The sequence below is a fragment of the Actinomycetospora sp. 2LY8.5 genome (genome assembly GCF_057180585.1).
In genome coordinates this window covers 224,560-339,902 of the sequence record NZ_JBXUHE010000003.1, presented here as the reverse complement: position 1 = coordinate 339,902, position 115,343 = coordinate 224,560, and the positions used below count along the sequence as shown (strand labels likewise).

The window sequence follows — 115,343 nt, the reverse complement described above, 5'->3', positions numbered from 1 at the left end:
AGGTCCGCGTCGACGCGGCGGCGCCCGCGCAGCATCGGGTCGGACGCGTCGGGGCGCCCGATCTGCTCGCCGCCGGGCCGGTCGATGCGCACGATGTCGGCGCCGAGGTCGGCCAGGTACATGCCCGCGTGCGGGCCGGGCCCGACCGCCGCGAGCTCGACGACCTTCAGTGCGTCCAGGGGTCCCACGTCAGGCCTTTCTCACGCCGCCGAGAACAGGGCGGCCATGCCCTGGCCGCCACCGATGCACATCGTCTCCAGCGCGCGCCGCCCGCCACGGCGGCGCAGCTCGTGCAGCATCGTGGTCAGGATCCGCATGCCGGTCGCGCCGATGGGGTGTCCCAGCGAGATGCCCGAGCCGTTGACGTTGAGCCGGTCCGGGTCGTGCCACCCCCAGGCGGCGAGCACCGAGAGGACCTGCACCGCGAACGCCTCGTTGATCTCGACGAGGTCGAGGTCCTCGAAGGTCGCGCCGGTCCGCGCGAACAGCTTCTCGACCGCGGGCACCGGTCCGATCCCCATGAACGCCGGGTCGCAGCCGGCCGCCGCCCAGCCCTCCAGGAACCCGAGCGGCTCCATGTCGCCGAGCGCGTCCTCGGCCACCACCAGGCAGGCCGCCGCGGCGTCGTTCTGCTGGGCGGCGTTGCCCGCGGTGACCGTGCCGCCCGGAGTGATCGTGCGCAGCTTCCCGAGCGTCTCCGGCGTGGAGTCGGGCCGGACCCCCTCGTCGCGGTCGACGACCACCGGCTCGCCACGCCGCTGCGGCACGCTCACCGGCACGACCTCGTCGGCGAACGCCCCGCGCTCCCACGCGGCCGCCGCCCGGCGCTGGCTGCCAGCGGCGAACTCGTCGGCCTGCTCCCGAGTGATGCTGTAGCGCTCGGCGAGGTTCTCCGCGGTCTCGATCATCCCGCTGATCGCACCGAAGCGGTGCTCGGGCTGCGAACGCTCCCGGCCGCGGTCGAGGCGGTCGTAGAGCGACACGGTGCCGGCCCGCGAGCCCCACCGGGCCGTCGTGGAGTAGTACTCGATGTTCGACATGCTCTCCACGCCGCCGACGAGCACCACGTCGGCGGCGCCCGTCTGGACCATCATCGAGCCGGTGACCAGGGCCTGGAGCCCGCCACCGCACCGGCGGTCGGTCTGCAGGCCCGGCACCGAGATCGGCAGGCCGGCGTGCAGCGCCGCCCACCGCCCGACGCACGGTGTCTCGGAGTTCGCGTAGGACTGCGCGAACACCACGTCCTCGATCCGCTCGGGGTCGACCCCGGTCCGCTCGATCACGGCGTTCACCACCGTGGCCGCGAGGTCCTCCACCGACACGGCCCGCAGCGCCCCGCCGAAGGCCCCCACCGGGGTGCGGACGGGGGACACGATCGCAGCACGTCGCATCCACGCATCATATATAATCTACGGACGCGCGTCACGCACGCGGCAGCTCCTCGTACGTCTCCCCGTCGGCCGCCAGGCACCAGACCGTCACGTTCCGGCGCGGGGCCGGGACCCCGCCGCGGCGCAGCGACGCCACGTCGGGGCGCGCCCACGTGGTGGTGGGGATGCGGACGGACTGGACGTACGCGGGCCGCTGCGCCCGGGGCAGGCCGCGGACGGCGTGGGCGAGCGCGTCACCGGTGATCCGGGCGCCGGGCAGCGGGCGCACGGCGCCCACGAGGACCTCGTTCCCGTCGTTCCCGTCGTCCCCCACCCCGTAGGCCGTGGCCAGGGCGACCCCGGGGACGGCCTCCAGGGTGCCGCTGACCACCGAGGGCAGCACGGGGCCGTCGGCGGTGGTGATCAGGCTGCGCACGTGGTCGACGAACCACAGGTCGCCGTCCTCGTCGCGGGTGAACAGGTCGCCGGTCGCGAGCCAGCTGTCTCCGGGCTCGACCAGGTTGCGCAGCGGGACCACGTCCTGGCGGGCAGACCCCCGACCGCGGACGACCAGCAGGCCCACCTCGCCGGGCGCGCTCGGCCGGGCGTAGCCGTCGGCGTCGGTCACGATGCCCCGGGAGACGGAGCCAGCGGAGCTCGACCCGTGGGGGCCCGAGGCGAGCGCGTAGTCGACGACCCGCACCTTGGGGGTGCCCGGCAGCGGCCGCCCCACGGAGCCCACCTTCTCCCCGCTCGGGTTGGCGAGGATCGCCTCGCCCTCCGCCGAGGCGTACACCTCGACGACCCGCGCGGGCGCGAACCGCTCGGCCACGCGGCGCCACAGCCCGCGGGGCAGACCCGAGCCCATGAAGACCCGGATCGGGTGGTCGGGCTCGTTCGCGTGCGGCGGCCGGTCGGTGATCGCCCGCAACGACGTCCAGGTGTAGGAGACGTGGGTGGCGCCGTACCGGCGGACCTCGCTCCAGAAGGTGTCCGGGTCGGGACCGCTCGCGAGGGCCAGGCGGGCGCCGGAGGCGATCGCGCCGGCCATCGCATGCAGGATCGCCGACGAGTGGTGGAGCGGCGCGACCGAGTAGACGGTGTCGGTCGCGGTGAGGCCCGCGGCCTCGGCGGCGCCGCGGGCCGACAGCGCCCAGCGACGGTTCGTGATCAGCATCTCGCGGGTCCCCTCGCCGGAGCCGGTGAACAGCACGAACGCGAGATCCTCGGCGTCCCGCGGGTTGGGGCGGTACCACGCCGGCACCCGGACCCGGGCCGGGTCGATCGCCTCCATGTCGATCACGTGTCCCGGAAGGTCGTCGCGGTTCGACCCCGCCCCGAGGACGGAACAGTGCACGTCCGCGATCGCGGTCACGGGCACGTTCTCCGGGTCGGTCAGCAAGCGGGTGACCCGGCCGAGCGCGACCTCCCGGGCCAGGTCGCCGTCGGGACGCAGCAGCACGGCGGTCGCTCCGAGGCGGCTGATCGCGGCCAGCGCGCTGAGCAGCGACGGGCGCGACGCCATCCGCACGCCGATCCGCTCCCCCGGGCGCATCCCGAGCCCCAGCATCACGGCCACGATGCTGTCGACGCGGCGCTTGAAGTCGCCGTGCCGGATCACCCGGTCGCCGAAGGCGTAGACGATCGCGCCCGGATCCCGTCGCGCCGCCTCGTCGAGCAGGAGCCCCAGCGAGATCCGCGTCCCCGACCCGACGTCGCCCAGCTCGCCGAGCCGCGCGAGCTGGTCGACCCCCGTCCGGACGAGATCCTCCGCGCCGCGCACGGCCCCGACGGCTCCGGAGATCGCGCTGACCGCGGTGCCCACCGAGAGGTCGGCGGCGGTCCCGAACCATCGCCGCATCCCGCTCAGGGCGTCGGCGTCCCACTCCTCCACGCGGTCCGCGGGCACCAGCGCGGCGGGGAACTCGCCCTGCCCGTCCCGCCAGTGGATCCACCCGCCCACCGTCGGCCACGTGAGCTTGCGGGCCCGCGCGCCGCCGATGATGCCGAAGTGCCCGATCGGGACGTTGAGCTCGTAGACCTCGGCCCGAGGTGCCGCCCTCCGGATCGCGCGGACCGCCGGGGGCGTCGCGAGCAGGTCGGCGCTGCCGACCACGGTGAGGATCGGGACGTCGATGTCGGCCAGCGACACCAGCCGGTCGCGGAAGACGAAGCCGCCCTCGAGCATCCGGTTGTGGACCATGAACTGCTCGAGCAGCTCGGCGAAGGCCGGCCCGGCGTACGCGGTCCAGCCCTGCCCGTCGAGGTACATCCGCAGGCGCTCCCGGGGCAGCAGGCGCTCCCGGTCGTGCAGGTTCGCGTACCACTGCGCCTTGCCCTGGGCGACGCCGATCGGGGTGAGCATCTGGGTCGCGGCCCGCATCGCCCAGCCCGGGATCGAGATACGCCGGGCGAGACCCGAGGCGAGGTACGCCCTGGCGAGCACCGCCGCGTTCTCGGGCGACATCGGGACGCCCATCGGCGCGCGGGTGTCGACCGGCGACCCGAAGGTGATCAGGGAGTCGATGTTCGCGCCGCGCCGGTAGGCGGCGACCTGGTAGCAGAACATGCCGCCCTGGGACTGCCCGCCCAGCACGACGTCGCGCCCGGTGGCGGCGCTGACCTCGTCGACGGCGTCGCTCAGGGCGAGGGCGTGGTCGGTGAGGGTGCGCTCCAGCCCGCCGGGCTCGCGCTCGGGCCACCCGAAGTCGATGGTCCAGACGTCGATGCCCATCCCGTGCAGGGCCGCGACGGCGCTCGTGTCCGGCGCGATGTCCCAGACGTCGCCGGAGATCATCAAGGCGTGGACCAGCAGCATCACGGGCGCATCCGGGGGCACGTCGTCGGGGAAGTAGCGGCGCAGCTTGTGGACCCGGTGGGTGCTCACCACCTCGTAGGGCGAGTACTGCTCGTCGGTGACGAAGCCACCGTGCGCGAGAACGTCCGTGGCGTTGACGGCGGTGGCCCCGACCCGGCGCAGCAACCCCATGAGCGAGGAGGGGCCGGGCAGGTCCTCGAGCGACGGCATTGTCGACCTTCCAGGTGGGCGTTCGCGGGTGGGATCAGCCGGCGCGCGCTGCGCCGCTGTCGATCAGCTCGTGGGCCGGCAGACCGGCCTCCTCGAGGACGGCGAGGGTGTGCTCGCCCGGACGCGGCGAGGGGCCGGGAGCCGTGTGCGGGGACGCGCCGAACCGGGGCGCGGTCCCGGGTTGGATCCGTCGACCGTCCGCGAGGACGCAACCGCGCGCTGCCACGTGCGGGTGCCGAGCGGCCTCCCGCAGCCCGAGCACCGGCGTCACGCACGCGTCGGAGGACGCGAAGTGCTCCGCCCACTCGTCGCGGGTCCGGGCGCGGAAGGCCGCGGCCAGGAGCTCGCGCAGGCGAGGCCACTGGGCCCGGTCGTGCTGATCAGCGGGATCGAACTCGTCGATCCCCAACTCGTGGAGCAGGATCGCGAAGAACCTGTTCTCCAGCGCGCCCACCGACACCCACTGCCCGTCCGAGGTCTCGTACACGGCGTAGAAGGGTCCGGCTCCGTCGAGGGTGTTGGTGCCCCGGGCGTCGTTCCAGGCGCCGGCGCCCAGCATCGAGTAGGTCGCGGCCAACAGGTGGGTCGAGCCGTCGACCATCGCCGCATCCACCACCTGCCCACGCCCGGTGCGCGATACCGCCAACAGCGCGCCGAGCACACCGATCACCAGGTAGGCGCCGCCCGCGCCGTAGTCGCCGATCAGCGGCAGCGGGACCTGGGGCGGCCCGTCGACGGTCCCGAGGGACCCGAGCACGCCGGCGACCGCCAGGTAGTTGACCTCGTGGCCCGCGGTGTCGGCGAGGGGACCGCTCTGGCCCCATCCCGTCATCCGCCCGAACACCAGGTCCGGCCGGCGCGCGAGCAGCACGTCCGGCCCGAGCCCGAGGCGCTCCATGACGCCCGGGCGGAAGCCCTCGATCAGGACGTCGGCGCCCTCGATCAGGGTCAGCAGGGCGGCGTGGCCCGCCGGGTGCTTGAGGTCGAGCACGATCGAGCGCTTGCCGCGGTTGAGCACGTCCTGCTCGGGCGGCGCGGTCCGCATCTCGGCGGCGACGGGACGGTCGACCCGGATGACGTCGGCCCCCATGTCGGCGAGCGACATGGCGGCGAACGGGGCCGGGCCGATGCCGGCCATCTCGACCACCCGCACGCCGGTCAGGGGGCCGCCGGTCACACCCGACGCTCCTGCCCGGCCCAGAGCCGTTCGCGCAGCGACACCTTGTCGACCTTCCCGGTACCGCCCTTCGGGAGCTCGTCCACCACGATCACCGCCTTGGGCACCTTGTAGCCGCCCAGGTGTCCCCGGCAGTGGTCGATCACGGCGTCCGCGGTCGGGCCGCGGTCGGGGTCGAGCGCGACGAACGCGGTGACGGCCTCGCCCCACCGCTCGTCGGGGGCGCCGAGCACGGCGACCTCGCGGACCCCGGGGATCGCCGACACCACGTTCTCGATCTCGCGGGGATACACGTTGAACCCGCCGGTGATGATCATGTCCTTGCGGCGGTCGAGGATGAACAGGAAGCCGTGCTCGTCGACGTACCCGACGTCGCCGGTGTAGCACCACCCGTCGCGGAACGTCTCGGCTGTCGCCCCGCGGTTGCGCCAGTAACCCGGCCCGACGTGCGCGCCTCGGGTGGCGATCTCGCCGGTCTCCCCCGCCGGCACCGGCCGGTGGTCGGCGTCGACGATCGCGACCTCGGCGTAGGCCCCCGGGCGCCCCGCCGACGCCAGCCGGGGCAGCCCGCGGTCGTTGGTGTCGGTGACGTGGTCCCGCGGCGCCAGTGCGGAGATCGGCATCTGGGCCTCGCTGGCCCCGTAGAGCTGGTACATGGCGTCGCCGAAGTAGCCGTGGGCCCGCGCGGCGCGGTCGGGCTGGATGGCCGAGCCGGCGTACGGGACGACGGCGACCGCGCCGACCCGCCCGGTGGGCGCGGACCGGCGCTCGAGCTCCTCGAGCACCATCGAGATCATCGTCGGCACCAGGGGTAGGACGGTGATCTCCCCCGAGGAGGCCCGGTCGGCAACCCGGCCCGCGTCGAACGCGGCCTCGAACACGTTGAGCCCGCCCACGGCGGTGACGGCCTCGTTGATGCCCCCGCTGAAGTGGCTGATCGGCGCCGTGTGCAGCGCGACGGCGCGGTCGCCCAGGACGCCGAGGGCCGGGAGCTCGTGCGCGATGCCCCGCATGCGGGCCCCGGCGTTGACGTGGGTGACCTCGACGCCCTTGGGCAGGCCCGTCGATCCCGACGTGTAGAGGATCGCGGCGAGATCGTCGCCGTCGGGCAGCGGCGCCTCCTCGTCGCGGCCGGCCGCCACCAGGTCCTCGAACCCGACGGCACCCTCGGGCACCGCGCCGGCCCCCATCGCCACGACGGTCCCGACCCCCGCCGGCAGCCAGCCCTGCCCGTGGGCGGCGAGCCAGTCGGCGTCGGCGAACACCACCGACGGCTCGGCGTCCGCGGCGATCTGGGTCAGCTCGGTGGGGTGCAGACGCGGGAGCAGCGCGACCCGCACGTAGCCCCCGATCGCGACGGCACGGTCGACCAGGGCCCACTGGTTGCTGTTCGGCGAGACGATCACGACGCGGGCGCCCCGGTCCAGACCCAGCCCGCGCAGTGCGCAGGCAAGACGCCGCGTCCGGACACCGAGCTCGGCGTAGGTGAGCTCGCCGTGCTCGTCACGCACGGCGGGACGGTCGGCGAACTCCGTGAAGGTGCTCGCGTACATCCGCCCCACCGGCACGAGGTCGGACATCTCAGCCGACCCGCGACGCGGGCCAGTCACGCGTGGGCGACCGCCATGCCGGCCACATGTCCTCGGGCTCGCCGCGCGTCACCGACAGGCGGGTGAAGCAGGCCTGGCACTTGACGACCATGCGGGGGCCGAGGTGGTTCGACACGGGGTAGCGCGCGACGTCGCGGCTGCCGCACGACGGGCACTCGGCCTCGACGGGGGTGCGCTCGACCGAGACGCGCGCGGTCTGGGGACGGGGGAACATGAGGCGGTCGGTGGCCATGGTGTGCTCCTGCTCGGTCGGCCGGGTGTCAGACGGTCCATTCCAGGGGTGTCGCGATCGGGACCTCCCAGGTCCCGGCGTCGCGGGCGGCGGCCAGCTCGGCGCGGCACGCCTCGGTCGCGGTCGTGTCGATCTCACCGTCACTCAGCACGACGCCGTAGGTCAGCCGGGCGCCCTCGGCGCTGACCAGTCGGTTGCGGACGTCCTGGCGCACCCGCTCGGGGTCGCGGGTCAGCGGATCGCCCCAGCCTCCGCCCCCGCCGATGATCAGGCGGATCGCGTCGCCCGCCTTGATGACGAGGTTGGAGAACTTGCCCGTGGTGTAGCGGGCGCCGCGGCCGAACTCGCCGTGCACCGGATCGGGGCGGCCCTGCTCGTCGAACACGCCGAACAGCGGCTCGGCGCCGCGCAGGTTCATCGGGTCGCCGTGCGCGGCGAGGTCGAACCCCGCGATGTACCAGCCGACGGCGGGGGCGCCGGGTCCGCCGCCGTTCGCCCCGGCCGCCCCGCGGCGCAGCCGGTCCGCGACGACGGTGACCAGCGTGTCGGACTCGGCGACGATCGTGTAGACGGAGCCGAGCCCGCCCCGGAAGCGTCCGGCCCCGGCGGTGTCGATCAGCATCTCGTGCTGGGCCACCACCAGCGGGCTCTCGATCTCGACGTGCTCCTGCACCGAGGTCCGGCAGTTGCCGATCGGCGTCACGCAGAAGGAGACCCCGTCCTCCTTCCAGGTCCCGCCCCAGCCGCCGCCGGCGAGCCCGTAGGCACCCCAGGGCGTGCCCTCGTGCCCGGGCCGGGTGTCGATGCCGCTGAAGCCGATGTAGACCGCGGTGCCGGTGTCGCAGGCGAACGACTCCTCGGTGGCCTGCCCGAGCGCCTGGGTCACCACGTTGATCACGCGCGGGCCGATGTCGGCGTGGCTCGAGCAGCTCGAGGGCGGCAGCGTCTGCACCACGCTGCCCGCCGGCAACAGGACGTCGATCGGCTTCAGGGTGCCGCTGTTGACCGGGGTCGAGGGGTCGACCATCAGCTTGACCGCCTCGATGCAGCGGCCCGCCTCGCACCAGGCGGTGCTGCTGTTGCCCAGCGGCTGCCGCGCCGACCCGGAGAAGTCGATCTCCATCGAGTCCCCGCGCACCTTCACCGTCGCGCGGACCGGGATCAGCTCGTCGGTGACGCCGTCCTCGTCGAGCAGGTCCTCGGCGGTGTAGTCCCCGTCGGGGATGGCGGCGATCCCGCGGCGCATGCTGGCCTCGGTGGCGTCGATGGCGTAACGGCCGGCCGCGCGCACCTCGTCGAGCCCGCCGCGAGTGATGAGGTCCTGGAGCTGGCGCTCGCCGACGACCAGGCAGCCGTGCAGCGCGCGCAGGTCACCCAGCACGAGGTGCGGCACCCGGTTGTTCTCGAGGAGGAAGTTGAACGTGGGGCGTACCGCGATGTCGTTCGCGTAGAGCAGCGTCGGCGGGAGCTTCAGCTGCTCCTCGAAGTGGGACTGCGCCCCGTTCGAGAAGCCACCGGGGATCGGACCGCCGAGGTCGACCAGGTGCGAGGTAGACTGCAGCAGGAACTCGACGCGGCCATTCACGAAGACCGGCCGGAACAGGTTGACGTCGGCCTGGTGCAGCGACCCGCGCCAGGGGTCGTTGGTGAAGATGACGTCGCCGGGCTGCATCGTGTCGATGTCCCAGTCGTCCATGAGGAAGTTCGCGATGTGCGGTGCCACGAAGGCGTGCTGCATGCAGCCCTCCCAGAGCGCCGCGACCTCCCAGCCCTCGTCGGTGCGCATGTGGATGACGACGGTGCAGTCCAGGATGTCGCGGCAGATCGGGGAGAACGCGCTGCGCATCAGCGAGTCGAGCATCTCGCGGGCGACCTCGATGAGGCCGTAGCGCAGGATGTCGAGCTCGACCTCGGACCCGGTCGGTGTCGCTGGGGCTGTCGTGGTCACGGCTCGTCCTCAGTCCTTCGGCTCGATGATCAGGTTCAGGTCGTCGTCGACGCGGGCGGTCCGCCCGGGCAGGACGACCGTCGTCGCGAACTTCTCGGTGACCAGGGCCGGGCCGGACACCTGCTCGCCGGGCGCGAGGCGTTCCCGCACGTAGACCGACACATCGGTGACACCGGAGGCCCCGGGCAGGACGAGCGCCGCCGTGCGCAGGAACGCGTCGCCCTCGTCGGGGGCGAGCTCGAAGCGGCCCTGTTCGCGGGGGATCACCGCGGTCACCTCGACGGTCGACACCACGACGGGGATCTCCCGTGCGGCGAAGCCGTAGTGCTCGTCGTAGAAGGCGTGGAACGCCGGCACCAGCTCCTGCACGCGCTCGGCCGTGAGGCTCTCCGGCGGGATGGGCATCCTGTTGTCCCAGGTCTGGCCGCGGTACATCGCGAAGACCGCCCGTTCGAAGCGCAGCCGCTCGACGTCGGCGCCCTGGCTCTTGAGCTCGTCGTGGACCCGGGCCTCCAGGGTGGCGAAGGCGGCCTCGATCGCCTCGGTACCGCCCGGGTCGAGCGGTGCCATGATCGACTGTGCGCGGGTGACCCGGAGGTCGGTGCGCAGCAGGCCCAGCGCCGAGAACTGCCCCGGGCTGCGCGGCACGATCACCTCCTGAGCGCCGAGGATCTGCGCCACGCGGTCGGCGAGCATGGGCCCGGCCGAACCCGACGGCTGCAGCGCGAACTCACGCACGTCGAGGCCTCGGTAGACCGAGATCGTGCGGACCTTCGCCGCGATGTCCTGGCAGGCCACCTCGTAGGCCGCGGCCGCCAGCTCGGTCGCCGACATCCCCCACCGGACGCCGGCCTTCTCCAGCGCGGCCCGCGACGCCTCGACGTCGAGCTCGATGGCCCCGTTCGCGAACAGATCCGGCTGCAGGACCCCGAGGACGGCACACGCGTCGGTCAGGGTGGGCTCGGTCCCGCCGCGGCCGTAGCAGACCGGCCCGGGGTCCGACCCGGCCGAGGCCGGCCCGACGGCGACGTTGCCCAGGGAGTTGGGGCGGATGAGGCTCCCGGCACCGGAGCCGATGCTCTCCACGTCGACCAGGGGCATGGTCAGCGTCAGGCCGGTCTCGAGGGTCCACAGGTCGGTCAGCGGCGTCTGGCCACCGCGGATCGCGGCGACGTCGGTGCTGGTCCCGCCCACGTCGATGGTCAGCAGCTTGGGTGTCGCGCCCTCGTCGGCCAGGCGGATGCTGCCGCTCACCCCGCCGACCGGGCCGGAGACCAGCTGGAACACCGGGGCCCGGCCGGCGTCGGCGACGGTCGCGACGCCGCCGTTCATCATCATGATCCACAACGTGCCGGCGAAGCCCCGGTGCGCCAGACCGGCCTCGAGGCGTCCGAGGTAGCCGACGACCCGGGGGCCGACGTAGGCGTCGAGTGCCACCGTGGTGGTCCGCTCGTGCTCCTTGGTGACCGGGTAGAGCGCCGAGGTCTGGACGTAGGCGTCGGGCAGCTCCTCGGCGACGATCTCGGCGGCGCGTCGCTCGTGCTCGTCGTTGGTGTAAGAGTTGATCAGGCACACCGCGACCGACTTCGCACCCTGCCGGGCCAGCTCCCGGGCGGCCTCGCGCACCGAGTCCTCGTCCAGCCCGGTGAGGGCGGACCCGTCGTAGCGCATCCGCTCCAGGACACCGAAGCGCAGCTCGCGGGGCACGATCGGGCGCTCCTGGTGCGGGCGGAGCCAGGTCGGGTCGTAGAACCGCTCGCCGAACTCGCGGTGCATGCGCCCGATGTCGAGCAGGTCCTGGTGCCCGCGCGTGGCGATCAGCCCGGTCCGCTCGCCGGCCCGGCTGAGCAGGGCGTTGATCCCCACCGTGTGGCCGTGGACGATCTCGGCCACCTCGCTCGCCTCGAGCCCGATCGCCTCGATGCTCGCCAGCACCCCCTCCTCCTGGCGGGGGGTCGAGAGCACCTTCCCGTCCCGGACCTCGCCGGTCTCGCGGTGCAGCCCGATGATGTCGGTGAACGTGCCCCCCACGTCGATGCCGACCACCCAGGCGGCGGGGTCGGCCAGGTCGGAGTGGGTGGTCATGTGCGCCTCCAGCGTCCTGTTCGTGAAGATCTCGTGTTCAAGGCACGCTCGGACATCGCGGATGCCCGTGCGCGGTGCGGTCAGTGGGCCGGCTGCTGCTCGTCGAGCGCCGTGAGCTGCTCGCTGTACTGCTCGCGCAGGACGTACTTGAGGACCTTCCCCGAGGCGTTGCGCGGCAGCTCGTCCTGGCGGGCGAAGTACTTGGGCACCTTGTAGCCCGCCATGCGCTCACGGCAGTAGGCCCGCAGCGCCGCCTCGTCCAGCTCGACGTCCGGCTTCAGCACCAGGACGGCGCATCCGACCTCGAGGTACTTCGGGTCGGGCACGCCCACGACGGCGGCGTCACTGATGACGGGATGCTCGGTCAGCACCTTCTCGATCTCAGCCGGGTACACGTTCTCGCCGCCACTGCGGATCATGTCCTTCGCCCGGCCCGACAGGGTCAGGAAGCCGTCGGCGTTGACGAAGCCGAGGTCTCCGGTGTGGCACCAGCCGTCGACGAAGGTGTCCCGGTTGGCGTCCGGGCGCTGCCAGTAGCCCCCGCACGTCCCGGGGTTGCGGACCAGGATCTCGCCGACCTCGTCGACGGCGGCGGGCTCGCCCAGGTCGTCGACGACCCTGGCCTCGGCGAGCGGGAGCGGCCGCCCGATGCTGCCCAGCTGGGCCTCGAAGTCGCCGTCGTCGAGCGTCGTGCAGATCGCGCCGCCCTCGGTGAGCCCGAAGACCTGGGTCAGTCGCATGTGCGGCATCCGGCGCCGGACCTCCCCGACGGTCCACGGCATCATCGTGTCGCCGCCGATGATCAGGTGATCCAGCGACGCGGGCAGCCGCTCCTCGAGGTCGTCGAAGCGCAGCATCTCGTTGAGCATGAAGGAGAAGAGCAGGCAGTCGGTGACCCGCTCGGAGGCGATGACGTCGAGGAGATGCTCGATGCTGAAGTTCCCCGAGCGCAGGCAGACCGCGGTGCCGTGGGCGAGCAGCACCGGCGCGGTGACGGCCTCGAAGCCGCCGGCGTGGTAGATCGGGCCGGGGACGAGCGCGACGGTGCGCTCGGAGAATCGCCACTTCAGCGCCTGCATGGTGGCGGTCCCGACGGTGTTGGCGTGGGTGAGCAGGGCGCCCTTGGGCACGCCGGTGGTGCCCGAGGTGTAGAGCAACGCGATCGGATCCTCCGAGGCGATCGCCGGGATCTCCGAGAGCGGGGGCCGCCCCTGCAGCGCCTCGAAGGGCAGGGCCCAGTCCGGCAGCTCCGGCCGGTCGCGGTCACTCAGCACGACGACCGTCTCGGCGCCGCTGTCCTCGCGCACCGGCTCGAGCCGGTCGAGCAAGGAGGCGTGGATGAGCACGGTGCGACATCCGGAGTCGGCGAGGATGAAGCGGAGCTCGGGGGCGGCCAGCCGGAAGTTCAGCCGCACGGCGATCACGCCGAGCCGCATCGCGGCGAAGTAGAGCGGCAGGTACTCGGCGTCGTTGTAGAGCATCAGCCCGAGCCGGTCGCCCTTCGTCAGCCCCAGCTCGCTCAGGGCCTGCGCGTAGGACAGGGACCGGTCTCGCAGCTCCCGGTAGGTGAGCCGGTGGTGTCCGTCGAAGCTGACCGCGACGTTGTCCCACCCGGCGGGCGGGATCGGCTCCACCGCACTGTCCAGGACCCAGTTGAAGCTCACGACGTCTCCTCTTGCGGTGATCCACCTCACCAACGATCGTATATAATGTGAAGTACATGGCCGCTCAGGTCAAGGGGTGCGGACGGAGGAGGAGCAGCGTGCGCCGAACCGTCGCGTCCGCCACCGCTGCCGCCGCCGGATGGGGCATCTGGACCGAGCAGCTCGCGCGCAGAGCGATCGGGTCCGAGCCGGGGCGACGCGGCGTGCACGCCCACGCCGGGGGCGACGGGCCACCCCTGGTCCTGCTCAACGGGATCGGGGCGAGCGGGCTGGTGTGGCCCCGCGCGTGGGTGGACGCGCTGGAGCGGACCCACCGCGTGATCCGCCTCGACGCCCGCGGGACGGGATGGTCGAGGTCGGCCGCCGTGCCCTTCACGATCGCCGACCTCGCCGACGACGTGGCCGCCGCGCTCGACCGGATGAGCCTGGAAGCCGCGACCGTGCTCGGCCTCTCGATGGGCGGGATCGTCGCCCAGGAACTGGCGTTGCGACACCCCGAGCGCGTCGATCGCCTCGTGCTGGTCTCGACCATCCCGCCGGCGCCCGCGCACGTCCCGACCGTGCTGTTTCCGGGGCTCTACGGTCCGATGATGCGGGTCGCCAGGAGCCATCTCGGGGTCGACCGCCGCATCCGGGCCGAGCTGCTCGCGCGGTTCTACCTTCGCACGTCCTCGCGCGCGTTCGTCCCGGACGCGGCACTGGTCGACGAGCTCACCGAGCAACTGCTGCGCCGCGGGACGCCCGTGGCGGGCGTGGTCGCGCAGGCACGGGCGATCGTCGCCTGGCGCGGTCCCGGACGACTGCGCGGCATCGATCGGCCGACCACCGTGGTCGCCGGCCGCGACGACCCGGTGGTCACGCCGCGCAACAGCGCCCTGCTCGCCGCGCTCATCCCCCACGCCCGGCACGTCGAACTGGGCGGGGTCGGCCACCTCGTCCCGTGGGAGGCGCCGGGCGAGCTCCGACACCTGCTTTGTGAGCAAAATATATGATGCTAGATTGAGTGGAAACTCGCCGAGTCCGAGGAGCGCACATGGACCTCGCACGGGACGTCGTGAGCGGCGGGCTGCGCCTGCACACCCGGCGCCGGCCCGGACCGGTCGGTCCGCCGCTGGTGCTGATCCACGGGATCGGCGGCTCGATGGAGTCGTGGACGCCGCTGCTCGAGCAGATGCCCGACCGGGACGTCGTCATGGTCGACTGCCCGGGCGTCGGACGTTCGGAACGGTCGACGCTGCCGATCCGGGTCCCCGCGATCGCCGACCACGTCGTGGGGGCGCTGCGCGAGCTCGGCGTCGAGCGGGCGGACGTGCTCGGGTTCTCGCTCGGCGGCGTGGTGGCCCAGGAGATCGCGCACCGCCATCCGGCGCTCGTCCGCAGGCTGGTCCTCGTCGCGACGATCTGCGGTGTCTGGGCCCGTCCGCCCGGCCTCGCGGTCCAGCGCGCGCTGATGTCCACCCGGCGCTACCGGAGCCGGGAGGCCGCCGCCCGCGAGATCCCCATCCTCGCCGGCGGCCGGACGGCTCGCGACCCCGACGTCCTCGCGGCGATCCTGGCCGATCGCGAGGGGCATCCCCCGAGCCGTCTGGGATACCACTTCCAGCAGCTCGCCGTGCTGGGGTGGACCAGCTTCTGCTGGCTCCCGACGCTGCCTCATCGGACGCTGGTCCTCCACGGTCAGGACGATCCGGTCGTGCGCGTGGCCAACGCGCGGCTCATGGCCTGGCGCCTGCGCCACGCGACGACGGAGGTCGTTCCCGGTGCGGGCCACATGGTGCTGTTCGACGAGCCGGAGAAGGCCGCGCCCATCCTCGAGACGTTCCTGGACGGCGGGCCGTAGCGCCGGGCGATCCGCCCGATCGCCGTTTCGGTGACGATCGATGTCAGATGTGACAGCGATCGTCACCGGACCCGCGATCTCGCCCCCCAGCGGCGCTACGGGCGATCAATCGAGCGCGATGGTCGAGGCGTCGACGACGGCCCCGCCCCCGTCCGCGACGAGCACGTGACCGGTGACCATGGAGGCGTCGCCCGAGGCCAGGAAGGCGCAGCAGGAGGCGATCTCCTCCGGCTCGGCGACCCGGCGCAGCGGCACGTGCGCCGCCATGAGCGCGTAGGCCTCCTCCAGGCCGATCCCCTCGCGCTGCGACAGGTAGCTCATGGCCCCCTCCCCCAGCGGCGTGCGGATCCACCCCGGGCACACCGCGTTGACCCGAACGCCCTTGGGCCCGTAGTCGCGGGCGAGCCACCGCGTGACGCCGATGATCGCCGCCTTCGCGGCGGTGTAGCCCACGGTCCCGGGCGGGCCGGCGATCAGGCCGGCGGTGGACGCGACCAGCACCAGGGAGCCCTGCGCGTCGACGAGGTGTGGGAGCACCTCACCGGCCAGGTGGTAGGTGCCGTGCAGGTTCACGTCCAGGGCGCGCTCGTAGGCGTCGGCGTGCTTCGGGGCGGCCGTCCCGGCGATCGCGGCGCCCTGGGCGGCCACCACCGTGTCCAGCCCGCCGAGCCGAGCGACGGCGTCCGCCACCACCGCGCGCACCGCCTCGCGGTCGGTCCCGTCGGCCGGCAGCGCGAGCGCCCCGGTCTCGTCGGCCAGCGCGGCGAGCCCGTCGGCGTCGATGTCGGTGACGACGACCTTCGCGCCGTCGGAGACCAGCCGCCGGGTCGTCGCCGAGCCGAGTCCTCCGGCCGCGCCCGTCACGAGGGCGAGCTCGGGTTTCCTGCGTCGTTGCGTCACGACGTCACACTCCTGGTCCGAGGACGATCTGCTTGAGCTCGGTGAACTCCTGGATGCCTTCGGGTCCGCACTCGCGTCCCCAGCCGGAGCCCTTCCGGCCCCCGAACGGGGCCGTGACGGTCGGCCCGAAGGTGTTGATCGCGACCGACCCGACCTCGATGCGGGACGCGACGTCGAGCGCGACGTCGCGGTCGGTCGTGTAGACGGTCGCGGCCAGCCCGTAGCTCGTGTCGCCGGCCAGCCGGACCCCGTCGTCGAGGTCGGTGAAGGTCTGGACGACTGTGACCGGCCCGAACACCTCGTGCTGCGCGAGGTCGGCGTCGCGGTCGAGGCCCGTGACGAGGGTCGGCTCGTAGAAGAAGCCCGCCCTGTCGGGCTCCCGGCCGCCCACCTCGATCCGGCCTCCCGCGACCCGGGCCCGGTCGACGAAACCGGCGGCGCGTGCGACGCCCGCGGCGTTCAGCATCGGCCCGATGCGCGTGCCAGGGTCGAGGGGGTCGCCGACGCGCAGCGCCTGCCACGCCTCGCGCAGACGCCCGACGAGCTCGTCGGCTCGCCGCTCGGAGACGAGGACGCGGGAGAGCAGCGCGCACACCTGGCCGGCGCCCCCGGTGGCGCCGGGAACCAAGGACTTGAGCACCGCGTCCAGCGGTGCGTCGTCGAGGACCAGCGCCGGCGACTTGCCGCCCAGCTCGAGGTGGGTGCGGGCGAAGCGGGCTTTCGTGGCGTCGACGATCTCCAGGGCCGCGGTGCGCCCGCCGGTGAGGCTGACCATGTCCACGCGGGGGTCGGCAGTGATCGCCCGCCCCAGGTCGGCGCCGCCGCAGAGGATCGACAGCGCGCCCTCGGGCAGGGTCTCGGCGCACGCGGCGACCACGCGCAGGACCAGCTGCGACTCCGGCGCCGCCTTGACGACCACCGGGCACCCGGCGAGCAGTGCCGGCACGACCTTCGTCGCGACGGTGACCAGTGGGCCGTTGAACGCCATCACCGCCCCGACGACCCCGGCCGGCTCGCGGCGGACGATGGTCTCCCCCAGCGGCGACGGGCGGACGTCGTCGCGCAGCGCGTCGGCCGCGCACTCCAGCGTGGCGGTCCACGATCCGACGGCGCCGAACCGGTGCAGCGTGCGGCTGTACCGCACGGGCATGCCCGCCTCGGACGCCCAGAGCTCGCCGATCTCGTCGAGCCGGCCCTCCACCGCCGCACAGAACCGCCCGACCGCCGCGACGCGCTCGGCGACCGGCAGCCGGCTCCACGACGCGCGACCGACGGTGTCCGCCGCCGCGAGGGCGGCCTCGGCGTCCTTCTCCGAGGGCAGTGTCACCTCGGCGACCGGCTGCTCGGTGGCGGGCGAGATCACCGCGTAGGGCTCGCCGGTGGCCGGTTGCCACCGGCTCCCGACAAGGACGTCGTCAGCGTGCGGCACGTCGATCATCAGGTGGCCGCGTGGAACGGGCTCGCCGGCGCCATGAACATCGAGCTGAACGGCGGGTTCATGAAGTCCGGGATCGACATCTCACCGGAGATCAGCATCTGCTTGATCTCCTCGCGGAACGCCGACGGGTCGCCGGCGATCTCGTAGAGGGCGAGGTGCCCGAGGTCGGGGACGCGGACACCGGGTAGCGGCTTGACCGGCGAGGACTCGAACCGCTGGGCGCGCAGCATCCCGGTCGCGCCGAGGATCTGCGGGATGTGCTCGCCGTCGTACCAGCGGGCGAACGTCCCGTCGGCCACGGCGTCGGCGGCCGGTTTGCACCACGCGAAGAACAGGTGCCGGTCGTCGAGGGCGGTGGAGTCGTCCGCCTTGTCCCAGCTCGCCCCGTACTGCGGCTCGCTCACGGGCGCCAGGAAGAGGGCGTCGAAGGGCTGGTTCATGAAGTCCGGCAGCACCATCGCGCCGGACATCAGCATCTGCTTGACCTCCTCGCGGAAGCCCGCGGAGCTGCCCTCGATCTCGTAGAGGGCGAGGTGGCCGAGGTCGACCGGGACGACGCCGGGCAGGTTCTTCGTGTCGCCGAGCAGGAACCGTTGGGCGCCGACCATGCCCGTGGTGTCCATGACCTGCGGGATGTGCTCGACGTCGTACCAGTGCGCGTAGGTCTCGTAGTCGCCGGTGTAGGTGCTCCACGCGAAGAAGAGGTTGCGCTCGGTGAACGTGGGGGGCATGGGTTCCTCTCAGGCGCTGCGCAGCGCGGCCGTCGCGGCCTCGTCGATGCGCAGGTTCTCGGGGTCGAAGTGCGGGTCGCCGACGACGACCACGCCGTAGTCGCGCGCGGCCCCCTCGACGCTGACGTACTCGTCGCGGACGTCGGCGAGCACCTTCTGCGGGTCGCGGGTGAAGGGGGCGCCCCAGCCACCGCCGCCGTTGGTCAGACAGCGCAGCACCGAGCCGGCCGTGGTCCGCCAGGCCTTCTCGCCGCCGAAGTGGTGGTAGGTCCCGTGCTCGGGGTCGAGCGCCTTGGTCGCCGGATCCAGCACGCCGGCCACCGGGGTGCTGGCGGCGTAGACGTCGTCGCCGGTCCCGACCAGGCCGGCGCGCTCCCCGTCCGGCGGGAAGATCCACATGGCCCCGTTGGGGCCGGGCCGGCCGTCGTTCGCCCCGACGCCGCTGGGCTCCCTGGTGCGGAACGGCGAGAGGTACTGCTCGGCGTCGGTCAGCCAGAGGCTGTCCTTGAGGTTGGCCGCGCCGCCGCGGTGGCGGCCCGGGCCTCCCGTGTCGATCGCGTGCTCCTTGCGCAGCACGACCACCGGCGAGTCGTGCTCGATGGTCTCGGTCGCCGGGTCGAGGTTGTTGAGGTTGAACAGCACGGTGTAGCTGTCGCCGTCGCCGTCGCGGGTCGCGCCCCAGGGCCCGTGCTCGCCGCCGCACTGCGTGGCGCTGGTCCAGAACGAGCCGTCGGCGCGCAGCCCGCTGGCGTTGTGGGTGTTGGTCGAGCCGTAGTCCCCGCCCACGGCGTTCTCCCCGAGCACGGGGTTCAGCGCCCGGAAGACCGCGGCGATGAGCGTCCCCGACGCCTCCCAGAACATCATCGGCGCGCCCTCGGGTGGCAGGGCGGTCACCAGCGTTCCCGGCGGGGCCACGAGGTCGACGTGGCGCCAGGTTCCGGAGGTGAACGGGATCTCGGGATCGAGCAGCATCGTCAGGGCCACGCCGAGCGCGGTCTTCGCGTCGGTGATCCCGCAGTTGATGCAGGTGCGGGCCTGCCCGGAGGTGCCGGAGAGGTCGGCCTCGATGTCCTCGCCGCGCTTGGAGAGGGTGACCTCGACGGTGTAGGAGCGCGAGGCGTCGAGGCCGTCGGCGTCCAGCGTCGCGCTGCCGTGGTAGTCGCCGTCGGGGACGGCGGCGAGCGCGTCGCGCATCCGGTCCGCCGAGGTGTCGCAGGCGTAGACGAGCGTGCCCAGTACCGCGTCGCGACCGTAGCGCTCGATGTTCTCCCGGACGAGCCGCTCCCCGAGCTGCAGCTGCTGGTGCATGCTCTTGAAGTCCGGCAGCAGCATCGCCCCGAAGCGCGAGTTGTCGAAGATCAGGCTGAACGTCGACCGCACCGGCTCGTCGCCGCGCCACATCAGGATCGGCGGGATCACCAGGCCGTTCTCGTAGACGTTGGCCTTGGTCGCCGAGAAACCGCCGGGCACGGTGCCCCCCATGTCGAGCTGGTGGGCGCAGATGTTGACGAACGCGACGATCTCCCCGTCGACGAACACGGGCCGCGTGAACAGCACGTCGTTGACGTGCCGGCCGCCGCGGTTCGGGTCGTTGCAGATCAGGACGTCGCCGGGCCCGAGGTTGTCCGCCCCGTACTCCTCGACGGCGTTGCGCACCGCGTCGGGCATCGAGCCGAGGAAGACCGTCAGGCTGTTGCTGACCACGGCCATCCGGTAGTCCTGCTCCGGCGGACCGCTGATGGTGCACGCGAAGTCGTACCAGTCCCGGATGATCGGCGAGAACGCCTCGCGCAGGAACGCGGTCGACATGTGCTCCACGGCGTACTTGAGCCGGTTGCGGATCACCGAGGCCGTGAAGCGGTCGGCGTGGTAGGTCGCCTCGAAGTCCTCGTCGGACATCTCGCGGATGCGGGTCATCGTGCGCTCCTGGTGATCACGAGCTCGTCGTGGCGGCCGACGGTCAGGTGCTGGTCCGCACCCACGTGGGTCGTGGAGAGTCCCTCGTCGACGACCACGGGACCGTCCAGCTCGTCGCCCGCCCGCAGGTCGGTGCGTCGGTAGACCGGGGCCTGCTGGTCGGTGTCGGTGAGGAACCGCAGGGTGGCGGTCCGGGCCGGGGCCAGGTCCTCGCCCGCCGCCCGGGCGGGCAACTCGGGGTAGTCGACCTTCGGCGTCTCGATCACCGCGCGGACCCGGAAGGTGACGCCCTCGACCGGCACCATGTCGAAGCGGTTGCGCGAGCGCTCCTCGTAGGTCGCGTGGAAGGACGCGATCATCGTGGCGACCGCGTCCGCGTCGATGGTGCCGTCGGGCACCGGCACGATCGGGGTGTCCCAGCTCTGCCCCATGAGGTGGCCGTCGAAGCTGCGCTCGAGGCGCACGGTCGCGCCGGACTCGAGCCGCTCGCGCACCTGCTGCTCCATCTCGGCGAACAGTTCGTCGACCCGGGGCGCGACCTCGGGGCCGAGGACCATGTAGGCGCTGCGGTTGAGGGTGAACACCTGGTCGGTCGAGAGCAGGCCCAACGCGGAGAACAGGCCCGGGTTCGGCGGGACGATCACCTGCTTGCAGTGCACCTCGTCCATCGCGGCGGGCAGCAGCATCGGGCCTGCCGCGCCGTAGGCGATGAGGGAGTAGTCCCGGGGGTCGACGCCGTTCTTGATCGCGACGTTGACGACGCCCTCGGCGATGGTGTGCACGGCCATCTCGTAGGCGTGGCGCACGCGCTGGGCGAGCGTGAGCTCGCAGTCGAGGCCCTCGAAAGCCTGCTGCGCGAGCTCCGGCCGCAGGGTGAGGCGCCCGCCGGCGAAGCCGCCGGGGTCGATGAGGCCGATCATCAGGCAGGTGTCGGTGGTGGTCGGTGCGGTGCCCCCGCGGTCGTAGCAGGCCGGGCCGGGCGTCGAGCCCGCGCTGTGGGGACCGACCTGGACCTCGCCGTTGCGCCCGATCGAGACGACGCTGCCCCCGCCCGCTCCGATCGCCGTGACGTCGTTGGCGAGGGCGTTGACCACGAGGTCGTGCTCGAGCTCGAAGGTCGTGTTGACGAACGGCTCGCCTCCGGTGACGACGCTGATGTCGCAGGACGTGCCCCCGACGTCGGCGCACAGCAGGTCGGTCTCCCCGATCAGGGAGCCGAAGTGGGCGCTCGCGACGGTGCCGGCCGCCGGCCCGGAGAACACGATCCGGAACGGCTGCTCCATGGCGCGGTGCGCCGGGACGAGGGTCGCGGCGCAGTCCGCGAAGTGCAGCCGCCCGGCGAAACCCAGATCGGTCAGACCCTTCTCGAGCGTGGCCGCGTAGTCCGAGTAGATGATCTTCATCAGGGCGTCGACCACCGTCGTGGAGGCCCGCGTGTACTCCTTCGCCAGCGGCGAGACCTCGCTGGAGATCGAGCACGGGACGTCACCGAGGACCTCGCGCACCAGCTCGCGCAGGCGCTCCTCGTGGGTGTGGTCCACGTAGGCGTTGATCAGGCAGATCGCGACACCGACGACCCCGCAGCGGCGCAGCACCTCGAGCTCGGCGCGGGCCTGGTCCTCGTCGAGGTCGAAGAGCACGCCGCCGTCGGCCGTCACGCGCTCACGGATCCCGCGGCGCAGGTAGCGCGGCACCAGTGGACGGGCGACGTCGCCGAAGCTGCGCCGCCAGCCCGGGTCCAGGATCGCCTCGGCCGGCCGCCAGACCCGGCCCATGTCGAGGATGTCGCGGTGCCCCTCGGTGGCCAGGAAGCCGATCTTCGGGAGGTTGCGGGTGATGACGGCGTTCAGCCCGTGGGTGCTCGCATGGTTGAACACGGGCGCGTCGCCGACCCCCAGCAGCGCGGCCCCCCTCGAGCACCGGCGCGGCCACGTCGGTGTAGTCGGTCGAGACCTTCGCCGTCTCGATCCGCCCGTCCCGCAGGGCGACCACGTCCGTGAACGTGCCGCCCACGTCGACTGCGATCATCGGGCCCCTCCTAGATCAGGTCGGACAGCAGCTGGATGGGTCCGAGACGCGGACCGTGCTCGCGGCTCACCGAGCACAGGCAGCGCTGGCACTTCACGACGTCGAACCAGCCGCCCTCGGAGTTGACCGGGTAGCGGCGGAGCTCGGCGGCGCCGCACCGCGGGCAGTCGCCCTCGACCTGTGCGCGCTCCTGGACGGGTGCCTCTGTCATGCACCGGGACGCTAGGGCCGACGAGAGCCGGGTCACCATCCCGTGAGCGCTGGGTTCAGTCCGCCAACCGAAGCACGTCACAGCCTCGGCGGCCGCCTCCTAGAAAAAATATTATGTGGTAGAATCGCGCCGCTGGCTCACGACAGCGGCCGGCCCGAGCGCCTGCGAGGAAGCATGCTCGACGAGACGACGAGGCCCGGCGACGCGAGTCCGCTCCGCTTCCGCACCGACGACCTCGACGTGGCGCGCGAGCGGATCACCGAGACGTTCGCCGACCACGAGGTCCGCGTCGCCGACGGCCGCGCGCTCGACTTCCGGCTCGACCTCGCGCCCGCCTCGCGCGTGACCCTCGGCAAGCTGGGCTACGGCGCCGACGTGACGATCGACGGCCCCCCGATGCAGCGCTGCTACCACGTGAACCTGCCGATCGCCGGTACCTGCGACGTACGCCAGGACGGCGCCGAGGGCGCGGTCCGCGCCGGGACGACCGGCAACGTGTTCGGTCCCGACGCCCCGTTGACGATCCGCTTCGCTCCGGATGCGACCCAGTACGTCGTCAAGCTGCCCAAGGAGATGCTGGAGGCCCACGCCGCGAAGCTCGTCGGCCGGCCGCTCGACGGGTCCATCCGTTTCGCGCTGACGTTCGACGTCCGCGGGGGCCCGGGCCAGGCCCTCCTCTCGACCGCCGGGTTCCTCTACGCCGAGCTGGCCCGGCCCGGCGGCCTCGCGACGATGCCGACGGCGCGTCACGAGATGGAGTCGGCGCTGATGACCCAGCTGCTGATGACCATCCCGAGCCAGCTGACCGACCAGCTCCACCCGTCGGCGTCGCCGAGCGCCCGCACCCGGGTGCGCGAGGTCATGGAGTACCTCGACGCCCATCCGGAGGGCGACGTGAGCACGGCCGACCTGGCCGACCGCGTCGGTGTCAGCGAGCGCGCTCTGCAGGCCGGGTTCCGTGAGGTCGCCGGCATGTCCCCCATGGCGTACCTGCGCGGTGTCCGGCTCGACCGCGTGCACCTCGAGCTCTCGACCCGCGGCGGCGCGGTCACCGACGTCGCCGCGCGCTGGGGGTTCTTCCACCCCGGCCGGTTCGCCCAGCAGTACCGCGCCCGCTTCGGCGAGCGCCCGTCCGACACCGCGCGGTGCGCTGCGCGCTAGGCACCTTCCGCGATGGCGTCGGCGAGGGCGACGATGCCCTCGGCGGTCTTCGCGTGGGCGAGGTCGATGTGCTGACCCTCGAAGTCGACGGCCCCGCTGCCCTCGGCCTCGGCCTTGCGGAAGGCGTCGATCATGCGGCGGGCGTGGTCGACCGCCTCCGGCGACGGCGTGAACACCTCGTTGGACACCGCGACGTGGGACGGGTGGATGCACACCATCCCGCGATAGCCGAGCCCTCGGGCGTCGAGCGCGAAGCGCCGGAAGCCGTCGAGGTCCTTGATGTCCTGCCACACGCCCGTGACGGGGTGGTGCAGCCCGGCGGCGCGGGCGGCCAGCACGATCCGGCTGCGCAGGTACAGCGTCTCGAGACCTTCCGGGGTGAACTCGAAGCCGAGCTCTCGCCCGACGTCGGCGCTCGGTCCGGTGGCCCCGAGCAGGCTCGACACCCGGGGGCTCGCGGCCGCGATCTCCTCGCAGTGCGCCATCGCCACCGCGGTCTCGAAGCTGATGATCAGGCCGACCGACCCGGCCGCGAGGCCCTCACGCGCCTCGAGGTGCGAGACGACGGCGTCGATGCGGACGATCTCCTCCGCGGTGAAGACCTTGGGGAGGAAGAGCCCGGCGAGCCCCTCGGCCAAGACCGCCTCGACGTCCGCGCCGAACAGGCCCGAGTCCATGCTGTTGGGGCGCACCCAGAGGTCGGAGCGGACTCCCTCGGCGCGCAGGCGCCCCAGCGTCTCCCGCACGGTCGTGCGTGCGGCGTCCTTGTCCGCGGCCGGGACCGAGTCCTCGAGGTCGAGGATCACGGCATCGGTCCCCGAGGCGACGGCCTTGTCGGCCCAGCTCGCCTTGTGGCCCGGGACGAAGAGCATGGATCGGTAAGGCTTCATGCCATGCACAATATATTATTTAGAGGCGGCGAGGAACCCTGTCCCGAGCCTGACTCCGTCCGCGACGGCGGCACGGGACGCCGCGTCCCGGAACTCTGGTAGCGCGGCCGCGACGTCGCGGCCGCCGCCCAGGACCATCGCGAGCTCGTCGACCGGCCACGTCACCAGCACCCCGTGCCGGGCGAGATAGAGACCGACCTCGCCGACGTCGTGACGGGCCGGTCGATCGAGCCACGCGCGGGCGAGCAGGTGGTGGCACCGACCCACGAGGTGGTCGAGCCGCCGCAGAGGATCCTCGGTGGTCAGCACGTCGACCAGCAGCGCTCCGTCGCCGGTACCGGCGACGAGGGTGCCGCCCTCCGCCCACCCCGGCACGAACACGGCGTCGGTGACGCCCAGCGCCTCGCCGCACGGCGGCGAGCCCGCACGATCGCGCCAGCGGTGCAGGACGCCCGACTCACTCGCGATCGCGACGAGGTCGGCCACCTCCTCCGGCACGGCCGCCTGGGCAGGGACACGGGTGGCCCACCCCATGAGGACCGTGCACGCCCGCGCGAGCTCGGCCTCGCCCGCCCGGCCGCCCAGCCGCCCGGGCGGTGCGCAGACGTCGAGCAGCGCGAGCGCCCGTCCGACGACCTCGCCGACGACGTCACGGCAAGACGGGCGGGCCGGGCGAGCAGCGCGCTCGCGCGGACCGGGCCACGGCCCGGCGTCCACCCAGCCGGCGGCACTCGGTCGCCAGCGCAGCGCCTCGCGGCGTCGAACGGGATCGAGCGTGGCGTGGCTCGGGAACCGGGCGGCGAGTTCGTGCACGTGGCCCGGCGAGGCGAGGCCGAGGCGTTGCGCCCCGGCCAGCGCCCGGTAGGGCGGGGCGTGCTGCACCACGAACCCGAGTCGGGCGCGCACCGCCGCCTGCACCTGGGCCGCATGGCCCGGACCCGCGTGCCGCGGGGAGCGCATCGGTCGACGGCCGCGCAGCGCCTCGGCCAGGACGTCGTGCACGGCCGCACGCCCGTCCGGCGTCGCGAGCCCCGACCGGAACCAGGCCCCGAGCGCGCCGTCCTGGACGTGCGACGCGAGCGTCACGACCCCGCCCGCTCGACCAGGGCGACCTTGACGTGGTCCGGGCGCTTCAGGGTCCCCGCCGGTACGAGGTCGACGACGGTCTTCACGTTGAGGGCGGACCGGATGGTCGACTCGATCGAGGCCCGCAGGTCACCGTGGCGGTCGGCGGGCAGGTCCGCCGCGTGCTCGACCACCACCGGCAGCGGGTGCTGCGTGCTGTGCCCGTCGAAGTCGGCGCGGATGCGCATCTCCCCCGTCGTCGACGGCGCCATCCCCTGCACGAGATCCTTGATCGCCGACGGGAAGACGTTGATGCCGCGGACGATGAGCATGTCGTCGGTCCGCCCCACGCACCGGACCTTGTAACCGGTGCGCCCGCAGGCACAGTCGGTGCCGGTGACGACAACCTGGTCACGGGTGCGGAAGCGCAGCAGGGGCGACGCCTGACGGCGCAGCGCGGTGTAGACGAGCTCGCCCTCGGCGCCCGCGACCGGGTCGATCACGGCGCCGCTGACCGGGTCGATCAGCTCGGCGACCATGAGGTCCGGCGAGAGGAAGTGCATCCCGTCGGCCGCCTCGCACTCGCCCCAGTAGGTGCACGCGATGTCGGTGCCGCCGAGCATCTCGCGGACGGTCGCGCCCCAGAGCCCCTCGAGCTTCTCGCGGACCGCGGACAGGCCTCCGCCGGGCTCACCACCGACGCTGATCGATCGGACGCCGAGGTCGTGCGCCTCGCGGCCCAGGACGGCGGGCGCCTGCTCGGCGAGGTGGGTGAGGAAGTAGGGCGTGCCGATGACGGCCTCAGGGCGCTGGTCGGCCTGGACCCGCAGCAACCGTTCCACGCCGGCCTCGGCGCCGATCGGGATGTCGACGATCCCCATGTGCTGGAGGATCTGCACCACCGGCAGGCCGCCGACGAACCCCTTGCTCATCCCGAAGGCGTGCAGCAGCCGATCACCGGGCCGGAAGCCGTTGGCGTAGAGGGCGCGGGCCCCGAGCTCGCACCAGGTGATCACGTCGTCCGCGGTGAGCCCGACGTACGACGGGCTGCCCGTGGTGCCGGACGAGGCCTGGATCTGGACGACGTCGGCGGGGTCGGCAGCGAGGTGGTGCCCGAGCGGCGGCGCGGCGGCCAGGCTGTCGCGCAGCTCCTGCTTCTCGGTGAACGGCAGATCGGCGAGATCCCCCACCGTCCGCACCCGAGCGGGATCGACACCGTTCTCGTCGAACTTCGCCCGGTAGAAGGCGCTGTGCGCGGCGAGATGAGCGATCTGTTCCCGCAACCGCTCGTCCTGGACCTGCCGCGCATGGTCCGCCGGCAGGACCTCCGCCCAGCTCCAGTGGCTGCCCGAGGCCGGTCTGCCCGCACGCACGTCCATGGTCCGCACCTTCCGTTGGCGACCATCTGAATATAAAATGCACAGTACGTCGCATCAAGAAGGGGGCGCGTCGAGGACGCTACGACTCCCGGGACGTTGCTACACTCCGCAGTCGACGAGGCAATCGGACAGCGGCGTCTGCCATATGATGTTCGATACGGGAGATGTCATGGTTGACGAGGTGGTCAGGATCCCGGACCGCGACAGCAGGCGTCAGCAGCTGCCCGAAGAGGTCGCGACGTACGTCCGCGAGCAGATCATCTCGGGCAGGGTCCGACCCGGCGACTTCCTGCGTCTCGAGCCGATCGCGGAGGCCGTTGGCGTCAGCAACACCCCGGTGCGCGAGGGCCTGCTCTCCCTGCGCAGCGAAGGCTTCGTCGAACTCGTTCCGCGCCGCGGATTCGTCGCTGCCGCCTTCACCGAGCAGGACGTCCGCGACCTGTTCTGGGTGCAGGCCCAGCTCGCCAGCGAGCTGGCCGCCAGGGCCGCCAAACGCATCACACCCGAGCAGCTCGAGCGTCTCGACGCCATCCTCGCCGAGCACGACCGCGCAGAGGACGTCGACGACACCGACCGCATGGCCGACCTCGGGCACGCGTTCCACCGGGAGATCAACCTCGCGGCCGACTCGCGCCGGCTCGCGCTCCTGCTCGCCGCGGCCGTCAAGCACCTGCCCAACCGCTTCTACGCCTCGATCGAAGGGCACGTGGAGGGCGCGCGCCGCGACCACCCCAAGATCGTCGAAGCCCTGCACCGGCGCGACGTGCGCAAGGTGCGCTCGCTGATGAGCCAGCACATCCTCGCCGGTGCCGACCGCCTCGTCGACGAGCTCACCAAGCGCGGCGTCTGGGCCGACGAGGAGACCGCCTCCTGAGCGAGGCCCGCGCACGCTGACCATCCTCGCGACCTCGGCGACGATCATATATTATGTTCGAAGTCGAGAAGGGTGGTCGCCGTGTCGGAGCTGCTGTCGTCCGAGGAACGCTTCGTGGTGGAGACGGTCCGCGAGTTCGTCGACAAGGAGGTCAGACCCCAGGTCAACGAGCTCGAGCACGCGAACACGTACCCCGAGAAGTTCATCGAGCAGATGAAGGAGATGGGGATCTACGGGCTGGCGATCCCGGAGCCGTGGGGCGAGGCGCCGGTGTCGATGCCCTGCTACGCGCTGGTCACCGCCGAGCTCGCCCGCGGCTGGATGAGCCTCGCGGGCGCGATGGGCGGGCACACGGTGGTCGCGAAGCTGCTCGTGGAGTTCGGCACCCGCTCCCAGCAGGACCGCTACCTGCCGCGCATGGCGACCGGGGAGCTGCGCGCCACCATGGCGCTCACCGAGCCCGGCGGCGGCTCGGACCTCCAGGCCATGACCACCACCGCCCGCGCCGGCACCGACGGCGGTTACGTGGTGAACGGGTCCAAGACCTGGATCTCCAACGCGCGCCGGTCCGGGCTGATCGCGCTGCTGTGCAAGACCGACCCGGCCGCCGAGCCCCAGCACAAGGGCGTGTCGATCCTGCTCGTCGAGCACGGCCCCGGCCTCGAGGTGTCGAAGGACCTCTCGAAGCTGGGCTACAAGGGCGTCGAGACCTGCGAGCTGACCTTCACCGACATGCCCGTGCCCGCCGACGCGCTGCTCGGCGCGGTCGAGGGCAAGGGTTTCGCCCAGATGATGAAAGGCCTGGAGACCGGGCGGATCCAGGTCGCCGCCCGCGCGCTCGGCGTCGCCACGGCCGCCTTCGAGGACGCGCTGCGCTACGCCCAGGACCGCGAGGCGTTCGGCAAGCCGATCTGGCGCCACCAGTCGATCGGCAACTACCTCGCCGACATGGCCACCAAGATCACCGCCGCGCGCCAGCTCATCCTCCACGCGGCGGAGAAGTACGACGCCGGGCAGCGCGCCGACATGGAGGCCGGCATGGCGAAGCTGTTCGCCTCCGAGACCGCCATGGAGGTCGCGCTCAACGCGGTGCGCGTCCACGGCGGCTACGGCTACTCCACCGAGTACGACGTCGAGCGCTACTTCCGCGACGCCCCGCTGATGATCGTCGGTGAGGGCACCAACGAGATCCAGCGCAACGTCATCGCCTCCCAGCTGATCAAGCGCGGCGGGCTCGACCAGCCGTGAGCGAGCTCGCCGACGCCGTCCGCGGCTGGGACCCGGCGCCCGAGACGGCCACCGACTCGCTACGGCGGTGGCCGATCGACGCGTTCGCCGCCCTACTCGACCAGCCGCCGCCCGCCGGCGAGGACCTCCCGCCGCTGTGGCACTGGCTGTTCTTCCTCGACCACCCGCGCACCGACGAGCTCGGGGCCGACGGGCACCCCCTCACTAAGGCAGCCTCCGGGCACTTCCTGCCGCCGGTCCCCCGGCGCCGACGGATGTTCGCCGGTGGGCGCGTCGAGCTCCACCGGCCCCTGCGCCTCGGGACCACCGTCACGCGCACCACCAGCGTCACCGACGTCGTGCCCAAGACCGGCCGCAGCGGCCCGATGCTGTTCGTCACCGAACGCCGCGAGATCGCCGACGCCGACGGGCTCGCCGTGGTCGAGGAGCAGGACATCGTCTACCGCCAGGCACCCGCGGACGCCGTGCCCCCGACGCCACCCGCTCCCCGACCGCCCGGCGACGACCACGTGCCCGAGGGCCAGGTGGGCATCGTGCCCGACCCGCCGCTGCTCTTCCGGTACTCGGCACTGACCTACAACGCCCACCGCATCCACCACGACGAGACCTACGCCCGCGAGGTCGAGGGCTACCCCGGCCTCGTCGTCCACGGGCCGCTGCTCGCCCTGCTGCTGCTCGAGCCCGCCCGCCGCGCCGGCCGATCCGCCGACGTCGCCGCGTTCTCCTTCCGGCTGCGCCGACCCGCCTTCGCCGGCACGCCGGTGGTCGTCGACACCGAGCCGGAGCTCACCGCGGGACCGGTGGGCGGCGAGCCGTCGGTCACCGGCGCGGTGACCTGGCGCTGAGACGTCAGCGGTCGACGACCGTCACGGCGTCAGCGACGTCGGCGCGCTCGGTGCGGAAGCCGTTGACCGGGTCGGCCTCGTCGGCCCAGCCGAGCGAGACCGCGCACACGACGAGCCGGTCCTCCGGCAGGTCGAAGAACTCCCGGACGTGGCCGGAATGGACCGCGATCGCGGCCTGCGGGATCGTCGCGACCCCGCGCTCCCGGGCCGCGGTGAGCAGGTTGGCGACGTAGCCACCACAGTCGATCGCACCATAGGTGCCCTGCAGGCGGTCAGTCGTGATCACGGCGACGTGCGGCGCGCCGAAGAACGAGAAGTTGCGCATGCTCTGCGCGTCGCGGGCCGCCTTGTCCTCGCGGCCGATGCCGAGGGCGGCGTAGAGCGCGAACCCGGCGCCGCGGCGCCGATCCCGATAGACACCCCGGTACTCGGCCGGCATCTCGAGATCCGGGCTCGGCGGGTTCTCGCGGACGTGGGCGGTCAGGCTCTCGGCGAAGCGCTTCGTGGCCGGACCGCGGGTCAGCAGCACCTGCCACGGCTGGGTGTTGCACCACGAGGCGGTCCGTTGCGCGACGCGGAAGATGTCGGTCAGCAGGTCATCGGGCAGCTCCTCGTCGCGGAACGCGCGGCAGCTCCACCGCGATCCCAAGAGGTCCTCGAACTCCATGCGTCATCTCCTCAGAACTGCGGCGCACGCCGCTCGCGGTGCGAGGCCAGTCCCTCGTGGACCTCGGGTCCGCCGAAGCCGTAGAACTCCAGCGCCAGGGACTGGTCGAAGATCGCGCCCGCCACCTGGCGGTACCAGTTGTTCAGCGACTGCTTGGTCCAGCGGATCGCGCTCGGCGCGCCGTGCGCCAGCTCCACGGCCACCTCGCGGGCCGTCGCCTGGAGCTCGGCGTCCTCGACGCACAGCGAGACCAGCCCGATGCGCTCGGCCTCCTCGCCCGAGAGCGGACGGCAGGTCATGAGGTAGTACTTCGCCTTGGCCATCCCGCACAGCAGCGGCCAGCAGATCGCGGCGTGGTCACCGGCGGCCACACCGAGCCGGGTGTGCCCGTCGATGATCTTCGCGGTGCGGCTCACCACGGAGACGTCGGCGAGCATCCCGGCGACGAGGCCGGCCCCGACCGCCGGCCCGTGGATGGCCGACACGACCGGCTTCGAGCAGTCGATGACGTTGTAGACCAGGTCGCGGGCCTCGCGCATGGTGCGCGTGCGGGCGTCGAAGTCGGTCGCGAGCTTCTCGACGAGGTCGAACGAGCCCCCGGCCGAGAAGCCCTTGCCCTCACCGCGCAGCAGCACGACCCGCACGGCGTCGTCGGCGTCGAACGTCCGCCAGACCTCCGCGAGTTCGGCGTGGGCGGCTTCGCTCACGGCGTTGAGGTTCGGTGCGTCGAGCACCAGCTCGACGATCCCGTCCTCGTCGGGCCCGTCGATGCGCAGGCTGGGGAACCGCTGGTAGCGGCTCATGCGCCGGCCTGCTTGACCAGTTCCCGGCCGACGATCAGCTTCTGGATCTCGCTGGTGCCCTCGTAGAGCCGCAGCAGCCGCACGTCGCGGTAGAGCCGCTCCACGGGCATCTCGCGCATGTAGCCCGCCCCGCCGTGAACCTGGACGGCCAGGTCGGCGACCTTCCCGGCGGCCTCGGTGCAGAACAGCTTGGCCGCCGAGGGCCCGACCCGGCGGTCGGACCCGTCGAGGTAGCGGGCGGCGGCCTCGCGGGCGCAGGCCTTGCCCGCCATCACCAGCGACGCCTGCTCGGCGAGCATCGCCTGCACCAGCTGGCGCTCACCGGTCGGCACCCCGCCCTGCCGGTTCACCACCGAGTAGGCCACCGACTCGTCGAGCGCGCGCTGCGCGAGCCCCATCGCCAACGCCGAGATGTGCACCCGCCCGCGGGCGAGCACCGACATCGCCGCCCGGAAGCCGGTGTCGATCTCGCCGCTGACCAGGGCGTCCGCCCCGACCCGGACCCCGTCGAAGGTGACCTCGGAGGACGTGGCGCCCTCCTGGCCCATCTTGCGGTCCTTCGGCCCGACGATCACCCCGGGTGCCGTCGTCGGCACCAGGAACACCGCGATCCGCCCATCCGACGCCTGTTCCGATGGTCGAGCTCCGCTTCGCTGCGTCTCCCCCGTCCCCCGCACCTTCGCGAAGGTCACCAGCAGGTCCGAGAGCGGCGCGTTGGTGATGTAGCGCTTCTGCCCGTCGATCACCCAACCCCCGTCGGCACCGTCGGTCCAGGTCGCGGTGGCCCGCATACCCGACGGATCCGACCCGGCCTCGGGCTCGGTCAGCGCGAACGAGGCGATGCAGCGGCCCTCGGCCATCGGCTCGAGCCACTGCTTGCGCTGCTCGTCGGTGCCGTAGCCGACCAGCACCTGCCCGGCGATGCCGTTGTTGGTCCCGAACAGCGAGCGGAACGACAGCGCGGTGTAACCGAGCTCGAACGCCAGCTCGACGTCCTGGGTGATCACCAGCCCGAGCCCCCCGTACTCCTGCGGCAGGGCATACCCGAACAGTCCCATCTCGGCGGCCTGGCGGCGAAGGTCGTCGGGGATCGCGTCGGTCTCGGCGATCTCGGCCTCCCGCGGCACGACCGCCTCGCGCACGAACTCCCGCACCTGATCGCGGATGTACGCGAAGTCCTCGTCGGCGACGACCTGCGCTGTCGGTGCGCTCATGGCTGTTCCTTTCCGTGGTCGGCGGCTTGCCTGACCCGACGGCCGAGGAAGAGGCCCTGCGGGTCGAACGTGCGCAGTGCCTCGACGTCGTCCGTGGTCACCTCGCGCAGGTCTCGGACGTGGTCGGCGGTCTTCAGCGCCCAGCCGCACCGCGACCGGGCGTGCTCGATCCGTTCCTGCCGGGGCTCGGGGCCGGGCGCGACGGCGGTCAGAACCAGTTCGCCGCCCAGCTTCTCGAGGACGCCGAGGTCGGTGACCACCGCGCGGACCCGGTCGCCCGGGCTGGTGATGTAAGCGGTCTCGGCGACGAAGCGGCGCGGGCTCATCGTGCCCACCACCAAGGTCTCCTCGGCGCCGGTGACGATGTCGTTGGCACCGCCGGAACCGACGAGGTGCGTGCCGTCGTCGGTGCGGGTGGTGTTGATGTTCCCGTGCCGGTCGACCAGCGCGGCGCCCACGCACGCGACCGTGCGCGTCGTCGGGCTCGTCACGAAGGACCCGAGGACCTGCTCGGTGTCGAGCAGCATCGAGCTGGTCGGGAAGTTGGCGAAGCTGAACGGGTAGGGATCGCCGGGGGCGGGATCGTAGCCCCAGAGACCCAGTTCCGCGATCAGGGCGACCCGGGAGCCTGCGGCGCGACACCGCCCGACGCCGTCCCACGCGGCCAGGTTCGCGAGCCCGGCGCCGGCGAGTACCGAGTCGGCTCCGGTCGCGGCGACCCGCTCGACGAGCAGGTCAGCGAGCCAGACCGCGGCGCGCTCGGTGGGCGACGGCGGCTCGTCCGACGGCGTCGTCGACGGCGAGCGGGGGGTCGTGGCCCGCGCGACGAGCGCGTCCAGGCGACTCCTCCCGAGTTTCGCGAGGTAGGCGTCGTGGTCAGCCGGCTCGAGGACCCACTCGCGGATCCACTCGTCGAAGTCGCCACCCTCCCCGTCGCTGCGCTCGCCCCCAGTGCGGCGGCTCGCGTCCCGGACGTCGATCCAGAACGGGATGTCCTCGGCGTAGCCCTGCACCGGGAGCGCCATGCCGTCCGGGCCGGGGAAGACGCCGCCGGGGTGAGCACCGAAGGGTGCCTCGACGACGGCGAGCACCCGGTGCGCCGGAATGCGCACCAGCCCCGACCACGGGCGCAGGTCGTCGACCACCCGCTCCACGGTCGCGAGAACCCCCCGCCGAGCCGCCAGCGCTCCCACGAACCCCTCGAACACCGGTGGTGCGACGGCCAGGTTGCCCTCCCGGTCGGCGACGGCGGCGTGGAGCACGGCGACGTCCGGGACCAGAGGCGCCACGAGCCCGACCCCGCCGAACGCCGTGACCACCTCGGAGTAAGCGTCGTTGTCGGCCATCGACGAGCCGCGCACCGAGTTCGTCACGACCGCCGGCACGCCCGTCGCCGCAGCCCGCAGCCGCTGGATGAACGTCAGGAACGACCAGTGCTCGACCTCCAGCTCCCGGAACCCCTGCTGGTAGACCGGGTTGGGAGTGAAGACGGGGAACGAATCCCCGGAGTAGACCGAGACCACCTTGGCCAAGCAGCCGGCTCGCACGAGGACCCCGCCCAGCGACGACAGGCTCGCCATGATCAGCGTGAAGCCCGACGGCCTCCCCCAGTGCTGGCGTGCCAGCTCACGGACCAGCGCACTCCACCGACTGTGACCCATCACGACGTGGACCGCGTCGCCGTCCCGGACGTGGTGCGAGACGGCGTCGGCGAGCCCGCAGAACTCCGTCTCGGTCGCGCCCACTCCGTCGGCCATGTCAGATAATATATTTTGCATGCTAGCTCTGCGCAACGTGACGGACGTCCGAGAAGCTCTCGGCCGTGAGATCGGTCCCGGGGAATGGATGATCGTCGACCAGGACCGGGTCGACGGGTTCGCCGAGGACACCGGTGACCACCAGTGGATCCACGTCGACCCGGTGCGGGCCGCGGCGGGGCCGTTCGGCACGACGGTGGCCCACGGGTTCCTCACCCTGTCGCTCGTGCCGGTCCTCGCGAACGGCATCCGGCAGTTCGAGGGCGCGACGGCCGTGAACTACGGGCTGGAGAAGGTCCGCTTCCCCTCGCCGGTGCCGGTCGGCTCGCGCCTCCGGGCCAGGTTGGTCATCGCGTCGGCCGACGACCTGCCGGATGGTGGGCTCCAGCTCCTGACGCGGGTGACGGTCGAGCTCCAGGACGTGGTCAAGCCGGCCTGTGTGGCCGAACTGCTGACCCGCATCTCCTTCGAGTGAGTCCGGAGCCGTCGACGAGCGCGCCCGATCAGGACGCGTCGTCGACGGCGATCCGGCTCTCTCAGGTGGCGTCGGGGTCCGGAAACCGGATGAACGCGAGAGCCACGAGGCAGATGACCGCGGTGAGCGCCACGTAGATGGCCACGGACACCGTCGTGCCCGTCGCGGCGAGCAGGGCCACCATCGTGAACGGCGCAAGCCCACCGCCGAGGATGTTGGCGAGCTGGTTGCCGAGGGAGGCCCCCGAGTAGCGCATGCTCGGCGGGAACATCTCGGCGAACATCGATGTCGCCGTGCCGTACATGGCACCGATGGAGACCTGCGCGATCGACAGCCCGAGCAGGATCAGGCCGAAGCTGCGTGTCTCCACCAGCGGGAAGGTCACGAAGGCCCAGACCCCGGCCAGGGCCGCCCCGCCGGCGTAGACGGGCTTGCGCCCGACGAGGTCGGAGAGCCAGGCGAAGCCCACCGTCGCGGCCGCGAACGCGAGCATCGAGAGCATGATCGCGGTCAACATCGTGCCCCGGGGGATCTCCAGCTCCCGCACGCCGTAGTCGAGGCTGCCGGTGACGATCACGTAGAAGAACACCGACGCCACGAGGTAGGTCGCGATCGCCAGCAGCATCTGGCGCGGCCGGCGGAGGACCTCGATCACCGACGAGCGGGGGCGCGCCCCGTCCGAGGCGATGGCGTTCTCGGCCTGCTTGAAGGCCGGGGTGTCCTCGATGAAACGGTGCAGGTAGTAGGCGACCGGGAACATCAGGACCGTCAGCAGGAACGGGATCCTCCACCCCCACGAGGCGAACTGGTCCGCCGAGGTGGAGGTGCTGATCAGGAGGAAGATCAGCGTCCCGCTGATCATGCCGATCGACACCCCGAGCTGGGGCAGGGCGGCGTGCAGGCCCCGCCGTCGCGCCGGTGCGTGCTCCAGAGCGATGAGCGTGACGCCCGCCCACTGGCCGCCCATCGAGATGCCTTGGAAGACCCGCAGCACCGCCAGCAGCACGGGCGCGAGCAGGCCGACGCTCGCGTAGGTCGGCAGAAGGCCGATCAGCAACGTCGCGACGGCCATCAGCATGAGGGCGCCGACGAGAGCGGGCTTCCGGCCGTAACGGTCTCCGATGTGACCGAAGACGACCGCGCCGACGGGACGCCCCGCGAAGCCGACCGCGAACGTGGCGAACGCGGCGAGGACGCCCGCGACCGGGCTCACCGCCGGGAAGAACAGCTTCCCGAAGACCAACGACGCCGCCGTTCCGTAGATCAGGAAGTCGTAGAACTCGATCGACTGCGAGGCGATCGCCGCCGGCAGGACCTTGCGGGACCGGGTCGTCGTCCGTGCGGGCTCCACCTCTGTCCGGGCGTCGTCGTGAAGCGTCATCGCCTGCCTCTCCTCCGGCACCCGGAGGGCGCCCCGTCACCACCCGCGGAAACCGTCCACGGCGACATGCCGGACGATCCGGTCATGTTAAATATATAATGCTCAGTCAACGGTCGAGATCACAAGACCGAACTCGCGGCTCCCCGTCGGGGCCGGGGCGTCGCGTGGGAGGTTCACGTCATGTCATGTGCCGGCACGCCTGTCGACCACACCTCGCCCACGGCGTTCTTCCGGGTCGACGGCGGCCTGTTCGTGCCGCTGCCACGAGCGAAAAGCGGCTGGGGCGGGCCGGACGGCGCCGGACAGCTCCGGGGCACAGCGGTCAGCGGCCTCCTCGCGCGGGCCGCCGAACGCGCCGCGTATGGCCTCGAGGGCGCCGCGCGCTTTCGCCCCGTGCGATGGACGCTGGACCTCTTCCGGCCCGGCGCGATGGTGCCGAGCACCGTCGAGACCACCATCGTCCGGGGCGGGCGCAGGCTCCGCCTGGTCGATGCGTTCCTGGTCCAGGACGGCACGACGATGGCCCGCGCCACCCTGCTGCTGCTGGCCGTCGGCGGACCGTCGGCGGGCACGGCGTGGACCGGTCCGCTGCCCGACGCCCCTGAGGCTCCACCGGGGGACCTCTGGCCCGATCCCGTCGAGCCGATCCTCTACCGCAGCGACGACGGCTGGTCGGACGACCCCGGCGCCCACATCAACGCCTCGCGCAAGGCGGTCTGGTTCCCTGCCGCGCCCCTCGTCGAGGGCGAGAACCCGACCCCTTTCGAGCACGTCGCGGTCCTGGCCGATGCCGCGAACCTGACCAGCAGCTGGGGCACCCGCGGCGTCGAGTTCATCAACGCCGACGCCACCCTCACCCTCACCCGCCTGCCGGCCCACGGCGAGGGCGTAGGCATGATCGCCACCTCGCGCGTCGAGTCCGACGGCTTGGGCATCGGCACCACGACCGTCTTCGACCGGCACGGCCCGCTCGGAAGCGCGGTCGTCTCCACGCTCGCCAACGGCGGTCACGCCGTGGACCCAGCGCGAACCCGGTGAGGCGCACGAGAGCGCACAGGCCCGGTGTGGGTACCGCTGACGTCACACCACGAGCTGTCTCGGACGGTCACCGCAGATGATCGACATAGGCGGCCAGGAGCACTGACCAGCACAAACGAGCACCACTGATCACCAAGCTGGTCCTGATGGCGATGTCAACTGAAGTTGGCCCCGGGGTGACAGTCCTCGTTGGCTCCCGCGGCGGAGGTGCTCGTGGTGCTGGGTGACGAGCCCGGCCGCTGTGCGGGAGTGGCTTGATCTTGACGGCTGTTGTCCGTCCAGCCACTAGAGTTCGCGGAAGGTGATCGTCGATGGTGGGTCGCTCGGCGCGCGAGAGCGTGCGTCGGCTCGGGCCGCGGGCAAGCGTTGGTGGAAGGAGCGTGTTCTCGATGCCGACGGGAGCCCCGGTCGATGGGTTCACCCTGAGCTTCGACCGTCTGGGATCGGCTGGTCGGCCGCCGGTGGTCCTGCTTCATGGCTGGCCCGGGGACCGGACAGACATGGCATCCGTCGCCGAGAGGCTTGGGGACGAGTTCGACGTCGTCGTGCCGGACCTGCGCGGTTTCGGCGCCTCGGATAAGCACCTCCGCGACCCCGGCGACTACTACAGCCTGGTGGCCCAGGCCCGCAGTGTCGCGGGACTGATCGAAGAGCTGGGGCTCTCCCAAGTCGTGCTGGGCGGTTACGACATCGGCAGCAGGGTCGGTCAGCAGCTCGCGAAGGACAGGCCCGACCTGCTCAGCGCCATGGTCATCACGCCACCAGCTCCGGGCGTCGGGTCACGGATCCTCAGCGAAGGTCCGTTTCGCGAGTTCTGGTATCAGTCCTTCCATCATCTCGACCTGGCCGAGAAGCTCCTCGACGGGAAACCGGACGCTGTGCGGGACTATCTGGAGTACTTCTGGACCCACTGGTCCGGCCCTGACTTCGTCGTGGACGCCGCCCGGCTTGAGCACCTGACGTCGGCGTATGGCCCCGCCGGCGCGTTCGTTGCTTCGATCGGGTACTACCGAGCGGCCGGAAGCGTCGTGGCGCGCTACCTGGGCGAGACGGTCCCCGACGAGAAGATCATGGTCCCCACGACGTTCCTGTGGGCCGAGCACGACCCCCTGTTCCTGCGCGCCTGGTCCGACCGCGTCGGAGAGTTCTTCGCGCAGGTCACCGTCCAGCTCGTGGACGGGGTCGGTCACTTCGTCCCGGTCGAAGCGCCCGACATCTTCGCCGGCGCCAGCGTGCAAGCGAGCAAGTAGGCCCCTGACGGGCCGGTAGCCGGAGCCGTCTGAGACCGCGAAAGACGGCAGGGTCCGAAAGATCAGGAGTCCGCTCCTCGTCGGGCGCGGGCGTGGGCGAGTCGGTAGGACTGGGTGCCAGTTTCGATGATCTGAACTGCTCCGGCGTGTCAGGAGACCAGGACGCCTGGCGAAGCAGGCAATGGTGGCCTCCAACGCCAGAGGCATCGCGCCGGCGCAAAGCGGCAGGAGGGGGCGCCGGCCCAGCCGCGTCACCCCGACGGCAGACGACATTCGAGCCGACCGCTGATGGGGTGAAACCTGCCCGTCCCACCCATCCCAGGAGCCTCTCGTGCCTCGCCGCTCGTCCGGCCACCCTGATCCTCAGCGGTCCCGCAACGAGCGGATTGAGCGACAGGTCGCTCGGGAGTTGCGAGTCGAATCGGAGCGCGAGCAGGCCCGAGCCGCCCGTGAGGCCAAGCAACGCGAACGCGACGCCAGAGGCGCTGAGCAGGCCGCTCGCCGCACCGCCGCGGAACGCCGCACGAGCGATCTCCAACTGCACGTCACCGAGCTGACATCGATTGAGGTTGGCCCCGCGGACCGGACACCAGCAGTGTGGAGTCAGTGATCTTGGTTAGGGGCGGTGTGGCGGGCTTCGTAGTCCACCGGGCGATGAACGAGTTCACTTGAGTGCTGGGCCGTCAGGACCGGCTGCGCCAAGACTTCAAGGATCACGCTGCAGCGCTCGACAGCGCGTGGAACTGGTCCGTGGCGATCCCCACACTCTCGAGAGCGCCAAGCGTGCCGCCGCCGGCCCCAGGTCGCTTCGGCGGAACGCAGCGACGTCACCGGCGCGCCCACCTTCGCCGTCGACCCATACCTTCGTCGAAAGGCCAGGGTTCGTCTGAGAGGCGACAACCAGTCGTTCGTCAGAGGACGAACCGTGTCACGCTCTCGGCGACGCACGCGGGCTTCGCGGCGCCATGAATCTCCACGATTGTTGACCAGACCACTTGTACGGCGCCCTCGAATACATCGACATCCGCCAGGGTCGCGGTGGCGCGCAATGACGATCCGACGAGCACCGGGGCGGGTAGACGGACCTTGTTGAGTCCGTAGTTCAACGCCATCCGGACTCCGTCCACGCGGTAGAGCGAGTTCAGGAACTCCGGCAACATCGTCAGCGTCAGGTAGCCGTGGGCGATCGTCGCGCCGTATGGCCCGTCGACGGCCCGCTGCGGGTGGACGTGGATCCATTGGCGATCGTTGGTGAGATCAGCGAAACGATCGATCCGGTCCTGGTCCACAACGATCCAGCCAGTCGGACCGAGCCGCTCGCCCACGGAAGCGGTCAGGTCGCCGGCGCCGTTGAATCTGCGCATGATCCTCTCGTGTCGTGGTGCGGTCACAACTCCTCGAAGTACCCGTCGTCCCACAGAATCGTTCGCGAACCGTCGGGGTTGGACTCGGCCAGCGAGTTGATCCGCTCGAGGTAGGCGGGATCCCTGTTGTCACCGATGAGGACCGGGAGGTTGGCGCCGGCCCAGGCCGGAAGCGCCGCGAAGCGATGGCTGGTTCGGGTCTCGAGGTACCAGATGATCGTGACGATCGTCCCGACCTCTTCGTACCACGACGTCTGCTCGATGCTCGGCGTGATGCGGTGGTAGTAGGTGCGCTGCACAGCGTGGCGGCCCGCGTGAGGACCTTGCTTCACGGTGTAGTCGATGGTGTCGGGTCCCATGACGACAGGGTCGAACAGCCACCCGTTGGGCTGGAACCAGCGGAACCGCGAACCAAGAATCGTCTCCATCGTTCTCCAATCTCATGCGCTCACATGTGCCGGCCACCCGTGACCTCCAGGACGGTGCCGGTCATGTAGGACGACAGTTCGCTGGCGAGGAACAGCGCGGTGTTGGCGATCTCGTCGGGTCGCCCGGCTCGGCCGAGTGGGATCTCAGCGAGCTTCGCCTCGTAGGCCGCCCGGGGCATGGCGGCGGTCATGGCGGTGTCGATGAGGCCGGGCTGGATCGCGTTCACCCGGACGCCGAAGCGGGCGAGTTCTTTGGCCGCGGCCTTGGTCAGCCCCACCATGCCGGCCTTGGCCGCGCTGTAATTGGTCTGACCGAACATCCCGACCTTGCCCGAGATCGAGGACATGGTGATGATCGAGCCCCCGCCCGCGCGCATCGCCGCACCGGCGGCGCGGGTTCCGAGCCAGGCCCCCAGCAGGTGTACGTCGGTGACGGCGCGGAAGTCCTCGGCGGTCATCTTCGCCATGGTGCGGTCCCGGGTGACGCCGGCGTTGTTGACCATCACGTCGAGGCGCCCGAAGTGGTCGGTCGAGGCGGCGACGGCGGCCTCGACCTGGTCCTCGTCGGTGACGTCGCAGCGCACGACGATGGCCGATCCGAGCTTCTCGGCCGCCGTCACGGCGGCGTCGAGGTCGACGTCGGCGATCACCACCGAGGCGCCGTGGGCGACGAACGCCTCGGCAATCGCGTAGCCGAGCCCCTGCGCGGCGCCGGTGACGACGGTCCCGTATCCCGCGAGCAGCGTCACGGCCGGCCTCCTCGTCGTGTCGGCGGTGCTCACCGGGCCGCCGAGCGCAGTGCGGCGCGGGCGATGATGAGCTGCTGGATCTGGCTGGTGCCCTCGTAGATCCGGAACAGCCGGGCGTCGCGGTAGAAGCGCTCGACCGCCACGCCGCGCATGTAGCCCGAGCCACCGTGGATCTGGACCGCACGGTCGGCGATGCGCCCGACGGCCTCGGAGCAGAAGTACTTGGCCGTGGAGGGGCCCAGGGTGGTGTCGGAGGCGTCGTCGTAGGCCTTCGCGGCCTGGCGGACCAGGGCGCGTCCGGCGTGCCAGTCGGTGACCGAGTCGGCCACGAGGCCCTGGACGAGCTGGTAGGAGGCGATCGGGGCTCCGCCCTGCTCGCGTGCCGTGGCGAAGGTCGTGGTCTCGTGGACCAGGCGGGCGGCCATGCCCATGCACAGCGCGGCGATGTGCAGCCGGCCGTGGGTGAGGCACTTCATGGCCGTGACGAAGCCGCGGTGCAGGCCCTGCTCGCCGCCGACGAGGTTCGCGGCCGGTACCCGGACGTCGTCGAGGTAGACCTCGCAGGTCCAGGCGCCGCGCTGGCCCATCTTGGCGTCGTGGGGGGAGAAGGAGACCCCGGGCGCGTCCGTGGGCACGAGGAACGTCGAGATGCCCTTGGCCGGCGGGGCGTCCGGGTCGGTCCGCGCGAAGACCATCAGGACGTCGGCGAGCGGCGCATTGGTGATCCAGCGCTTCTGTCCGTTGATCACCCACTGGTCCCCGTCGCGGATCGCTCTCGTGGTCAGCGAGCTGGGGTCGGAGCCGGCGTCGGGCTCGGTGAGCGCGAAGCTCGCGACCGCGTCGCCGCTGGCCAGGCGCGGCAGCCACTCCCCCCGCTGCTCGGGCGTGCCGCCGGCGAGCAGGACCTGTCCGGCGATGCCGTTGTTGGTGCCGAACAGATTGCGCAGCGCCGGCGTGGTCCACCCGAGCTCCATGGCGACCTCGACCTCTTCGGTCATCGAGAGACCGATTCCCCCGAAGTCCTCGGGGATCGCGAAGCCGTAGAGGCCCATCGCCTTACCGACCTCGCGGATCTTCTCCGGCACCTCGTCGGTCTCCTCGATCTGGTCCTCCAGGGGGACGACCTGCTCGCGGACGAACGCGCGCACCGAGCTCAGGACGTCGGCGAAGTCGGATGGATCCACGGTGTTCCTCCGGACGCGGGGTGAGGTGGGTGCGGGGTCAGACGGTCAGGGCCAGGCGCGTCGCCTGGTCGATGGCGGCCACGGCGTCCAGCTCGGCGGCGACGTCGGCCCCGCCGACCAGCCGAGCGTGGATCCCGCGGGCGGCCAGGGCATCGTGGAGCGTGCGGTCGCTGTCCTGGCCGGCACAGATCACGACGGTGTCGCAGGAGTGCACATGAGCCTGCCCGTCGACGGTGTAGTGCAGCCCGTCGTCGTCGATGGCGTCGTAGCGCACGCCGGGGACCTCGCCGACCCCGGCGCGGCGCAGCCTGCTCCGGAGGATCCAGCCGGTGGACTTTCCCAGGCCTCGTCCCATGCGCTCGCTCGTGCGCTGGAACATGGTGATCTCGTGGGGCACCACGGGGTCGGGCGGTGTGGCGATGACGTCGCCGCGCTGCGCCGGGTCGGTATCGGTCACACCCCAGTCGCGCAGGAAGACCGCCACATCCAGGGCGTGGTTCGGGTCGCCGACCAGAAACTCGGCCATGTCGAAGCCGATGCCGCCACCGCCGATGATCGCCACCCGGCGGCCCGGCCGGACCCGCCCGGTCAGCACGTCGTCGTAGGACACCACCGAGGGGTGATCGATCCCCGGGATGTCAGGACGTCGTGGGGTCACCCCGGTCGAGAGGATGATCTCGTCGTAGTTCTCGGCGGCGAGCTCGTCGGCCTCGACGCGCCGGCCGAGCCGGACGTCGACCCCGACCCGGGCGAGGCGCACCCGGTAGTAGCGGATGGCCTCGTTGAACTCTGCCTTGCCGGGCACGACCTTGGCCATGTTCCACTGACCACCCAGCTCGTCGGCGGCGTCGTGGAGGACCACACTGTGCCCGCGCTCGGCGGCGGTCAGCGCGAACGCCATGCCGGCGGGACCGGCACCGACCACAGCGATGCGCCGGCGCAGCGTCGGTGCCTCGGCCAGGAACTCGATCTCACGGCCGGCGCGCGGGTTGACCATGCAGGACGCGGTGCGGTCGGTGAAGATCCGGTCGAGGCAGGCCTGGTTGCACGCGATGCAGGTGTTGATCTCCTCCGGCCGATGCTCGCGGACCTTGAGGGTGAAGTCGGGGTCGGCCAGCAAGGGCCGGGCCATGGAGATCAGGTCGGCGTCGCCGTCGGCGAGCAGGGCCTCGGCCAGGTCGGGGTCGTTGATGCGGTTGGAGGCGATCACCGGGAGGGTCACCGCGTCCTTGACCCGCCGCACGGCGAACGTGAAGGCCGCTCGGGGCACGCTGGCCGCGATCGTGGGCACGCTCGACTCGTGCCAACCGATCCCAGTGTTGATCACGTCGGCGCCCGCGTCCTCGACGCGCCGTGCGAGCTCGGCGATCTCGTCGCCGGTCATCCCGTCGTCGACGAGATCGATGGCGGAGATGCGGTAGATGAGCAGGAAGCGCGGACCGAGGCGCTCGCGGACGCGGCGGACGATCTCGACCGGTAGCCGTAGGCGCCCGTCGAGGTCGCCGCCGAACTCGTCGTCGCGGTCGTTGGTGCGCGGTGAGACGAACTCGTTGATCAGGTAGCCCTCCGAGCCCATGATCTCCACGCCGTCGTAGCCGCCCTCGTGGGCGAGTTCGGCGGTGCGGGTGAACTGCTCGACGAGGTCCCAGGCCTCTGCGGTGTCCAGCGCGCGGGGCGTGTAGCGGTTGATGCGTGCGCGGACCGCGGACGGGCCGACGCACTCGGGCACCTTGGCGTAGCGCCCGGCGTGCAGGATCTGCAGCGCGATCAGGCCGCCGGCGTCGTGGACGGCGCCGGTCACCGCCCGGTGCAGGCCGATCTCGCTGTCGTCGGCGAGGACCCCGGAGTCGGGGTCGAGGCGTCCGTCCGGGTGGGGGGCGAACCCGCCGGAGAGGATCAGCCCGACCTCGCCGCGGGCCCGCGCGGCGTAGAACGCCGCCAGGCGCTCCACCGGACGGTCGAGGGTCTCCAGCCTCGTGTGCATGGCGCCCATCACCACGCGGTTGGGCAGGGTGTGCGCACCGACCTCGAGCGAGGAGAGCAGACGCGGATGACGCGTCGACGTGGTGCTCGGTGCGGTGGTGGTCAGTGCTGAGGTCACGACATCTCCGGACGGAAGAGGGGACGGTGCTCGTGGTGTGCGCCGCGGTCCGGGCGGGTCAGCCGGCCATGGTCAGGCCGCCGCTGACCGACAGGACCTGTCCGGTGACGTAGTCGGCGGCGTCCGAGGCGAAGAACAGCACCGCGTCGGCGACCTCGTCGGGCTGTGCGAGACGGCGGAACGGGATCGCGCGGATCAGGCTCTCGCGGACCTTCTCGGGCAGGGTCGCGAACAGCGGGGTGTCGGTCGGGCCGGGGCACACGCAGTTGACGGTGATCCGGTGACGGGCCATCTCGCGGGCGAGGGATTTGGTGAACGCGATCAGGCCGCCCTTGGTGCCGGAGTAGACGGTCTCGCCCATGCTGCCGACTCGCCCCGCGTCGCTGGCGATGTTGACGATCTTCGCTCGAGCACCGGTCTCGGCGGTGATCGCGGTCAGGAAGGCGTGGGTCAGCCGCACCGGACCGAGGAAGTTCACCGCGGCGAGCGACTCCCACAGCGCGTCGTCGTTCTGCAGGAACGGCTCGACGCGGTCGAACCCCGCCCCGTTGACGATCACATGGGGCAGGCCGTGGGCGGCGATGACCTCGTCGCGCAGGGCGATGACCGCGGCCGGGTCGGCGAGGTCGACACGGTGGGTGGTCGCGCCCTCGCCGAGCAGGGGCGCGGTGTCCGCGAGCCCGGCGGCGTCGCGGTCCACCGCGACCACGGTCGCCCCCGCCTTCGCCAGCCGGACAGCGACGGCGCGGCCGATACCCGATGCCGCCCCGGTCACCACTGCCGTCGTGCTCTCGAGCTCCACGCCTGCCTCCGTCGTCGCGATCGGTCGCCGAACAGGAAACTACGACCAGCAAAGGCAATAATCAACCGTCTAGTCGAACCTTCGATATATGGTCGGTTACTGGCTTCTGTGGTTGGCTCCGGCCCGGACGCGCAGCTCGCGCGAGGGTTCGACGACCGGGAGGCGATGAGGGTGACCGTCGAAGAGCACGTCGAGGGACGGGCGACGAAGGGCTACGAGGCGTACGAACAGCTCACGTTCGAGCGCCGGGAGCACGGCGTCCTGCTGATCACGATCAACCGGCCGGACAAGTACAACGCCGCGGACGAGGGCATGCACGGAGAGCTCGCGCGGGTGTGGCGCGACGTCGACGCCGACGCGGAGACGCGCGTCGCGGTGATCACCGGTGCCGGGAAGGCGTTCTCCGCCGGCGGCGACCTGGCCATGGTCGAGCGCCTCGCGGGCGACTACGACCGGATCCAGCACATGCTCAAGGAGATGAGCCAGCTCGTCTACAACATCATCGACTGCGAGAAGCCGATCGTCTCGGCGATCAACGGTGTCGCGGTCGGAGCGGGGACCGTCGCCGCGCTGCTCGCCGACGTCGCCATCGCCGCCGAGGACGCCCGGATCGGCGACGGCCACGTCAAGCTCGGTGTCGCCGCCGGCGACCACGCCGCGATCATCTGGCCGCTGCTCGCCGGCATGGCCAAGGCGCGCTACTACCTGCTGACCGGCGAGATGCTCACCGGCGCCGAGGCCGAGCGCCTCGGCATGGTCGCCAAGGCGTTCCCCCGCGACCAGGTGCTCGACGAGGCCCTGCGTGTGGCCGAGACGCTCGCCACCGGCGCCCAGCCCGCCATCCGCCTGACCAAGCGCAGCCTCAACAACTGGCTGCGCACCGCTGGACCCACCTTCGACCAGTCCGCGGCCTACGAGATGCTGACCTTCCTCGGCCCGGACGTCGTGGAAGGCCATACCGCGCTGCGCGAGAAGCGGGCGCCGCGGTTCCCGTCCGCTCACGACGGCCGCTGAGAGGCGCCGACTACCCGGGGGCGACTACCCGGGGGCGACGAAAAGCCGGACGGCCTCGGCGACGACGGCGTCGCGCTTGCGCCCCTCGGGGTCGGTACTCGGGCGCAGCCACACCGAGGCGTGGTTGAGCACGCCATGCAGGCAGTGCAGAGCGACCTCGAGGTCGGGGCAGTCGAACTCCCCGGTGGCCACACCACGGTCGACGACGGCCCGGAAGATCTCGTTGTGGCGGCGCCGCATCGACTTCATCGAGTCGTCGTGCTCGGTCGGCCAGGAGGTCGGGAAGGAGAAGAGCTTCCCGACCTCCGGGTAGAGCTCGGTCAGCACGTGCAGCTGCTCACCGACCAGCACCCGGAGCTGCTCGGTCGGGGTGCGCTCGCGTGCGGCGAGCTCGGCCTCGAGACGCTCGAGCACGTCGGTGGTCAGCGTCTCCAGCGCTGCCGCCACGAGAGCGTCCTTGCCGGAGAAGTAGTGGTACAGCGTGCCCTTGGCGATGTCGGTGGCCTCGGCCACGTCCTCGAGGCTCATGCCCTGATAGCCGGCGGTCGACAGCATCTGCAGCGTGACCCGCACGATCTCGGCCTTGCGACGGTCGCGGCGGCGCGCGACCCGTGATGACCCCGCGCCCGGGTCCTGACGCTCGCCCTGGCCCTCGATCATCGATGTCATGCACCGAGCGTAGCCCGTCCCAGTGGTCCGGGACTCGGCTCTCGCGTTCGCCGGTCATCCTCTCGCCCACGAGTCGACGATGCGCCACCTCTTCCGACCTTGCGAGCAAAAGCCGACCGATCGGTTGACTGTTCGGCCTGGCAGTCACTAGCGTCGACACGCCAGGACGTTCGGCGCACAGGGGGAGCACGCATGACGGAGACGGCCGTGGCCCGGGTCGAGCGCGAGGACCTCGGCGGGGTGGTCGTGCTGAGCCTCGCCCGGCCACCGGTCAACGCGTTCGACGCCGAGCTGGTCGGCGCGCTCCACGCCGCGGTGTCCGCGGTCTCCGCGGACGAGAACGTGCGGGCCGTGGTGCTGCGGGGCGAGGGCACGGCCTTCTCGGCGGGCGCTGACGTCGAGGCGCTCGCCGCGATGGCCGACCGCGGTGACGTGGACGGGCTGGTGGCCCACGTGACGCGCATGCAGACGGTGTTCTCATCGGTCGCCCGGCTCCCGGTCCCGACCGTGGCCGCCCTGCACGGCTTCGCCGCGGGCGGCGGGCTCGAACTCGCCCTGGCCTGTGATGTCCGGGTGGCCGGCGCCGCGACCCGGCTCGGCCTTCCCGAGACCGGCCTCGGCCTGGTTCCCGGCGCCGGGGGCACCCAGCGCCTCGCCAGCCTGCTCCACCCCGGCACCGCCGCACACATGATCCTCAGTGGGGACCTCGTGCGCGCAGCCGACGCTCCCCCGGGTCTGGTCCAGCATGTCGTCGACGACACCGAGGTCGCCACCGAAGCGATCGCGCTGGCCCGACGGATCGCCAACCGCCCGCGCGCCGCCCTGGTCGCAGCCAAGATCTGCCTGCGCGCCGCGACATCCACCGGGGTCGCGGGCTTCGCCGCCGAAATCGACGCCGTGCGCGAGCTCGGAGCCCGTCCCGACACCGTCGGACTGCTGGCCGGCTTCGCACAGCGACGCGACCGCCGCCCGACCTCCGGATCACCCGCATCACCCGCATCACCCACCGACCCGGCCACCGCGCTGAACACCGAGGAGTGCGCATGAGCCACGCCGCCCCGGTCGCCGTCGACCCCACGCTGCGCGAGCACTACCGCGCGCGGGGGTGGTGGCGCGACCGCACCGTCCTCGACGACCTCCGCGACCACGCGCAACGGCGGCCGGACCGGATCGCGATCGTGGCGCACCGAGCCGACCGCGGCGTCGAGCGCCTGACCTACGGGGAACTCGCCGGGCTGGTCGACCGGTTCGCCGCCGCGCTGCTGGATCTCGGCGTACGCCCCGGCGACGTCGTGTCCTTCCAGCTGCCGAACTGGTGGCAGTTCACGGCCTTGCACCTGGCCTGCGGCCGCATCGAGGCGGTCACCAACGCGATCCTGCCGATCCTGCGGCGCCGCGAGGTCGAGTTCATCTGTCGGCGCCTCGGCTCGCGCGTCTGTGTCGCGCCCGCGACCTATCGCGGCTTCGACTACGCGTCGATGCTGGCCGAGATCGCCGGCGACGTCCCGAGCCTCGAGCATGTGTTCGCCGTCGACGCGGCCCCGGATGTCGAGCTCCCACCCGGTGTCGAGCGTTTCGAACCCGCGTTCGTCGACCGATCGGGGCCCGGCGCACAGGCCGACGCACTCGACACCCTGACCCCCGACCCGGACGCGGTCGCGCAGATCCAATTCACCTCAGGCACCACCGGCGAGCCCAAAGGCGTGATCCATACCTGGAACACCGCATACGCCGGCTCGGCCGTGGTCCCGAAGAGCGCCGGGCTGACCGGTGCGGACACCGTGCTCGCGGTCTCCCCCATGTCCCACACCGTCGGGTTCTACTTCGGGCTGACGATGCCGGTCAGCCTCGGGATGACCGCCGTCTACCAGGACGTCTGGGACCCGCGGGTCATGCTCGAGCTGGCTCGCGGCCACGACGTCGCCTGGACCATGGTGGCGCCCACGTTCCTGGCCGACATCCTCGCCACCGCGGCGTCCGAGCCCGAGCTCGAGCTCCCGGCGCTGCGCAGCATCAGCGCTGCGGGCGCCCCGATTCCCCCCGTCCTGGTCGAGCGATTCCCCGCCCGATTCTGAGCGCGCGTCCACGCGGTGTGGGGCATGACCGAGTGCGGTGCGGTGACCACCACCATCGATCACGACTCGCCGATGGCCGCCGCCGACAGCGACGGCGCGCCCATGCCGTGGAACGAGGTGCGCGTCGTCGAACCCGACGGGTCCGACGACGTCCCGGTCGGCGGTGTCGGGCGCCTCCTGGTGCGCGGCGCGACCCTGTTCACCGGCTACCACGCCCGCCCCGACCTCTACGCGGCCGCGTTCGACGACGACGGCTGGTTCGACACCGGCGACCTCGCCCGGCGCGACCCCGACCAGCGCATCCGGATCTGCGGCCGGTCCAAGGACCTCGTCATCCGCGGCGGCGAGAACATCCCCGTCGTCGAGGTCGAGGCCGCGCTGCTCACCCACCACGGGATCCGCGAGGTCGCCGTCATCGGTCGACCCGACGAACGCCTGGGCGAGCGCGCCTGCGCGGTCGTGGTGCCCACCGATCCCGCGTCCCCTCCGCAACTCGCCGAGCTCGGGGAACATCTGCAGGCCGCCGGGATGGCCCGGCACTTCTGGCCCGAGATGCTCGTCGTGCTCGACGAACTCCCCCGCACCAGCACGGGAAAGATCCAGAAGTTCCGCCTCCGCGACGACCCCGCCGTGCGAGCGGCGGCCCCCGTCGCCGTCCCCCGATGACCGCGACAGCGAGCGCAGGAGGCCCGCTGGCCGATCTGCGCGTGGTGGAGTTCGCTGGCCTGGGGCCCGGCCCTTTCGCGGCGATGCTGCTCGCCGACGCCGGTGCGGACGTGGTCCGCGTCGAGCGACCCGGCGTCCCGCGGGCCGAGGGTCCCCTGGTGCGCGGGCGCACCCGCGTGGACCTCGACGTGAAGACCGCGGACGGCCTCGACGCCGCCCGCTCACTGATCGACTCGTCCGACGTTCTCGTCGAGGGCTTCCGCCCCGGTGTGATGGAACGGCTCGGGCTCGGTCCCCTGCCGTGTCTGGACCGGAATCCGGCACTGGTGTACGCCCGCATGACCGGGTGGGGTCGCACCGGACCTCTCGCCAGCACCGCGGGCCATGACATCAACTACCTGGCCGTGACCGGTGCGCTGGGTTCGATCGTCGGCGATGACCGGGTGCCGGTAGCGCCGCTGAACCTGGTCGCCGACTACGGCGGCGGAGGCATGCTCCTCGTCGTCGGCGTCCTGTCCGCCCTCCACGAGCGCACCGGCAGCGGCCGCGGGCAGGTCGTCGACGCCGCCATGGTCGACGGCGTCAGCCTGCTCATGACCGGCATCTGGAGCCGTCACGCCGAGGGACGTTGGGGCGGCCCGCCGGGCGGCAACGACCTCGACGGGGGCGCCCCCTTCTACACCGTCTATCCCACCGCCGACAGCCGCTTCGTCGCCGTCGGCTGCCTCGAGCCCGAGTTCTACGAGCAACTCCTGCGGGGCCTCGGGCTCGATGCCGGCGACCTGCCGGCCCAGTGGGACCGCGCACGCTGGCCGGAGCTGCGAGCCCGCCTCGCCGACGTGTTCGCGAGCCGGACCCGGGAGGCCTGGACCACGGTGTTCGCCGGCACCGACGCGTGCGTCACCCCGGTCCGCGACCTCAGCGAGGCACCGAGCGACCCGCACCTGGCCGCCCGCGGGACCCTGCGCGACCGCGAGGGCGAGATCCACCCCTCGCCCGCCCCGCACCTGTCCCGCACACCGCTGCCCGGACCGAGCAGCCCCGATCGGCTCGTCGATATCGAGAGCGATGTGTCGTCGATCCTCGCCCGCTGGGCCGTCGCCCCTGGAGCTGTCCATGCGTGATGTGGTGATCTGCTCGCCGGTACGGACCCCGGTGGGCCGCTTCGGCGGTGCGTTGCGCGCCCTGCCGGCTGTCGAGCTCGCTGCCCTGGTCATCGACGCGGTCCTTGCACGCAGTGGCCTGCCTCCCGAGGCGGTCGACGACGTCGTGCTCGGGCACTGCTACCCCACCGCCGAGGCGCCGGCCATCGGTCGGGTTGCCGCTCTCGACGCGGGCCTGCCCGTCACCGTCGGCGGGATGCAGGTCGACCGGCGTTGCGGGTCGGGTCTGCAGGCCGTGCTGCAGGCGGCAGCTTCCGTGCGTGGGGGCGAGGCAGATCTCGTCCTGGCCGGGGGCGCCGAATCGATGTCGAACGCGCCGTTCTACTCCACGAGTCTGCGTTGGGGCGCTCGCACGGGCCCGGGCGTGATGTTGCACGACGCCCTCACCCGAGGCCGAGTGACCGTCGGCGGGCGATACCACCCCACCCCGGGTGGGATGCTGCAGACCGCCGAGACGCTGCGCGAGCAGTACCGGATCAGCCGCGGCGACCAGGACGACTACGCCGCGCGCAGCCACCACCGTGCCGCCGCAGCCCAGGGGGAGGGCCGCTTCGCCGACGAGATCGTGTCCGTCGAGGTCCCGACGCGACGCGGTTCCACCCTCGTGGACGCCGACGAGCACGTCCGCGCGGACACCACCGCCGACATGCTCGCCGAGTTGCGCCCTGTCCTGCGCGAGGACGACCCGGACGCCACGGTCACCGCGGGCAACGCCGCCGGGCAGAACGACGGCGCCGCGCTCTGCGTCGTCACCCATCCCGATCGAGCCGCCTCGCTCGGCCTGATCCCGCTGGCGCGCCTCGTCGCGTGGGGCCAGGCGGGCGTCGCCCCCGAGGTCATGGGTATCGCGCCGGTCCCGGCCAGCGCGGTCGCGCTCGAGCGGGCCGGACTCACCCTCGCAGACGTCGACCTGATCGAAGTGAACGAGGCCTTCGCCGTGCAGGTTCTTGCCTGCGCGCAGGAATGGAAGCTCGACGACGCCGACCACGACCGGCTCAACGTCAACGGTTCAGGCATCTCGCTGGGGCACCCGGTCGGCGCGACCGGAGGGCGAATCCTCGCCACACTGCTCCACGAGATGGACCGCCGTCAGGCCCGCTACGGCCTGGAAACCATGTGCATCGGCGGTGGCCAGGCGCTGGCCGCGGTTTTCGAGCGCCTCGCATCCTGACCGGTCACCCACTCACGAGCAGGAGCACGACGCATGGCACGCCTCGCCCAGACCGCCGGCCTGACCGATGTGCAGTCCGAGATCCTCTCCACGGTCCGCGACTTCGTGGACAAGGAGATCATCCCGCACGCGCAGCAGCTCGAGCACGACGACGTCTACCCACAGGACATCGTCGACGGGATGAAGGAGATGGGCCTGTTCGGGCTCATGATCCCCGAGGAGTTCGACGGTCTGGGCGAGTCGCTCCTGACTTACGCGCTGGTGGTCGAGCAGATCGCCCGCGGGTGGATGAGCGTCTCGGGCGTCATCAACACCCACTTCATCGTGGCCTACATGCTGCGCCAGCACGGCACGCCCGAGCAGAAGGCGCACTACCTGCCGAAGATGGCGACCGGCGAGATCACCGGCTCGTTCTCCATGTCCGAGCCCGACCTCGGCTCCGACGTCGCCGCGATCAAGACCAGCGCGAAGGCCGACGGCCCCGGACCTGACGCTGACTACGTGGTCAACGGCGCCAAGATGTGGCTGACCAACGGCGGCTCGTCGAACCTGTCGGCGGTGCTGGTCAAGACCGACGAGGGCGCCGAGAAGCCCTACCAGAACCTGACGACGATCCTCGTCGACAAGGAGCGGGGCTTCGGCAAGGTCGCCGAGGGCCTCAGCATCCCCGGCAAGATCGACAAGATGGGCTACAAGGGCGTCGACACCACCGAGATGGTGTTCGACGGCTTCCGCATCCCGCGCTCGCAGGTGCTGGGCCACGCGCCCGGCAAGGGCTTCGCCCAGATGATGGACGGCGTCGAGGTCGGGCGCGTCAACGTCGCCGCCCGCGCCTGCGGCATCGCGATCCGCGCCTTCGAGCTCGGCATCTCCTACGCCCAGCAGCGCTCCACGTTCGGCAAGCCGATCGCGCAGCACCAGGCGATCGCGTTCAAGCTCGCCGAGATGGCCACCAAGGTCGAGGCGGCGCACCACATGATGGTCAACGCCGCCCGGCTCAAGGACCGCGGCGAGCGCAACGACGTCGAGGCCGGGATGGCCAAGATGATCGCCTCCGAGTACTGCAAGGAGGTCACCGAGGAGTCCTTCCGCATCCACGGCGGCTACGGCTACTCCAAGGAGTACGAGATCGAGCGCCTCATGCGCGAGGCGCCGTTCCTGCTCATCGGCGAGGGCACCTCGGAGATCCAGAAGACGATCATCAGCCGCGGCCTGCTCAAGGACTACAAGCTGCGCTGACGCGAGGGCCATCGCGGTGGCGTCACCGCCATCACCACAGGGCCGCTGAGGAGAGGAGGCAGAGCGTGCGGGCGATGGTGCTGGAGGAGTTCGGGGCACCCCTGGTCATGCGTGACGTCGACGAGCCGACCCCGGTCCCGGGCCAGGTGCTGGTCAGGGTCGTCGCCAGTGGCGTCAACCCGCTGGATACCAAGATCCAGGCCGGGCAGGCCGCGCACGCCCAGGTGGCGCCGCCGGCGATCCTGGGCCTCGACCTGGCCGGCGTGGTGGAGGCGATCGGCCCCGACGTCAGCGACTTCCGACCCGGGGACCGGGTCTACGGCATGACCGGTGGCGTCGGCGACCTACCGGGCTCCCTGGCCGAACGGGTCGCGGTCGACGCCCGGCTGCTGGCGCCCGCCCCATCCGGCACCCGGCTGCGCGACGCGGCCGCCCTCCCACCGGTCACGATCACAGCCTGGGAAGGATTGGTCGACCGGGCCGGCGTGCGGTCAGGGCACAAGGTGCTCGTGTATGGCGGCGCCGGCGGCGTGGGGCGTGCGGCGATCCAGATCGCGCAGGCACGAGGGGCTCAGGTGTACGCGACGGGCAGCCCGGCTCGACTCAGGACCATCGCTCGGCTCGGCGCCACCCCCGTCGACCCCACGACCAGCAGCGTCGAGGAGTACGTGCAGAAGTACACCGACGGCAAAGGCTTCGACATCGTCTACGACACCGCCGGCGGCGCCACCCTCGACAACGCTTTCGCCGCCGCGCGCTTCCACAGCGGCCACGTGGTCAGCGCCCTGGGCTGGGGAACGCACAACATCGCTCCATTGTCCTTCCGCGGGGCCACCTACTCGGGAGTCTTCACCCTGCTGCCCATGCTCACCGGCCGCGGGCGCGAGCACTACGGCGCGATCCTGCGGCAGGTCGCAGAGCTGGTGGACGCCGGCCGGCTGACGCCGCAGCTCGATCGACGCTCCTTCCGGCTCGCCGATGTCGAAGCCGCGCACACCGCCGTGACCGACGGCAGCGTCACCGGCAAGATCGTGATCGACGTTCCGTAGGGCGTGACCGACGGCGCAGCGCCAGGAACGAGCTCCAACCGCTATAGTGAACTGATCGTTCAGTTCGCTTTAACGAGGGCCGCACCGTCATGTCTCGCATCTTCCTCATTACCGGGGTGAGTACCGGGCTGGGCCGGGCGTTCGCCGAGGGCGCGCTCGCCGCCGGTCACGTCGTGGTCGGCACGGTCCGCACCCGAGCCGACGCCGAGGCATTCGGCGCCCTTAACCCCGAGCGGGCATACGCCCGCGTCCTCGACGTCACCGACGAGGAGGCCGTCGCCACGACCGTCACGCAGGTCGAGTCGGGCGTGGGTCCGGTGGACGTCCTCATCGCCAACGCGGGTTACGGCCACGAGGGACTGTTCGAGGAATCGACGATGGCGCAGCTGCGCCACCAGTTCGAGGTGAACGTGTTCGGCGCGGTCTCGGTGATCAAAGCCGTGCTGCCCGGGATGCGGGCGCGCCGCTCCGGACACGTCATGGCCGTGACCTCGATGGGCGGCCTGCGCACCTTTCCCGGCCTGTCCTTCTACCACGGCAGCAAGTTCGCCCTGGAGGGGATCCTCGACGCCCTCGCGCGCGAGGTCGCCGACCTGGGCGTGCACGTCACCGCGATCGCGCCGGGCGGCTTTCGCACCGACTGGGCGGGACGCTCGATGGTGCGGGCCGAGCGCTCGATCGCCGACTACGACGCACTGTTCGACCCCCTTCGCGCCAATCGGCAGGCTGGCAGCGGTCACCAGCTCGGTGACCCGGCGAAGGCCGCCGACGCCGTGCTGCAGATCGTCGACGTGCCCCAGCCGCCCGCGCACCTGCTGCTCGGTTCCGACGCGGTCCGCCTCGTCGGCGAGGCGCGCGCCGCGGTCGACGAGGAGCTCGCGCAGTGGGAGGGACTCTCCCGCTCGACCGATTACGCCGATGGCCACCAGATCCGCTGACGTGGCCCGGCCCACCGACTCGCGCTCCCCCGCGGGTCCGCCGGCGCACGGGTTCGCCGTCGCCGTCGTGGTCCTGCTGCTCGTCATCGGCGCGAGCAGCGTGCCCTCGCCCCTTTACAGCCTCTACCAGCAGGCCTGGGCGATCACCCCGGTCACGGCGACCGTCACCTATGCCTGTTATGCCGTCGGGGTCCTGCTGGCCCTGGGCGCGAGCAGGCGCCTGCGCGGTGTGGGGCCGCGACCGCTGATGTTCTCGGCCCTGGCCGGGGTCGTCACCGCGGCGGCGCTCGCCGCCACCGCCGACGCGGTGTGGGTGCTGGACCTCGCCCGGGTCGTGCAGGGCGTTTCGACCGGTCTGATCAGCGGCACCGCGGCGTCGGCCCTGACGATGCTGCACCGGCGTCGTGACGCGCGGCGCGCGGCAGCCGTCACCAGCGCCACGACCGCCGCGGCCATCGGGCTGGGAGCGGCCGGCTCGGGCGCCCTCGTCCAGTGGGCGCCCGTACCGCTGGTCACCCCCTACGCGACCCTCGCCACCCTTGCGGTGCTCGCCGCGGTCGCGCTGGCGACCGTCCCGTCGGGCGCCCTCCCCGCGCCGCGAGGCCAGGAGCCGCGGGCCCACGAGCCGCGGCCGCGCAGGCGCCTTCGGCTCTCCGCGGCGTCGCGGCAAAGCCTGGGTTTGGCGGGCCCGCTCGTGGTCTCGAGCTGGGCGGTCAGCGGGGTCTACCTCGCGCTCGGGGTCGAGCTGACCTCGGGGTTGCTCGGGACCGGCAACCGCGCGGTCGCGTCGCTGATCATCGTGGTGCTGCAGTGCGCCGGCGGGCTCGTCCAGGTCCTCGCCCGTGGGTGGGAGACCCGACACGCCGCGGCCGGCGGCTCCGCCGCCCTCGCCGTCGGCCTCGCCGCGGCGGTGCTCGCTGCGGCCCAGGGGCTGACCGGGGTCTTCTTCGTGGCCTCCACCGTGATCGGCGCCGGATTCGGGCTGTGCTTCCTGGCCGGCCTGCGGATGGTCAACGAGGCGGCCCACGACGGCGAGCGCTCCCGCGCGGTGGGGACGTTCTTCCTGATCGCCTATCTCGCGGTCAGCGGGCCCGCCGTCGGGGCCGGACTCGTCGCCACCTGGTGGGGTCTCGGCACGACCTTCACACTGTTCGGCACCATGGCCGCCCTCGCCTGCACCGTGACCGCTGCGCTCGCACTCCGGCACCGGGAGTGTGCCGCCAACCCGTTCCCCGCGCCTGAGGAGTCGTCGTGACCGTCGACGCTGCGGCCGGCCCCGACGGCGAGGAGGAGCGCCACGCGACCGAACGGCGGCGTCCCCAGCGGCCGCGGAGCATCCGGGCGCGCCAAGCCGTGCTCGACGCGACGAACACCCTGCTCGATGAGGGCGGGCTGCCCGTCACGACGGTGGACGCGATCAGTGCGCGGTCCGGGGTCAGCAAGGCCACCATCTACAAGCACTGGCCCAGCCGAGTCGCGGTCGCGGCCGAGGCGTTCGGGCTGCACATGCGATCGGCATTGCCGTTGCCCGATACTGGGAGCGCCCGTGGCGACCTCACCGCCCAGGTCCGGCAGGTCAGCGACTTCTACGCCAGCCCCCGTGGCGCCGTGTTCGCCCAGCTCCTGGCCGCCTCGGTCACCGACCCCGACGGCGCTGGGTTCTTCCGGACGTTCTTCCTCGCCGACCGCCGCAAGGCCATCGCCGAGCTGTGGGCGCGCGCCCTCGAGCGCGGCGAGGTCGACGCCACCGTCGACGTCGAGGTCGCCCAGGACCTCCTGTTCGGACCCCTGATCTTCCGCCTGCTCACCGGACACGCCGAGCTCGACAGAGCCAACGCCGAGGCGATCGCCGCGGCCGCCTTCGACGGGCTCACCCGCGCCCGATCCGACCTCAGCTGAGGGTGCGGTCGCGGCCACGTCCCGGAGGTCCCGGCCTCACCGAGGGCGGGCTCGTGGATGATGACCCGCCACCGGCCTATCGTGGCCATGTGACGAACCGCCTCGGGGAGTTCCTGCGGGCGCGGCGTGAGGGCCTGCGTCCAGAGCAGGTCGGACTGCCCGCCGGCGAACGCCGTCGAGTCCCCGGCCTGCGCCGCGAGGAGGTGGCGCTGCTGGCCGGCGTCAGCGTCGAGTACTACCTGCGCCTCGAGCAGGGGCGGGACAGCCGACCGTCCGAGCAGGTCCTGGAGGGCCTGGCGCGGGTGCTACAGCTCGACAGCGATGCCCAGGCATACCTCTTCGAGCTCGCGCGCCCTTCCCGGCCACGGCGGCCCCGGCCGCGCCGGGAAGCGGTCGGGACGGGCATGCAGGAGCTCATCGACGGCTGGCCGACCACGCCGGCGGTCGTCCAGACGGTCCTCGGGCTCAACCTCGCCGCGAACGCCGCGGCCGCTGCCCTGAGCCCCTACTTCGTGGCGGGTGTGAACACCTTCCGGGCCGCATTCCTCGAGCGCGAGATGATGACCTTCTATCGGGACTGGGAGGCGATGACGGCCAAGGCCGTGGCCACCCTGCGGGCCATGGCAGTGGCCGAGGGCGACGACCCCCGCCTGGTCGAACTGGTCGGGGAGCTCAGTCTGCACAGCGAGCGGTTCCGCGTGCTGTGGGCCAAGCAGGACGTGCGGCGCACCTCCAGCGGCACGACCGGGTTCCGGCACCCACTGGTCGGTGCCATGGACCTGCGGTACCAGAAGCTGCTCGTCCCCGACGTGACGAACCAGATCCTCGTCACCTACCACGCCGAGCCCGGCTCGGAGTCGGCCGAGAAGCTTCAGATGCTCTGCGCCCTGAGCGGGTCGCCGGCCACGGCTGACAAGTCCGGGTCCCGGGCCACCGTTGCGGTGCCGGACGCCGCGACCTGACGCGCAGCCACCGGCACGTGGGCGCACCGGCGTCCGCAGGACGTGCGACGAGTGGGTGTCCCTGCCGGTACCAGTGTCACCGGACCTACCCGGGTGGCGCGCGCACCGAGGACTCTGAGGACATGAGCGACACCGCAGGCAACGATCTGTCCCCGCGTGACGCGACCGTGCTCGTCACCGGCGGCACGGGCTTCCTCGGAGGACACACGGTCGCCCAACTCCTGCAGGCCGGCTACCGCGTGCGCACGACGGTGCGCAACCTCGCCCGTGAGGCGGACGTCCACGCGATGCTCGACGCTGCCGGAGCCACCCACCAGGGTCGGCTCTCCGTCGTCGCCGCCGACCTCACCGCCGACGGGGGCTGGGCGGAGGCGGTCGAGGGCTGCGCGGCGGTACTCCACGTGGCCTCGCCGTTCCCCGGGGCAGCACCCGCCCACGAGGACGAGCTGATCGTCCCCGCGCGCGCCGGTACGCTGCGCGTCCTTCGAGCCGCCCGGGACGCCGGCGTCGGTCGTGTCGTGATGACCTCGTCCTTCGCCGCGGTGGGGTACGGGCACTCGGCCGCGACGACACCGTTCACCGAGGACGACTGGACCGACCCGGACGGCGCGGGGCTCAGTGCCTACATCAAGTCCAAGGCCCTGGCCGAGCGAGCTGCCTGGGACTTCGTCGAGCAGGAGGGCGACGGACTGGAACTTGCCGTGATCAATCCGGTGGGTATCTTCGGGCCCGTCCTCGGGCCGGACTTCTCGTCCTCCATCCACATCGTCCGGCGCATGCTCGTCGGCCAGATGCCGCGCGTCCCACGCGTGTCGACCAACGTCGTCGACGTCCGCGACGTCGCCGACCTGCACCTCCGCGCGATGACCAGCCCGAAGGCCCCGGGACAGCGATTCCTGGCCCTGGCCGGCGAGCCGATGTGGTTCGTCGACATCGCTCGCACCCTGAAGGCGCACCTCGGGCGCGACGCCGGTGCCGTCAGCACCAAACAGGCTCCGGACTGGTCGGTCCGGCTGCTCGCCCGGTTAAACCCGGCCCTGCGCGAGGTCGTCCCCCAGCTCGGCGTCGTACGCTCGGCCTCGAACGCCAAGGCCCGCGACCTGCTCGGCTGGGCACCGCGAAACAACGAGGACACCGTCATGGCGACCGGACAGAGCCTGGTCGACCTCGACCTTCTCCGCGAGTTGTAATCAGTGGGTCGTCGTCCTGGCGCGAGGCGGCGCGGGCAAGACCACCACCAACCGACTCGTGCGTATCCTCGAGGTGAAGGTCTCTCGAGCTGACCGGTGCTTGCGGTCCACGGACCTCACGGCCACATCATCCGCTCCCGCGAGCGTGCCGACTTCCGGTGGTGGTTGCTCACGGGGCCGCCGACGTGGCCAGTGCCGGTTGGCCTCGGGTGGCCGACGTCAAGTTCGAGGTCGAAGCTCCTGCCGGGCACCCAGCTGTCCGAGCCACTCGAGCCAGAGGTCGCCGCCCTGCACGATCCAGGGCGTGCGGGCCTCGGAAGCCCTCGACTGGTTGCGGTCTCAGACTCGCCGCGGGAACCGGGCGGTTCGAGCGCGTCGAGCCGCCTCTCTCGGGCTCATCCGTGCCACACCAGCCGCAGCAGATCGACGCGCCCCAAGCTCTCGATCACCTGGTGCCAGATCATGCCCTCTCCCCCACTCAGGTCGAAGACGTAGCAGCGGACCTCGGCGTCAGGGTTCCGTGGGTTCACCGATGGCGCGACCATCCACGGCGACACCTCGATCGCCGCTCGGAGCTCCAGCACCGCCGCCGACACGTCCGCGGGGAGCGCCTCAAGCGCAGCAGATACCTCGTCGTCAACGTGGACGACGTGCACCCGGCTCAGATGCCGGTGTACGCCCGGGTCACCGGCAACGGCTCATCCTCGGGCCGCGGCGCCCCGGTGTGCAGCTCGGCGGCCCGGCGGGCGACGCGCCGGAACACCTCCGGCTCGGACTGCAGCACCGCGAGGCGACGCCAGTGCTCGAGCACGGTGAACAGCTCGGTCAGATCGCGACTCGTGCCCGCCCGGGTCAGCGCCTGCTCGTAGTCCGCGTCGAAGTCGGCCTGGTCCTCAGCCAGCAGCGCCGAGCGGATCGCCCCTGGCGACGCCCCCTTCCGCAGCGGGTGCCCACGGGCGGGCTCGTCGTCCACCGAGTACATCGCCGTCACCAGCTCGACGGTAACGGCTCCACCCGGGCCCAGCGAGCACCTGGCGTCGAGCCGGACGCGTGTCCGTCGGATCCGGTCGGGCGGCGCGCTTTGGGTCCCGCTTACGTCACGCCATCACCCAGCACGACACCCGAGGCCACATGATCGAGACCGGCGAGCACCATCACTGACCAGCACGAACGCTCAACACAGACCACGACCGACGCCGTGACTCCTGTCCACTGGGTTCGGGGTTCGAGTCCCTGACGGCGCACTCTTCCCCGCTGGTCACAGCCCTATGGAGCGATCTTCTAGGTGACTCCAGGCCGTCTCCACCGGCCGTTTACTCCGAGCGGCGGCTCAGTTGGAGATCATCAACGCTCGCGGATCGGGCGGGTCAATGTGCACCCGCCCACCGGGCTGGGGCCGCTGCCGCGCCAGGGTGCGTCAAATCCTGGTCCCGAGTGACTGGCACGCTTTCTGGAGGCGGGGCTCCGTCGACTGGGACGTCAGCGGAGCCGGGACGACGAAGACGATCAGCACGGGCGACGCCGGCGCTAACGTCCGGTTCGACACCGGCGCTAACGTCCGGTTCCCTGTCTCCGACTACCGACGTGAGAGATCCGTCGGGGGGGCTGAGGATGTCGTTCTACCTGCGCAAGAGCATCGGGCTCGGGCCGATGCGCGTGTCGTTGTCGACGCGTGGGCTCGGCGCCTCGATCGGGGTGCCAGGGCTCCGTGTCGGAGCCGGACCACGCGGGGCCTACGTCTCGCTGGCCGGTGGTGTCGTGTCCTACCGGGCCACCACCCGGCGCCCGCCGAGATCGCGGGCGGTAGCGACCACTGCCACTCAAGTTCCCTCCGGGGCCGGTCCGGCAAGCGATGTTGTTCTCGCTGATGTGTCCGGCGCGACCACGCTGGAGATGACCGACTCCGACGCGAGCGACCTCGTGCGGCAACTCAACGCCGCCGCCTCCTCCTGGGCGATCTGGCCCTGGGCCCTCGCAGCCACCCTCATCCTGGGCGCGCCCATTCCCTGGCTGCTCATCGTCGGCCTGCCGCTCGTCGCCTTCGCGGCGTGGAAGGACATCCTCCGGCGCCGCGTCGTCGCCTTCTACGACGTACCTGGCGCCGAGGAACAGCGCCGCTACCAGGCTCTGGTCGACGCCTTCGCCACAGCTCAGCACGCGCAGAAGGCCTGGCACGTCGTCGAGTCCGGCGCGCTCACGACCGGCCACCAGCGCAAGGTGAACGCCGGCGCGTCGAATCTGGTCTCGAAACTGCCCCTCACACGCGGCCTCGCCGGACCGCGCCACCTGCGCACCAACATCGCCGTTCCCTCGATGACCACCTCTCGACGTGGGCTCTACTTGCTCCCCGACCGGGTCCTCGTGCGCGACGGGAACCACTACGCCTCTGTCACCTACAGCGAGCTCCGCGCCGAGGACTCCCAGCAGCGGTTCATCGAGGACGGACAGGTCCCCTCCGAATCCCGGGTGCTCGGCCACACCTGGCAGTACGTCAACAAGTCGGGCGGACCGGACCGTCGGTTCAACAACAACCGCCAGCTGCCCATCCTCGAGTACGGCCGGCTTACCCTCGTCGGCGCCAACGGCTACCGCGGCATCTTGAGCTTCTCCACGCCCGGAGCGAGCTCAGCGCTCGCCGCCGCGCTGCGCGTCAACGCCGCACCGCTCCCCGCATCCCCTCCGTCACGAACGCCGATGGCTCCGAGAAGCCGAAGTCACGGCGCCCGTTCGGCACCAGCGCCGGAACTCGCCGAACCCTTCGGAGCCCCGAGGTGGGCTACGGCACCACAACCGGCAGCCCCTGACCTCCCGGCAAACGCGATGAAGCCGGCTCGGCATCGCCGCCACAGCAACGAGCCGCTGGACCTCGACGACCTCGACAACGCCGCGCCGGCGGACTGCCCCACGACACCCTTACACCGTGTGCCGGATGCCTCCCCCGGAGAGCCCGAACAGGCTGACAGCGAGCCCCTGCCGACGTGGGACGGTTCTGGCGACAATCCTCCACGCTTCTCGCCGATCGAGCTCGAACTCCGGCCGCTCAACACCGATGGTCGAGTTCCGGTAGCAGGTGAGTCCTACTACCAACGAGCACTGAACCTGGTCGCACAGGGACGCGCATTCCCCGAAGCCTTCGACGCCCACCTCGCGGTGGAGGCCACGCTGGTCCCGGAACCAGACAACCCATGGGACGGCAACGCAGTACGCGTCGACGTCGTCCTGGGTCGCCAGACCCTGAAGGTCGGCTACCTTCCTGCATCCCGTGCCGCGCGATACCAACCACGCCTGTTGTCTCTCGCAGCAGCCGGCGTACAAGGCGTCTGCCCCGCTCGGATCTGTGGAGGCGGCGATGGTCGGGACTATGGCATGTACCTCTTCCTCTCCCACGCGCGCAACGTCCTGAACGACGACCGGGCACCGTCCGGACTCGACGGCCGGACAAGCCACGCGCACGAGACCGCCACATCAGTCACTCTCGCGTCGGCGTGGAACTGCACGGTCACCGGCGAAGAGGATCACCAGGACGTCCTGGCTCCTTTCGAGTCCAGCACCGGGCAGGCAAAGCCCCTCCGGGCCAGTCTCGCCTTCTGCACCATCGTCAAGGGCAAGTACCGAGGGCAACGCGCCATCGAGGTCCGACTTGACGAACGCCGCGTCGGACAACTGACCCGAGCAATGACTGAACGCTACGAGGCCATCGTTGACGACGTCCACGCATCCGGCCGAACCGCCCTTTGCGACGCCTGGGTGGTCCGCACCGACAGAGGCCTCCAGGTCGAGCTCGGAATGCCCGTCGACCCGCAACGACGCCTACCACACAGCGTCAAGAGCTGACGACCCCTGCCGCCTTGTCCAGCACAGCCATCCCGGCGGGGAGTCGCTCGAGATTCGCCCGGCGGCTCGACGTCCGCGACCGACGCGACCGGTGCAACCCAGGCTGGGCGTGCCCCTGCTCCCTCCGTGGAAGGGCCGACGCGTTCGACCCTGGGCGCCCGTGATGGGACCATGGGCGCATGAGTGAGGCGAGAGCGCGTGTGGACGAGCCCTCGCGCTCGAACGCGCCCGAGGACCCCTCGTCATCGGAACCTATCGGCGAAGAGTCCGCCGACGACGAGGAGCTTGTTGCCCGAACCTCTCTCGCACGTCGCCGTGGCGAGAACGATGAGTCTGGGGTCAAGGCGCTGCTCGACCGCGCGGCCCGGCGTCACCGGGCCGCACTCGACCGCCTCGCACGCTAGGCGTCGCGCAAGCCTTGCACCCCAGCAGCGTCGTCTACCTGAGATACGACGACTTCGTTCTCGCGGCCGCTGAGGCGCTCGGCACCGACCCTGACACGGCGGCCAAGCTCGCGACCCGCTCGTTGGCCGAGTCCGCTCTCGCCGCGCCCGCCGCCGACCTGACCATCGACGACGTCCACGGGTTCAACCCCGCCGGGGTCTACGTACGGCGCATCAGCGGGAAGACCGAAGGCATCTCTGTCGCGGAGATCGTCATCTCGGTCGTCGGGGACGGCTACGCCCAGGAAGAGCTCGACGCCGAGAACGCCGAAGCCGAGCGCTATCCCCTTGGCCCGAAGGAGTACTGGCGCGGCCGCCTCGTCGGCACCGCCCTCTACGACGACGGCCACACCATGACCGATGAAGAGTTCGAAGCTGAATGGGCGGAAGGCGAGGACTCCTGAGCACACGCCGGTCGTCGCCGTGCCGGACCGGCCGCTTGGGTGGCCGCTTACGTCACACCACGGCCTGTCTCGGACAGCCACCGCTGATGATCGACAGCCAACGACACCATCGCTGACCAGCACAAACAACCACCGCACGTCACCGAAGAGGCCGTGACTCCTGTCCACTGGGTTCGGGGTTCGAGTCCCTGACGGCGCACTCTTTCCGCTGGTCACAGCTCTACGGAGCGATCTCCAATGTGACTCCCCGGCTGCTCCACCGGCCGTATGCTCCGCGACAATGCCGCCACAGGGAGATCAACGTGGTAGACGGGCTGGCCGTCGAGTGCGCTCCATCGACACCCGAGGCGGCGGCTTCTCGCGGGGTGTCAGTGGGTGCCGATACCGTCTAGGCGTGACCGCCGCAGCCCATCGCCACCCGGAACCGCACCCTCTCGCCCGCGGTGCGTCTCCCGCGGTGGTCAAGACGTGGCTGCTCCCCCACGACGCTGACCGGTTCGTGGCGGAGTACGAGGCTGCGCTGGACGACGCTCGTACATCGTTGGAGCTCGCCGGGGTTGTCGAGGTCGTCGAGCGCTGGCGCCGGATCGCGATCCTGCAGACCGACCCCGCCGCCTACCGACGCACCATCCGTCTCGCGGCGGAGCTCGCGGGCGGTGCGCCCTCTCCCGACGACGAGCCGCTCCAGGTCACCAGCACAAAGGCCGGCCTCTAGCAGGTGTACGTCGTCGAGCCCGTCGGCGAAGACGTTGCAGCCTCCATCGAGGCGCTACCGCCCGAGCTTCTCGTGCCCTTCGCCGAGCTGCGAGCCGCACTCGAGGTCACACCCTGGACGGTCGGGAGCCCGCTCGTACGGTCCAACCCGACCGGTCTCCGCGTCGCCACCATCGGTCCTGATGGCACCTGCCAGGTCGTCTTCCACGTCCTCGAGCGCGACCGGCTGGTCCCGATCGTCCAGGTCACCTTTCTTTGATCGGCGCCGGTGCATCCCGCACGTGAGGTTGGCCCTGGTCGAGCACTCGTGGCGCGGGCCATCCTGCTTACTCCGGCGAATGGCTCATTGGTCAGGGCAGGTTCTCGAGCCTCGGATCGGCCTCCATGAGATCGCGCATGTACAACAGCGCGCCGAAGCGCTGAGGCCGAGTGGCACGTGTCCGCGCGCCCCGAGCTGGTCGACGCCCCCACGAATCGTCGGGGCGTCGACACGACGGCGCGGCTCGCCCAGAACGACGACGGCTCGCGTGACGCCGCCCGACCCTTCGCCCGCCCAGCAGCGCCCTCGGTTCGGGGCCTGCTACCTCGAGGCGCTGTCGCCCGGGGAGGAGGTGGAGCCGTCAGGGTCCAGTCGCACGCCCTGGTCACCACGCGCTGAGCGAGCCAGCGTGCGGATGGCCAGTTCGGTGTGTATCAACGCGCCGTCGGTGAGGACCGCGTCGTCGAAGACGGCCCGTGGGCTGTGGTTGACGGGCGCGGTGAGCGGCTCGGTGCCGGCGTGGGCGCCGAGCACCAGGTAGCAGCCGGGAACCGCGCGCAGCACGTGAGAGAAGTCCTCGGCGGCGGCCACCGGATGCTCGAGTCGTTCGAACCGAGGGGCACCGAGCGCATCCGTGACCGCTGCGGCTGCGAGGCCGTAGTGGTCGGGGTCGTTGACCGTCACCGGGTACGACACGCTGTAGCCGATCTCCACCGACAGACCGTGCGCCGCGGTGACGCCCTCGCACAGCTGCGTGATCTCGGTGACGACGCGGTCCTGTGTTGCGGTGGAGAACGTCCGCGCCGTGGCCTCGAGGTGCGCCTGTACGGGGATGGTGTTCGCCGTCGTCCCGGCCCGCATCGCGCCCACGGTCACGACGACCGGGTCGAACACGTCATAGCGGCGGGTGACCTGGGCCTGCAGGGCGAGCACGATCTCGGCCGACACGGTGACCGGATCCCGGGCCAGGTGCGGGAAGGCGCCGTGCCCGCCTTCGCCGTGCACCGTGATGGTGAGGTGCGTGGTCCCGCCCATCATGGGGCCCGGACGGGCGGCGAAGAGCCCACGCGGGGTAGCGTGCGACCGCACGTGCATGCCGAAGGCTGCGATCACCCGCTGCCCGGCGGCATCGAGCACTCCTTCGGCCATCATGCGAGAGGCGCCGTCATAGCCTTCCTCGCCCGGTTGGAACATGAGAACGACGTCCCCGTGCAGCTCCGAGCGACGGGCGGCGAGCATCCTGGCCGCTCCGACCAACATCGCGGTGTGCAGATCGTGGCCGCACGCGTGCATCGCCCCGGGGATCCGACTGGGGTGGTCGACACCGCTCGCCTCCTCGAGCGGCAGGGCGTCCATGTCCGCTCGCAAGAGCACGGCGGGCCCGGGATGCCCACCGCGCAGGACGGCCGTGACCGAGCTGAGTTGCCGGCCGGTGCTGATCTCTAGGTCAAGACCGTGCAGCGCGTCGAGGACGCGCCGTTGCGTCCGGGGCAGATCGAGGCCGATCTCCGGGTACTCGTGCAGGCTCCTCCGGAGGGTGACCAGCTCCGCGTGAAGTGCCGTCCCGTTCATCCGTGTGTCCAGTCCTGCGTCGAGAGTTGTCTGTGCTGGCCGCCGATCCGGTGGCGCATGTCGGGGTGATCGGCCCGCCCCGTCGGTGTGCTGCGAGCCAGATGAGAGCCGCCCGGGAGCGGGAACGGCACGGTGTCGAGGGCGGCGCCGAGCTGGGCGTCGGGGAACGTGGCGGCCAGCTGCGACGTGCTCTCACCCCGCTCCAGGAGGAAGCTCGTGGGTGGCGGCGCCGCCCCGACCGCCCCAGCTCGCTCCCGGCCTGAGGCCGCAGCGGGTGGGACGGTGGTGACGCGGTGTTTCAGCCGGCTGTCGCGCGGGCGGCCTCGACGATCAGGTCGGCGACCGCGCCGGGCCGGGACACGGCGACGGCGTGGGAGGCGTCCACCTCGACGGCGGTGGACCGCGCGCGCTGGGCCATGAAGAGCTGCGCCTCAGCGGGGACCGCGAGGTCCCGCCGCGTGACCAGAGTCCAGGACGGGATCGTCCGCCAGGCCACCGCCGTCGCCTTCTCCTCCAGCGCCTTGCTGGTGATGGGCCGCTGCGTCGCGATCATCAGCTCGGCGACCTCCGGGGGAACATCCGCGGCGAACACCTGCCGGAACTTGTCCGGCTGGATGTACAGATCGGTCACCGTGCCCCCGTCCCCGTCGGGGACGGGAACGGCATCGAGCGCAGACCCCAGTTCGTTGCCGGGGAACTTCCCGGCCAGCTCACCGGTGCTCTCCCCTTCCTCCAGCAGGAAGCTGCCCACGTAGACGAGCGCCCGGACGCCGGGGTGCCCGTCGGCAGCCACGCTCATCACCGAGCCGCCGTAGGAGTGGCCGGCCACCACGATCGGGCCGCGCACCTGGTCCAGGACGCTGCGCAGGTGGCCGGCGTCGTCGCGCAGGCCCCGGAGCGGGTTGGCCGCGGCGATGACCGGATAGCCGTCGCTCCTGAGCTGCTCGATCACCCCGTTCCAGCTCGCGGACTCGGCGAACGCGCCGTGCACGAGCACCACGGTGGGCTTCTCCTGAACCGTCGTGCCCGCGTCGGTGTCGGTGTCGGTGTCGGTGGTCATCGTCGTTCCTCTCGATCCGCAGCGACCGGCACGACCGGATCGGCCGCCACAGCGCTGATGGATCGACCGTAGGAAGCGGTGCTCCCTCCTCGCGTACGTCAGATGACCGTCGCGCCGACGGCGGACCCGCCGGTCACGAGCCGATCGCGGCACGCAGGGCCACGCGGGAGGTGATCCCCAGCTTCGGGAAGATTCGGTGCAGGTGCGTGCCGACCGTCCGGTGCGAGAGGTACAGCCGCGCGCCGATCTCCCGGTTGGTCAGGCCCTCCGCGGCCAGCTGCGCGATGAGCAGCTCCTGTGGGCTCAACTGCTCGCGCGCCTCCGGCGTACGCGGCCTGCTCTGCTCTCCGGAGGCGCGCAGCTCCTGCCGCGCCCGGTCGCCCCAGGCAGCGGCCCCCATGGCGTCAAGAGTGTCCCGTGCGGCCCGCAATGGGGCACGGGACTCCGCCGCCCGCCGGCCCCTCCGCAGCCAGGCGCCATGGGCCAGCTGCAGCCGTGCACGTGCGAAGGGCCAGGAGCCCAGATCGGCCGCCAGGGCCGCCGCGAAGAGCTCCTCAGCCTCGTCCTCGGAGGCCAGGAGCGCTCGGCCGTACCGCAGCCCGATGTGCAGCATCGGTGAGGGCGTGCGCGCCGCGATCGCCTCGAGGTCAGCCACGATCGGCTCGACCTCGGCCCGGTGCCCGCTGTGGACCGCGGCCTCCACCAGGTCGCCGACGGCGAAGCTGCGCAACACGGCGTGGTGGGCGGGGTCGGCGGGGTCGGAGAGGCGGACGAGCTGGTCCCAGGCTGCCTGGTGCAGCCCCTGGTTGAGCGCGACCGTGCCCCGGGCGAACTGCACACCCGCCGTGACGGCGTTCGAGTCGACATGCAGGCCCAGCCGGGCCGCCTCGGCGAGGCGTTCCTCGACGTCCTCGCCGCCGCAGACCGCGGAGACCACCGACTGGACGACCCCGGCGAGGGTCCCCATCAGCGGCTGAGCGGAGTCGGCGGCGAGCCGGGCGGCCTCGTCGGCAGCCGTGGCAGCCAGGTCGAACCGCCCGACGTTGAGCGCACTCCACGACTGCACGGCCAGGGCCCGGCCCAGGAGTCCGAGCCGACCATCGGCCCGAAGGCCGGTCAGCGCCGACGTCAGGAACTCGACGGCGAGCGGGAAGTCACCCACGACGCTCGCCGCCTCGCCGGCCGCCTGGGACCGCGCCGCGTCGAGCGGACCGTCGGACACGGCCTGCAGCCGTTCGTGGAGCATCGCCCCGCGGTCGAACGGTGCCACGTAGGAGAGCACCTCGAGCACGAGCACGTCGTCCGGGGAGAGCACCCGCTCGACGACCTCCAGCAGGCGGGAGCGCGCCTCGGCGCCCGGCTCGGCCCACCAGCACCGCAGCGCGGCGGCCCGAAGGAACCTCAGCGCCTGGTCGGCCCGGCCGTCGTCCGCGGCCGCGGCGGCGACCTCGGTCAGCATCCGGGTGCCCGCGCGCACGTCGTGGATGCCCTCCTCGAACCCCTCCCGGATCACCGTCATGCGAGCCCGCTCCCGAGTCGGCACGTCGAGGACCGCGGTCTCACGCAGGAGGCGGTCGACGACGTCTGGCCGCCCCCACTCGAAGGCCAACTCGGCTGCTCGCAGGTAGCGCCGCGCCCGCTCCACCGGGTCAGCGGTCAGCCGGGCAGCGCGCTCGAGCGCCGCCTGCGCCGCAGCCACGCCACCTCGACGCTGGGCGCGGGCCGCGGCATGCTCCAGTTCGGCGGCGACCGCGGCGTCCGGCGCATCAGCGGCCTCAGCCCGATGCCAGATCTGCCGGTCGGTGCCTCGCAGCGTCCCGGCCAGTGCGATGTGCGCGCGCCGCCGCTCGGCCAGGGTAGCCCGCTGGCGGATCGCGTGGCGGACCAGCGGGTGACGGAAGGAGAGCTTCCCCCCGTGAGCGGTGACCAGCCCGACGTCGACGGCCGAGGTCAGTGCCTCCGCCGTGACCTCAGCGCCGCGGAGTTCGGAGGCCGCGACCAGGGCCTCCCCCAGGTCGCCCTCGTCTTCCAGCGCTGCGACGAGCAGCAGATCCCGGGTCACGTCGGGCAGTCCGGGGAGTCGGGCCGCGAACGCGTGCTCCAGTCGCGCGGTCAGCGTCGGGGGTGCGCCGTCGTCCCATGCGCCTTCCAGCGGCAGCTCCGCCAGCGCGAGCGGATTCCCCGCGGCCACTGTCAGCAGGCGCCGGCGGTCGGCCGGATCGAGCTGCGGTGCCCGGCGAGCAAGCATCTCCTCGGCGGAGCGACGGTCCAGGCGCTCCACGCGGTGCTCGCCCAGCGCCGGGCCGGCGAGGACGGGCGGGAAGCCGTCGCGCTGGGCCGCCACCATCACCACCGCCTCGGACTCCAGCCGCCGAGCCATGAAGCCGAGGACGTCGGCACTGGGCCGGTCGAGCCAGTGCGCGTCGTCGATCACCAGCACGAGGGGCTGCTCCGCGGCGCTGTCGCTGATCAGGGTCAGGGCCGCCAGACCGATGAGGAAGAACTCGGGTGCAGCGTCGTCGGTCATGCCGAACGCTGCGACGAGCGCACGCCGCTGCGGGGCGGGCAACGCGGGGAGACGACCGAACAGCGACCGGACGAGCTGGTGGAGGCCAGCGAACGGGAGGGTCATCTCCGACTCCACGCCGGTCGTGCTCAGCACCCGCAACCCGTGCTCGCCTGCGGCTTCGCACACGCGGCGCAACAGGGCGGACTTGCCGATCCCGGCTTCACCACGGACGAGGACGGCGGCACCGCGGTGCCGAACGTCGCGGAGCAGCCGATCGAGCGCGTCGATCTCCGCGTCCCGGCCCACCAAGCCGGCTCTCGTCATGTCCGCGCCCATCAGCGCCCACCACCGTCCGGCTGCCGCGCGACCCGCGGGCACCTCGACGGCGGCAAGTTATTGCGCGCGGGACACAGGGTCAAGGTCTCACCAGGCACCCGAGGCGGGGGCCGTCACGGCGCGATGACGAGCTCCGCGATGGAGTCGCCGTCCATCACGAAGCGGTAGCGGAGGTCGACGACGCCACCGGGGAAGTCGCCCTCCAGGTGCATGGTGGCGACCCAGTGCGCATCCCCGGCACGCTGCGCGCCGACGAGGGCGCTGGTGTAGGTGAACTCGGTTCCGGCCTTGAACAGGAACCCGCGGATCTCCTCGGTCCCGCGGTAGGTCATGCCTTCATCGACGACCACGGCGGTGGGCGTGAAGGCGCGCAGCGCGGTGCCCGCGTCGCGGGCGGCGTGCGCGGCGAGGTAGCCGCGGATCGTGGCCGGCAGCTGGTCGGGCTGGATGTGGTTCGGTGTGGTCACGGGCCCAGCGTTCGGCCTCCCGGTTCGGGAGGGTCAAGCACTGGACTCTCCCCCAGGGGGAGGGTGCACCGTGAGGCGTGCTGACGATCGGTGAGTTCTCCCGGCTGACCCACCTGAGCGTGCGGACACTGCGCCGGTATCACGATGCGGGTCTGCTCGAGCCGGCAACCGTGGACGACGCCACCGGATACCGCAACTACAGCGTCGACCAGATTTCGACCGCCCAGGTCATCCATCGATTGCGGGAGCTCGACGTCCCCTTGTCCGGCGTGCAGCGCATCCTGCGGACCAGCGATCCTCAGATCCGCGCCACTCTGGTCGCCGATCACCTGCGGCGGCTCGAGTCCGAGCTGGAGCGCACCCGCGGCGCGGTGGCGTCGCTGCGCCGGCTGCTGCGGCCGGAGCCACCACCGCTGCACATCGAGCTGCGCGCGGTCCCGGCGGCGACGGTGGCCGCGGTCGAGGACGACGTGGCGCACCAGGAGGTACTCGCCTGGTACGCCGGCGCCATCGCCGAGCTGGACGCGGTGGTCCACGACCCGACCGGCGTCCCGGGAGGGCTGTACGACAACGAGCTGTTCGAGAACGGGCGCGGGCATGTTCTCCTGTACCGGCCGACGGCAGAACCATCGCGCAGCGGCCGGGTGCACCCCGTGACCCTGCCCGCCGTCGAGCTCGCCGTCACCACCCACGTCGGCGAGCACGATGACATCGACGTCACCTACGGCGAACTGGGCACCTGGGTGGTGGGGAATGCACTCGCGGTGGCCGGCCCGGTGCGGGAGACCTACTTGGTCGGCCCCCGCGACACGGCCGACCCCTCGGCCTGGCGGACCGAGATCGGCTGGCCGGTCTTCCGCGTGGCCCCCCGCTGACGGTCCCCGCAGTCCTCTCACAGCATGCTCGAGAGGTCTGCCCGGGCCGGCATCCGGACACCCGATCAGCGGCTCCGCGTCTTCGTGAGCTCCACCCTGGGCGAGCCGGCCGCCGAGCGGCGGGCCTCTCCGGCGCCGTCGCGGCGCTCCGGCGGGCGCTGGCGGTCGAGACGCCGCCGGAGTACGAGCGTCTGCCGAAGGGCTCGATCGTCGATGCGGTCGAGCCGGTCGAAGTCCGCGAGCACGCTCACTCCCAGCCGGAGAGGATCTCCATCAGCGCCGCCGGACGGGCCAGGTGCGGGAAGTGCCCGCTCCCCGGCAGGACCGTGATCCCGGCGTCCGGCAGGACGGTCCGTAGCCACCAGACGTAGCCGGGGGGCAGGGGGGTACGGCTGACCTGGTGATACCCGGTCTTGTGCTCCCGCAATGCGGTGAGTTCGTCCGTCCGCTGCCGGCGGAGCTCCTCCGGCGAGTTCTCGAGGATCTCCTTCCAGTACCCGAGCAGCAGGTCCTGGCGTGGCGTCGAGCGCAACAGCGCACGCATCGGAGGGCTCAGCTCGTCGAGGCCCATCCCGTCGAGGAGCTTCGTCCAGACACTCAGGTAGTCCGGTCCGCGCAGCTCGGGTTCGACCGAGCGCAGCATGTCGCCGAAGGGGCCGGCCAGCAGCGGCTGGTCGAGGTTCAGTACCGCGCGCGCCGGGTGGTGGGCCGCGTACACCGTGGCCAGCACGGCCCCGATCGAGTGGCCCACCAGCACCGGCACGGGCGCGCCCGCCGCGGTGATCGCCTCGTGCAGGACGTCGGCGACCTCCCGCAGGTCGTACGAGTCGCGCGGCGGGGAGTCGCCGTGCCCGGGCAGGTCGAGCGCCACCGCTCGGCGGCCCGCCAGCGCGTCCACCATCGGAGCCCACATCGCGCGGTCGAAGGTCAACCCGTGCAGCAGGACGACCGGGGGCCGGGCGTCGTCGGTCCCCGTGAGGTCCGCAGCCAGCTCACCGAGCCGCACGCCGGACCGCTCCCCCGCGCGAGGGTGACCCGTACTCACGACGGGACCCCACCGCCGGGTCGGCGGATCAGGTCGGCGGCCTTCTCTCCGATCATGATCGTCGCGGCGTTGGTGTTGACGGGCACGATCCTCGGCATGACCGAAGCATCCGCAACGCGCAGGCCGCCCAGGCCGTGCACCCGCAGGTCCGGGTCGACCACCGCGTCCGGGCCGGTGCCCATCGCAGCGCTGCCCACCGGGTGGAAGTACGTGCTGGTGGCGCGGGCGACGAACGCACGCAGGCTCGCCTCGTCGGTGACGTCGGGTCCCGGCAGCACCTCCCGAGCGCGCCAGGGCGCGAACGGCTCGGTGGCCGCGATCTCGCGGGCCACCTGCACCCCGTGCACCATCCGGCGCACGTCGGACTCCGTGCCGAGATAGTTCGGATCGATCAGCGGCGGGGTCGTGGGGTCCGGCCCGGCGAGGCGGATCGAGCCGCGTGCGTCGGGCACGGTGGCGATCGACAGGGTGAAGCTGTTCGCGGGCGCGGCCATGTGCGGCGGGTGGAACGGCACGTGGATGAACATCAGCTGCATGTCCGGGCCGCCGAGCGACTCCTCGCTACGCCACACCATGGACGTCTCGGCGTGATTGGTCCGCCCCGCCGGGATCGGCTGGGCCGCCTCGTAGACGACTCCGCACAGCGGGTGGTCGTGCAGGTTGCGACCCACCCCGGGCAGGTCGTGCACCACGGCGACGCCGGCGGCCTCGAGCTCCGCGGCCGGCCCGACCCCGGACAGGAGCAACAGCCGAGGCGAGTCCACCGCGCCCGCGCTGATCACCACCTCGCGGTCGGCGTACGCAGTGGTCAGCTCGCCGTCGCTCTCGAACTCGACGCCGACGCAGCGGTCCCCGTCGAAGCGCAGCCTCCGGACCCGAGAGCTGGTGGCAACGGTCAGGTTGGGCCTGCGGCGACGCACCGGATGCAGGTAGGCGGCCGCGGTGCTCTGCCGTGCCCCACCTGTGATCGACAGGTCGTGCCAGCCGGCGCCCTCGGCGTGGGCTCCGTTGAAGTCCTCGGTGGCCGGGAACCCGGCTGCCGCCGCGCCGTCGAGGAAGACCTGGGACACGGGGTTGGGGTCCGCCGAGGGGGCGGGCAGCATCGGACCGTCCGTGCCTCGATAGTGCGGGTCCCGTCCCGTGACCGTCTCCATACGCCGGAAGTAGGGCAGCACCGACTCGTAGTCCCATCCCGTACACCCGGACTTGGCCCACTGGTCGAAGTCGTTGCGGTGCCCGCGCAGGTACACCATCGCGTTGATGCTGCTGCTCCCGCCGAGGGTGTGCCCCCGCGGCCAGTTGTGGGAGATCCCACCGGTGCCGGCCTGCGGGACCGTCTCGTAGCCGTAGTCGACCTCGGTGCCCCACAGCGCCGGCCACGCCGGCGGCGCGGCGATCTCCGGCCTGGTGTCGGCCGGGCCCGACTCGAGCAACAGCACTCGGGCCGCCGGATCCTCGGACAGGCGAGCGGCGAGCACGCAACCGGCCGATCCTGCGCCGACGACCACATAGTCGTAGCGACTGTTCCTGGACACTTCTGAGTCCTGCATGATCTGTCTCCTCGACATCTCGACTTTGATGTGGTGTGCCAATCGGACGTCCACCCGCGCACACGTGCGGGGACGCCGAGTTGCCAGGGCGCGATCGTGGGTCCTCGACCGCCGGAACGACCCGGATCGGCCGCCTCAGCGCCGACGGATCGACCGTAGGAAGCGGTGCTGCCTCCTCGCGTACGTCAGATGACCGTCGCGCCGACGGCGGACCCGCCGGTCATGGACCGATCGCGGGACGCAGGGCCACGCGGGAAGTGATCCCCGGTGCCGATGGTGGTCGGTGGGCGGGCCACAGCCGATCACCCCGCCTCGGGATCGAGTGGTTGTGGGCGGCGTGGAGCTGTTCGCCGACGGCGGTGACGAAGCCGCGGGCGTCGGCGATGTGGCCGTGAGCGAGGCGCCGCCGCAAGCGCCACCGAGCAGCACCGGCGCCGGCCATCGACGGAAACGGGTGCGTGCCCCCGCACGAGCGCCCCGGCAGGTCAGAGACCGCGCCGCCGAGGGAGAGACCCGGGCCGGAGCCCTGCGGTCGGAGTTCGGTTCGGGACACCCGCGGCTCCGACGTCATGTGGCGTCCACCCGTTGTGACTGTCAGTGTCCGACTATGTCGGAACCCGACGACATCGCGTCCTCGAACGCCGCCCTGGTCCGAGCGGGCTTCCGGCCCGTCACGAGACGGAGTGGTTTTCCTGGACCTAATCGGCCCGCTGTACGTGGATGACACCGACCCGCGCTCCCCGGTCTACGGCCTCCAGACCGGCGAACAGCACGCCAACAGCCGGGGCGGTATCCATGGGGGTGTCCTCACCAGCATGGCCGACGTCGCCCTGGGCTACGGAGCCATCGCGGCACACGGTGAGGTTCTCGCTCTGGTGACGGCGAGCTTGACGGTGAACTACACCGGTAGCGCTCAGGTCGGAGACTGGCTCGAAGCCCGCACGACCCTCCAGCGCATGGGCTCCCGATTGGCCTTCGCCAATTGCGAGATCACCAGCAAGGAACGCCCCGTCGTGTCCTGCACGGGCGTGTTCAGCGTCCCGCCCGCGACACCGGAACAGGCGACCGTCACGCGGTGAGAAACAAGATCGGCCCATGACGTACCCATGACGATGAGCGCCGGGCAAGCTGGCACCAGCGCCAAGCGTCAGTGAGGACGACTCGCCGTTGTCGCAGGTACGCGGCGGTCCGCACGTTCCACCACGCCAGGTGACTCCCGATCAGAGTCACTGGGTTCGGGGTTCGAGCCCCTGACGGCGCACCCATCGTTGCAGGCGTCGGGCCTGCACTGCTTCTCTCCAGGAGATCGATGGTCCGTTGACGGCCCGGAACTCCGCTGGAGGCGCTCCGCATGGCCCGTCCCGCCCCTTCCGCTCGGTACTACGCCCCTCTCGCGGAGATCACCGGCCGCAGCCCGCGTCTGGGACCGGCCGCGCTCAACTGCGCTGCTCCCGACACCGGCAACATGGAACTGCTCGCCCTGTTCGGCATCGACGAGCAGAAGAAGCGTTGGCTCGACCGCTGCTCGCCGACGTTGAGCGGGCACGCCACCGGTGTGTGGTGCCCGTCGATCCGCGGATTCAGGTCACAGTCGCACCGAACCGGAGGGGCCACCGGAGGGCCGCGAGTGGAGCTGCCACCACCAACCGTCCGACGCCCGAGGCCGGATCCGGATGGACATCGGCTCGTTCCTGTTCACCACCGCGGGCCGGACGGTCCTCGTCGACGCCGGTACCGGCGAGGACTTCGCCCACGAGGGCTTCGTCACCGGTGGTCTGCTGGCGAACCTCAGCCGCACCGGGGTCGACCCGGAGGACGTGACCGACGTCCTGTTCACGCACATGCACCCCGACCACGTCGGGTGGTCGACGGTCCGCGGTCAGGTCGCCTTCCCGCGGGCGACCTTCCGCGTGCACGCCGACGACTGGGCCCACTTCATGACCGGGCCGACGGCCGACCCGGCCCTCCAGGAGTCGCTGGCCCCCATCACCGAGCGGGTGGAGACCTTCGACGAGGAGACCGAGCTCGTGCCCGGCGTGCGAGCGCGACCGGCTCCCGGTCACACCCCGGGTTCCACCGTCTTCGTCGTCAGCGACGCCGGCGAGCGCGCCCTCCTGCTCGGCGACGTCGTCCACACCGTGGGTGAGCTGACCGACCCCGAGTGGGAGGGCATGTTCGACGTCGACCAGGCGGCCGCCAACGCGATGCGGCACCGGCTCGCCGCGGAGCTCGCCGCGTCGGGCGACGTGTTCGCGCCCGCGCACCTGCCCGAGCTGGCGTTCGGCCGGCTCGTGACCGCTGACGGACTCCGACGGTTCTCGTGGGCCTAGGCCACCCGACCGAACGCTTCCCCCGCCGACCCGGGAGGGAGACCATGTCCAACCTGACCTTCGACTTCCAGGGACGGACGGTCATCGTCACCGGCGCCGCCTGCGGGGTCGGCCGAGGCATCGCCGAGCGTTCAACGACACTCACGCCCAGCACCTGGCCGCGGAGGCCGTCCGCGCGGCCGTCGAGCGTGCGGGGCTCGACGGGGGCGAGGTCGAGGACATCGTCCTCGGGTGCGGGATGCAGGAGGGCACCAGCGAGCTCGGCGGCAAGGTCCCACCATCGTCCTCGACGACGCCGACCTCGACGTCGCCGTGGACGGTTCGATCTTCGCGTTCCTCATGCACGCCGGCCAGGCCTGCGAGTCGGGCACCCGTCTGCTGCTGCCGGACTCTCTGCACGACGAGTTCGTCGACCGTCTGGTCGCCCAGGTCAAGACGCTCAAGATCGGCAATCCGCTCGACCCGGACACCGATATCGGGCCGGTCATGAGCGCGGCCCAGCGCGAGCGGATCCTCGGCTACATCGAGCGCGGCACGCAGGAGGGCGCGACGCTGAGAATCGGCGGGAAGAGCCCGTCCGGTCCGGACTACGAACGCGGGTTCTGGGTCGAGCCCACCATCGTCACCGACGTCACCAACGACCGTGATCGCAGCCGAGACGCTTGCTCGACGTGACGGGAGATCCCGGGCGAGCGTCCGCCGGAGCGCCTCGGGCAGGGTCGTGATCCGGGCGGCGATGGCATCGCGGACGGCTTCGGAGCCGTGTCCCGCGAGCGCCGGCCCGTTCTTGGTCTTCGGACCGTCATGCCGGGGCCTCGGGGCAGCTCGGGCACCAGCGTGAAGGGGATGGCGCGCTCGACCAGGGTGCCGATCGCGGAGCTGCCCATCCCGAGGACGAGGTCGCCCTCCCAGTGCGCTCGTCACGCCACGACATCCCTCCTCGATCAAGGTGTTGCGACGACCCCTTGAACCCGGGCATTACACCTCGATCGCCTTCACCGAGCGGCTCGCCGAGGCCGGCGCAGCTCCGTCGGTCGGGACGGTGGGCGACGCCGCTGGACAACGCGCTCGCCGAGTCGACGATCAGGGCTGGTCAAGACCGAGATGATCAAGCCGCGAGCGCCGTGGTGGGCCGTCGAGCAGGTCGAGATCGCCACCCTCGAGTGGGTCGATCGGTACAACCACCGCCTCCGGCGCCCCGGTCGGCCGAGCTCTCCAAGGAGTACGGCGAGTACGGCGACCTTCGACGCCAAGGTGCGATCTGACGTTAGTCGCGGTTGACATCTACAGGCGCGCTTCGGATACTCGCCAGATGTGACCCGCGTCATGGACGGCGGCGACACCCTGGCAAACGGCCAGGCAGCGTGGTCTGCAACGTTGTCTCGAGGAGCTCGGACGCGGCATCGTGGGTCGCCCGTCAGCACCAGATCGTGAGGGAAGATTGACATGACCAACCTACTGGCCGACGACCGGACGCTGACGGACGATCTCGACGTCCTCGTCGTCGGGGGCGGATTCTCGGGCGTCTACCAGCTCGAGCGCCTCCGGTCGCTCGGCTTCGCCGTCAAGCTCTACGAGGCCGGCTCCGACGCGGGCGGGGTGTGGCACTGGAATCAGTACCCGGGCGCCCGGGTCGACACGGAGGCCACGCTCTACCAGTTCTCCGACGAGCGGATCTGGCGGGAGTGGAACTGGTCGGAGATGTACCCCGGCCAGGAGGAGCTCCAGGCCTACTTCCGGTTCGTCATCGACCGGCTCGACCTCGCCGACGACATCCGGTTCAGCAGCCGGGTGGTCGCGGCCCGGTTCGACGAGGAGAGCGATCGCTGGACCGTCGAGACGCGCGACGAACGGACCGGTGAGACGTTCGTGTCCCGCGCGCGGTTCCTCCTCCCGATGCTGGGTACGGGCTCGAAGGCGCTCTATCCCGACTTCCCCGGGCTCACCGACTTCGAGGGCAACTGGTTTCACACCTCCCGGTGGCCCCGCGACGACGACATGACGGGCAAGCGGGTCGCCGTCGTCGGGACCGGCGCCAGCGGGGTCCAGGTCGTGCAGACGATCGCCCAGGACGTCGCGCACCTCACCGTCTTCCAGCGCACTCCGGCCACCGCGATCCCGATGTACTCCCGCAGGCTCGACGCCGCGGCGAACGACGAACTGCGGAAGCGGTACCCGCACCTGTTCGAGTACCGCGAGACGACCTTCGCCGGGCTCGAGTACAACGTGATCTTCACGCCGACGGCGGACGTTCCCGACGAGGAGTTCACCGCGACGCTCGAGGAGCTCTGGTCGAAGGGCGGCCTGCACATCTGGCTCGGCGGCTACGCCGACATGTTCTTCAACTCCGACGTCGGCAACCGGATCTACGCGTTCTGGCGCGGGAAGACGCTCCCCCGGATCAAGGACCCGGCGGTCGCGGAGAAGCTCGCGCCCGAGGTCCCGCCCTACCCGTTCGGGACGAAGCGCTGCCCGCTCGAGTACACGTACTACGAGTCGTTCAACCAGGACAACGTCGAGCTCGTCGACATCAACGAGACCCCGATCCAGGAGGTCACCCGCCACGGGATCCGCACCGCGGACGGGCGTGAGCACGAGGTCGACGTCATCGTCCTCGCCACCGGGTTCGACTCGTTCACCGGCGGCCTGACCGACATCGACGTCCGCGGCACGAACGGCGAGTCGTTCGCCGACGCGTTCCGCGAGGGCACGCGGACGGCACTAGGCCGAGCGACCGCCGGGTTCCCGAACATCCTCTACGTCTACGGCCCGCAGAGCCCGTCCGCGTTCTGTAACGGCCCCACCTGCGCCGAGCTCGAAGGCGACTGGGTCGTCGACTGCCTGGTGCACCTGCGCGAGCAGGGCCTGACCCGGATCGAGGCCACGCCGGAGGCCGAGCAGGAGTGGAGCGACCACCTCGGAGCGCTGGCCGCGGCGACGACATTCCCGCTGGCCAACTCCTGGTACATGAACGCGAACGTGCCCGGAAAGAAGACCGAGCTGCTCGCGTACCCCGGCGGCCTCCCGCTGTACCTGGAGAAGTGCAGGGAGTCCTCCGACAACGGTTACGCGGGATTCGTCCTGTCCTGAGCGGCCCCGCCGCGCCCGTCCCACCCGGCACCAGTCCCTCGTTCCGATCCGCTCAGGAGGAACCCATGAAGATCCACTCGTCCAGTCCGTTCTCGACCGGACACCAGTTCCTGGAGGCCCCGCGCTGGCACGACGGCCACCTGTGGGCCAGCGACTTCTTCGCCCAGCACGTCGTCCGGTTCGACGACGACGGCTCGTACCGGTCCGTCGCCAAGGTCGAGGGCTCGCCGTCCGGACTCGGCTTCCTCGACGACGGCTCGGTGCTGGTCGTCGCCCAGGCGGCCGCCACGGTCCTCCGGATCGCCCCGGACGGCTCCACCGCCGAGTACGCCGACTTCAGCGACATCGCCACCGGCCTCGGCAACGACATGCTCGTCTCGCCGTCCGGCCACGCGTACGCGGGCAACTTCGGGTTCGCCCTCGGCTCCGAGGACCCGAGGACGACCAACCTGGCCCACATCGATCCGACCGGCCGCGTCCAGCGCGTCCCCGGCGACGTGCTGTTCCCCAACGGTGCCGCGCTCACCGCGGACGCCCGGACGCTGCTGCTGGCCGAGACGTTCCGGCATCGGATCAGCGCGTTCGACGTGGCCGAGGACGGGTCGCTCTCCAACCTGCGGACCTGGGCGCAGCTCCCGGACGACTACCACCCCGACGGCATCGCGCTGGACACCGACGGCGGGGTCTGGTTCGGGAACGCCCTGACGCTGGACGACGACAGCGGCTTCTACCGCGTGATCGAGGGCGGCGAGGTCACCGACTGCGTCGCCACCCGCGGCACCTGGGCGATCGCCTGCACGTTCGGAGGCCCCGAGCTCGACGTCCTCTACCTGATGTGCAACACCACCACCCTCGAGGACTTCCACGAGGGCCGGTCGACCGGCGCGGTCGCGACGGCGACCGTGGGCCGCACCGGCGTCACACCCGGCGACTCCCCCGGCGTCGCGTCGGGCGTCTCGGCCTGACGACGGGCCCGGGCCGCCCGGGTCGGCCCGGCGGCCCGCCCGCGTCACCGCCACCTCCTAGGATGAGCCGGGTCGCCAGGGAGGGGAGCGATGAGTACCGCCACCGCACGCCCGGCGGATGACGGACGTGCCAAGCGGCCCAAGTCCCGCCGGGCCGACATCGGGGAAGCCGCCAGCGACCTCTTCGCCGACCGCGGCTTCCATTCGGTCCGGATGGACGACATCGCGCAGGCCAGCGGCATCACCGCGCGGGCGCTGTACCGCCACTACGCGAGCAAGCAGGCGCTGCTGGCCCACGTCGTGCACGAGGACCAGGCCCGCCTGGTCGACGTCCTGACCCTGCTCGGGGAGCGCCCGCCGTCCGACCTCACGGCGGGCCTCCGCGCCCTGATCAACGCCGCCCTGCAGAGCCGACGCCTCTCCCTGCTGTGGCAGCGCGAGGCCCGTCACCTCGGTCCCGAGGACTACGTCGCGGTGCGGGCACGGACACGGTGGATCGCGGACCGGGTCGCCGCCATCAGCGTCGGCCCGGCCCGGCCCGACCTCGACCCGTTCCTGATCGAGCTGCGCAGCTGGGCGGTCATCGGCCTGGTGACCAGCCCCGGGCACTTCGACACGAGCCTGTCGCGATCCCGCCTGGCCGAGCTCCTGCTCCAGGCGGGGCTGCGCATCGTCCACGGCACACCGACCGGCCGTCCGGACCCCGACCGGCCTCCGCCGACCGATCGCTCACCGACGTCGCGCCGCGAGCTGCTGATCCGGTCGGCGGCCCACGCGTTCCACCGGCACGGTTACGGCGGTGTCGGGATCGACGAGATCGGGCGCGAGGCCGGCGTGGTCGGGCCGGCGCTCTACCGGTACTTCGACACGAAGGCGGACCTCCTGGTCGCCGTCGTCACCCGGTTCGACGAGTGGCTGGCGCTGGAGACCGCCAGGGCACTGCGCCGCCCAGTCCCCGACGCCCGGGTCGTCCACGAGCTCGTCGAGGGCTATGTCCGCCTCGACGCCCAGGAGACGAACGTGGCCTCGGTGTCGGTCACCGAGCGGCTGTACCTGCCCGCGGACGTCCGGGAACGTCACGACCGGGTGACCGGCGACCATGTGGGCGAGTGGGCGCGCTGGCTGCTCCTGACGCGCCCGGACCTCTCCGACTCCGAGGTGTCCGCTCTGGTGAACGCCGCGCGGACGACCGTCGACGGGATCGTGCGCATTCCTCACCTGCGGGCCGACCGGCGTCTCGAGCCGGAGCTCGGAGGGCTGGCCGACGACATCCTGGGCGTTCCGGCGAGCTAGGCGGTCGCCGTCATCGAGGCCGCCACGGACCCGAGCGCCGGCACCCACTCGCGGATCTGGACGCTCGCGACCACCCCCGCCGTCGTGTAGGGGTCCGCGTCGACGATCTGCTGGACCCTCTCCCGGTCGCTCACCCGGAAGACGAGGAGCCCGCCTGCCGGCTCGCCGGGAGCGAAGGCACCGGCGACGAGCACACCGTCGAGGCCCTCCAGGTACTCCCTGTGGGCCGAGCGGACCCCCGCGCGCAGGTCATCGTCGTCGACGTACGAGTACAGGACCGCGAAGGTGCGCATGACGTCTCTCCTCGGGTGATGGTCGGGGCCCCTCCGCCGCTCACGCCACGGCGGAGAGAAGGTGACCGCACAGTGGGGTCGGCTCGGCGCCGGTGACGACGCGCGCCACGAGGCCGAGGTGGTGGCGCTGTCCGACATCGCTCCGCCCCCGACTCCCCCGCGCTACGCCTGATGGACCTCGACCGCGTACCACGGTACCGCGTTCTGGCTCCCGACGTGATGGTCGAACGACTTCTTACCGCGCTGACCCGCTTCGCAGGGCGGAATTGACCGTCCTTGTTCGATAACGCTCATTGACATCCGATGTGAGCTGTGACTCTACTGAAGGCCGACGTGCACGGACGATCCATGGACATGTGTCGTCCGGTCCGCCACCGGCCCCGGGCGAGCGAGAGGTGCGACGTGGGTGCAACTGAGCTGCTGCGGTGGGAGATCGACGGCCCCGTCGCGACCGTGTGGCTCGACCGGCCTCCGGTGAACGCCGTCACCCAGGAGATGTACGGCGAGATCACCGAGCTGTTCGGCGACGTCGAGCGACGCCTTCCCGACGTCCGGGTCGTCGTGCTCACCGGCGCCGGAGGGCACTTCTGCGGGGGCAACGACCTCGACGAGTTCCGGTCGATGACGCCGGACAACGCCGGGTCGCGGATGAAGGTGGTCCGGGAGGCGTTCTGGGCGATCCGCGACGCCGCGGTCCCGGTGGTCGGCGCGGTGCACGGCGTCGCGCTCGGCACGGGGCTCGCGCTCGCCGCCTCGTGCGACGTGGTCGTCGCCGCCGAGGGCGCACGGTTCGGCCTCCCCGAGGTGAACGTCGGGGTGATGGGCGGGGCGAAGCACGCGGCCCGCCTCGTGCCCCCGAACCTGGTCCGGTACCTGCACCTCACCGGGGAGCCGCTGCCCGCCGAGACCCTGGCGCGGATGGGCGGGGTCCTCGAGGTGGTGCCCGCGGACCGGTTGCTCGACGAGGCGCGCGCGGTGGCGTCGCTGATGGCCCGGCACAGCCCGGTCGCGCTGCGGTTCGCCAAGCGCAGCCTCAACGCCATCGAGTACCAGGAGCTCAAGGCCGGCTACGAGTTCGAGCAGGGTCTCTCCGGCGAGCTGTCGGCCTACGGCGACGCCAAGGAAGCCGTGGCGGCCTTCTTCGAGCGGCGCGCCCCGGTCTATCGGGGAGCCTGACGTGACCGCCACGGGCGAGACCGTCCCGGTCGCCGCCCTCTCCGAGATCGACCAGCTCCGGCGCACCGCGAGGGCGTGGCTGTCCTCGACGGACGTCCCGACGGTCCCGTTGGACCTCGACGAGCGCTTCGCCGTGCTGCGCGCCTGGCAGCGGAGGTTGTACGACGCCGGCTGGATGGGTCTCGGCTGGCCGGAGTCCGCCGGCGGGCGGGGCCTCACGGCGCTCCACCAGCTCGCCTTCGCCGAGGAGCTCGCGCGCGCCCACGCGCCCGCCCCGATCGGCCTCATCGGCCTCGACGTCGTCGGCCCGTCGATCGAGGCGTTCGGCACCGCAGCACAGCGCAGCCGCTACCTCCCGCCGCTGCTGGCGGGAGACGAGATCTGGTGCCAGGGCTTCTCCGAGCCCGAGGCCGGCTCCGATCTCGCCTCCCTGCGCACCCGCGCGGTCCGCGACGGCGACCACTTCGTCGTCGACGGTCAGAAGGTGTGGACGAGCTGGGGCCGCCAGGCCCACTGGTGCGCCCTGCTCTGCCGCACCGACCCCGCCGCGAGACCGGCCCGCGACGGCATCTCCTACCTGCTGGTCGACATGACCACCCCGGGCGTCACGGTCCGCCCCATCGTGCAGATGACCGGTGACGCCGAGTTCTGCGAGGTGTTCTTCGACGGCGTCCGGGTGCCGGTGGCCAACCTGCTCGGGGCGGAGAACGAGGGGTGGCGCATCGCCCGCGACACCCTCTCGCGCGAACGTGCCGGCTACACGCTGCGCCGGCAGGTGGAGATCGGCTGGATGTTCGCCGACGCGCTCGACGCGTTGCGGGCCCAGCCCGAGGAGCGCCGGAACGCGCACCGGGTGCTCATCGGTGTCGGCGAGGCCCACCTCGCGCTGCGGGTGCTGGACGCGCAGACCCGACGGATCGCCGCCCGGATGGCGGCCGCGACCGGCCCCGATCCCCTCGACTCGATCGACAAGCTCGTGCTCAACGACGCCGAGCAGACCGTGTGCGCCGCGCTCGCGGAGCTTCTCGGGCCCTTCCGGCTCGACCGCGAGGCCCGCCCGCTCGGCCTGTCCTCGGCGCAGGTGGTGCACGACCACTACTACTCACGAGCCGCGTCGATCTACGGCGGCACGGCGCAGATCCAGCGCACCATCGTCGCCGAGCGGCTGCTCGGGCTCCCGCGGGGGCGATCGTGACCAGCGCCGTTCCCGTCGACGACCCCACCGCCGACCTCGACGTCGTCCGACCCGTCCACGAGATCCTGGACCGCCGCGCGGGCGCCGGCCGTGCGGTCGCGCCCTGCGACGGATGGGATCCGGAGCTGGCCGGCGAGCTCACCGCGCTCGGGCTGCTCGACCTGACTCGGCCCGAGGAGCGCGGCGGCATCGGGGTCGGGCTGTCCTCCGTGTGCGGCCTCGCCGAGCTCGCCGGTCGACGCCTCCTCCCGGTCCCGCTGGCCGAGAACCTGGTCCTCCCCGCACTGCTCGACGTCCCGGCCGGATCCCGGCTCGCGCTCGCCGAGCCGGGCGTCACCCTCGACTGGGCCGCCGACGTGGGGCGGGTCCGGCTCGCGCACGGCGTGCTCGACGGCGCCGTCACCCTGGTCCGCTCCGCCGAGCAGGCCGACCACCTCGTGATCGTGGCGGAGACCGACAGGGGTCCGGCGATCGTGGTCCTGCCGGCGCGGGACCCGTCGATCACCATCGCTGCGCGCACGGGCACGGACCCGGTGGCCCGGTACGCTGGTGTCCGGATCCACGCACGCCCCGTCGGCACCGAGGAGCTCCTGGTCTCCGCCCCGGAGGCCGCCGACGTTCTCGTCGCGGTCCGCGCGTGGTCGCGGGTCCTGGCGGCGTGCGAGCTCTCCGGGATCGCGACACGGGTGCTGGACGAGACCGTCGGCCACGCCACCCACCGGATCCAGTTCGGACGCCCCGTCGGCTCCTTCCAGGCGATCCAGCACATCCTCGCCGGGATGGCGCAGTCGGCCTACGCCCTCGACGCCCTCTGCGCGGCGACCGTCGACGATCTCGCGCGCCTCGACGAGTCGTCGCTCGCCGACGTCGAGCTCGCGGGCTGGGAGGCCAAGGCGTACGCGGCGCGGGTCGGCCGCCAGGTGTGCGAGGACGCGCTGCAGGTCCACGGCGGCATCGGCTTCACCGCCGAGCACGACCTGCACCGCTACCTGGGCCGCGCACTGGCGTTGCGGACCTGGTACGGCGACGAGCACGAGCTCATCCCCCTGCTCGGAGGACGGCGCCTGGCCGAGGAGCGGACCTGATGATCGAAGCGACGGCGATCGGGCGCATCGGTGCCGACCCCCACCGCAGCTCCGGGGCCTGGGACGGCACGTTCCTCGACGCCGCGCTCGGTGAGCACGCCGCGATCCACCCCGACCGCGTCGCCGTCGTCGACGGCGACCGGACCGTCGGCTACCGCGAGCTCGACGACCTCGTCCGGCGCTGCGCCGCGGGGCTGGCGAGGAAGGGTGTCGCGCACGGCGACGTGGTGGCGTGGCAACTGCCGAACTGGCTCGAGGCCGTCGTGGTGCACCACGCGGTCCTGCGCCTCGGGGCCGTCTCCCTGCCGATCATCCCCATCTACCGGCACCGCGAGGTCGCCTTCATCCTGCGGCAGTCCCGCGCCCGGGTCCTGGTCGTCGCCGCCTCCTTCCGCGGGTTCGACCACCTGGTGATGATCTCCGACCTGCGTGCGGAGCTCCCGGACCTGCGCGACGTCGTACCGGTGCGCGGCCCGCAGGACGGTTTCGCCGACCTGCTCGGCGCAGAGACGCCCGCCCACGCCCCCGGGAGGGCGCCGGCGCGCTCCCCCGACGACGTGGCGGTGCTGCTCTACACGTCCGGCACCACCTCGGACCCGAAGGGTGCGCTGCACAACCACCACACGCTCGCGTACGAGAACCGCAGCATCGCCGACCTCTTCGGGTGCACCGCGGACGACGTCGTCTTCATGCCCTCGCCGCTCGCGCACATCACCGGCGTGCTGTACGGCCTGCACCTGCCGTTCCAGCTGGGGACCTCGGTCGTCCTGCAGGACATCTGGGAGCCCGCCACGGCCCTGCGGCTCATCGAGCAGCACCGGTGCTCGTTCGTCATCGGGGCGACGCCCTTCCTGCACGGCCTCGTGCACCACCCGGAGCGGGTCCGGCACGACCTGGGGTCGTTGCGGGTGTTCGGGTGCGGGGGCGCGGACGTCCCGCCCGACCTGGTCCGCCGAGCCGATCGGGACCTCGACGCCGTCGTGGCCCGCATCTACGGCTCGACGGAGTTCCCGACCCTGTCCGGGGGCAACGCCGACGACACGCTGGAGAAGCGGGCGACCACCGACGGCCGGATGATCGGGCTCGCCCGGGCCCGGATCGTCGACGAGGCCGGCCGGCCGGTGCCGCCGGGCGAGGCGGGCGACCTCGAGGTGCGGGGTCCCGAGCTGTTCGTGGGCTATCTCGACACCGCGCTGAACGAGGACGCGTTCACGGACGACGGGTGGTTCCGTACGGGCGACCTGGCCGTGCTCGACCGCGACGGATACGTGACGATCACGGGGCGCCGCAAGGACATCATCGTCCGCGGCGGCGAGAACATCCCGGCCCGCGAGATCGAGGACCTCCTCGCCGAGCACCCTGCCGTCGCTGACGTGGCAGTGGTCGGCATGCCGGACCCGGTACTGGTCGAACGCATCTGCGCCTACGTCGTCCCCGCACGGGGAGAGGTGCCGTCGCTCGCCGATCTCGTCGCCTTCCTCCGGCGCCACCGCATCGCCAACCAGAAACTGCCCGAACGCATGGAGCTCGTCGACGAACTCCCGCGGACCGCGACCGGGAAGATCCAGAAGTTCCTCCTCCGCGACGACATCCGCGCGCGACTTGCCGCGTCGTCGAGCTGATCGTCCCTGCTCCCACACCCGACCGAGCCCCTGGTTTGATCGCGATCTTCACGCAGGATCGACGCCGGACACCTACTGCTGGGGGACGCGGCGGGCTGCTGCTCGCCCGCCCGGGCGCGGTGCCGGCACCGCGCCCAGGTGACGCAGCCGTCAGTAGGAGCGGGGCAGGCCCAGGACGTGCTGGCCGACGTACGCGAGCACGAGGTTGTTGTTCACCGGCGCCACCTGGTACATCCGCGTCTCGCGGAACTTGCGCTCGACGTCCCAGGTGTCGACGAAGCCGTAGCCGCCGTGGGTGTCCAGGCAGGCGTTGCCGGCCTGCCAGCTGGCCTCGCTGGCCAGGAACTTCGCGAGGTTGGCCTGCTCGCCGCAGCGCTCGCCGGCGTCGAACAGGGCCGCGGCGCGGTAGCGCATGAGGTCGGCGGCGCTGACCTGCCCGTAGGCGCGGGCCAGCGGGAACTGCACGCCCTGGTGGGCGCCGATCGGCCCGCCGAACACCTCCCGGTCACGTCCGTAGCGCACCGCGCGGTCGACGAACCAGTAGCCGTCACCGACGGCCTCGGCGGCGAGCAGGATGCGCTCGGCGTTCCAGCCGTCGATGACGTAGCGGAAGCCCCTGCCCTCCTCGCCGATCAGCGCCGAGGCCGGCACCCGCATACCGCGGTAGCGGACCTCGTTGGTGGCGTAGTTGAACATCGTGCGCACCGGGGTGACCTCGAGCGCGTCGGGCTGGTCGCGGCGGATCGCGCGCAGGTCGACCAGGAACAGGCTGATGCCCCGAGTGCGCTCGGCCGGGTCCGCGCGGCGCGGGGTGGTGCGGGCCAGCACCAGCGCGAGGTCGGACTGCTCGATGCGGCTGGTCCAGTTCTTGTGGCCGGTGATGACGTAGTCCTCGCCGTCGCGCACGGCGGTGGTGCGGATGTCGGTGGTGTTCGACCCCGCCTCGGGCTCGGTGATCGAGAACGCCTGCAGCCGCAGCGTGCCCGCGGCGATCGCGGGCAGGTAGGTCTGCTTCTGGGCCTCGCTGCCGTGCTTGAGCAGCGCGCCCATCGTGTACATCTGCGCGTGGCAGGCCGCCGCGTGCCCGCCGGAGCGATTGATCTCCTCGAGCACGATCGAGCCCTCGGTGATCCCGAGCCCGCCGCCCCCGTACCCGGTCGGGATGAGCACGGCGAGGTAGCCGGCCTCGGTCAAGGCCTCGACGAACGCGTCGGGGTACTCGCGGGCCCGGTCGCGCTCCCGCCAGTAGGACTCCGGGAACCGCTCGCACAGCGCGCGCACCTCACCGCGGAGCTTCTCCTGCTCGGGCGTGGCGGCGCCGAGGTGCGGCGTGGGCATGGTCGAGTCTCCTCGTCCGGTTCGGTCAGGAGCGCGCTGCTCAATGCTCGTGGACGATCAGACCGCGCAGGTTGCGGCCGGCGACGAGGTCGTCGTACCCCTCGTTGACCTGCTCCAGCGTGTAGGTCCGGGTGATCAAGCCGTCGAGCCGGAGGTCACCCGCGCGGTAGAGGTCGAGCAGGAGGGGGATGTCGGTGGTCGGGTTGCAGTCGCCGAACAGGCTGCCCCGGATCGTCTTCTTCCACAGCGTCGTCACCGTGCCCGACAGCTCGATCGTTCTCTCGTCCGCCGGGCCCATGGCGATCAGGACGACGACCCCGGCCTTGCCGATCGCGTCGAACGCCTCGGAGACGACCTCGGAGGTCATGGTGCCCACCGTGATCACGGCCTTCGACGCCCCGACGCCGCGGGTCAGGGAGTGCGCCAGTGCGCGTGCCTCGTCGGCGCTCCCGAGGGCATGGGTCGCGCCGAACTGCAGCGCGGCCTCCCGCTTGCTCGCCACCGGGTCGACGGCGATGACGTGGGCCGCCCCCGCGTGGCGGGCGCCCTGCACGGCGTGGATCCCGATCCCTCCGCTGCCGTAGACGAGCACGGTGTCCCCCGGCCGGACGTGCGCGGCGTTCACGGCGGCGCCCCAGCCGGTAGGCACCCCGCACCCGACCAGGGCCGCCTTGTCCAGCGGGAGGTCCGGCTCGATCCGCACCACGGATGTCTCGTGGACGACGCCGTACTGGCTGAACGTTCCGAGCATGCACATGGCGCCGTAACGGCCGGCGGGCCCCGACAGCGGCCAGCTCTGCCCGGGCGGCAGGAAGCCCCGCATGATGTTCGCGCCCGTGTCGCAGATGGCTTGCTGGCCGGTGGCGCACCAGTGGCAGTGCCCGCAGCTCGGGATGAACGAGCAGACCACGTGGTCGCCCACGGTGACGCGGGTGACGCCCGGGCCGACCTCCTCGACGATCCCGGAGCCCTCGTGCCCGAGGACCATCGGCAACCAGCCCGGGATGTCGCCCTGCATGACGTGCAGGTCGGAGTGGCACAGTCCCGCGTGGGTGTACCGGACGAGCACCTGTCCCTCGAGCGGGGCCGCCACCTCGAGCTCGACGAGCTCGAGCGGCTTCCCCGCTTGGTGGATCACTGCGGCGGTGCTCTTCACGTCGTCGCCGACCCGGCGAGCGACGCGCGCCGCGGCGCCGCGTCCGCGGCCGCGACGACCTCGGTCAGCAGCGCCGTGGCGCACGAGGGGCAGATCCGTTGCCGGAACTCGACCTGCTCGTCCACGACCGGCGGATCGGCGGCCCGCACGTGCGGTCCCGCGAGGGACACGTCGCCGATGCGTAGCAGGGCGCGGTGCAGGTACGGCTCGCCGGGAGCGGCCAGGAGCACGTCACAGGAGGCACAGGTCAGCGTCCCGTCGTCGCTGCGGCGGACGTTGTCGTCGACGCGGCTCATCACGCGTTCCTCTCGATCCGGGGGCCCGCGCCCGCGAGCCGCTCGGCGCGCAGCTCGCGGCGCCGTCGCTCGGTGGCGTCCTGGTCGACCGCGGTCCCGCCCGGTTGGGTCAGGACGCCGTAGATGTCGGCCGCGGCCGCGGGAGTGATCTTCTCCGCGCGGAGGTCCGCCTCGACCAGGGCCGGGTCGCGGTGCAGCGGGTCGCCGTACCCGCCCCCGCCCTGCCAGGCCATGTAGTAGACGTCCTGGTCGCCCAGCACGGTCTCCAGGTGCGGGGGCATCACCTCGCGCTGCCCGGTGATCTCGTCGAGGGAGGTGACGATGCGCCCGGCCGCGAGCTGGGCGCGCGCGTCGGCGCCGCGGATGGCCAGGTCGAGCTGGGTGTTCGCGGGGTAGCCACCGGAGACGCCCGAGGACTGCGGGATCGCCTTGCCGCCGCCGGAGACGACCATGTGCAGGGCCGGCGCGGCGCTGCCGTGCATCACGAAGCAGGACGAGCCACCCACGCCACCCCGGTACCGACCGGGACCGCCGGAGTCGGGCTCCTCGCGGCGCCACAGGTAGAGCAGCGGATAGCTGAACTCGGTCATCTCGACGTCCGGGATCCGGCCCATCGGCGCCCCGGCCATGCCGCCGGTGTCGACCCCGTCCTGGTCGGAGCGGGCCCCGAAGCCGCCGGCCATGGCGTCGCCGATCATGCTGACGAAGGGCGCTCCGCGCTGGTCGAGCCCGGCCAGCAGGGCGAGATCCCAGGAGCCGAGGCAGACGGCGGTGACGTTCGGGCGGGTCTCCTCCCGTGTGTCGAGCATGCCCCCGAGGCATTCGGCGACGACGTTGAGGGTCGCCCAGGCGGACGCGACCGACCCCTTGCTGATCCCGGCGGGGAAGGTGCAGTCGTTGATCGTGCCGGGCTCGCTGGTGATCTCGATGCAGCGGAACACCCCGGCGGGTGCCCAGGGGATGTCGCCGCACAGGGCGACGAGGACCGCGGGGGTGATGCCGCCGCGCACGCCGGCGTGGGTGCAGTTGATCAACCCGTCGGCCTGCGGGTCGGTGCCGGTGAAGTCGAAGTGCAGCTTGTCGCCGCGCTTGGTCAGCGTCAGCACGATCCGGTACAGCGTCTGGTCGCCCTCACGCGCGGAGTCCTGGTAGGCGACGGCCGACCACTCGCCGTCGGGGATGGCGGCGAGCTTCGCGCGGACCCGCTGCTCGGTGTTGTCCAGGATGCGACGCATGACGGCCTTGACGGTGTCCGCGCCGTAGCGCGCCACCAGCTCGTCGAGGCGCTCCTGGGCCATGTGGTTCGCGCCGATCTTGGCCCGCAGGTCGAGTCCCACGAGGGCGGGGACCCGGCTGCGACGCAGCCACACGTCCTCGATGTCGCTGCGCAGCACCCCGCTCTCGACGATCTTGACCGGCGGGGTGGGCAGCGACTCCCAGAAGACGTCGGTGGACTTCACCGTCCAGCTGCCCGGGGAGACGCCGCCGAGGTCGATCTGGTGGGCGACGGCGCCGGTCCAAGCGAAGATCTCGTCGCCGACGAACAGCGGGGCGAACAGCGCGGTGTCGTTCTGGTGCAGTCCGCCTCCGACCCACGGGTCGTTGCACAGGAACATGTCACCGGGGCGGATGCCGGGGTTGGCCGAGCGGTGCTCGAGGGTCCACTTCACCGCCATGTCGATCGCGGCGCACAGCGCGGTGTTGTAGAGCCCGATCTCGACCTCGTCGCCGACCTCGTCCATGATCGCGAAGTTGAAGTCGTTGCTGTCGGTGACGATCGCCGACCCCGACATCCGCTTGATCGCCTCGCCCATCTCGTAGGTGACGGACTCCAGGCGGTGCCGGACGACCTCGTAGGTCAAGGGGTCGACCGCCGCGATCGACGCGGCGTCGACGTCGTGCAATCGGACGTGCTCTCCGGCGATCTCGCGCAGGCGCGCGGCGGGGGTGGGTCGGTAGGAGAACTTCTCCGACCCGGGAACGGGGGTCACGGGCATGATCAGGCCTTCCCGGGAGTCAGGACGATGTTGCCGAGGTGGTCGACGGTGGCGGCCGTTCCCTCGGGCACCGCGAGCGTGGTCGTGTCGGCCTCCACCACGGCGGGACCGGCGAACGCCTGCCCGGCCCGCAGGTCCGTGTAGTGGTAGACGTCGACGTCCTGCCAGCCCTGCTCGTGAGCGAGGAACGCCCGCCGCTGCCCGTACGGGTGAGGGCTGCCGCTGCCGCTCTCGGCCGACGGCAGGTCGGGCTGCACCGGGAGCGTGCCGGTGGCGTAGGAGCGGTACGTGATGAGTTGGTGGCCCGCCGCGCGGAACCCGGCCTCGGAGCCGTAGAGCCGGGCGTAGAGCCCGTCGAAGGTGTCGGTCACGCCGGCCGCGGCCGCGTCGTCGATGGCGCCCGCGGGCACGGGGGTCGCGACCTCGGAGAGCTGCATGCTGTAGCGCACATCGACCTCACGGGTGACCGCGACGTCCGCGAACGACAGGCGCTGCGAGTCCATCCGCTCGCGGAGCTCGGTCTCGAGGCCGTCGAAGGCCCGTTGCATCGCCGCGGCCGGGACGGGGAAGTTCGCGGGGTCCGACACCTCACCGGCCAGGACGACGTCGCTGCTCGCGAGGCCGTAGGCGGAGAAGGTGGCCGCGGTCGCTCCCAACGGCACCACGACCGCCTTGGCCCCCAGGTCGCGCGAGTAGTTGACGCAGTGCACGGGGCCCGCGCCGCCGAAGGAGTAGACGACGAAGTCGCGGGGGTCGTAGCCGGCGTTGACCACGACGGCGCGCACCAGGTCGGCGGCCTGCGCGTTCTGGATCGCGTAGATCGCGGCGGCAGCGTCCTCCACGCCGAGGCCCAGCGGCTCGCCGATTCGCTCGCGGACGGCCTTCTCGGCCAGCGCCCGGTCCAGCTTGCGGCGACCGCCGAGGAAGTTGTCCGGGTTGACGATGCCCAGGACCAGGTCGGCGTCGGTGACGGTCGGCTCGACCCCGCCTGCGCCGTAGCAGGCGGGTCCCGGGCGGGCGCCGGCGCTGCGCGGTCCGACGCGCAGGTTGCCTCCGCCGTCGATCCAGGCGATCGCTCCGCCGCCGCTACCGATCGTGCTCACCTTCACCGTCGGCGTGCTGATCGTGTACTGGTTCAGCACCGTCGTCGTCGACTTCACCGGCTCGCCGTCGACCACCATCCCGACGAGGAAGGTGGTCCCGCCGATGTCGGTGGAGATGATGTTGTCGTGGCCGAGCTGGCGTCCGAGGTTGCGGCAGCCGACCAGGCCGCCGGTCAGCACCGAGCCGATCGTGGTGATGGCGCGGTCGGGGGCGTCCTCGGCGGTGATCGCTCCACCGGAGCCCTGCATGACGAGCAACGTCCCGTCGAAGCCGCGCTCGTCGAGCTGGGCCCGCAGTGGCGCCAGGTAGTCGCGCAGCCGGGGACCGACCTGGGTGCTCATGATCGTCGTGACGTTGCGCGGGTACTCGCGGATGCGGGGGCTGAGCTCGCTCGACAGGCCGACGTAGGCGCCCGGCGCCTGCTCGTGGACCAGCTCGCGCAGCCGGCGCTCGTGCGCCGGGTTCAGGAAGGACCAGAGCAGCGAGACGGCAAAGGCCTCGGCGCCGTCGGCGATCAGCTCGGCGATCGCGACGCGGGCGGCCTCCTCGTCGAGGGGCACGACGACCTCGCCCCTGCTGTCGACCCGCTCGGTCATCTCGCGGATGCGACCGCGCCGGACGAGGGGCGCCGGCTTCGTGTGCCGGGTCATGTTCCGGACGTAGTCGGAGTCCCGGCCGGCGTAGCGACCCTCCAGATTCATGATCATGATGGAGTCGGCGTGCCCGACGGTGGTCAGGAACCCCACCTCGGCGACGTCGCCGGTGACCAGGGCGTTGAGGGTGGCGGTGGTGCCGTGGCAGATGTGCGAGGTGTCGCGCAGCAGCGCCGCGGTGTCCAGGCCCGCCGCCGCGGCGAGCTCGTCCACCGCGTTGAGCACGCCCTGCTCGAAGTCGGGCGGCGTCGACGGCGACTTGGCCGCGTGCACCCGCCCGTGCTCGTCGGTCGCGAACGCGTCGGTGAACGTGCCGCCGACGTCGATGCCGATCACGTAGCTCACCGGTGAGCCCCTTCCGTGGTCCGTGGTTGGTCGACTGGCTGGTCGAGGAGGCGCCGTCAGACGGCGAAGGAGTAGCCGCCGTTGACGGGGTAGGTCTGGCCGGTGATCCACGAGGCGGACTCGGAAGCCAGGAACAAGACCATCCCGGCCACGTCGTCGGGACGGCCGATCCGCCGGATCACGTAGCGCCGCAGGCTCTTCTCGACCTGCACCGGGTCGGCGTTGAGCGGCGCGACACCGGGGGTGTCCACCGACCCGAGGGACACGCAGTTCACCGTGATCCCGTGGCGCCCGAGCGCCTTGGCCAGGCCGCGGGAGAAGCCCGCGGCGCCGGCCTTCGCCCCGCCGTAGACGGCGAGGTTGGGCTCGCCCACCCGGCCGGCGTCCGAGATCGTGGTGATGACCCGACCCCATCCGCGCGTGACCATCCCGGGGACGGCGGCGCGGGTCACGTTGAGGACGCCGAAGAAGTTGGTCCCCAGCCAGGGCTCCCAGTCCTTCGGCTCGGTCTCCCAGAACGGCGGGGCGGGCACCGTGCCGTCGACGACCGGTCCGGCGTTGCCGGCGTTGTTGACCAGGACGTCGATGCCGCCGACGGCGTCCTCCACCCGGCTGACCATGGCGCGGACGTCGTCGTACTCGGTGACGTCGCAGCGTTCGGCGACGGCGCGGCCGCCGTCCTCGGTGATCTCGGCGGTCACCGCCGCCGCCCGGTCGGCGTGGTAGTCGTTGACAACGACCGTGGCGCCGTGCGCCGCGCTGAACAGCGCGATCTGGCGGCCGACGCCCTGCCCGGCGCCGGTGACCAGGACGGTGCGTCCGGTGAGGTCGAGGATGTCGGTGGGCACGGCTGCTCCAGGAGCTCCGGGCCGGCTCATGCGTGGAGCTCGGCGATCAGGTCGGCGTAGCGCGACGGCGGGGGCACGTCGCCGGGCACGTAGAAGTTGAGGCGGTCGGCGATGCCGTCGAACCGTGTCCGCAGGCCCTTGGCGATGTCCGCGTTCGAGCCGACCACCGTCATCGTGTGCACGACCTCATCGGGCACGAGCGGCGTCATCTCGCTCCACCGGCCCTCCTTGGACAGCGGGTGCAGCTCGTCCTGCAGCGCACCCCAGCCGTGGAGGTCCAGCACCGGGCGGTAGGCCAGCGTGGAGGCGTAGAAGGCGATCTGCGCGCGAGCCGCCTCGAACTCGGCCTCGTCGGTGGCGATCAGCGAGGACACCGCGACCTCGACCGCGTGGTCGGGGCGACCCGCCGCCTGCTGGCTGGCACGGACAGTGGGCAGCACGACCTCGCGCAGGTAGCGCTCGGTCATGAAGGCGTGGGGGTAGAGCCCGTCGGCGACCTCGCCGACGGTGCGAAGCATCTGTTGACCGACGGCGGCGACGAAGACTTTCGGGGGGCCGAAGGCGTTGCGGGTCGGCGACATCATCGGGGCCATCAGGGTGTGGGTGTAGAACTCGCCGCGGTGCTCGAGCGGCTCGCCGGTGTCCCAGGTGTGCCAGATGGCATGCAGCGCGGACACGAACTCCTTCATCCGCGCGGCGGGCTTTCCCCAGGGCATGCCGTAGCGACGCTCGATGTGCGGCCGAATCTGGCTGCCGAGCCCGAGGACGAACCGGCCCCGAGAGAACCGCTGGAGGTGGTAGGCGGGGTAGGCGACGGTCATCGGCGTGCGCGCGAAGGCGACGGCGACCGCCGGCCCGAAGGTGACCCGCTGCGTGCGCGACGCGACCAGAGTCAGCCCGGGGAAGGGGTCCTCCTCGATCTCGGCGTTGAGGATCCCGTCGGCGCCCAGGTGCTCGGCCGTGCGGGCGTCCTCGCCGATGACCTCGAGCGGGTTGCGCACCCGCACCTCGATCTTCATCGGTCCTCCTCAGTTGACCTGGCGGGGCTGGTCGGCCCAGAACGGGGCGCGCAGGGCCTTCTTGTCGATCTTGCCGACAGGCGTCGTCGGCAGGCGGTCGACGATGTCGACGACCTTCGGCGTGTAGTGCGGGCCCTTGCGCCGGCGCACCAGCGCCTGGAGTTCGCGGGCGTCGACGGTCGCGCCCGGGCGGATCGTCACCACCGCGCGAACCGCTTCCCCCCAGCGCCCGTCCGGGGTCCCGATCACGGCCGCCGCCGCGAGTGACGGATGCTCCATCAGGACGTCCTCGACCTCGCGCGGGTAGACGTTGAAGCCACCTGAGATGATCATGTCTTTGGAGCGGTCGACGAGGTACAGGTAGCCCTGGTCGTCGCGGCGCCCCATGTCTCCGGTGTAGAGCCAGCCGTGCCGAAGCACCGCCGCGGAGAGGTCCGGACGGCGCCAGTAACCAGCCATCACGCCGGGGGCCCGCACGCAGATCTCGCCGATCTCCCCGTCCCCCACCGGATCGCCGTCGGGGTCGAGGATCGCCGTGCGGACCCCGATCGCCGTGCGCCCGCACGAGTCGAGCAGCTCCGGCCGTGCGCCGGCCGGGTCGTGGTCCTCCGGCTCGAGCACCGCGATCGGCCCACCGGCCTCGGAGCACGCGTAGCCCTGGCGCAACACGGGCCCGATGCGCTCCCACGCCTCGGCGATCCGCGAGCGCGACATCGGGGCCGCGCCGTAGAGCAAGGTCCGCATCGAGGACAGGTCGTGTCGGCCGGGCCGGAGCTCGTCGAGGACCGCCGCGACCATGGTCGGCACCATCAGCGCGATGTCGATGCGCTCGGCGGCCACCGTGGCCAGCCACGCCTCGGGGTCGAACCCCTGCTGCAGGACCACGGTACCGCCGCGCAACAACGTCGGGAGGATCGTCAGCAGGGCGGCGTGGGTGATCGGCGACGAGGCGAGGTAGCGGGCGCGGTGCGGCACCCCGTAGGAGCTCAGCCAGATCTGCGCCTGAGCCGCGCAGGCCCGCTGGGTGTTCGGCACCCCCTTCGGCTCGCCGGTCGTGCCGCCGGTGAACTGCAGCCAGGCGACGTCGTCGAGGCGCGCCGGGCCGGGCTCGAGCCGGATCGAGGGTTTCGCGTCGGTGAGCGCGAGCAGGTCCTTGCCCAGGTCGGTCGGCCCGAGCCCCAGGACGTGCTCGACCCCGGGCGAGCGGGCGGCCACCGCGGCGGCCGTCTCGACGACGTCGGGGTGCACGACGAGCACGCGGATGTCCGCGTCGGCGCAGAGGCGTACATGGTCGTCGACGGACCCGAGGGGGTGCAGGCCGCTGTAGCGACCGCCGAGGAGATAGGTCGCCGCCTGCACCATCCAGGTCTCGGGCATGTTGGGGCTCAAGGTGCCCACCCCGACGCCGAGCCCGATGCCATGCTCGGCCAGGACCTGCTGGATGCGTCCGGTCAGGTCGGCCGTCTGCCCGTAGCTCAGGCGCCGGTCGCCCTGGACGAAGGCCTCGCGCTCGGGGCGGGCGGTCAGCGCCTGGACGATGAGGTGGCTGTAGGTGATCTCAACGCTCGCCGTCATCAGGTCACCCTCTCGGTCGCGACGGTCGTGGAGGTCGCGGCGGCCGGCGGCGCGGAGCGATCGACGAGCGAGCCGCCGGCCGTTTCCCTCGCCGTGAACACCACGAGCACCGACACGGCGGCGGTCGCCGCTATGAACCAGGCGGGGGCGAGCGGGTCGCCCGTGCGCTGCAGCAGGAAGGTGACGATCAAGGGGGTCGTCCCGCCGAACACCGAGGTCGCGACGCTGTAGCTCAGCGAGAGACCGCTGTAACGCACGTCGGTCGGGAACAACTCGGTCACGGCCGCGGTGACGGGACCCGCGTAGGCACCGACCGCCGCACCCAGGAGCGTGTGCGCCACCAGCAGGCCCACGAGGCCCTGACCCATCAGCAGGAACAGCGGGGCCACCACGACCAGCAGGGCGAGACCCGACCAGCGCAGGATCGGCAGGCGGCCGTAGCGGTCCGACAACCGGGACGTGACCACGATCAGCGCCACACACGCGGCGAGGGCCAGGACGTCGGCGGTCAACGCCGTCAGCAGGCTCCACCTCAGGACCTGCACCGAGTAGGTGATCAGGAACCCGAGCAGGTAGGTGCCGGAGGTGACGAGGACGGCGATCCCGACGACGCGCAGCATCGCCGGCCAGTGCACGCGCAGGGCCTGCACGAGCGGCGCGCGCTGCACCTGGGCCTCCTGCGCCACCGCGCGAAACCGAGGTGACTCCTCGAGCCGCAGCCGCAGGTAGAGACCGATCAGACCGAGCGGCAGCGCGAGCAGGAAAGGAATCCGCCACCCGTACGAGGCGAGCGCCTGCGCCGGCATCAGCAGGGTGAGGACAGTGGCGCACGCGGCTCCGGCGAGGATGCCGAGCATCAGCGTGCCCATCATCAGCCCGCCGTACGCCCCTCTCCGTCCGGAAGGCGCGTGCTCGGCCAGGAAGGAGGCGGCACCGCCCCATTCGCCGCCGACCGAGAAGCCCTGCAGTGCGCGCGCCACGACGAGGACGATCGGCGCCGCGGCACCGATCGACGCGTAGGTCGGCGTGAGTCCGATCAGCGCGGTCGACAGGGCCATCAGGACCATGACGATCGCCAGCGTGTCCCGCCGACCCACCCGGTCACCGAAGTGACCGAACACGATGGCTCCGATGGGCCGGACCACGTAGGCCACCCCGAAGACCGCGAACGTCGCGAGCAGCGACACCAGCGGGTCCCCGGCCGGGAAGAACTGTTGAGCGATGATCGTCGCGAAGATGGCGTAGACGCCGAAGTCGAACCACTCGACGAAGTTGCCGATCGAGATCGCGGCAACGGCCCGGCGACGAGCGGGCGCGGTCGTGGTGACGCCTGGACGAACGGTGTCCATGGCCGGCCTTTCCTGGAGGTCGTGGCTCAGTGGCCGGTGAAACGGGGGGCGCGCTTGGCGAAGAAGGCCGACAGGCCCTCCCGGAAGTCGTGAGACTGCTCGTGCGCCGCGGACTGCCGGAGCTCCATGCGCAGGCCGATGGCCTGCGGGACCTCCATGCCGTCGGCGACCAGTTCCTTCATCCGCCGCAGCCCTGTCGGGCTCTTTCGCGCGATCTTGGCGACGATGCCGTCGACGGTGTCGACGAGCGCGTCGTCCGCCACGACGTCGTGGACGAGGTCGGTGTCGAGGAACGCACGGGCGGGCAGGACGTCGCCGGTGAAGAGCAGGTACCGGGCCCGTGCGGGACCCACTCGGCGCGGCAGCCGGATCGAGCCTCCTCCGCCTGGCAGGAGGCCGTAGTTGGCGTGGGCGTCGCCGATGCGCGCGGACTCGGCGGCGACGACGAGGTCGGCGCAGAGGATGAGCTCGAGACCACCGGCGAGGGCGAGACCCTGCACCGCGGCGATCACCGGCAGGCCGAAGGCCTCGAGGCGGCTCAGCAGCCGGCCCGCACCGTGGAGGAACGCCTGGTGCCCGCCTTCGGACTCGACGATCCGTCGCACGTGTGACAGGTCGGCGCCCGCACAGAACGCGGTCCCCGTGGAGGTGATGACCACCGCCCGGATGCTCGCGTCCTGCTCGGCGGTGTCGAGCCCCGCGTCGAGACCCGCGAGGACCTCCGGGGAAATCCCGTTCATCCGATCCGGACGGTTGATGCGCAGCCAGAGGGCCTCACCCCGCCGCTCGACGACGATGGCGGGACCCTCCGCCGCTGACGCCTCCGGGGTTGTCGTCGCGCTCACGCCGCCGCCCGCTCGAGGATGGTGACCACGCAGACGCCCGGATCGGGGTGAACGTAGCCGCCGGAGTTCTCGGCGAGCGCGATACGCGCCCCCTCCACCTGGCGCTCCCCGGCCCGGCCACGCAGTTGCGTGACGAGCTCATGGAGCTGCGCGCACCCTGTTGCCCCTACCGGATGGCCACGCGACACGAGCCCCCCGCTCGGGTTCACGGGCACCTGTCCGCCGATCGCCACCGCGCCGGACGCCAGGAGCTTCGGACCGTCGCCGGGAGCGCAGAGACCGAGCTTCTCGTACATGATCATTTCCTTCGACGAGGCAGCGTCGTGACACTCGACGACGTCCAGGTCGGCCGGCCCGATCCCCGCCGTCTCGTACGCCGCCCGGGAGGCCTGCACCTCGGGCGAGACGGCCGCCCCGCCCGGGATACCTGAGCGCAGCACGGACGCCCGCACCCGAATGGCGTCCGCGCGAGCCGGAGCCACCTCGGCGGCCTCGATCACCACGGCCGCGGCGCCGTCGGCGACCGGGGCACACATCACCACGGTGAGCGGGTCGGCGATGACGCGGCCGGACAGGACCTGCTCGCGGGACAGCGGAGTGCGGTACTGAGCGTTCGGGTTGAGCGCGCCCGCAGCGGAGTTCTTGACAGCGACGTCGGCGAAATCCTCCCGGGTCGCACCGGAGCGGTCCATGTACTGGTGGGTCACCCAGGAGTACATCGCCATGTAGAAGGACTCCGGAGGCTCGTCCGAGCCCGTGAGCTCACGACTGATGGCGGGGACGCGGGCGAGGTCGGTACCGGAGAGCATCGCGTCGAGCACCTCTCGGGTGGACCGACCGGTCAGCTTCTCCGAGCCGACGATGAGTGCCCTGTCGTACTGACCCGACCGCACGAGGCCGAGCGCGAGGTGGACTCCGGACGAGGACGACGCGCACGCGTTCTCGACGTTGACGACGGGGATCTCCCCGAAGTCCGGTCCGCCCAGCGCCACCTGACCGCGCATCGAGTGCTGCCCGGTCAGGGCACCGGCGAGGGAGTTCGCGTGGACGACGATGCCGACGTCCGACGGCGTCAGCCCCGCGTCGGCGAGCGCCGCGGCGGCCGCCTCGCGACTCAGCCCGCCGACGGTGGCGTCCGGAGACTTACCGAACGGGGTCATCCCGACCCCGATGATGTTGACCTCGCGCATCGAGACTCCATGGCTCGCCGAGCCGCGGTAACGGCCTCAGGGATTTTCGTCCGACCAGTCGGTCGTGTCCTGACCGACTGGTCGGACAGTAGCGAGCAACACACAACAGCGTCAACAGGTCTCTGAACTGGTGCGATGTTGCAAAGTACGTCCGACCGGTCGGAAAGTATGAGCGCACGATCTTGACTAAGATCGTCTCTATGAGCGGCCGACTGTTACCCTTTCGACATGGTCGATCGCCGGGTCTCACGCACCGCCAAGCCGAAGGAGTTCACCCCGGGCGGGAAGGGCGACCGACGGCGCCGGGAGATCCTCGACGCCGCCGCCAAGGTCATCACCAAGGTCGGGTACGCGAACGCGTCGCTCGAGGAGATCGCGGCGGCGAACAAGATCAGCAAGTCGGCGCTGTACCACTACTTCCGCAGTCGTGACGAGATCCTCTTCGCGATGCACGAGGTGCTCGCCAACGACTTCCTGGACCACGCCGAGCTGGTCCGGGAGTCGGGAGGGACAGCCACCGAGATGCTCCGTGCGGCCATCAACAAGATGGTCCTCGCCAACGAGTCCATCCCGGGCTACGTCCAGGCCTTCTTCGAGCACTACCGGGACCTGTCCCCCGCCTTCCGGCGCAGGGCTCACGCCCGCAGCAATGAGTACACGCGCTTCGTCGAGGAGATCCTCGAGAAGGGGATGGCCGAGGGCGAGTTCCGGCCGATGCCGGTCCAGGCGACAGCCCTGGCGATCTTCGGCATGTGCAACTGGGTCAACAAGTGGTACCGCCCGAGCGGCCAACTGAGTGGCACGGAGATCGCCGGCGTCTGGACCGACCTCGTCCTGGGCGGGGTACGTCTCGACGAACCGGCCGTGAACGTGACGTCCTCCTCCCAGGACGTGCCCGACGGGCGGGCGTGATGGCCGCGCCGCGTTCGCGGCGGGCGGGCTCGGGTCGGCCGACCTGGTGCTGATCTCGGTCCCGGCGCCCGAGGTGCTGCGAGCCCGGAAGGTGGGGACCGAACCCGTCAGCGGCGGGCGTTCGATCTTCACCTGAGGCTCTGCGAGCCGCTGCGGGAGTGGTACTCGGCGGTCGAGAAGGCCGATCCCGGCCGGGTCGTGTGGTCGTTCCCCGCGAACGGAGTGCCCGCCTCCCCGAGCGCCCGATCGCGGCGGAGCGACGACGCGGTGTTGGATCGCCTGCCGGCGAACCTGCCGGTCCGGGGATGAGAGTGGGCCCGAGGTGATGCTCAGCCCCGGTCGCGGTCAGCGCACGTCCGGTGCTGGTCGACGCGCTGCGCCGCGACGTCCGCAGGTCCGGCGGCACGCGGCGTGCCCGGCCGCCTCAGCACGGGCGGGACCGGCGACGTCCTGAGCGCGAACCTGTGGTCGAGGGTCTTGCCCCGCGGGCACCCTGGCTCTATCTTCGAGTTCTCGAAACATCCTACCGAAACTCGAAGAGGAGCCGGTGATGACGCAGGACATGTCCTCACGCTCAGACGGCGCGGACAGCGCCACCGGCGCCGCGACGGGGTCCGAGGGCAAGGACACCAGGCGAATCGCGGCGGCATGCCTGATCGGCAACGTCCTCGAGTACTTCGACTTCGCCCTCTACGGGTTCTTCGCCGCCACCCTGGGCGCGATCTTCTTCCCGGGCGGTAGCGCCAGCACACAGCTGCTGCAGTCGCTCGCCGTGTTCGGGGTCGCCTTCCTCATGCGACCGCTGGGCGGCGTGATCTTCGGGGTGATCGGCGACCGCGCCGGGCGCAGGCTCTCGCTGTCCATCAGCATCACGGTGATGGGGGTGGCCACCGCCCTGATCGGGCTGCTCCCGACCTACGCGGCCATCGGGGTCGCCGCGCCCGCACTGCTGGTGCTCCTGCGCTGCGTGCAGGGCATCTCGGTGGGTGGCGAGTGGGGCGCGAGCTCCGCGTACCTCATCGAGACCGCACCACCCGGCCGACGCGGCATCCGCGGGAGCTTCCCCTCCCTGGGCGCCGCCATCGGGCTCGTGCTGGGCAGCCTCATCGCCCTCGTCCTCGGGTTCCTGCTCAGCGCCGAGCAGCTCGCCGCGTGGGGATGGCGCATCCCGTTCCTCGTCGCGCTGCCGCTCGGGCTCCTCGGCCTCTACATCCGGCGGCGGCTGGAGGACACCCCGGTGTTCCGCGAGATCGAGCGCCGTAGCGACCGGCCGCGTGCCCGCTGGACCGACGCGTTCCGGCGCGACCAGATCCGCGCTCTGCTCACCACCTTCACCTTCTCCTGGATCTGCGGTGTCGGTCTCTACTACCTCGGCTCCTACGTCGTCACCTACTTGGGCTCGACCATCGAGCTCGACCGCACGACAGCCGTCCTGCTGACCTGCATCGGCCTGGTGATCTACGGAGCGCTGTGCCCCGTCGCGGGTCGGCTCTCCGACCGGTTCGGACGCCGCCGCACCGTGCTGTTCGGGTGCGCCGGGCACGCGATCCTCGGCATCCCCATGTTCCTGCTGATGAGCACGGGCAACCCGGTCGCGATCATCCTCGCGCTCGTCGTGTTCGGGGTGCTGCAGGCCCCGATCAACGCCAACACGTCCCTGATCCTGATCGAGCTCTTCCCCGCCTCCACCCGCCTGACCAACGGTTCGGTGGGCTTCAACCTCGGGGTGGGCGCCCCCTCGGGCTTCGGCCCCCTCATCGGGGCGTCCCTCGTCGTCGCCACCGGCCTGAACTACGCGCCCGGCTTCTTCCTCTCCGGCGTCGCCCTGGTCTGCGGGCTCGTGCTCTGGGCGCTCCTGCCCGAGACCGCCGGACGTGACCTGTTCGCCGAGGGGACGGCCACCGACGAGCCCGCGGACCAGGCCGCGCCGCACGGCGCGCAGCGGGTGCGCTCGTGACCCTGCCGAGCACCATGCGGGCCGTCGAGCTCACGGCTCTGGGTGGCCCCGAGGTCCTCGTTCCCGTGGCGCGCCCCGCTCCGTCACCTGGCACGGGCGAGTTCCTGATCCGCGTCGGTGCGTGCGGCGTGTGCGGCCACGACGCCCTGGCCCGTCGAGGCGAGCTGGCGGCGAAGGCCGGGGCAGTCCTCGGCCACGAGATCGCGGGCACCGTCGTCGCCAGCGGGTCGTCGGACCTCGCCGACTGGGTCGGACGCCGCGTCGCGCTCAACCAGCGCCTGACCTGCGGGACGTGTCCCGACTGTGTCGGCGGGCGACCGTCGGCGTGCCGGGAAGGCCGCGGCTTCTACGGCGAGGACCTCCCCGGGGGCTACGCGGAGTTCGCCGTCGCCACCCCCGGCAATGCGGTCGTCGTCCCGGACTCCGTCGACGACACGACCGCCGCGATCCTGTCGTGCGCTGTCGGCACGGGCTTGCGAGCACTGCGCAGCGCCCGGGTCGACGCCGGCCAGATCGTGGTCGTCACGGGCGCGGGCGGTGGGGTCGGCCTGCACACGGTGGCCGTTGCACGGCTGCTCGGCGCCCACGTCGTCGCCGTCACCGGCAGTCCGGACAAGGCCCCGGAGCTGTACCGGCGCGGCGCCGCGGCCGTCGTCGCCCCCGACCGGTCGGAGCTGCGCGAGGCCATCCGCGCGCTCGGCGGGCGCCGTGGTGCGGACGTGGCCGTCGAGGTCACGGGCGGTCCGACGTTCGCCCTGGCGCTGCGGGCCCTCGCGCCGGGCGGTTGCCTGGTCCTCGTCGGCAACACCGAACCCGACGCCCTGCCCCTCGACCCCGGACTGACGATCCTCAAGGAGCTCCGCGTGCACGGCAGCGCCCATGCTGATCGCGACGACCTCGCCGAGGTCGTCGACCTCGTGGCCTCCGGACGGCTCGAGCTTCCTCCTCCCCCACGATGGGCGCTCGACGACGCCCGCGACGCGCACGCCGCGATCGACGCGCGGACGGTGACCGGACGGGCGGTCCTCGTGCCATGACCACGACACCGCCGGACGCACCGACCCTGCCCGCCCTGGTCGACGACCTCGCTGCCACGAGTCCGGACGCGCCCGCGCTCGTCGCCGGGCCCGCGCGGTTGACCTACGCCCAGCTCGACGCCGCCGCCCGCCGCGGCGCTACGGCCCTCGCACGCCTCGGCGTCGGGCCCGGGGACGGGGTCGGCCTGCTGGCCGGCAACACCGCCGACTGGCCCGTCGTCGCGCTCGCCACCATGAGGCGGGGGGCACGCGTCGACGCCTTCAACACGTGGGTCAAGGCGCACGACCTCGAGTTCCTCCTGCGGACCTCGCGCTGTCCGGTCCTCGTGATGACCCCGACCGTCCGCTCGAGTGACCTGCTCGCGGTCCTGGCCGAGCTCGTCCCCGAGGTGTGGAGGTCCCACCCGGGTGAGTGGCACAGCGAACGCTTCCCCGACCTGCGCCACGTCGTGCTCCTCGGCGACGGCGACCGGGCCCCGCGCGGTGCGCTGCGCTGGCGGGACCTCCTCGGCGCCGTCGGGCCGGACACCGGCGAGATCGCTGCACGGGCCGAGGACGTCGCCTTCGTCCTGTACACCTCGGGCTCCACCCGCGATCCGAAGGCGGTGCCGCTGCGCCAGCGCGACACCCTCGTCAACGCCTTCCACATCGGCGAGCGCATGGGCCTCACCGCCGAGGACCGTGTCTGGCTCTCCTCTCCCCTGTTCTGGAGCTACGGCGGTGCGAACGCGTGGCCCGCGACGGCGACCCACGGCGCCTGCCTGGTGCTGCAGGAGCACTTCGAGGCGCACCGGGCCGCCGAACTCATGGCGACCGAGGAGGTCACGGCGGCGTACCTGCTGCCGACCATCACCGATGCCCTCGTCGGCGTCGGCGAGCGGGTGCGGACGCTGAGCAGCCTGCGCACCGGGCTGACCATCGGGCGTCCCGACGAGGTCACCCGCGCCATCGACGAGCTGGACATCCCCGAGTTGTGCAACGTGTACGGCTCCACCGAGGTGTACGGCAACTGCTGCGTGACCCCGCACGACGCTCCTCGAGAATGGCGCGTGACGACCCAGGGCCCGCCGCTGCCCGGCGTCGAGGTACGCACCGTCGACCCCGAAGGGCGGGTCCAGGCGGTCGGGGACCTCGGCGAGCTGCAGGTCCGCGGCCGCGTGACCCCGGGCTACCTCAACGCCGAGAGCTCGACGGCGATCACCGACGACGGCTGGTTCCGCACCGGCGACCGACTGCGCATCCGTCCGGACGGAGCCGTCGAGTTCGGCGCCCGGCTCACCGAGATGATCAAGACGTCCGGGATCAACGTCGCACCTGCCGAGGTCGAGGGCTATCTCTCGACCCATCCCTCGGTGACGGAGGTCGCCGTCGTCGGCGCACCCCACCCTTCCCGTGGCGAAGTGGTCATGGCGTTCGTCGTCGCCCCGGACGGCACCGATGGCACCACCCTGCGCGAGTACTGCCGCGCGGGGATCGCGAGCTTCAAGGTTCCCTGGGAAGTCGTCGTGCTTCCCGAGCTGCCGCGGACCGGGACCGGGAAGCTGACCCGCAAGGCGCTCGTGCAGCAGGCCACCGAGCACGTCCGGGCGGTCGCGCCGTGAGCGCCACCGACGGGAACTGGGGCCGCTGGGGCTCGGACGACGAGGCCGGCGCCCTCAACCTCGTCGACCCCGACGCCGTGCGCGCCGCCACCGCCCTGGTCCGCGACGGACGCACGATCTCCCTCGCCCAGCCGATCGGCCCGCGCGCCGGGGTCCCGCCGCACCGCCGTGCCCCGCAGCGCTTCATGGACCGCGACTACGGCGACTATGCCGCCGGGGCCCGCTCCCCCGACGGGTTCCGCTTCGCCGAGGACACCGTCATGTTCGGCACCCACAGCGGCACCCACCTCGACGCCCTGGCCCACGCCTGGTCCGGCGAGGAGCTCTACAACGGGCACGCCGCCGCCTCGGTGCGATCGACACGCGGCGCGGGCCGGTGCGGGGCCGAGGCGCTGCGGGCGATCGTGACCCGTGGCGTGCTGGTGGACCTGGCCCACGACGACCCGCTGCCCCCGCGCGCGGCGATCGACGCCGGCCAGCTCGACGCCGCCTACCGGGCCGCCGAGGTCACGCCACGGGCCGGGGACGCCGTCCTGCTCCGCACCGGGTGGTGGGAGCGCCACCGCGGCTCCCCCGACTACTTCGACGACGAGCCCGGCATCGACGACGACGCGGCTCGCTGGCTCGCCGCTCGGGACGTGGCGGTGGTCGGCGCCGACAACTACGCGGTGGAGGTGCAGCCCGCGGCCGCCGGCTCCACGTTCCCCGTCCACATCACCCTGATGCACCGCTACGGCGTCCCCCTGCTCGAGAACCTCGACCTCGCCGACCTCGCCGCCGCTCTCGACGCGGCCGGACGATCGACGTTCCTGCTGGTGCTGGCCCCGATCCCGCTCGCCGGCTCCACGGCGGGCCCTGTCGCCCCGGTGGCGGTGCTGTGAGCGCCCACGACGTGACCCCGACCGCGCTCGAGAACTGGCCGGCGCTGCTGCGCGACGGCGACCTCGTCGTCGTCGCGGGTGGCGCGGGGGAACCCACGGCGCTGCTCGAGGCCCTGGCGAAGACGCCGGCCGAGGACCTGCCCGACGTGGAGCTGTTCGTCGGACTGAGCCACAGCGGGGTCCTCGAGGACCCGCCGGCGGTCCGACTCGCCTCGTTCGGGGCCATGGGCCCGCTCGCCCGACACGCCGCGCGGGGCGACCTGGCCGTCGTCCCCTGCACCTTCGTCGATCTGCCTCGCGTGCTGCCGCTACGGGCGCCGGGGCGAGTGGTCGTGCTGTTGTCGGTCGCGCCGGTCGGCGACGACGGACGGCACAGTCTCGGGATCGCCGTCGACCACGCCTACGAGCTCGCGGCCCACGGCGGAGCCGTGGTGATCGCCGAGGTCAACGACCGGATGCCCCGCACCGACGCCCCCACCCTGCCGACGGCCGCACTGCACCTCGCCGTCGCGGTCTCGCACCCCCTGCCCGGGCCGGTGGCGCGGGCCGGGCACACGGGTCACCGTGCGATCGCCGGCCATGTCGCGTCGCTCGTTCCCGACGGCGCGACGCTGCAGCTCGGCGTGGGGACCCTGCCCGCGGTGGTGGCCGAGGCGCTGTCCGGGCACCGGGACCTGCAGGTGCGCTCGACACTGGTCGGTGACTGGCTGCTGACCCTCGCCCGTGCCGGGGCCCTGTCGTCGGCGCCGGACGCCGTGGTCCTCTCCGAGGCCGCGGGGTGCAGGAAGCTGCACGACCACGTCGCGAGCGGCGGCGCCCACGTGCGCCCCGTCGCCGAGGTCGTCGACCCGGGGACGTTGGCGGGCCTGGACTGCCTGGTCGCCCTCAACTCCGCGCTGCAGGTCGACCTCACCGGCCAGGTCAACGCCGAGCAGGTCGCCGGCGGTTACGTGGGGGGCGTCGCCGGCCAGCCGGACTTCCTGCGCGCGGCCCAGCGCACCCCGCACGGCCGGTCGGTGGTCATGCTCCCGGCCACCGCCGACGGCGCGTCGCGGATCGTCCCCCGGCTGTACGGCGGGACGGTCACCACCGGCCGCGCGAGCGTCGACGTCGTCGTCACCGAGCACGGGGTGGCCGACCTGCGGGGGGCCGACCTCGCCGCCCGCGCTCGCGCGCTGATCGAGGTCGCGGCCCCGGAGCACCGCGCGGCACTGCGGCACGCACTCGAGGAGGGACCGTGAGCGAGGAGATCGTCGCGCGGCTGCAGTCGTTCCTGGACACCCATGGCGGCGAGGGCGCGCGAGTGGTGGACCTGGAACGAGTCGGTGTCGGGCGATCGCGGGACAACTACCTGTTCGACCTGGAGCGCGACGGCGGGCGCGAGCCGCTGATCCTGCGCCAGGACCCCGACGGGGGCCTCGTCGACACCGACCGAGCCGTCGAGTTCGCGGTGCTGCGGGCGCTGGAACCCGCACCGCTGCCGACGCCGACAGCACGGTGGCTCGACGCCGACGGGACCTGGCTGGGCAGCCCGTTCCTCGTCATGCGCCGCGTGGCCGGCACCTGCGACTACCGGGTCCTGCGCTCGGCGCGGCCGCTGTCCGAGCGCCGCGACCTCGCCGCCCGTTTCTGCGAGCTGCTCGGCGCGGTCCACGACACCAACTGGCGCGCTCTGGGCCTCGACGCCGTGCTTGCCGACCCCGGACCGGATGCCGCGTCCGCCGAGCTGGACCGGTGGGAGGCGATCCTGCGCGGCGATGCGCTCGAGGCCCACCCCGAGCTCGACCTGGCGATCGACGCACTGCGACGCAGCGCCCCCACCTCGACGCACACCGTGCTCGTCCACGCCGATTTCAAGCCGGGCAACATCCTGCTCGCGGGCGGCGACGTCAGCGCCCTCCTCGACTGGGAGCTCGCCCACCTCGGCGACCCGCTCGAGGACCTCGGCTGGGTCACCCAACCTCTGCGTGCCGGCGAGCACACCATCGAGGGCGTCTGGGAGGCCGACGACCTCGTGGCGCACTACGAGCAGGTCACGGGCACACCGGTGGACCGCACGGCGCTGCGCTGGTGGGTCGTGTTCTCCACGTTCAAGACCGCCGTCATGCAGGTCAGCGGCCTGCGCTCGTTCCTCGAGGGACGCAGCGAGGAGCCCTACCGACCTCACCGCCGCGTGCTCGCCGAGCTCCTGGCGTCCCTGCCCGCGCTGTGCCCGGAGGTGGCCACGAGATGAGACCGACCGTGGACGAGCAGCTCGACGGGGTGCTCCGACTGCTCGACGCCGTGGTTCGCGACGAGGACCTGTCCACCGGCGGGCGTGACCGGGTCCGTGACGCCGAACGTCTCGTGCGCCGGGTCCGCGGCACCTGGTCGACCGCGCTGCCCTTCCTCGTGGCGGACAACGCCGCACTCGACGGGCTGCTGCGCGAGCTCGGTGTCGACCTCCCGCCCGCCCCCGAGCCCGGGACGGACGTCGCAGCCCTCGCGACCCGCAACGAGCAGCTGCGCGAACGGTTGTCGGCCACGATCCGCGTGCTGCCGCCCCCGCCGCGCGGCGACGACGCCCGCGCGCGCATCGGCGCCTACCTGCAGCACCGCGTCGCCACCGACCCCACCTGATCCCCGCCCGAGCCCTGGAGAGGAGCCACGTGACCAGCGCCTGGCCCGGCCTCACGATCGACGACGAGCACTTCGCCGAGCAGTTCCCGCTCTCACCGCTCGACGACTTCCTCGTGCACCAGACACCCGACCCGGTCCGGGTCATGTGGACCGGGGATCCGCGCGCCTACGAGCGCTACTGGGTGATCATGCACGATCCCGCCGGGGAAGTGATCATCGCGACCGGCGGCAGCTTCTACCCCAACCTGGACCGCGCCGAGGCGTACGCCATCGTCAACCGCGGTGGGCGCCACACCGCCGTCCGCAGCTTCCGTCGCATCGGCGCCGACCGCGTCGACCTCGCCGTCGGCCCGATCGCGCCACGGGTGATCCGCGGCCTGCGCGAGTGGCGCTTCGTCCTCGAGCCGAACGACCACGGCATCTCCTACGACCTCACCTTCGTCGACACCACCCGCCAGGTGTTCCGCGAACCACTCTCCGACACCGCCCACGGCACCCCGCCCGGCCGCCGCAACGACGTCACCAGCGGCTTCGAAGGCTTCGGGACCGTCTCGGGCTGGTACGCGATCGACGGGGTCCGCCACGAGATGCCGGCCGGCTCCACCGGCACCCGCGACCGTCACTGGGGCACCGGGCGCGGAGTCGGCGGGCCCGCGATGTCCCTGGGCGGGCGGCTGCACGTCGGGGTCAACGGCAACGCCTTCGTCGCCTTCGACGACTGGACCCTCTGGGGCGACCGCGTCTACTACCCCTTCGGCCACGGGCGCCCCGGCGCCACCCGCGTCGACAAGCCGACCCGCCGGTTGCGCTTCGAGCCCGACACCCAGCTGTTCGTCGAGGGGGTCGTGGACTACCGCCTCGACACCGGGGAGAAACGACAGCTGCACTACGAGCGCCTCGGGCAGCAGACCGCGTTCCTGCGCTGCGGGATGTACGGCGGCACGCCCGAGAGCGACATCCACCAGGGCTCCTACGACGGACCGGACCACACCGAGGGCGAGACCTACGACCTCGAGCGGCCTGAGAACCGCGTCTTCATTCGCGGGCTCGACGAGCACCTGTGCCGCGTGAGCACCGACGACGGGCAGCAGTCGATCGGCATCTACCAGGCCATCGACCCGGTGGCCTTCGAGCTGTGCACCGCGGGACGGCCCGGATGGGACTTCCTCCGCTGAGCGCGGCGGGCGGCGCGCATGCCCGCACACCGCTCCCGGAGTCGCATGACGGAGGATGTCCGGTCGTGTCGACGCCCCAGCCGCCGGTGGACGCAGGCCCCGGGAAGGACCGCTACGCCCGGACCTTCGACGTCCTGGAGCTGCTCGTCGGACATACGAGCGGCATGACCGTCACCGAGATCGCCAAACGCCTCGAGCTGCCGGTCTCGAGCAGCCACAACCTGCTCCAGCGGATGGTGGCCAGCGAGGTCGTCTCCGTCACCGACGACCTGCGCTACACGCTCGGTCCGCGCGCGGTGCGGCTGGGCCTGCGGATCGCCGACGAGCTCGAGGTGCGCTCGGTGGCCCGCCGGCACCTCCAGGACCTGGCCCTCTCGACCGGGGAAGACGTCTACCTCGCGGTGCGCCTGGGCGACAACGTCACCTACGTCGACCGCGTGCCGGGCTCCCGCCCCGTGAGCGTGGAGATCCGGCTCGGCCGCGAGCTGTATCTGCACGCCACCGCGGTCGGGAAGCTCTTCGCCGCCCTGGACACGTCCCTGCGCCGCCGGCTCGACGACGCCGAGCTGCCCGTGCTCACCGAGCACACGCTCACCGACCCCGGCGCGCTCGACGCGGAGCTCGAACGCATCCGGCAGGCAGGGTTCGCCGTCAGCCGCGAGGAGGCCGTGATCGGCATCGTCGGGCTCGCGGTACCGGTCCGCGACGCCACCGGACGCCTCGTCGCCGCCGTGCACATCTCCGGGCTCCGCGCCCAGCTCACCGATGCGCTCGAGGCATCGCTGGTCGAGGCGGCCCGCGGCGCAGCCACCGCCATGGAGCGCGACCTCGGTCGCCTCGACCACCGCTGAGAGGAGCATCCCATGGGCCCTCTGGCCGGGATGAGCGTCGTCGAGTTCGCCGGCATCGGCCCCACCCCGTTCTGCGCGATGGTGCTCGCCGACCTCGGCGCCGACGTCGTCCGCATCGACCGCCCCGCACCCCCGCGGTCCGAGCCGCCCACCGGCGTCGAGACGCTCACCGACGGCATCCTCGGACGAGGCCGACGCTCGGTCGCGCTCGACCTCAAGCACCCGGACGGTCGCTTCGCTGCGCTCGACCTCGTGGCCGACGCCGACGTGCTCGTGGAGGGCTTCCGGCCCGGCGTCATGGAGCGCCTCGGCCTCGGGCCGGAGGACTGTCACGCGCGAGCACCCAAGCTCGTGTACGGACGCCTCACCGGCTGGGGTCAAGAGGGGCCCCTGGCCCAGCGGGCGGGCCACGACATCAACTACGTCGCGCTCGCCGGCGCGCTCGCCCCACTCGGACGGCGCGACGACCGCCCCACGCCACCGCTCAACCTCCTCGGCGACTTCGCCGGAGGCGGCCTCCTGCTCGCCCTCGGCATCACCGCCGCGGTCATCGAGCGCGGGCGCTCCGGGCAAGGGCAGGTCGTCGACGCCGCCATGGTCGACGGTGCCTCCTACCTGATGACCATGATGTACGAACTGCTCGGCCGTGGCCGCTGGGACGAGCGCCGCGAGGCCAACGCCAACGACGGCGCGTCGCCCTTCTACGACACCTACGAGACATCCGACGGCGAGTACCTGGCCGTCGGCGCGATGGAGCCGCATTTCTGGGCGCGGTTGGTCGACGAGCTCGGACTCGCCGACGAGGAACTGCCGGACCAGTGGGACCCGAACAACTGGCCCGAGCTCACCGAGCGCCTCGCCGCGGCGTTCCGCACCCGGACCCGCGATGAATGGGTCGAGCGCTTCGCCGACACCGACGCGTGCGTGACCCCGGTTCTGCGGATGAGCGAAGCCCCAGGACACTCGCACCATCTGGCACGCGGCGGCTTCGTGACCGTCGACGGCACCCGCGTGCCCGCTCCGGCACCGCGCTTCTCGCGCACGCCGGCCACCGCGGGGCCACCGGCAGCACGACCTGGCGAACACACCGCCCAGGTGCTCGCCGAACGCGGCTTCTCCCCCGAGCGGATCGCCGCGCTCCGCCACAGCGGCGTCACCGTGGCGTAGGCGTGGTCCGCTGAGCGCCGTCACCCAAAGGTGTCGCGTCGTCTCGGGCAGGGTGACGTCGAGCCCGGGCGCCGCCGGCAGCAGCGCTTCCAGGCGCTGGGAGTGCGGCGACCGGCGTGTCTCAGCGTCTCAGGACTGAGAGCTTCCGCGGTCGCACGGACGACGCATGCTCCCGGAGCAGTGAGCCGGACCACACACGGTTCGGGCGCTGAGACCGACGAGGGAGTCGACGTGGGAGAGCTGGAGGGCAGAGTCGCGCTGGTGACCGGCGCGGCCCGCGGTCAGGGCCGCAGCCACGCGGTCCGCCTGGCGCAGGAGGGCGCCGACATCATCGCGATCGACATCTGCGATCAGATCGGCTCGGTGCCTTACGGGTTGTCGAGCGAGGCAGACCTCGCCCAGACCGCGAAGCTGGTCGAGGCCGAGGACCGTCGGATCGTGCCGTCCGTCGCCGACGTCCGGGACGTGGGAGCGCTGGCCGCCGCGGTGGACGCGGGAGTCAGCGAGCTCGGCCGACTCGACGTCGTTCTCGCCAACGCGGGCATCGTCAGCTACGGCGGGGTTCGTGACCTCACCGCCGAGCAGTGGAACGACATGATCGGTACGAACCTCACGGGCGTGTTCAACACCGCCAAGGCCACTGTCGAGCACCTCATCGCCGCCGGCGGCGGGTCGTTCATCCTGACCAGCTCGGTGTACGGGCTCAAGGGCAACGGCGGCGTCGCCCACTACACCGCCGCCAAGCACGGCGTGACCGGCCTGATGAAGGCCATGACCCACGAGCTCGCCCCGTTCAACATCCGGGTCAACTCCGTTCATCCGACGACGGTGAACACCGACATGATCCAGCACGACGCGCAGTACCGCCTCTTCCGGCCCGATCTGGAGAACCCCACGGCCGAGGACGCGAAAGCAGGTTTCGCGTCGCTCAATATCATGCCCATTCCGTGGGTCGAGGCCACGGACATCACCAACGCCATTCTCTTCCTGGCATCTGAGAAGGCCCGTTTCATCACCGGGGTGGCGCTTCCCGTCGACGCCGGCTCGATGCAGATCTGAGAGGAATCATCATGACTGCCATCCTGTCGGCACCCACCGAGACCGGCGGGCGGCCGAGCGCCGAGGAACTCATCGCCCGCGCCGAGGCACTCGTGCCCAGGCTGCGCGAGCGGGCCCGCGGTGCCGAGGAGCTGCGTCGCATCCCGGACGAGACGATCGCCGACCTCGAGGCCGCGGGCCTGTTCTACGTCGTCAGCCCCCGCAGCGAAGGCGGTTACGGCTACGGCATGACCGAGCTCGGGACCATCACCCGCATCCTGGCGAAGGGCTGCGCGTCGACCGCATGGGTCTACTCCTTCCTCGTCGTGCACAACGTGTCCATCACCCAGGATCTGCGACACCTGCTCCACGGGCGTCCCTTCGCGACGGCCGCCCTGTCCGCCGGCTTCCAAGCCACCCCGTCGGGCACGGCCGTGCCCGTCGAGGGCGGATGGCGGGTCACCGGCACGTGGCCGTTCGCAAGCGGGATCATGAACGCCGACCACGTCCTGTTCATCACGCTCGAACAGCGGCCGGGTCAGGAGGAGCCCGCCATGCTCGGCCTGTGCGCGGACGTCGCCGACGTCGAGATCACCGACATCTGGCACATGGCCGGCATGCAGGCCACCGGGTCGAACACCTTCTCGCTGGAGAACCATTTCATCCCCCGCGACCGGCAGTGGACGGCGTTCGGCCAGGAACGCCTCCACCCGGCCGACCCCGACGACATCCGTCCCCTCGAAGGCTTCTCGATCATCCGTATGTTCGACGTGCTGCTCGCCGCGGTCGCGGTCGGCTGCGCGGAAGCCGCACTCGAGGACTTCCACCGCCGGATCCAGACCCGCATCGTCGGATTCGGGCTGGGGCCCCAACGCGAGCACCCCGAGGCGTGGGGCCGCTACGGGCAGGCCGTCACCGAGACGCGGATGGCCCGGCTGCTCTGGGACGAGACCCTGCGCGTGGTGTCCGACCTGTCCGATCGGGGCGTCTCGGCGGAGGTCCAGACGGCGGCCGAGCTGCGCATGGCCTCTCCGCGCATCTGCCAGGTGGCGCGCGACGCCGTGCAGATCATCGTGGAGGGATCGGGGTCGAGCATCTACCACCTCGACAACCCCCTGCAGCGCCAGCAGCGCGACATCAACTTCCTGAAGAACCACTCCTACCTGCATCCGGACGGAGCGTTCGTGCCCGCAGGCAAGGCGCTGCTCGGTCTCGCCGACCCGGTCGACGGCCTCCTGCTGATCTAGCAAGACGTCGTCAGCGCCCCGGTCCCGGTCCCCGTTCTGCTAGGGATCGGGACCGGGGCACTGTCACGATCAGACACGAGCCCGCGTCGTCGGGACTCGCAGCAGGTCGGAGGTTCGGTCCATGCCAGGACAGCTCG

The 115,343-nt window shown here is 71.9% G+C and carries 100 protein-coding genes and 4 pseudogenes (1 of these 104 running past the window's edge); 52 read left to right on the top strand and 52 right to left on the bottom strand.

From position 1 onward, the window contains the following. The 9 genes from AC2A1K_RS06000 to AC2A1K_RS05960 all read right to left on the bottom strand — a co-directional run. Positions 1-188: the 5' end (the start) of a CaiB/BaiF CoA transferase family protein gene (locus tag AC2A1K_RS06000; RefSeq protein WP_483895404.1), read on the bottom strand. It extends 901 nt beyond the left edge of the window; the window shows 188 of its 1,089 coding nt (coding positions 1-188); its start codon is at positions 186-188; its stop codon lies off the left edge, out of view. 12 nt (positions 189-200) lie between these two features. Further along, positions 201-1,391, bottom strand: a complete 1,191-nt coding sequence (locus AC2A1K_RS05995) for an acetyl-CoA C-acetyltransferase (RefSeq protein ID WP_483895403.1) — start codon at positions 1,389-1,391, stop codon at positions 201-203. Positions 1,392-1,422: 31 nt separating this feature from the next. Next, complete coding sequence (locus tag AC2A1K_RS05990; RefSeq protein ID WP_483895402.1) at positions 1,423-4,398, bottom strand: AMP-binding protein; 2,976 nt, start codon at positions 4,396-4,398, stop codon at positions 1,423-1,425. A 34-nt stretch (positions 4,399-4,432) separates the two neighbouring features. After that, entirely contained in the window at positions 4,433-5,575 is a 1,143-nt protein-coding gene (locus AC2A1K_RS05985) for a CaiB/BaiF CoA transferase family protein (RefSeq protein WP_483895401.1), read from the bottom strand. Next, positions 5,572-7,155, bottom strand: coding sequence for a class I adenylate-forming enzyme family protein (locus tag AC2A1K_RS05980; RefSeq protein WP_483895400.1), 1,584 nt, complete (start codon positions 7,153-7,155; stop codon positions 5,572-5,574). The genes AC2A1K_RS05985 and AC2A1K_RS05980 overlap by 4 nt, the downstream gene beginning before the upstream one ends. Position 7,156: 1 nt before the next feature. Continuing rightward, the gene (locus AC2A1K_RS05975; protein ID WP_337718515.1) at positions 7,157-7,417 is read right to left on the bottom strand and encodes a hypothetical protein; all 261 of its coding nucleotides are present in this window, start codon (positions 7,415-7,417) and stop codon (positions 7,157-7,159) included. Positions 7,418-7,445: 28 nt separating this feature from the next. Continuing rightward, entirely contained in the window at positions 7,446-9,365 is a 1,920-nt protein-coding gene (locus AC2A1K_RS05970) for a hydantoinase B/oxoprolinase family protein (RefSeq protein ID WP_483895399.1), read from the bottom strand. Positions 9,366-9,374: 9 nt separating this feature from the next. Further along, a complete protein-coding gene (locus tag AC2A1K_RS05965) occupies positions 9,375-11,450 on the bottom strand; it encodes a hydantoinase/oxoprolinase family protein (protein WP_483895398.1) in 2,076 nt (691 codons plus the stop codon). A gap of 80 nt (positions 11,451-11,530) precedes the next feature. Next, positions 11,531-13,114, bottom strand: a complete 1,584-nt coding sequence (locus tag AC2A1K_RS05960) for a class I adenylate-forming enzyme family protein (protein WP_483895397.1) — start codon at positions 13,112-13,114, stop codon at positions 11,531-11,533. Positions 13,115-13,212: 98 nt separating this feature from the next. On the opposite strand from AC2A1K_RS05960, the gene AC2A1K_RS05955 reads away from it, so the two are divergent. Together AC2A1K_RS05955 and AC2A1K_RS05950 are read left to right on the top strand one after the other, a co-directional pair. Beyond that, positions 13,213-14,106 carry an alpha/beta fold hydrolase gene (locus tag AC2A1K_RS05955; protein WP_483895396.1) on the top strand — a complete coding sequence of 298 codons (894 nt, stop codon included), beginning with the start codon at positions 13,213-13,215 and terminating at the stop codon, positions 14,104-14,106. A 41-nt stretch (positions 14,107-14,147) separates the two neighbouring features. Beyond that, positions 14,148-14,954, top strand: coding sequence for an alpha/beta fold hydrolase (locus AC2A1K_RS05950; protein WP_483895395.1), 807 nt, complete (start codon positions 14,148-14,150; stop codon positions 14,952-14,954). A gap of 105 nt (positions 14,955-15,059) precedes the next feature. Here AC2A1K_RS05950 and AC2A1K_RS05945 read toward each other — a convergent pair whose 3' ends face one another. The 7 genes and pseudogenes from AC2A1K_RS05945 to AC2A1K_RS05915 form a co-directional block, all read right to left on the bottom strand. Next, on the bottom strand, positions 15,060-15,854 hold the full coding sequence (locus AC2A1K_RS05945) for an SDR family NAD(P)-dependent oxidoreductase (RefSeq protein WP_483895394.1): 795 nt from the start codon (positions 15,852-15,854) through the stop codon (positions 15,060-15,062). Between the two features lie 4 nt (positions 15,855-15,858). Beyond that, positions 15,859-17,292: an aldehyde dehydrogenase family protein gene (locus tag AC2A1K_RS05940; RefSeq protein ID WP_483895393.1), complete on the bottom strand. Its 1,434-nt coding sequence runs from the start codon at positions 17,290-17,292 to the stop codon at positions 15,859-15,861. Beyond that, positions 17,292-18,023: a hypothetical protein gene (locus AC2A1K_RS05935; protein ID WP_483895392.1), complete on the bottom strand. Its 732-nt coding sequence runs from the start codon at positions 18,021-18,023 to the stop codon at positions 17,292-17,294. Before AC2A1K_RS05935 ends, AC2A1K_RS05940 begins: the two co-directional genes overlap by 1 nt. 9 nt (positions 18,024-18,032) lie before the next feature. Then, the gene (locus tag AC2A1K_RS05930; RefSeq protein ID WP_483895391.1) at positions 18,033-19,940 is read right to left on the bottom strand and encodes a hydantoinase B/oxoprolinase family protein; all 1,908 of its coding nucleotides are present in this window, start codon (positions 19,938-19,940) and stop codon (positions 18,033-18,035) included. Beyond that, complete coding sequence (locus tag AC2A1K_RS05925; RefSeq protein WP_483895390.1) at positions 19,937-21,817, bottom strand: hydantoinase/oxoprolinase family protein; 1,881 nt, start codon at positions 21,815-21,817, stop codon at positions 19,937-19,939. Before AC2A1K_RS05925 ends, AC2A1K_RS05930 begins: the two co-directional genes overlap by 4 nt. Positions 21,818-21,902: 85 nt before the next feature. Further along, positions 21,903-21,968 (bottom strand): annotated as a pseudogene (locus AC2A1K_RS05920) (hypothetical protein); the annotation flags it as partial. A gap of 10 nt (positions 21,969-21,978) precedes the next feature. Further along, entirely contained in the window at positions 21,979-22,179 is a 201-nt protein-coding gene (locus AC2A1K_RS05915; RefSeq protein WP_483895389.1) for a hypothetical protein, read from the bottom strand. A 174-nt stretch (positions 22,180-22,353) separates the two neighbouring features. Between AC2A1K_RS05915 and AC2A1K_RS05910 the strand changes: the two genes are divergently transcribed. Then, the gene (locus AC2A1K_RS05910; RefSeq protein WP_483895388.1) at positions 22,354-23,340 is read left to right on the top strand and encodes an AraC family transcriptional regulator; all 987 of its coding nucleotides are present in this window, start codon (positions 22,354-22,356) and stop codon (positions 23,338-23,340) included. Here the strand turns inward: AC2A1K_RS05910 and AC2A1K_RS05905 are convergent. The 3 genes from AC2A1K_RS05905 to AC2A1K_RS05895 are packed head-to-tail and all read right to left on the bottom strand — an operon-like array spanning position 23,337 to position 26,674. Beyond that, positions 23,337-24,230, bottom strand: coding sequence for an HpcH/HpaI aldolase/citrate lyase family protein (locus AC2A1K_RS05905; RefSeq protein ID WP_483895387.1), 894 nt, complete (start codon positions 24,228-24,230; stop codon positions 23,337-23,339). The two genes, AC2A1K_RS05910 and AC2A1K_RS05905, sit on opposite strands and share 4 nt — an antisense overlap. 15 nt (positions 24,231-24,245) lie before the next feature. Further along, the gene (locus AC2A1K_RS05900; protein ID WP_483895386.1) at positions 24,246-25,316 is read right to left on the bottom strand and encodes a hypothetical protein; all 1,071 of its coding nucleotides are present in this window, start codon (positions 25,314-25,316) and stop codon (positions 24,246-24,248) included. Continuing rightward, a complete protein-coding gene (locus AC2A1K_RS05895; protein ID WP_483895385.1) occupies positions 25,313-26,674 on the bottom strand; it encodes a phenylacetate--CoA ligase family protein in 1,362 nt (453 codons plus the stop codon). Before AC2A1K_RS05895 ends, AC2A1K_RS05900 begins: the two co-directional genes overlap by 4 nt. A 169-nt stretch (positions 26,675-26,843) precedes the next feature. Between AC2A1K_RS05895 and AC2A1K_RS05890 the strand changes: the two genes are divergently transcribed. From AC2A1K_RS05890 to AC2A1K_RS05880, 3 genes are all read left to right on the top strand, one after another. Next, positions 26,844-27,548, top strand: coding sequence for a GntR family transcriptional regulator (locus AC2A1K_RS05890; protein WP_483895384.1), 705 nt, complete (start codon positions 26,844-26,846; stop codon positions 27,546-27,548). Between the two features lie 81 nt (positions 27,549-27,629). After that, positions 27,630-28,796 carry an acyl-CoA dehydrogenase family protein gene (locus tag AC2A1K_RS05885; protein WP_483895383.1) on the top strand — a complete coding sequence of 389 codons (1,167 nt, stop codon included), beginning with the start codon at positions 27,630-27,632 and terminating at the stop codon, positions 28,794-28,796. Then, a complete protein-coding gene (locus tag AC2A1K_RS05880; RefSeq protein ID WP_483895382.1) occupies positions 28,793-29,641 on the top strand; it encodes an HTD2 family dehydratase in 849 nt (282 codons plus the stop codon). The genes AC2A1K_RS05885 and AC2A1K_RS05880 overlap by 4 nt, the downstream gene beginning before the upstream one ends. Before the next feature lie 4 nt (positions 29,642-29,645). Here AC2A1K_RS05880 and AC2A1K_RS05875 read toward each other — a convergent pair whose 3' ends face one another. Genes AC2A1K_RS05875 through AC2A1K_RS05860 form a run of 4 tightly spaced genes read right to left on the bottom strand, consistent with a single transcriptional unit; the run spans position 29,646 to position 34,082 of the window. Next, positions 29,646-30,308 carry a nitroreductase gene (locus AC2A1K_RS05875; protein WP_337718535.1) on the bottom strand — a complete coding sequence of 221 codons (663 nt, stop codon included), beginning with the start codon at positions 30,306-30,308 and terminating at the stop codon, positions 29,646-29,648. Between the two features lie 11 nt (positions 30,309-30,319). Beyond that, the gene (locus AC2A1K_RS05870; protein ID WP_483895381.1) at positions 30,320-31,111 is read right to left on the bottom strand and encodes an enoyl-CoA hydratase/isomerase family protein; all 792 of its coding nucleotides are present in this window, start codon (positions 31,109-31,111) and stop codon (positions 30,320-30,322) included. Beyond that, positions 31,108-32,325, bottom strand: a complete 1,218-nt coding sequence (locus AC2A1K_RS05865) for an acyl-CoA dehydrogenase family protein (protein WP_483895380.1) — start codon at positions 32,323-32,325, stop codon at positions 31,108-31,110. The genes AC2A1K_RS05870 and AC2A1K_RS05865 overlap by 4 nt, the downstream gene beginning before the upstream one ends. Further along, a complete protein-coding gene (locus AC2A1K_RS05860; protein ID WP_483895379.1) occupies positions 32,322-34,082 on the bottom strand; it encodes a CoA-transferase in 1,761 nt (586 codons plus the stop codon). The genes AC2A1K_RS05865 and AC2A1K_RS05860 overlap by 4 nt, the downstream gene beginning before the upstream one ends. 19 nt (positions 34,083-34,101) lie before the next feature. Here AC2A1K_RS05860 and AC2A1K_RS05855 point away from each other — a divergent pair, with 19 nt between their 5' ends. After that, positions 34,102-34,557 (top strand): MaoC family dehydratase, encoded by a 456-nt coding sequence (locus AC2A1K_RS05855; protein ID WP_483895378.1) that lies wholly within the window; start codon positions 34,102-34,104, stop codon positions 34,555-34,557. 61 nt (positions 34,558-34,618) lie between these two features. Here the strand turns inward: AC2A1K_RS05855 and AC2A1K_RS05850 are convergent, their stop codons facing one another. Continuing rightward, positions 34,619-35,938 (bottom strand): MFS transporter, encoded by a 1,320-nt coding sequence (locus AC2A1K_RS05850; RefSeq protein WP_483895377.1) that lies wholly within the window; start codon positions 35,936-35,938, stop codon positions 34,619-34,621. A gap of 180 nt (positions 35,939-36,118) precedes the next feature. Here AC2A1K_RS05850 and AC2A1K_RS05845 point away from each other — a divergent pair, with 180 nt between their 5' ends. Next, positions 36,119-36,976, top strand: coding sequence for an acyl-CoA thioesterase domain-containing protein (locus AC2A1K_RS05845; RefSeq protein ID WP_483895376.1), 858 nt, complete (start codon positions 36,119-36,121; stop codon positions 36,974-36,976). A gap of 389 nt (positions 36,977-37,365) precedes the next feature. Next, entirely contained in the window at positions 37,366-38,226 is an 861-nt protein-coding gene (locus AC2A1K_RS05840) for an alpha/beta fold hydrolase (RefSeq protein WP_483895486.1), read from the top strand. A 911-nt stretch (positions 38,227-39,137) separates the two neighbouring features. On the opposite strand, the gene AC2A1K_RS05835 is transcribed toward AC2A1K_RS05840, so the two are convergent. The 6 genes from AC2A1K_RS05835 to AC2A1K_RS05810 are packed head-to-tail and all read right to left on the bottom strand — an operon-like array spanning position 39,138 to position 44,854. Continuing rightward, positions 39,138-39,590, bottom strand: coding sequence for a MaoC family dehydratase (locus tag AC2A1K_RS05835; RefSeq protein ID WP_483895375.1), 453 nt, complete (start codon positions 39,588-39,590; stop codon positions 39,138-39,140). A gap of 23 nt (positions 39,591-39,613) precedes the next feature. Further along, positions 39,614-40,018, bottom strand: coding sequence for a phenolic acid decarboxylase (locus tag AC2A1K_RS05830; protein WP_483895374.1), 405 nt, complete (start codon positions 40,016-40,018; stop codon positions 39,614-39,616). A 20-nt stretch (positions 40,019-40,038) separates the two neighbouring features. Next, positions 40,039-40,767, bottom strand: a complete 729-nt coding sequence (gene fabG / locus AC2A1K_RS05825; protein WP_483895373.1) for a 3-oxoacyl-ACP reductase FabG — start codon at positions 40,765-40,767, stop codon at positions 40,039-40,041. Between the two features lie 29 nt (positions 40,768-40,796). Beyond that, a complete protein-coding gene (locus AC2A1K_RS05820; protein ID WP_483895372.1) occupies positions 40,797-41,951 on the bottom strand; it encodes an acyl-CoA dehydrogenase family protein in 1,155 nt (384 codons plus the stop codon). A gap of 37 nt (positions 41,952-41,988) precedes the next feature. Beyond that, positions 41,989-44,052: an oxidoreductase gene (locus AC2A1K_RS05815; RefSeq protein ID WP_483895371.1), complete on the bottom strand. Its 2,064-nt coding sequence runs from the start codon at positions 44,050-44,052 to the stop codon at positions 41,989-41,991. 58 nt (positions 44,053-44,110) lie between these two features. Continuing rightward, positions 44,111-44,854 carry an SDR family NAD(P)-dependent oxidoreductase gene (locus AC2A1K_RS05810; RefSeq protein WP_483895370.1) on the bottom strand — a complete coding sequence of 248 codons (744 nt, stop codon included), beginning with the start codon at positions 44,852-44,854 and terminating at the stop codon, positions 44,111-44,113. Between the two features lie 171 nt (positions 44,855-45,025). Between AC2A1K_RS05810 and AC2A1K_RS05805 the strand changes: the two genes are divergently transcribed. Further along, the gene (locus AC2A1K_RS05805; protein ID WP_483895369.1) at positions 45,026-45,868 is read left to right on the top strand and encodes an enoyl-CoA hydratase/isomerase family protein; all 843 of its coding nucleotides are present in this window, start codon (positions 45,026-45,028) and stop codon (positions 45,866-45,868) included. Positions 45,869-45,892: 24 nt separating this feature from the next. On the opposite strand, the gene AC2A1K_RS05800 is transcribed toward AC2A1K_RS05805, so the two are convergent. Continuing rightward, on the bottom strand, positions 45,893-46,537 hold the full coding sequence (locus AC2A1K_RS05800) for a TetR/AcrR family transcriptional regulator (protein ID WP_483895368.1): 645 nt from the start codon (positions 46,535-46,537) through the stop codon (positions 45,893-45,895). Between the two features lie 192 nt (positions 46,538-46,729). Between AC2A1K_RS05800 and AC2A1K_RS05795 the strand changes: the two genes are divergently transcribed. From AC2A1K_RS05795 to AC2A1K_RS05740, 12 genes and pseudogenes are all read left to right on the top strand, one after another. Next, positions 46,730-47,584 carry an enoyl-CoA hydratase/isomerase family protein gene (locus tag AC2A1K_RS05795; protein WP_483895367.1) on the top strand — a complete coding sequence of 285 codons (855 nt, stop codon included), beginning with the start codon at positions 46,730-46,732 and terminating at the stop codon, positions 47,582-47,584. Next, positions 47,581-48,813: pseudogene (locus AC2A1K_RS05790) on the top strand (AMP-binding protein); the annotation flags it as partial. The gene AC2A1K_RS05795 and the pseudogene AC2A1K_RS05790, both read left to right, overlap by 4 nt. Continuing rightward, positions 48,793-49,278, top strand: a complete 486-nt coding sequence (locus tag AC2A1K_RS05785; RefSeq protein ID WP_483895485.1) for an AMP-binding enzyme — start codon at positions 48,793-48,795, stop codon at positions 49,276-49,278. The pseudogene AC2A1K_RS05790 and the gene AC2A1K_RS05785, both read left to right, overlap by 21 nt. Continuing rightward, the gene (locus AC2A1K_RS05780; RefSeq protein WP_483895366.1) at positions 49,275-50,402 is read left to right on the top strand and encodes a CaiB/BaiF CoA transferase family protein; all 1,128 of its coding nucleotides are present in this window, start codon (positions 49,275-49,277) and stop codon (positions 50,400-50,402) included. Before AC2A1K_RS05785 ends, AC2A1K_RS05780 begins: the two co-directional genes overlap by 4 nt. After that, positions 50,395-51,612 carry an acetyl-CoA C-acetyltransferase gene (locus AC2A1K_RS05775; RefSeq protein ID WP_483895365.1) on the top strand — a complete coding sequence of 406 codons (1,218 nt, stop codon included), beginning with the start codon at positions 50,395-50,397 and terminating at the stop codon, positions 51,610-51,612. Before AC2A1K_RS05780 ends, AC2A1K_RS05775 begins: the two co-directional genes overlap by 8 nt. A gap of 33 nt (positions 51,613-51,645) precedes the next feature. Then, positions 51,646-52,851: an acyl-CoA dehydrogenase family protein gene (locus AC2A1K_RS05770; protein WP_483895364.1), complete on the top strand. Its 1,206-nt coding sequence runs from the start codon at positions 51,646-51,648 to the stop codon at positions 52,849-52,851. Between the two features lie 74 nt (positions 52,852-52,925). Beyond that, complete coding sequence (locus AC2A1K_RS05765; RefSeq protein WP_483895484.1) at positions 52,926-53,900, top strand: zinc-dependent alcohol dehydrogenase family protein; 975 nt, start codon at positions 52,926-52,928, stop codon at positions 53,898-53,900. 89 nt (positions 53,901-53,989) lie between these two features. Then, on the top strand, positions 53,990-54,838 hold the full coding sequence (locus tag AC2A1K_RS05760) for an oxidoreductase (protein ID WP_483895363.1): 849 nt from the start codon (positions 53,990-53,992) through the stop codon (positions 54,836-54,838). Further along, positions 54,819-56,093 carry an MFS transporter gene (locus AC2A1K_RS05755; RefSeq protein WP_483895362.1) on the top strand — a complete coding sequence of 425 codons (1,275 nt, stop codon included), beginning with the start codon at positions 54,819-54,821 and terminating at the stop codon, positions 56,091-56,093. Before AC2A1K_RS05760 ends, AC2A1K_RS05755 begins: the two co-directional genes overlap by 20 nt. Then, the gene (locus AC2A1K_RS05750) at positions 56,090-56,737 is read left to right on the top strand and encodes a TetR/AcrR family transcriptional regulator (protein WP_483895361.1); all 648 of its coding nucleotides are present in this window, start codon (positions 56,090-56,092) and stop codon (positions 56,735-56,737) included. Before AC2A1K_RS05755 ends, AC2A1K_RS05750 begins: the two co-directional genes overlap by 4 nt. Before the next feature lie 89 nt (positions 56,738-56,826). After that, positions 56,827-57,699, top strand: a complete 873-nt coding sequence (locus AC2A1K_RS05745; RefSeq protein ID WP_483895360.1) for a helix-turn-helix transcriptional regulator — start codon at positions 56,827-56,829, stop codon at positions 57,697-57,699. Between the two features lie 122 nt (positions 57,700-57,821). Beyond that, the gene (locus AC2A1K_RS05740) at positions 57,822-58,889 is read left to right on the top strand and encodes an SDR family oxidoreductase (protein WP_483895359.1); all 1,068 of its coding nucleotides are present in this window, start codon (positions 57,822-57,824) and stop codon (positions 58,887-58,889) included. Between the two features lie 395 nt (positions 58,890-59,284). On the opposite strand, the gene AC2A1K_RS05735 is transcribed toward AC2A1K_RS05740, so the two are convergent. After that, on the bottom strand, positions 59,285-59,545 hold the full coding sequence (locus AC2A1K_RS05735; protein WP_483895358.1) for a hypothetical protein: 261 nt from the start codon (positions 59,543-59,545) through the stop codon (positions 59,285-59,287). Positions 59,546-59,550: 5 nt separating this feature from the next. After that, positions 59,551-59,871 carry a DUF6247 family protein gene (locus tag AC2A1K_RS05730; RefSeq protein WP_483895483.1) on the bottom strand — a complete coding sequence of 107 codons (321 nt, stop codon included), beginning with the start codon at positions 59,869-59,871 and terminating at the stop codon, positions 59,551-59,553. A gap of 629 nt (positions 59,872-60,500) precedes the next feature. Here AC2A1K_RS05730 and AC2A1K_RS05725 point away from each other — a divergent pair. The 4 genes from AC2A1K_RS05725 (at position 60,501) to AC2A1K_RS05710 (ending at position 64,543) form a co-directional block, all read left to right on the top strand. Then, positions 60,501-62,723 (top strand): DUF4236 domain-containing protein, encoded by a 2,223-nt coding sequence (locus AC2A1K_RS05725; protein WP_483895357.1) that lies wholly within the window; start codon positions 60,501-60,503, stop codon positions 62,721-62,723. Between the two features lie 418 nt (positions 62,724-63,141). Continuing rightward, positions 63,142-63,570, top strand: a complete 429-nt coding sequence (locus tag AC2A1K_RS05720; protein WP_483895356.1) for a hypothetical protein — start codon at positions 63,142-63,144, stop codon at positions 63,568-63,570. Positions 63,571-63,964: 394 nt separating this feature from the next. After that, entirely contained in the window at positions 63,965-64,285 is a 321-nt protein-coding gene (locus tag AC2A1K_RS05715) for a DUF6247 family protein (RefSeq protein WP_483895355.1), read from the top strand. A 3-nt stretch (positions 64,286-64,288) separates the two neighbouring features. Continuing rightward, positions 64,289-64,543 (top strand): hypothetical protein, encoded by a 255-nt coding sequence (locus tag AC2A1K_RS05710; RefSeq protein WP_483895354.1) that lies wholly within the window; start codon positions 64,289-64,291, stop codon positions 64,541-64,543. 321 nt (positions 64,544-64,864) lie between these two features. Here the strand turns inward: AC2A1K_RS05710 and AC2A1K_RS05705 are convergent, their stop codons facing one another. From AC2A1K_RS05705 to AC2A1K_RS05690, 4 genes are all read right to left on the bottom strand, one after another. Continuing rightward, on the bottom strand, positions 64,865-66,115 hold the full coding sequence (locus tag AC2A1K_RS05705) for a M20 metallopeptidase family protein (RefSeq protein ID WP_483895353.1): 1,251 nt from the start codon (positions 66,113-66,115) through the stop codon (positions 64,865-64,867). 298 nt (positions 66,116-66,413) lie between these two features. Beyond that, positions 66,414-67,175, bottom strand: coding sequence for an alpha/beta fold hydrolase (locus AC2A1K_RS05700; protein ID WP_483895352.1), 762 nt, complete (start codon positions 67,173-67,175; stop codon positions 66,414-66,416). Positions 67,176-67,308: 133 nt separating this feature from the next. Beyond that, on the bottom strand, positions 67,309-70,020 hold the full coding sequence (locus AC2A1K_RS05695; RefSeq protein WP_483895351.1) for an ATP-binding protein: 2,712 nt from the start codon (positions 70,018-70,020) through the stop codon (positions 67,309-67,311). Between the two features lie 113 nt (positions 70,021-70,133). Continuing rightward, on the bottom strand, positions 70,134-70,487 hold the full coding sequence (locus AC2A1K_RS05690) for a Cif family virulence factor (RefSeq protein WP_483895350.1): 354 nt from the start codon (positions 70,485-70,487) through the stop codon (positions 70,134-70,136). A gap of 77 nt (positions 70,488-70,564) precedes the next feature. On the opposite strand from AC2A1K_RS05690, the gene AC2A1K_RS05685 reads away from it, so the two are divergent. Beyond that, positions 70,565-71,362 carry a MerR family transcriptional regulator gene (locus AC2A1K_RS05685; protein ID WP_483895349.1) on the top strand — a complete coding sequence of 266 codons (798 nt, stop codon included), beginning with the start codon at positions 70,565-70,567 and terminating at the stop codon, positions 71,360-71,362. A gap of 65 nt (positions 71,363-71,427) precedes the next feature. Here AC2A1K_RS05685 and AC2A1K_RS05680 read toward each other — a convergent pair whose 3' ends face one another. The 3 genes from AC2A1K_RS05680 to AC2A1K_RS05670 are packed head-to-tail and all read right to left on the bottom strand — an operon-like array spanning position 71,428 to position 73,942. After that, the gene (locus AC2A1K_RS05680) at positions 71,428-71,607 is read right to left on the bottom strand and encodes a hypothetical protein (RefSeq protein ID WP_483895348.1); all 180 of its coding nucleotides are present in this window, start codon (positions 71,605-71,607) and stop codon (positions 71,428-71,430) included. Between the two features lie 2 nt (positions 71,608-71,609). Further along, positions 71,610-72,368: an alpha/beta fold hydrolase gene (locus AC2A1K_RS05675; protein ID WP_483895347.1), complete on the bottom strand. Its 759-nt coding sequence runs from the start codon at positions 72,366-72,368 to the stop codon at positions 71,610-71,612. Positions 72,369-72,403: 35 nt separating this feature from the next. Then, entirely contained in the window at positions 72,404-73,942 is a 1,539-nt protein-coding gene (locus AC2A1K_RS05670) for a GMC family oxidoreductase (RefSeq protein ID WP_483895346.1), read from the bottom strand. 698 nt (positions 73,943-74,640) lie between these two features. On the opposite strand from AC2A1K_RS05670, the gene AC2A1K_RS05665 reads away from it, so the two are divergent. From AC2A1K_RS05665 to AC2A1K_RS05630, 8 genes and pseudogenes are all read left to right on the top strand, one after another. Beyond that, the gene (locus AC2A1K_RS05665; RefSeq protein ID WP_483895345.1) at positions 74,641-75,036 is read left to right on the top strand and encodes a PaaI family thioesterase; all 396 of its coding nucleotides are present in this window, start codon (positions 74,641-74,643) and stop codon (positions 75,034-75,036) included. Between the two features lie 302 nt (positions 75,037-75,338). Continuing rightward, positions 75,339-75,500, top strand: a pseudogene (locus AC2A1K_RS05660) (acyl-CoA dehydrogenase); the annotation flags it as partial. Positions 75,501-75,630: 130 nt separating this feature from the next. Next, the gene (locus tag AC2A1K_RS05655) at positions 75,631-76,287 is read left to right on the top strand and encodes an MBL fold metallo-hydrolase (protein ID WP_483895344.1); all 657 of its coding nucleotides are present in this window, start codon (positions 75,631-75,633) and stop codon (positions 76,285-76,287) included. 231 nt (positions 76,288-76,518) lie between these two features. Further along, the gene (locus AC2A1K_RS05650; protein WP_483895343.1) at positions 76,519-76,962 is read left to right on the top strand and encodes an aldehyde dehydrogenase family protein; all 444 of its coding nucleotides are present in this window, start codon (positions 76,519-76,521) and stop codon (positions 76,960-76,962) included. A 304-nt stretch (positions 76,963-77,266) separates the two neighbouring features. Beyond that, positions 77,267-77,475: pseudogene (locus tag AC2A1K_RS05645) on the top strand (integrase core domain-containing protein); the annotation flags it as partial. A 258-nt stretch (positions 77,476-77,733) separates the two neighbouring features. Further along, entirely contained in the window at positions 77,734-79,377 is a 1,644-nt protein-coding gene (locus AC2A1K_RS05640; protein ID WP_483895342.1) for a flavin-containing monooxygenase, read from the top strand. Between the two features lie 65 nt (positions 79,378-79,442). Next, positions 79,443-80,342, top strand: coding sequence for an SMP-30/gluconolactonase/LRE family protein (locus AC2A1K_RS05635; RefSeq protein ID WP_483895341.1), 900 nt, complete (start codon positions 79,443-79,445; stop codon positions 80,340-80,342). Positions 80,343-80,432: 90 nt separating this feature from the next. Beyond that, entirely contained in the window at positions 80,433-81,635 is a 1,203-nt protein-coding gene (locus AC2A1K_RS05630; RefSeq protein ID WP_483895340.1) for a TetR/AcrR family transcriptional regulator, read from the top strand. On the opposite strand, the gene AC2A1K_RS05625 is transcribed toward AC2A1K_RS05630, so the two are convergent. Next, positions 81,632-81,928: a YciI family protein gene (locus AC2A1K_RS05625; protein WP_483895339.1), complete on the bottom strand. Its 297-nt coding sequence runs from the start codon at positions 81,926-81,928 to the stop codon at positions 81,632-81,634. The two genes, AC2A1K_RS05630 and AC2A1K_RS05625, sit on opposite strands and share 4 nt — an antisense overlap. A gap of 402 nt (positions 81,929-82,330) precedes the next feature. Here AC2A1K_RS05625 and AC2A1K_RS05620 point away from each other — a divergent pair, with 402 nt between their 5' ends. Genes AC2A1K_RS05620 through AC2A1K_RS05605 form a run of 4 tightly spaced genes read left to right on the top strand, consistent with a single transcriptional unit; the run spans position 82,331 to position 87,006 of the window. After that, the gene (locus AC2A1K_RS05620) at positions 82,331-83,104 is read left to right on the top strand and encodes an enoyl-CoA hydratase-related protein (RefSeq protein WP_483895338.1); all 774 of its coding nucleotides are present in this window, start codon (positions 82,331-82,333) and stop codon (positions 83,102-83,104) included. A gap of 1 nt (position 83,105) precedes the next feature. Continuing rightward, on the top strand, positions 83,106-84,299 hold the full coding sequence (locus AC2A1K_RS05615; protein ID WP_483895337.1) for an acyl-CoA dehydrogenase family protein: 1,194 nt from the start codon (positions 83,106-83,108) through the stop codon (positions 84,297-84,299). Then, positions 84,296-85,384 (top strand): acyl-CoA dehydrogenase family protein, encoded by a 1,089-nt coding sequence (locus tag AC2A1K_RS05610; RefSeq protein WP_483895336.1) that lies wholly within the window; start codon positions 84,296-84,298, stop codon positions 85,382-85,384. Before AC2A1K_RS05615 ends, AC2A1K_RS05610 begins: the two co-directional genes overlap by 4 nt. Next, positions 85,384-87,006, top strand: coding sequence for an AMP-binding protein (locus AC2A1K_RS05605; protein ID WP_483895335.1), 1,623 nt, complete (start codon positions 85,384-85,386; stop codon positions 87,004-87,006). The genes AC2A1K_RS05610 and AC2A1K_RS05605 overlap by 1 nt, the downstream gene beginning before the upstream one ends. 150 nt (positions 87,007-87,156) lie before the next feature. On the opposite strand, the gene AC2A1K_RS05600 is transcribed toward AC2A1K_RS05605, so the two are convergent. From AC2A1K_RS05600 to AC2A1K_RS05550, 11 genes are read right to left on the bottom strand one after another with little or no spacing between them, the layout of a single operon-like run. Then, the gene (locus AC2A1K_RS05600; RefSeq protein ID WP_483895334.1) at positions 87,157-88,344 is read right to left on the bottom strand and encodes an acyl-CoA dehydrogenase family protein; all 1,188 of its coding nucleotides are present in this window, start codon (positions 88,342-88,344) and stop codon (positions 87,157-87,159) included. A 40-nt stretch (positions 88,345-88,384) separates the two neighbouring features. After that, complete coding sequence (locus AC2A1K_RS05595; protein WP_483895333.1) at positions 88,385-89,500, bottom strand: Zn-dependent alcohol dehydrogenase; 1,116 nt, start codon at positions 89,498-89,500, stop codon at positions 88,385-88,387. Further along, entirely contained in the window at positions 89,497-89,796 is a 300-nt protein-coding gene (locus AC2A1K_RS05590; RefSeq protein WP_483895332.1) for a hypothetical protein, read from the bottom strand. The genes AC2A1K_RS05595 and AC2A1K_RS05590 overlap by 4 nt, the downstream gene beginning before the upstream one ends. After that, complete coding sequence (locus AC2A1K_RS05585) at positions 89,796-91,793, bottom strand: hydantoinase B/oxoprolinase family protein (RefSeq protein WP_483895331.1); 1,998 nt, start codon at positions 91,791-91,793, stop codon at positions 89,796-89,798. The genes AC2A1K_RS05590 and AC2A1K_RS05585 overlap by 1 nt, the downstream gene beginning before the upstream one ends. 2 nt (positions 91,794-91,795) lie before the next feature. Next, positions 91,796-93,895, bottom strand: coding sequence for a hydantoinase/oxoprolinase family protein (locus AC2A1K_RS05580; RefSeq protein ID WP_483895330.1), 2,100 nt, complete (start codon positions 93,893-93,895; stop codon positions 91,796-91,798). A gap of 56 nt (positions 93,896-93,951) precedes the next feature. Next, positions 93,952-94,743, bottom strand: a complete 792-nt coding sequence (locus AC2A1K_RS05575) for an SDR family NAD(P)-dependent oxidoreductase (protein WP_483895329.1) — start codon at positions 94,741-94,743, stop codon at positions 93,952-93,954. A 26-nt stretch (positions 94,744-94,769) separates the two neighbouring features. Beyond that, positions 94,770-95,762: a TIGR03617 family F420-dependent LLM class oxidoreductase gene (locus tag AC2A1K_RS05570; RefSeq protein WP_483895328.1), complete on the bottom strand. Its 993-nt coding sequence runs from the start codon at positions 95,760-95,762 to the stop codon at positions 94,770-94,772. A gap of 9 nt (positions 95,763-95,771) precedes the next feature. Beyond that, positions 95,772-97,337: an AMP-binding protein gene (locus AC2A1K_RS05565; RefSeq protein WP_483895327.1), complete on the bottom strand. Its 1,566-nt coding sequence runs from the start codon at positions 97,335-97,337 to the stop codon at positions 95,772-95,774. Then, positions 97,337-98,686, bottom strand: a complete 1,350-nt coding sequence (locus AC2A1K_RS05560) for an MFS transporter (RefSeq protein WP_483895326.1) — start codon at positions 98,684-98,686, stop codon at positions 97,337-97,339. Before AC2A1K_RS05560 ends, AC2A1K_RS05565 begins: the two co-directional genes overlap by 1 nt. A gap of 26 nt (positions 98,687-98,712) precedes the next feature. Further along, positions 98,713-99,531, bottom strand: coding sequence for an enoyl-CoA hydratase/isomerase family protein (locus AC2A1K_RS05555; RefSeq protein ID WP_483895325.1), 819 nt, complete (start codon positions 99,529-99,531; stop codon positions 98,713-98,715). Beyond that, entirely contained in the window at positions 99,528-100,721 is a 1,194-nt protein-coding gene (locus AC2A1K_RS05550) for a thiolase family protein (RefSeq protein ID WP_483895324.1), read from the bottom strand. The genes AC2A1K_RS05555 and AC2A1K_RS05550 overlap by 4 nt, the downstream gene beginning before the upstream one ends. 228 nt (positions 100,722-100,949) lie before the next feature. On the opposite strand from AC2A1K_RS05550, the gene AC2A1K_RS05545 reads away from it, so the two are divergent. From AC2A1K_RS05545 to AC2A1K_RS05485, 13 genes are all read left to right on the top strand, one after another. Then, entirely contained in the window at positions 100,950-101,633 is a 684-nt protein-coding gene (locus AC2A1K_RS05545) for a TetR/AcrR family transcriptional regulator (RefSeq protein ID WP_483895323.1), read from the top strand. A gap of 550 nt (positions 101,634-102,183) precedes the next feature. Continuing rightward, the gene (locus tag AC2A1K_RS05540; protein ID WP_483895322.1) at positions 102,184-103,590 is read left to right on the top strand and encodes an MFS transporter; all 1,407 of its coding nucleotides are present in this window, start codon (positions 102,184-102,186) and stop codon (positions 103,588-103,590) included. Next, positions 103,587-104,627, top strand: a complete 1,041-nt coding sequence (locus tag AC2A1K_RS05535) for an alcohol dehydrogenase catalytic domain-containing protein (RefSeq protein ID WP_483895321.1) — start codon at positions 103,587-103,589, stop codon at positions 104,625-104,627. The genes AC2A1K_RS05540 and AC2A1K_RS05535 overlap by 4 nt, the downstream gene beginning before the upstream one ends. Next, a complete protein-coding gene (locus AC2A1K_RS05530) occupies positions 104,624-106,228 on the top strand; it encodes a class I adenylate-forming enzyme family protein (RefSeq protein ID WP_483895320.1) in 1,605 nt (534 codons plus the stop codon). Before AC2A1K_RS05535 ends, AC2A1K_RS05530 begins: the two co-directional genes overlap by 4 nt. Beyond that, complete coding sequence (locus AC2A1K_RS05525; RefSeq protein ID WP_483895319.1) at positions 106,225-107,109, top strand: cyclase family protein; 885 nt, start codon at positions 106,225-106,227, stop codon at positions 107,107-107,109. The genes AC2A1K_RS05530 and AC2A1K_RS05525 overlap by 4 nt, the downstream gene beginning before the upstream one ends. Then, positions 107,106-108,350 (top strand): acetyl-CoA hydrolase/transferase C-terminal domain-containing protein, encoded by a 1,245-nt coding sequence (locus AC2A1K_RS05520; protein WP_483895318.1) that lies wholly within the window; start codon positions 107,106-107,108, stop codon positions 108,348-108,350. The genes AC2A1K_RS05525 and AC2A1K_RS05520 overlap by 4 nt, the downstream gene beginning before the upstream one ends. Further along, entirely contained in the window at positions 108,347-109,342 is a 996-nt protein-coding gene (locus AC2A1K_RS05515; RefSeq protein ID WP_483895317.1) for a phosphotransferase family protein, read from the top strand. Before AC2A1K_RS05520 ends, AC2A1K_RS05515 begins: the two co-directional genes overlap by 4 nt. After that, positions 109,339-109,728 (top strand): hypothetical protein, encoded by a 390-nt coding sequence (locus AC2A1K_RS05510; RefSeq protein WP_483895316.1) that lies wholly within the window; start codon positions 109,339-109,341, stop codon positions 109,726-109,728. The genes AC2A1K_RS05515 and AC2A1K_RS05510 overlap by 4 nt, the downstream gene beginning before the upstream one ends. Before the next feature lie 29 nt (positions 109,729-109,757). After that, the gene (locus AC2A1K_RS05505; protein WP_483895315.1) at positions 109,758-110,903 is read left to right on the top strand and encodes an Rv3169 family protein; all 1,146 of its coding nucleotides are present in this window, start codon (positions 109,758-109,760) and stop codon (positions 110,901-110,903) included. A gap of 65 nt (positions 110,904-110,968) precedes the next feature. Then, entirely contained in the window at positions 110,969-111,754 is a 786-nt protein-coding gene (locus AC2A1K_RS05500; RefSeq protein ID WP_483895314.1) for an IclR family transcriptional regulator, read from the top strand. A gap of 12 nt (positions 111,755-111,766) precedes the next feature. Further along, entirely contained in the window at positions 111,767-112,921 is a 1,155-nt protein-coding gene (locus AC2A1K_RS05495) for a CaiB/BaiF CoA transferase family protein (protein WP_483895313.1), read from the top strand. Between the two features lie 231 nt (positions 112,922-113,152). After that, positions 113,153-113,980, top strand: coding sequence for a mycofactocin-coupled SDR family oxidoreductase (locus AC2A1K_RS05490; protein ID WP_483895312.1), 828 nt, complete (start codon positions 113,153-113,155; stop codon positions 113,978-113,980). A gap of 11 nt (positions 113,981-113,991) precedes the next feature. Then, positions 113,992-115,206 carry an acyl-CoA dehydrogenase family protein gene (locus AC2A1K_RS05485; RefSeq protein WP_483895311.1) on the top strand — a complete coding sequence of 405 codons (1,215 nt, stop codon included), beginning with the start codon at positions 113,992-113,994 and terminating at the stop codon, positions 115,204-115,206. Positions 115,207-115,343 lie beyond the last annotated feature (137 nt).

Coding starts and splice junctions, on each gene's coding strand:
- AC2A1K_RS05875 (WP_337718535.1), bottom strand. CDS start 30,308: ATGGAGTTCGAGGACCTCTTGGGATCGCGGTGGAGCTGCCGCGCGTTC.
- AC2A1K_RS05495 (WP_483895313.1), top strand. CDS start 111,767: ATGGGCCCTCTGGCCGGGATGAGCGTCGTCGAGTTCGCCGGCATCGGC.
- AC2A1K_RS05775 (WP_483895365.1), top strand. CDS start 50,395: ATGCGTGATGTGGTGATCTGCTCGCCGGTACGGACCCCGGTGGGCCGC.
- AC2A1K_RS05530 (WP_483895320.1), top strand. CDS start 104,624: ATGACCACGACACCGCCGGACGCACCGACCCTGCCCGCCCTGGTCGAC.
- AC2A1K_RS05510 (WP_483895316.1), top strand. CDS start 109,339: ATGAGACCGACCGTGGACGAGCAGCTCGACGGGGTGCTCCGACTGCTC.
- AC2A1K_RS05940 (WP_483895393.1), bottom strand. CDS start 17,292: ATGATCGACGTGCCGCACGCTGACGACGTCCTTGTCGGGAGCCGGTGG.
- AC2A1K_RS05870 (WP_483895381.1), bottom strand. CDS start 31,111: ATGAGCCGCTACCAGCGGTTCCCCAGCCTGCGCATCGACGGGCCCGAC.
- AC2A1K_RS05855 (WP_483895378.1), top strand. CDS start 34,102: ATGCTAGCTCTGCGCAACGTGACGGACGTCCGAGAAGCTCTCGGCCGT.
- AC2A1K_RS05705 (WP_483895353.1), bottom strand. CDS start 66,115: ATGAACGGGACGGCACTTCACGCGGAGCTGGTCACCCTCCGGAGGAGC.
- AC2A1K_RS05865 (WP_483895380.1), bottom strand. CDS start 32,325: ATGAGCGCACCGACAGCGCAGGTCGTCGCCGACGAGGACTTCGCGTAC.
- AC2A1K_RS05540 (WP_483895322.1), top strand. CDS start 102,184: ATGACGCAGGACATGTCCTCACGCTCAGACGGCGCGGACAGCGCCACC.
- AC2A1K_RS05730 (WP_483895483.1), bottom strand. CDS start 59,871: ATGTACTCGGTGGACGACGAGCCCGCCCGTGGGCACCCGCTGCGGAAG.
- AC2A1K_RS05640 (WP_483895342.1), top strand. CDS start 77,734: ATGACCAACCTACTGGCCGACGACCGGACGCTGACGGACGATCTCGAC.
- AC2A1K_RS05910 (WP_483895388.1), top strand. CDS start 22,354: ATGCTCGACGAGACGACGAGGCCCGGCGACGCGAGTCCGCTCCGCTTC.
- AC2A1K_RS05840 (WP_483895486.1), top strand. CDS start 37,366: ATGCCGACGGGAGCCCCGGTCGATGGGTTCACCCTGAGCTTCGACCGT.
- AC2A1K_RS05975 (WP_337718515.1), bottom strand. CDS start 7,417: ATGGCCACCGACCGCCTCATGTTCCCCCGTCCCCAGACCGCGCGCGTC.
- AC2A1K_RS05905 (WP_483895387.1), bottom strand. CDS start 24,230: ATGAAGCCTTACCGATCCATGCTCTTCGTCCCGGGCCACAAGGCGAGC.
- AC2A1K_RS05600 (WP_483895334.1), bottom strand. CDS start 88,344: ATGCCCACGCCGCACCTCGGCGCCGCCACGCCCGAGCAGGAGAAGCTC.
- AC2A1K_RS05605 (WP_483895335.1), top strand. CDS start 85,384: ATGATCGAAGCGACGGCGATCGGGCGCATCGGTGCCGACCCCCACCGC.
- AC2A1K_RS05930 (WP_483895391.1), bottom strand. CDS start 19,940: ATGACCCGCATCCGCGAGATGTCCGACGAGGACTTCGAGGCGACCTAC.
- AC2A1K_RS05625 (WP_483895339.1), bottom strand. CDS start 81,928: ATGCGCACCTTCGCGGTCCTGTACTCGTACGTCGACGACGATGACCTG.
- AC2A1K_RS05570 (WP_483895328.1), bottom strand. CDS start 95,762: ATGAAGATCGAGGTGCGGGTGCGCAACCCGCTCGAGGTCATCGGCGAG.
- AC2A1K_RS05980 (WP_483895400.1), bottom strand. CDS start 7,155: ATGTCCGACCTCGTGCCGGTGGGGCGGATGTACGCGAGCACCTTCACG.
- AC2A1K_RS05560 (WP_483895326.1), bottom strand. CDS start 98,686: ATGGACACCGTTCGTCCAGGCGTCACCACGACCGCGCCCGCTCGTCGC.
- AC2A1K_RS05760 (WP_483895363.1), top strand. CDS start 53,990: ATGTCTCGCATCTTCCTCATTACCGGGGTGAGTACCGGGCTGGGCCGG.
- AC2A1K_RS05635 (WP_483895341.1), top strand. CDS start 79,443: ATGAAGATCCACTCGTCCAGTCCGTTCTCGACCGGACACCAGTTCCTG.
- AC2A1K_RS05895 (WP_483895385.1), bottom strand. CDS start 26,674: ATGGACGTGCGTGCGGGCAGACCGGCCTCGGGCAGCCACTGGAGCTGG.
- AC2A1K_RS05545 (WP_483895323.1), top strand. CDS start 100,950: ATGGTCGATCGCCGGGTCTCACGCACCGCCAAGCCGAAGGAGTTCACC.
- AC2A1K_RS05765 (WP_483895484.1), top strand. CDS start 52,926: ATGGTGCTGGAGGAGTTCGGGGCACCCCTGGTCATGCGTGACGTCGAC.
- AC2A1K_RS05845 (WP_483895376.1), top strand. CDS start 36,119: ATGTCATGTGCCGGCACGCCTGTCGACCACACCTCGCCCACGGCGTTC.
- AC2A1K_RS05585 (WP_483895331.1), bottom strand. CDS start 91,793: ATGCCCGTGACCCCCGTTCCCGGGTCGGAGAAGTTCTCCTACCGACCC.
- AC2A1K_RS05695 (WP_483895351.1), bottom strand. CDS start 70,020: ATGGGCGCGGACATGACGAGAGCCGGCTTGGTGGGCCGGGACGCGGAG.
- AC2A1K_RS05935 (WP_483895392.1), bottom strand. CDS start 18,023: ATGCCCCCCACGTTCACCGAGCGCAACCTCTTCTTCGCGTGGAGCACC.
- AC2A1K_RS05850 (WP_483895377.1), bottom strand. CDS start 35,938: ATGACGCTTCACGACGACGCCCGGACAGAGGTGGAGCCCGCACGGACG.
- AC2A1K_RS05700 (WP_483895352.1), bottom strand. CDS start 67,175: ATGACCACCGACACCGACACCGACACCGACGCGGGCACGACGGTTCAG.
- AC2A1K_RS05965 (WP_483895398.1), bottom strand. CDS start 11,450: ATGACCACCCACTCCGACCTGGCCGACCCCGCCGCCTGGGTGGTCGGC.
- AC2A1K_RS05915 (WP_483895389.1), bottom strand. CDS start 22,179: ATGACAGAGGCACCCGTCCAGGAGCGCGCACAGGTCGAGGGCGACTGC.
- AC2A1K_RS05770 (WP_483895364.1), top strand. CDS start 51,646: ATGGCACGCCTCGCCCAGACCGCCGGCCTGACCGATGTGCAGTCCGAG.
- AC2A1K_RS05835 (WP_483895375.1), bottom strand. CDS start 39,590: ATGCGCAGATTCAACGGCGCCGGCGACCTGACCGCTTCCGTGGGCGAG.
- AC2A1K_RS05755 (WP_483895362.1), top strand. CDS start 54,819: ATGGCCACCAGATCCGCTGACGTGGCCCGGCCCACCGACTCGCGCTCC.
- AC2A1K_RS05990 (WP_483895402.1), bottom strand. CDS start 4,398: ATGCCGTCGCTCGAGGACCTGCCCGGCCCCTCCTCGCTCATGGGGTTG.
- AC2A1K_RS05630 (WP_483895340.1), top strand. CDS start 80,433: ATGAGTACCGCCACCGCACGCCCGGCGGATGACGGACGTGCCAAGCGG.
- AC2A1K_RS05725 (WP_483895357.1), top strand. CDS start 60,501: ATGTCGTTCTACCTGCGCAAGAGCATCGGGCTCGGGCCGATGCGCGTG.
- AC2A1K_RS05550 (WP_483895324.1), bottom strand. CDS start 100,721: ATGCGCGAGGTCAACATCATCGGGGTCGGGATGACCCCGTTCGGTAAG.
- AC2A1K_RS05655 (WP_483895344.1), top strand. CDS start 75,631: ATGGACATCGGCTCGTTCCTGTTCACCACCGCGGGCCGGACGGTCCTC.
- AC2A1K_RS05995 (WP_483895403.1), bottom strand. CDS start 1,391: ATGCGACGTGCTGCGATCGTGTCCCCCGTCCGCACCCCGGTGGGGGCC.
- AC2A1K_RS05860 (WP_483895379.1), bottom strand. CDS start 34,082: ATGGCCGACGGAGTGGGCGCGACCGAGACGGAGTTCTGCGGGCTCGCC.
- AC2A1K_RS05830 (WP_483895374.1), bottom strand. CDS start 40,018: ATGGAGACGATTCTTGGTTCGCGGTTCCGCTGGTTCCAGCCCAACGGG.
- AC2A1K_RS05565 (WP_483895327.1), bottom strand. CDS start 97,337: ATGACGGCGAGCGTTGAGATCACCTACAGCCACCTCATCGTCCAGGCG.
- AC2A1K_RS05780 (WP_483895366.1), top strand. CDS start 49,275: ATGACCGCGACAGCGAGCGCAGGAGGCCCGCTGGCCGATCTGCGCGTG.
- AC2A1K_RS05950 (WP_483895395.1), top strand. CDS start 14,148: ATGGACCTCGCACGGGACGTCGTGAGCGGCGGGCTGCGCCTGCACACC.
- AC2A1K_RS05795 (WP_483895367.1), top strand. CDS start 46,730: ATGACGGAGACGGCCGTGGCCCGGGTCGAGCGCGAGGACCTCGGCGGG.
- AC2A1K_RS05590 (WP_483895332.1), bottom strand. CDS start 89,796: ATGAGCCGCGTCGACGACAACGTCCGCCGCAGCGACGACGGGACGCTG.
- AC2A1K_RS05890 (WP_483895384.1), top strand. CDS start 26,844: ATGGTTGACGAGGTGGTCAGGATCCCGGACCGCGACAGCAGGCGTCAG.
- AC2A1K_RS05740 (WP_483895359.1), top strand. CDS start 57,822: ATGAGCGACACCGCAGGCAACGATCTGTCCCCGCGTGACGCGACCGTG.
- AC2A1K_RS05485 (WP_483895311.1), top strand. CDS start 113,992: ATGACTGCCATCCTGTCGGCACCCACCGAGACCGGCGGGCGGCCGAGC.
- AC2A1K_RS05800 (WP_483895368.1), bottom strand. CDS start 46,537: ATGACATCGATGATCGAGGGCCAGGGCGAGCGTCAGGACCCGGGCGCG.